Origin of the sequence: Amycolatopsis sp. GM8, assembly GCF_021653975.1 — a bacterium.
Taxonomy (GTDB): Bacteria; Actinomycetota; Actinomycetes; order Mycobacteriales; family Pseudonocardiaceae; genus Amycolatopsis_E.
On sequence record NZ_JAJKFK010000015.1, the window covers coordinates 1 to 91,588 of the forward strand.

Below are 91,588 nucleotides of genomic sequence, written 5' to 3' on the forward strand. Positions count from 1 at the left end.
ACACGCCGGTTGCATTCAGCGTTGGGATACCGGCCACCACTCGAAGCGCTCGACGAATGGTTCACCAAACACCAAGCAGCATGATACAGTCCGTTTGAGCCGCGTCCGAAATTTTCGGAGCACATCACTTTCCAGCCTTGACAAAACCCGCTTCCCGCGAACACTCAAAGATCGGGGCGGGGGAGGGCCCACGCCGGGTCGAGGGCGCCTTGCGCCCGGTCCTCGTGGGTCCGGCAGGGCACCTGCCGCCGGTTCAAAGCAAAGACAAAAGACAAAAGATGCCTCGCCGGCGGGCTGGCTCCGGGATGAGGGGCCCAGGGGATCTCACCTTTTCGAGGTGGTTGAGTTGGGTGGTCATCCCGTCGCCTGCGGTTTTCGAATATCACTTTGACCGGTGGCCGCAAGCATTGGTCTCTCGGCCGCGCGCCGGGCAAAAAGGTTGCGGCCACCGCTCAAAGTGATCGTGCCGGTTTCAGGCGACGGGATGACCACCCAACTCGGCCCGTCGGCTTTCGCCGCCCCTTACCTCTCCTCGCCTGGTGGGATGACTTCCCACTTCCCCGCATTCGGGTCCACGCCTGGGGTGTAGGGGATTACCTCCGGCTCCGGGTCCATCGGCAGACCCGCCGACCGCATCATGTCCAGCGCCGCCGCGTCGCCCAGTGCATCCCCCAGAACATTGACACCCTCGGCGAGTGCGGCTTGTTGTGCGCGGTGGGAGAGTTCCACGATCTGCGCCGCCAACTCCTCGCCGCCGAGTTGCAACGCTGTCTGGTCGAGTTTCAGGTCCTTCAGCGCGCCATGGACATCAACGGTCACCTGAACGTTTTCAGCACCGTTGTAGGCCCAGCCGCGAAGTTCCGCCAAACGTCCGGGGAGTTCTTCCGTCACCCGTAACCGTTCTTCGGCGTCCGCGAGGAGACGTTCGGCCGTGCGTCTGTCGTTCATCCTCGGGTCCAGTCCCGATCGAAATCGTCATCCGAAGCCAGTTCCGGGTCGTAGCCGAGACCGAGCGCGTCGCCAACCTTCGTGGCGTCCTGGCCGAGCGTCTGCGCATAAACCTGTTGCGCACGCTGGTTCGCCCTTGCGGTCGCCCGCGCGGCGACGGAAACCACTGTATTGGCAAGGTATCCAGCGCCGTTCCGCATAGCGTGAGCGTCCAGTTTGACGGTACGCAAACGCCCACCGACACCGACCTCGACGGTCACGCCATCCGCAGTCGCCTTTCCCACGATCTCACCGAAATCGATCATGCCGAAGGCCTGAACACACCCAGCAGCGGCTCGCCCGCATTGCTGGTGCGCAACGGGACGACGTGGCACACATCGCCGGTGTGCGGCTCTTCGACCATCTGCCCGTTCCCGATGTACATCGCCACGTGCCCGCTCCAGATGACGAGGTCACCGGGCTGGATATCGTTGATGTCGACCTTCTGCCCGATGGTCTGCGTCGCGGCCGTGCGCGGGATCTTCAACCCGGCCTGACCATAGGACCACTGCGTCAACCCACTGCAATCCATCCCGCGGTTCGGATCGGTGCCACCCCACACATACGGCAGGCCGAGCCGTGAAAGCGCCGCGCGGACGGCGATCGCGGCCCGCTCGTTCGGGGCGTTCACCGTCTGACCGCCGGGCAGCTTGATCTGCGTCCCGCTGCCATATTGGTCCGACGGCGGGAACGTCATCGCAGGCCCACTCGACGCGGCACCACCCGTGCCGCCGCTGTACCCGCCGCCACCGCCTCCACCACCGCCACCGGATCCACTCGTGCGGCTGCCGAGCGGGCCCGCCGGCGGAGCGGACGCGGGCACCGTCGAGTTCATGCTGGTCATCAGGTCCTGCAGCCGCGCCTTGGCCGCGTTGACGATGTCCGCGGCCTCCTTCGCGTACTTCGCCGACATCCCCGCGATCACCGCGCGCGCCTGCATCTCGGCACCGGGATCGGTGCTCGACGCGGCCGCGTTCGCGAGAGTGCGGGCATCGGCGTCGAACTCCGTCACGAGCGCCTGGCACTGCTGCTGCGCGTCCTTGACCAGGCTCGTCGCGTCACCAACGGTCTGCGCGGTCTTCGAGGCCCAGGTCGCGGCGTCGTCGAGGGCCTGGGTGTGCTCCTTGGCCTTGACGCCGAACAGGTCACCCCGGTCGCCGACCCAGTTGCCCTGCAGGCTGCCGGCCTCGGTCTGGTGCCGCGAGCCGTAGTCGGCGAGGGACTGCGACAGCGAGGTCAGGTCCGCCTGCGCCTTGTCGGCCGCGCCGGTGTCCCCCTCCAGCTTGTCGGCCGCCTCCTTGATCGGGGCCTCGTAGGGCGCCAGGTCGATCGCCACCCGCGCCCCCTCAGCCCAGGATCCGGCGGAACGTGTCGCCGAATTCCTGCTCGTCGAACTCGTAGTCGCCCTTCGCGGTGTGCACGGACTGGCCGAGGTCGTGCACGCTGCCCGCGACCGAGTGCACATGCGTGTGCATCCGGTCGAGGTGATCGGTGAGCGAGTTCTGCAGGCCGCTCTCGTGCCCCAGATCCCCGAACAGGTTGCCGGGCAGCGACAGGTTGCCCGACAGATGCGTCTTCGCGGCGCCGACGATTTCGCCCGAGAGCGCACCGGCTTGCGAGTGGTATCGCGCCAGGTCGGCGGTGTCGACGGAGAATCCCTCAGCCATGCCGACATCGTGCCCCATCGGGCAGCCACGCGTGGGTGAAACGCGCTATCCGACCGCCGTGCCCCGTCGCCGGCCGGTCAGGGTTTTGCCCCGGTGTGCTCCGGCAGCGCACGCTCGGCCGAGGCCCTGACGTGGGAAAGCATCTCTTTCGAGGCCGTGGTGGGATCGCCCGAGGCGAGGGCGTCCAGGATGCGCTGATGTTCGGCCGCGGCCTGCCCCGCGTGCGCGTGCCCGGCCTTCATGAACAACCGGAACCGCTGCACGGGTCCGCTGAGCGCCTGGAAGGCGCTTTCGAGGAACGGGTTGTCGGCCTGCGCCGCGATCAGGCTGTGGAAGCGGGCGTCCGAAGTCCAGTACAGCCGGAACGCGTCGGCGTCGGTGTCTGCGCTCGTGGCCGATTCGGCGAGTTCGTCGATGGTGAGCGCGAGCTCGGCCAGGAACTCCGGCGTGCGTCGCAACGCGCTTTCAGCGGCGATCGCCGGCTCGATCAGCTCGCGGGCGGCGGCGAGTTTCGTCATCTCGCGTTTCGTGAACGTGGGAGCCACGAAATAGCCGCGAAGCGCCTCGCGTTGCACGAGCCCGGAGTGCTCCAGGCGCGCGAGCGCTTCGCGAAGTGGTGTCTGGCTGACCTCGAGTTCACGACTGAGCGCCCCGATGTTGAGGGGCTCGCCTGGCTTTCGAGTCCCGTCCATCAACTGCGTGAGCAATACGTCGTACATGCGGTCTGCCAGGGGCACCTTTGCCAACGACCATCCTCCTGTTGCATCGTCGATCACTCGCACGGTGCTGCGTTGCCACGTCAAAGTATACTATCGCGCACATAGTACGGTGCAGGAATCAGCCGGCGATGTCGTCGGCGACGGCAGCTGCGGTAGCCAGCAGTGCCGCGTCGCGCCCGCGCACCGAGAACAGCTGGATCCCCCAGGGAGCCGGGCCACCCTGCCCGCCGGGCAACGAAATCGCGGGCACACCGAGAAGGTTCTGCAGTCGCGTGTTCCGCGTGAGCATGCGTCGCACATCGGCCCGCGCGCCGTCTTCGACACTCGGCCCGATGATCGGAATGGTCGCGTTCACCAGTGCGTCGAAGGGTTCGGCGAGCGCCGCCACCTCCGTGCGCACCCGTTCCATCTCACGCAAAGCGCCTTCGTAGCGCTCGCGCGTGATGCGTGCGCCGTCTTCGAGGCGTTCCCGCACGTCGGCCCCGAGTAGCTCGGGCACCGTCTCCAACCGCTTCCGGTTCACCCGGTACGCCTCGTAGGACATGATCGTGGTGGACACGTCCACGACGTCGAAACCGCTCGGCGACGTGACGGACTCGACGCGCCAGCCGCGGTCCGACAGTGAATCGAGGGTGCCGCGCAGAGCCGTCGCGATGGCGGGATCGACGGCCAGGCCGGGATCGTCGAACACGGCGAGGCTGCGCCCCGCGGCCTCCACCACGGGGACATCGGCGAACACGCTCATCGCGAGGCGCACATCCTCCACCGAGGCGGCCAGGAACCCGACGTGGTCGAGCGTCGGGGCCGTCGGGTGCACGCCGTCCACCGAGAGAAGGTCGTAACTCGGCTTGAATCCGACGATCCCGCACAGCGTCGCCGGCCCCCGGATCGAGCCTCCCGTGTCGGAACCCAGGGCGATCGGCGAAAGGCCCGCCGCGACGGCTGCCGCGGATCCGCTGCTGGAACCGCCCGGGATGATCCCCGGGTAGCGCGGATTGTGGGCGCCGCCGTCGAAGTCGTTCAGCCCCGACGGGCCGTAGGCCAGCTCGTGCATCCGGGTCGTGCCCAAGATGATCCCGCCGGCCGCGCGCACCTGCGCAATGATCGGCGCATCGGCTTCGGGGACGATGTCGACGGCACGCGACCCGGCGTACATTCTCTGTCCGCGGATGCCGATGATGTCCTTCACCGCGAACGGGATGCCGTCGATCGGTGAGAGAAGCTGGCCCGCTCGCCGTCGTTCGTCGCTCTCCTCTGCCTGCCGGAGCGCGTCGGAACGGAAGACCTCGACGAACGCGCTGATCGAGTCAGTCGTCGCGTCGATCTCACGGAGACAGTTCTCCACCAGCTCGACCGCGGAGAACAAGCCCTTCGCGAGGCCGTCGCAGAGCTCCCGCACGGTGCGCATTGTCGATCGGTCCGGAGAGTTACCCAAAGTTTTCACGATCGACAAGGTACTACAACAAAGGCTCGACTGCTATAGTATAGAGCCATGAACGACATCGACCAGCTCCGCGCCGGTGTCCGCGTGAGCTTGCCCGAGCTGGCGGACTTCTCCGACCAGGACCTCGCCACAAAAATCGTGGACGCATGGGCGCTTTCGTTGAGCCAGACCGAGTTCCGGCGCATCGAAGACATGCCCGGTTCGCCCAACCCCGACTCCCCCGCGCTGCGTGACGGCACACAGGCCACGCACGTTCGCGGAGTCGGACTGCTGACCGTCGCCCTCGGCGAGGAACTGCAGCGAGTACTCGGCCCCCTCGGCCTGGACCGTGACACCCTCTATGCGGCCGGAGTGCTGCACGATCTCGGCAAGCCGTTCGAGAACAGCCCTGCCAACCAGGCGCGCTGGAAGAAGGACCCGGGCAAGGCCGGCCTCCCCTCCATCCGTCACTCCGTCTACGGAGTGCACATCGCGTTGACCGTAGGGCTGCCCGAGGAACTGGCGCACGTCTGCGGCACGCATTCAGGCGAAGGCGAACTGGTCTACCGGAGCACCTTGAACAGCATCGTGCACCACGCCGACCACGCCTTCTGGGCGGCCGCCGAGAAGGGCGGGCTCCTCGATATGGATCCCGCCGATCGATGGACGAAGAAAGGGTGAATTTCGTATCGACGTAAAGAGCTGATCCCGCGACCCGAGCCCGACCACCTCTCGCAAAACCAACCACAGGATGAGAGCACCTTCAGCATGATCAAGGAAATCGTCACCGACCGCATCGCCCCTCTCGAAGTCCCGCTGACCCACGTGGTGCGCGCCGGCGACTACGTCTACCTCTCCGGCCAGATCGCGGTCCGCGCTGACGGAACCCTGGTCACCAACGACTTCGCCGAGGAAACGCGCGCGGTACTGGAAAACCTCAAGGCCGGCGTCGAAGCCGCCGGGGGAACGCTCGCGGACGTGTGCAAGACGACGGTGTTCCTGTTGAACGCCACCCTGTTCGACCCGATGAACGCCGTCTACCGCGAGTACTTCGCCAAGCCCTATCCCGCTCGCGCGACGATCGTCGCCCCACTGTCCAATCCGGACCTGCGCATCGAAATCGAAGCTGTGGCCTACATCCCCGAGAGCAAGTGAGCGTGGCCCCGACCGCGAAAGGCGTGGCCGGGTCGGCATCTCGTCGACCCGGCCACGCCGGCGCCACACCGCGACACCGCATGGTTTCGGCGAGCGGCCTGCGCTGGCACGTCGTCGAAGCGGGGAGCGGCCCGACCATCGTGCTCGTCGCCGGCTTCCCGCAGAACGTGCACGCTTGGCGGCACGTAATCCCGCTGCTCGCCGAAAACTGGCACGTCGTCGCCGTCGACCTGCCCGGCCAGGGCGACTCCGAGAAGCCGCTGGACGGATACGACACCTGGACGGCCGCCGAGCGGCTCCATGACCTGCTCGCCGAACTGGGCCACGAGCGGTACCTGCTCGTCGGGCACGACATCGGCTCGTGGGTCAGTTATCCGTTCGCCCACCGTTATCCCGATTCCCTCACCGGTGTCGTCTTCATCGACGGCAACATCGCCGGGCTCTCCCTGCCCGAGACGGTCCCGGTCGGTCCGGACGGGTGGCGCAGCTGGCATTTCCTCTTCAACGCGATTCCCGATCTTCCCGAGTCACTCATCTCGGGCCGGGAGCGCATCCTCATCGAATGGTTCTTCAGCCGGAAGACCGCGAGCTGGCGCGAAACGTTCACCACCGAGGACATCGCGGAATACGAACGCACGCTGGCGGCTCCCGGCGGCCTTCGTGGAATCCTCGGGTATTACCGCGCCGTGCACGAAAACGCCGAACGTAACAAGGAACTGCGGAAAACCCTGATCCAGGTGCCGATGCTGGCCATCGGCGGTGAGTTCGGTTCCTCTCCGGCACTGCACGACGACATGCTTCCGCTCGGTGTCGAGGTCAGCGGGGCGACCATCCGCGACACCGGTCACTACATACCGGAGGAGAAGCCCCGCGAACTGGTCGACCAGATCACCCTGTTCGCCGAGCACCTGTCCCGCGAGCCGAAATAGGAGAACACTCGTGCCCGACCGATCCATTGTCATGATGAGCGGATTGGCGACGCGCAAGGCGTTCGACGACCACCTGTTCGCCGCCTTCACCGAACGCACCGGCGTCGAGGTCATCCCCGTTTACGACCCGACCGTCCAATTGCTCCGCCGCCTTGACGCCGGGGAGCACTTCGACGTGATGATCGCCGCCACCCCGTCGTTCGAACCCCTGATCGCGAGCGGCATCGTCGCCGAAGGCCCGCGGCCGATCGTGCGAGCCGGGATCGGGCTCGCTGTGGCGCGCGGCGCCGAGCATCCCGCAATGGCGACGAGGGGCGATCTCGTGACGGCGCTCGCCGCCGCTCGCTCGGTCGCGTACTCGCGAACGGGCCAGAGCGGCATCTACTTCGTCGACATGGTGAAGCGTCTCGGGATCGAAGACGTGGTGCTCCCCAAGGCGACCGTGCTCGAAAAGGGCTTCACCGCGACCGCCCTGGAAAGCGGTGCGGCCGACCTCGCCATCCAGCAACTGAGCGAACTCCTCTTCGTGCCGGGTGCCGAGATCGTCGGTCCCCTGCCGGAGGAGTTGCAAAAGTGGACCGAGTTCTCGGCGGGAACGGCCACGGTCTCGGCGCGGAACGCCGATGTCGAGGCATTCGTCGAGTTCATCAGCAGTCCCGAGGCGTCGCCGGCGTACCGTCTGACCGCCCTCGAACCGGTCGCCTGAGAGACAACGCATGAGCCTTCGATTCGCCGCGAACCTCAAATGGCTGTTCACCGAAGTGCCTTTCGTGGAACGGTTCGACGCCGCCGCCCGGGCCGGCTTCACGGCGGTCGAGTACGCGTCTCCGTACGAGTACGAGGCACGGCAATTGCGCGCGCTGCTCGACAATGCCGGGCTCGAGCAGATCCTGATCAACACCCCGATGGGCCCGGCGGGATCACCGACGCGATCCGGCTACGCGTGTTTCCCCGATCTGGTCGGTGAATATCGTGACGGAGTCCTGCGCGGGTTGGCGTATGCCACCGCATTGGGAGCGAAGTTCCTGCACATCGTGGGGGGAATCGTGCCGGACGGGGTGAGCGCCGATCGGGCTTTTGCCCGCTATGTGGCCAACATCGCCTGGGCGGCCGAGCAGGCTCGCGGCACCGGCATCCGGCTGCTGCTCGAAGCGCAGAACCAGCGCGACGCGCCCGGTTTCGTGCTCACGTCACAAGCCCGCGCCGCGGCGGTCGTGGAGGCCGTCGGCGACGACATCGCCGGGCAGCTGCTGGACTTCTACCACACTCAGATCGATGAGGGTGACCTCATCCGTACGTTCGAGAGGTACCGCGACACCGTGCTCCACCTGCAAGTCGCCGACGTACCAGGACGCCACGAACCCGGCACCGGCGAGATCGCGTACGCCACCCTGTTCCGGGTCATCGAGTCCTCCGGATACGACGGATGGATCGGGTGTGAGTACCGGCCCGCCACCGACACCGCGGCCGGCCTCACCTGGATGAAGGAGTACTCGCATTGAGCCCCGCCCCGAAGATCGCACTGATCAACGCCGTGCCGGCGGCCATCCCACCCGCACAGGCCGCGCTGCACGACAGCCTTCCCGACGCGGTCGTGTGGAACATCCTCGACGACCGGCTCCTCGTCGACGCGGACAGCCGCGGCGGCCTGGACGCCGGTCTGCGCCGGCGAATGCGACGACTGATCGATCACGCACTGGCTGAAGACGCCGATGGGGTGCTGCTCACCTGCTCGCTGTACGGGCCGGTCGCGCAGGGCACGCACGCCGGGGTGCCGGTGATGGCGTCCGACGAGGCCGCCTTCGCCGATATCGCCAGGGCGGGCTACGCCTCTGTGCTCGTGCTGGCCTCGTTCGACGGCGCGCGCGATGACACGGTACGACGCCTGGAAACGGCGCTTCGCGAGGCCGGGGCGAGCAGCCGCGTCGTCGGACTTTCCGTGCCCGCGGCGATGGACGCGACGAAAGCGGGCGACCACGATGCCCTGGTCACCGCGCTCGTGAAGGCGTGTGCGAACCGGCCGGCCGACGCCGTCTACCTCGCCCAGTACTCGCTCGCGCCCGCGGGAAACGCCTTGCAGGAGGCAGTGGGCGTTCCGGTCATCTCGGGTCCGAAGAGCGCGGCGGCCGCGCTGCGCCGGCTCGCGTCCGACGGGCACGACCGATGATCGGCGTCATCGCCGACGACGTCACCGGCGCGACCGACGCCGCCGTGGCGTTCCGTCGCGCTGGATTGCGGTGCGGCGTGTATTTCGGCACTCCCCATCCGTCCGATGTGGAGCCCGGTCTCGACATCGTGGTGATCGCCCTCAAATCTCGCACGATTCCGGCGCGCGACGCGGTGGCTCAGTCGCTCGGCGCCGCGGGCACGCTACGAGCGATCGGCGCGCAGCAACTCTTCTTCAAGTACTGCTCCACCTTCGACTCCACCGAGAACGGCAACATCGGGCCGGTGCTCGACGCCCTAGCCGATCTGGTCCAGACCGACGCGGTGGTGACCACACCGGCGTCTCCGGAGCATGGACGTACGACGTTCAACGGCTATCTCTTCGTCAACGACGAACTGCTGTCCGAGTCCTCCATGCGGAATCATCCGCTCACGCCGATGCGCGATTCCGCGCTCACCCGGCTCATGGACGCGCAGTCCCAGGGCGGCAGTGTCGTCATCGGACACGATGTCGTCCGGCGCGGTTCGGACGCGATTCGGAGCCGAGTGGAAGCGGCGCGCCACGGGGCGCGCTTTCTGTTCCCCGACGCGGCGACGGAAGACGACCTTTTCTCGATCGCACAGGCTGTTCTCGACGAACCGCTCGTCGCCGGGGCCGCCGGACTCGCGGGCGCGATCGCACGCGCGCGCGGAACGAAAGCCATCGCGTCACGCGTGAGTGAGAGCGCGCCGAAGGGCCGGGCCGTCGTCCTGGCGGGGAGCTGCTCTCGACGCACGCTTGAGCAGATCGACCAGATGCTGCGAGCGGATCGCCCGGCGCACCGGCTGGACGCGCTCGCGTCGGACGATCCGGAGCAACTGGCACGGCGTGCGCTCGATTGGTACGACGCGCTTCCGCCGGGGCCGGCGCCGCTGATCTACTCGTCGCTGCCGCCGGCCGAACTCCATGAGGTGCAAGGGATCCTCGGCGTCGAGCGATCGGCGGAAATCCTCGAAACCGCCGTCACGCACGTCACGAAGGGACTCCGGGCACGCGGGGTCACCCGTTTCGTCGCCGCCGGTGGGGAGACGTCGGGTTCGCTGGTGGCGGCGCTGGACATCCGAGGCGGCGTGGTCGGATTGGAGGCCGCTCGGGGCGTGCCGTGGATCCACACCGACCAGCATCTGGACGTGTTGCTCAAGTCGGGCAATTTCGGTGAGCCCGACCTTCTCCTCACCGCTTCGGACGGAAATCCGTGATGACAGCCGACGACATCGTCCGTGCCGCGCGGTCCATCTTCAGCAGAGGCTTGACCCACGGCAGCACAGGGAACATCTCCGTCCGGACGGCGAACGGCATCCTCGTCACTCCCACCGGTTCGAGCCTCGGCACTGTCGAGGCGAGCGACTTGTCACTCATCGACGACCACGGTGTGCATCTGTCCGGGCCGAAGCCGTCGAAGGAGGCGTTCCTGCACGCCGCGGTGCTGCGTGCTCGCCCGAGCGCACACGCCGTCGTGCACACGCATTCCACGTACAGCGCCGCCGTGTCCTGCCTGCGCGGTCTTGACACAGACAGCGTCCTACCTCCTCTCACCGCGTACTACGCGATGCGCGTCGGGCGGCTGCCACTCCTGCCCTACCACGCTCCGGGCGACGCGAGCCTGAAGGACCTTGCGGCAGCGACCGCCGCGACGCGGCACGCCATGCTGCTGAGCAATCACGGTCCGGTCGTCGCCGGAGCAAGCCTCGCCGCGGCGATGGACGCCCTCGAAGAACTCGAGGAGACAGCGAAGCTGTTCATCATCCTTCGCGGACTGCCGGTGAACCCGCTCACCGACGAGCAAGCCGCCGCACTCGGTGCTCCGGCCTGAGTCGGCGGGTATTTATTCGGAGAATGGCAGGCTCTCCAGGAACCGCACCGTCTCGCTCTCGACGACTTCAGCCAGTTCCCCGTTCACCGAACTGAGGTGTGGGTAGGAGCCGGCGTTGCCGAATGCGCGGGCGATGTGCCCCTGGTCCTCGATGCGCCAGAGATTCCACACCTCGTACAGCGGCCCGACCCGGGTCACCGCGCCGTGCAGCAGAACGACGCCCTCGCCTTCGAAGAAGCTGCGAACCTTCTTCATCGTCTCGTTGTACTTCCGCAGGGACTCGGGCCCGTACTTGAGCTGAAGCTGCGCGAGCATATAGCTGGTCACGATCCGACCTTTCGTACACGAAGATTCGTACACGAAGATACACTGGTCCACGTCGACCAAGGAGGATGGCCGTGCCGAACGCACCCCGCGAACTCGTGGAGTCGCCGTTGCACCTGCTCCGGCGAGCGCTCCAGGCCTATACGGCCCAGTGGCAGCGGGTGTGCCCCATGATCACACCCCCGCAGTACGCCGTCCTTCTCGTCGTGCAGGGGCAGCGCTCGATCACCCAGACGCACGTGGGCGAGCTCACGGGGATCGACGCGGCGACCCTCACGCCGCTCCTGCGCTCACTGGAGGAGCGCGGCTTCCTCACCCGCCGCGTCGACGAAGAAAACAGGCGCCGCAAACTTCTGGAGTTGACCAAGGAGGGCGCCGCACTCGTGACGCGCGTGAAGAGACTGGCCGACCAGACCGAGAAGCGCATGCTCGCCGGGCTGTCACAGGAGCAGCGCGACGGGCTCATGACCGCCCTGGCCACCCTGGCCGACCTGCGAGAAGGCTGAGTCCGGCGGTCCTCAGGTCGAGAACCGCCGGACAGAAGGGCACCAGGCCGGGGCGTCAGGCGAAATTCGTCAGCGACCGGCCCGCCGTCTCCTTGTTGAGGTAGGCGGCGATCACCGTGCCGACCGCGGACAGGGCGACGAAGAATGCCGGCAGGAGCACGTTGCCCGTCGGAATGTAGAGCGCGCTGAGAATGAGCGGAGCCGCTCCGCCGAGCACAGCGGTCGTGACGTTGTACCCCAGCGAGTACGCCGTCGTGCGCATGTGCGAGGGGAAAAGTTCGAGCATCATCGGGTGGATGACCGAATAATTGCCCGCGAAGGCGATCCCGAGCACGGCACCGGCGAGAATCGCGAGCGGCATGGCGCCGGTTCCGAGTAATAGATAACCGGGAACGGTCAACACGATGATGGCGACACACGAGGCGATCATCACCGGGCGACGCCCGACGCGATCCGAGATGCGCGCGAAGATCGGGATCGAGATTGTCGCGCACGCCAGCGCACAGGCGCTGACGATTAGGCCGTGGGGCCGTGTGTAGTGGAGCTGGCTCGTGAGATAGGTCGGCATGAACACGAAGAGCACGAAGAATCCCGCACTGTTCAGCATCGGCAGGACGAATGCGAGCACCAACTGCCGGCGGTTGTCACGAGTGAACACCTGACGCAACGGGTTGCGAGAGATCTTGCCTTCCTCCTGGAGCGCGACAAAGGCAGGGGTATCTTCGAGCTTCCGGCGAATGTAGAAACCGATGATCCCCATCGGCGCCGCGAGGAGGAACGGAATACGCCAGCCCCAACTCTCCATGGCGGCTCGCGGGAGAGTCGACGTGAGAAGGAAGGCCAAAGCGTTTCCGGCGAGATTCGCGAGGGTGCTGCCCGCCTGGGGGAACGACATGAGGAAACCCCGGCGATTCGACGGGGCGTGCTCGCCCACAAAGGACATGGCGGCGGAAATCTCGCCGCCCACGGAAACGCCCTGGATCACGCGCATGGCGAGCAGGAGCAACACGGAGGCGACACCCCACGACGAGTAGCCCGGCAGCAGGCCGATGACCGTCGTCGCGCCCGCCATCAGCGTCAGCGCGAGCACCATGGTCGGGCGCCGGCCGACCCGGTCGGACATGACGCCGAGCACTACGCCGCCGACCGGGCGGAAGACGAACGACACGGCGTAGAGGCCGAACGTGAAGAGCAGGGCGACCGCTTCCGCGCCGTGCGGGAAGAAGACGACGGCCAGGATTCCGGCGAGGAAGCCATAGACCGCGTTGTCGTAGTTCTCGACGAAGAACCCGACGGCTCCCGCGATCGTGACCTTGCGGGTCTCGGCCGGTGGAGAAGTGTGCACCAGTTCGGAAGATTCTGCAGATGTCACCAGGGATCCTTTCGGTAGAGGCGCGTCGGCCTGACCCTGCGCGAAGGATCCGCGCTCGAGATACGATAAAATAGCGCGCGGCTAGACAGTATGGCAATAGGTGTACTGCTCGATTATTGACGGGACTCTGACACGCCGACGGGTCCTGGTGCAGCGTGAACCGCCGACGGATCTTGAATTGACCTGCGCCCTACTCGACGCCCGTGATCGCCCCGAGCAGCGAGAAAGCCCTGCTCAAGAGGCTACGACGGATGCGCGGGCAGGGCTCTGTGACCCGACCCGCGTAGGGGGTATCGCCTATTCGACGACTGCGGTGGCCCGGTACCGCCAGAACGCGGGCAACAGGACGACGGCGACGGCCAGCAGCACGAAGACCAGCGCGCCACCACCCGCGGACGCGGCGGCGGTGCCCACCCCGGCCCCGGCCCAGCCGTGCACGACGTCCGCGATCCGCGGCCCGCCGGCGACCACGACGGTGAAGGCGCCCTGCATCCGGCCGCGCATCTCGTCCGTCGCGGCGGCCTGCAGGATGGACTGCCGGTAGATCGCGCTGACCATGTCGGCGGCGCCGCCGATGACGAGGAACAGGACCGCGAGCCACAGCGCGTGCGCCAGCCCGAACCCGACGATCGCCGCACCCCACGCGCCGATCGCGACCACGACCGCGACCCCCTGGCGGCGGATCCGGCCGAGCCAGCCCGAGAACAGCCCGATCACGACCGACCCGATCGGGATCGCGGCGAACAGCCAGCCCAGCGCGAGGCCACCGCCCGGCGGGTCACCGAAGGTGCGCTCGGCCATCTCCGGGAACAGCGCGCGCGGCATTCCGGCGACCATCGCGATGACGTCCACCACGAAGCTCGCGAGCAGCACCTTCTGGGTGCCCATGTAGCGGAAACCGTCGATCACGTCGCGCAGGCCGGCGCGGCGCACCTGGCCGGACAGCGGTGGCAACGCCGGCAGCCGCCACACCGTGTAGAGCGTGAGCAGCAGGGCGATCGTGTCGATCAGGTAGAGCGTCGGCAGGCCGAGCACCGGCATCAGCGCGCCGGCCGCCATCGGGCCGAAGACCGTGCCGAACATGTTCATCGTGCCGGACAGCGCGGTCGCCGCGGGCAGCAGTTCGGGCGTGACCAGGCGCGCGACGATGGCGCTGCGGGTCGGCATGTTGATCGCGAAGAACGCCTGGTTGAAGGCGAGCAGCACGAGCACGAGCCACACCGAGCCGACGTGCAGCCACGCCTGCAGCCACAGCAGCGCGGACACGACGGCGATCCCGGCGTTGCCGACAAGCAGCAGCTTCCGGCGGTCGACGGTGTCGGCGATCGCGCCGCCCCACAGGCCGAAGACGAGCAACGGAACAAGCGCGACGGCGCCGGTGAGACCCACCCAGCCGGAGGACCCGGTGAGGTCGAAGACCTGCTTCGGCACGGCGACGGTGGTCAACTGACTGCCGACGGCGGTGACCGCGGTGCCGATCCAGAGCCGCCGGAAAGCCGGGATCCGCAGCGGCTGCGTGTCGATGACGATGTTGCCGAATCGCCTGCGCTTACTCCCGGCCCCCGCCTCGACACTCACGATCAGTCAGGTTAGCGGAGCTAAGTAGTTGGGTCGGTGTGATTTTTACTGAGTGGGAAACGACCGGATTCGGCGGTTGCGAGGGTCGCGTGGCAGGAGCGGTATGTGGCCGCACCCGGATGGCCGCGAACGTCGGACTCACCGTCGTGAGTGTCGGACTCGCGGTCGTGAACGTCGGACTCGGCGTCGCGAGTGTCGGACTCGCGGGCTACGGGGCGACGCGGACGACGTGCCAGCCGTCGTGGGTGCGGACGTAGCGGAGGCGGTCGTGCAGGCGGTTCTGCTGTCCCTGCCAGAACTCGACCGTGTCCGGCTTGATCCGCCAGCCGCCCCAGTGCGGCGGGAACGGGATCTCCTCGGCATCCGCGAAGCGGCGTTCGATCGAGCTCAGCGCGTTGTCCAGCTCCCGCCGGCTGCGCACGACCTGCGACTGCGGCGAAGCCCACGCACCCAGCTGCGAACCCCGCGGCCGCGAAGCCCAGTACTCGGCGGTCTCCTTGACATCGACCTTCTCCACCTCGCCACGCACGGTCACCTGCCGGTGCAGCGAGTACCACGGGAAGGTCACCGAGGCGTACCGCGTGACGGTCAGGTCGTGACTCTTCGCCGAGGTGTAGTTCGTGTAGAACACCACCCCGCGCTCATCGAGCCCCTTGCACAGCACGGTCCGCGAGGACGGCCGACCGTCGGCATCAGCGGTGGCGAGCACCATCGCGTTCGGTTCCGCGATACCGGCCGCGATGGCCCGGTTGAGCCAGCCCTGCAGCTGCTCCGTCCAGGTATCGGCAAGGTCGGTTTCGTTGAGGGCGTCCCCTTCGTAGGCCACCCGCATCCCGGGCAGCTGGACCGCTACGTCGTCGATGTCGCCGACCTCCGGCATGTGTCAACCTCCGCGCCCGCGCACGCATCAGACAAGTGGATGAAGGATGACGTTAGGGCTTCCGACGCCCCCGCGAAACCCGCCGAACGGTGACGCCTACCACGACATCTTGGGAAAACAGGCCCTGGCTCGATCAAGATCCTTGGCCGCGGTCACCGCATCGGGCGCCAGCGCCGTGAACAACGCGCCGCCGGCCGCCAGCGGCGTGACCGACCACCAGTCCCCGCCCGCCGGTTCGACCGGATCCTCGCCGACCAGGATCTCCGTCGCCAGCACCCGCCGCGCCGCGAAACGAAGAGAACCAACGTCCAACGTCTGATGTAGCAGCGGCACCTGACCACGCACGATCCGCTGGGTGGTCCGCAGCGAACCCGGCCGCTCACCGACGCGGCCGAGTACGAGGACCTCCCGGACGCGCAGCCTCGCGTCGTCGTCGAGGCTCGCGAACAGTTCCGCCGTATGCCGGGCACGAGACGTCACCACCGTGGGCTCCGGCAGGTACTCGAACCTGCCGCCGCGCTCGACGTGGACGTCCAACGTCGAATGACTGCCGTCCGCGTGCTGACCGGGCAACGCCAGCGTCGCCGCGACACCGGACAACCGCAGCCGCGCCCCGGCGCCGACGATCACCGTCAGCCGCAGGTCGTCCCCGCCGAGCGGCGAGGTGGCCGAGTTGACCAGGTGCACGACCGCGTCACCGCCGGTGCGCTTGGGAAACAGCGTGAGCGGCGCCATCGACCGCAGCTCCCGCAGGATCGTGCGCCCGTCGCGGTACTCCGCCACCAGCCGCGCATCGGCTTTCATACCAGCTGCTTGCGCACCCAGTCCGCGACGTCGGGCGCGTCCGGAGTGTCCACAAGCGACTGGGTGATGACCGGCAACTCCCCGCGCATCCGGTGCGCATCCGAGGTCATCACGTCCATGTCGGCGCCGACGAGGTGTGCGATGTCGATCTTGTTGATCACCAGCAGGTCCGCCGTGGTGACCCCGGGGCCGCCCTTGCGCGGCACCTTGTCCCCGCCCGCGACGTCCACCACGAACACCTGGCTGTCCGCCAGGCCACGGCTGAACACCGCCGTCAGGTTGTCGCCGCCGCTCTCGATGATCACCAAGTCCAGCCCCGGAAAGCGCTCCTCCAGCCGCTCCACGGCATCGAGGTTCGCGGTGATGTCGTCCCGGATCGCGGTATGCGGGCAGGCGCCCGTCTGCACCGCCTCGATTCGTTCGGCGTCGAGAACGCCGGCCCGGCGCAGGAAGTCCGCGTCCTCGGTCGTGTAGATGTCGTTGGTCACGACGGCGAGGTTCACCTCGTCCCCGAGCGCGCGGCACAACGCTGCGACCAGCGCCGTCTTGCCGCTGCCGACCGGACCGCCGATGCCAATCCGGAACGCGCGGCCCTCCCTCGGCGCGGGCTCGTAGTGATCGTGCTCGGCGACGGTGGGATCGAAGCTCACCGGATGCACATGGTCAACTGGCAAAGAGACGCACCTCTTCCTTGTGATGCCGAAGATGCGCTTCGGCGAGCAGGTCCAGCGCGGGCGCGCCGGGCGCGGGCAGCTCCGACGGGTCGGCACCCGCTGTCACGGCGGCCTCGTCGGCGACCGCTTCGAGTGCCGGTGCCAATCGTGCCACCATCGCGTTGACGTGCAACGGGTCGAACCCGAGCAACCGCACCGCCGCGCTCGCCGGCCCGCTCACCGCGAGGTACGCGACGGCGAGTGCCGCGTCGCGCGGCAGGCTGCCGCCGGCTCCGGCGAGCGCGCCGGTGATGATCGGATGATGCGGGCGCGGGGTCACGGCCAGCAGTTCGGCGACCGCCGGCCAGGCGATCCGTCCCGCTCGCGCGGTGCCGCGGCCTTGCGCCCGCGACGCTTCCCGCTGCGCGACCGAGGGTGTACGCGCGTCCAGCTCCGCATCCAGCCGCCGCCAGTATCCACTGTGGACACCACGCCGGGCGGCATGCGCGGCCGCAGCTGCGAACGAGGCGGCCATCAGTCCGACCGTCCACAAGCGACCGTGCAGGAACTCGGGCAGGTCCCGCTCGACGGTGATCAGCTTGCGCGCGACGGCCTCCTCCAGCCCGCCCGAGTGGACGTGCCCGCCACCGGGGAAGCGGGAATCGGCCAGCAGCAGCGCGGTGACGTCCATCAGAACAGAAAATACCTTTGTGCCATCGGAAGTTCCGCGACCGGCTGCGGCTCGATCAGCTCGCCGTCGACGTGCACGGCGAAGCTGTCCGGATCCACCTGTACGTCCGGCATCGCGTCGTTGAGCACCATGTCCGCCTTGCCGACCGACCGGGTGTCCTCGATCGCCACCACCCGCCGCCGCAGTCCGAAGGTCCCGGCGACATCGGCGTCGATCGCCGCCTGGGTCACGAAATGCAGGCTCGTCTCGGCCGCGACGGACGGCTGGGCGCCGAACATCGGGCGGGCGAGCACCGGCTGCGGGGTGGGGATCGACGCGTTCGCGTCACCCATCGCGGCCCACGCCGGGAACCCGCCCTTCAGCACGACATGCGGCTTCACGCCGAAGAACTTGGGCTCCCACAACACGAGATCGGCGAGCTTGCCGACCTCGACCGAACCGATCTCGTGCGCCATGCCGTGCGCGATCGCGGGATTGATCGTGTACTTGGCGACATAGCGGCGAGCCCGCAGGTTGTCCGCGGCCCCGTCGCCGGGCAGCGAGCCGCGGCGCGCCTTCATGACGTGCGCGGTCTGCCAGGTTCGGATGATCACCTCGCCGATCCGGCCCATCGCCTGCGAATCCGAGCTGATCATGGAAATCGCGCCCAGATCGTGCAGCACGTCCTCGGCGGCGATCGTGGTCGGCCGGATGCGGCTTTCGGCGAACGCGAGATCCTCGGGCACCGACGGGTTCAGGTGGTGGCACACGACGAGCATGTCGAGGTGTTCTTCGAGGGTGTTGACCGTGTGCGGCCGGGTCGGGTTCGTCGAAGAAGGTAGGACGTTGGACAACGAGACGACCTTGATGATGTCCGGCGCGTGCCCGCCACCGGCGCCCTCGGTGTGGTAAGCGTTGATCGACCGGCCGCCGATCGCGTCCACAGTGGACTCGACGAACCCCGCCTCGTTGAGCGTGTCGGTATGGATGGCGACCTGCGCGCCGTACTCGCCGGCGACGGTCAGCGCCGCGTCGATCGCGGCCGGCGTGGAGCCCCAGTCCTCGTGCAGCTTCAGCCCACCCGCACCAGCCTCGAACTGCTCGCGCAACGCCTCGTGCCGGACGGTGTTTCCCTTGCCCAGCAACAGGATGTTGATCGGCATGGCGTCCATCGACCGCAGCATCCGGCCCAGGTTCCAGGCGCCGGGCGTGACCGTGGTGGCCTTGCTGCCCTCGACCGGTCCGGTGCCGCCACCGACGAGCGTCGTCAGCCCGGCCGCCAGCGCGGTATCCACCAGCTGCGGGCAGATGAAGTGCACGTGGCAGTCGATCCCGCCCGCGGTGAGGACTTTCCCGTTCCCCGCAAGGACTTCCGTCGACGGCCCGATCACCAGCGCGGGATCGACACCGTCCATCGTGTCCGGGTTGCCCGCCTTGCCGATACCGACGATCCGCCCGTCACGGATGCCGACGTCGGCCTTGACGACACCCCAGTGGTCGAGGATCACCGCACCGGTGATGACGAGGTCCGGCGCGCCCTCCGCGCGGGTGGCCATGCCCTGGCCCATCGACTCGCGGATCACCTTGCCGCCGCCGAATATCACCTCGTCGCCCGCGCCGGCACCCATGCTGCGGTCCTCGGTGACCTCGATCAGCAGGTCCGTGTCGGCGAGCCGGATCCGGTCCCCGACGGTCGGCCCGAAAAGTTCGACGTACCGCTCACGATCGATGGCGCTCATCACGACTTCCGTTGTAGTCCGGGGACAATTTTGTTGCCTCCCAAGGGAACCAGGTCCACCTCACGGTCCACACCCGGTTCGAACCGGACGGACGTGCCGGCCGGGACGTCGAGCCGGTGCCCCTGCGCGGCGGCCCGGTCGAAGTCGAGGGCGCCGTTGGTCTCGGCGAAGTGGAAGTGCGAGCCGACCTGCACGGGCCGGTCGCCGGTGTTGACCACGCGCAGCGTGATCCGTGGCCGGCCGGGGTTCAGCTCGACCGGGTCCTGCGCGGGAATGATTTCGCCGGGACGCATCCGGGCCTCCTCAGACGATCGGGTCGTGCACGGTCACCAGCTTCGTGCCGTCCGGAAAAGTGGCCTCGACCTGCACGGAGTCGACCATCTCGGGAATGCCGGGCAGCACCTGGTCCCGCGCGAGCACACTGCGCCCGCCCGCCACGAGATCGGTGACACCCAGCCCGTCCCGCGCGCCCTCCAGCACGTAGTCGGTGATCAGCGCGACCGCCTCCGGGTAGTTGAGCTTGACCCCGCGCTCGAGCCGGCGCCGCGCCACGTCGGCGGCGACGTGGATGAGCAGTTTGTCCCGTTCCTGCGGGCTGAGGTGCATGCGCTAGGTCTATCACCACGCGCGGGCGCCCGCGCCCCCGAGAAACACAGGATTTACACGGGATCGGCCGTCTGAACTGAATCGTTCTCGTAATCGTGACCGAAACCACCGCATCTTTCGATTGCCACCCGGCTCAGCGGGGTGCATGGTTTGGTCATCCGTGCGACGAGGCGCGTGCCCCCGCGAATCGCTCGCGCGAACCGTGAACTTGAAGCACCTGTCGGGGAACGCGCATCGAAAGGTCTCCCACCGTGACTACCTCAGCGCCTGTTGCGAGCAACCACAGCCCGGAGCCGGATGACGGCTTCAAACCGGGGCTGGAGGGCGTGATCGCCTTCCGCACCGAAATCGCCGAACCGGACAAGAACGGCGGCTCGCTCCGCTACCGCGGGGTGGACATCGAGGACCTGGTCGGCAAGGTCGGCTTCGGGGACGTCTGGGGCCTGCTGGTCGACGCGCGGTTCGGCACCCCGCTCCCGCCCGCCGAGCCGTTCCCGCTGCCCGTGCACACCGGTGACGTGCGGGTCGACGTCCAGGCGGCGCTCGCGATGGTCGCGCCGATCTGGGGTTTCCAGCCGCTGCTGGACATCAGCGACGAAACGGCGCGGGACAACGTGGCCCGCGCGTCGGTGATGGCGCTGTCCTACGTCGCCCAGTCCGCGCGCGGCATCGGCGTCCCGGCGGTGCCGGAGTCCCGCGTGGACGAGGCGAAGTCGATCACCGAGCGGTTCATGGTCCGCTGGCGCGGCGAGCCGGATCCCGCGCACGTCAAGGCTCTCGACGCCTACTGGGTGTCCGCCGCCGAGCACGGGCTCAACGCCTCCACGTTCACCGCCCGCGTGATCGCGTCCACCGGCGCCGACGTCGCGGCCGCGATGTCCGGCGCGATCGGCGCGATGTCCGGGCCGCTGCACGGTGGGGCGCCGGCCCGGGTGCTGCCGATGATCGAAGAGGTCGAGCGCATCGGCGACGCGCGCAAGCTGGTCAAGGGCATCCTCGACCGCAAGGAACGGCTGATGGGCTTCGGCCATCGCGTGTACCGCGCGGAGGACCCGCGTGCCCGCGTGCTTCGCCGCACCTGCAAGGAACTCGGCGCGGAGCGGTACGAGGTCGCGGAAGCGCTGGAGCAGGCCGCGCTGGCGGAGCTGCGCGAGCGGCGCCCCGACCGTCCCATCGAGACGAACGTCGAGTTCTGGGCCGCGGTGATCCTGGACTTCGCGAAGGTGCCGCCGGCCATGATGCCCTCGATGTTCACCTCCGCCCGTACCGCGGGCTGGGCGGCGCACATCCTCGAGCAGAAGCGCACCGGCAAGCTCGTCCGCCCGTCGGCCAGCTACGTCGGCCCCGGCCCGCGCCACCCGCACGAGGTCGAGGGCTGGGACCAGGTCGGCTGACCCACCCGTCCACCGAACGGTGGACCTGAGGTTCCACGGCTCGGGCGTCCCGGACAGGGGCGCCCGAGCCGCATTCTTGGGGCATGACCCCAGCGGTGAGTGTGCGTGGACTGCGCAAGGAGTACCCGGGCCACGTCGCGGTCGGCGGCGTGGACCTCGACATCGGCACCGGTGAGGTGTTCGCGCTGCTCGGCCCCAACGGGGCGGGCAAGACGACCACCGTGGAAATCATGGAAGGCCACCGGAAGGCGACCGCCGGCGAAGTGCGGGTGCTCGGTGAGGACCCGGCCGGCGCCGGCGCCGGCTGGCGGGCGCGGATCGGCATCGTGCTGCAGACCGCGACCGATGCGGCCCAGCTGACCGTCGCCGAGAGCGTGCGCCATTTCGCGCTGTTCTACCCGAATCCCCGCGATCCCGAGGAAGTGATCGAGCAGGTCGGCCTGACCGACAAGGCGCGCAGCCGGATCAAGGCGCTCTCGGGCGGGCAGCGCCGGCGGCTCGATGTCGCACTCGGCATCATCGGCCGGCCCGAGCTGTTGTTCCTCGACGAGCCGACCACCGGGTTCGACCCGGAGGCACGCCGCCAGTTCTGGGCGCTGATCCGGAACCTGTCCGAGACCGGGACCACGATCCTGCTGACCACGCACTATCTCGACGAGGTCGAAGCACTGGCAGGCCGGGTAGCAGTGCTAGCGAACGGGCAGATCCTCGCCGAAGGCACGCCGGCCGGGCTCGGCGGCGGTGCCCGGAACGAAGCGATCGTGCGGTGGCGCGACGAAAACGGGCGCCACGAGGAAAAAACCCCGTTCCCCACCAAGCTCGTCACGCAGCTGTCGAACGGCCGCGAACTCGCGGATCTCACCGTCACCCGCCCGACCCTGGAAGACATCTACCTGGAGCTGATCCGATGAGTCTCGCACTGGCACGTGGCGCCGTTGAGGTCAAACAGTTCTTCCGGCTCAGAGAAGCCGTCGTGTTCACGTTCGCCCTGCCCGGGTTCCTGATGATCCTGCTGGGCTCGATCTTCGGTGGCCAGTTCGAGAACACCGGCGTCACGGTGGGCCAGGTGTTCGCCGCCGGCATGATCGGTTCCGGCATCGTGTCGACGTCGTTCGTCAGCATGGGCACGGGCACCGCGAGCGACCGGGAGGACGGCACGCTCAAACGCCTGCGCGGCACGCCATTGCCCGCGTCGGCCTACTTCGCCGGGAAGATCATCCTGGTCGCGGTGGCGAGTCTCGCCGAGGCGATCCTGCTGGTCGTGGTCGCGTCCCTGCTGTTCGGGCTGAAGCTGCCGTCGACGCCGGAGCGCTGGCTGACCTTCGTGTGGGTGTTCCTGCTCGCGATCACGGCCTGCTCACTGCTCGGTATCGCCGCCAGCTCGCTGGCCCGCTCGGTGACCGGCGCGGTCGCGATCATGAACCTGGTGTTCATCGCGCTGCAGTTCATCTCGGGTGTGTTCGTCGTACCCATCACGCAGCTGCCGCACGTTATGGTCGAAGTGGCGTCTTTCTTCCCGGTGAAATGGATCTGCCAGGGCCTCCGCTCGGTGTTCCTGCCGGATTCGATGGCCGCGTACGAGATGGCGGGACAATGGGAACTCGGGAAAGTGGCGCTGATCCTCGGCGCCTGGTGCATCGCGGGCTTCGTGTTGTGCAGGCTGACCTTCCGGTGGAACGCCGGCCGGTGAACGCCTGGCAGCGGTACTACTGGCTGTGGCAGGTCGTCTTCGGCGCGGACCTGGTCGTCACGGTGGCCCTGGTCCTTGCCGAAGGCGGCGAGACCCGCTGGAAGCTGGTCAGCGTGGGCGCGATCGTGGCGATCGCCCTGGTCTACACGTTCGTCGCCCGGTCCGATCTCGAAGGCCGCGGGGCCGCCGTGTTCGCGGGTGTCCTGGTCGTGCTGACGGTGATCGCGATCCTCGCCGATCCGGCCGCCGGGTTCGCGCTGTTCTCGGTGTGCCCCATGCTGTTCATGGCCACACCGCTGCCGGTCGCCGTGCCGGCGACCGTGATCGTGATCCTCACGCCGGTGCTGTCGGTGCTGCTGCACAGCGGCCTGCACGATCCGTCGCTGAACACACTGCTGCCGATGACAGCGTTGCTAGCAGTGTTCAGCGTGTGCGTCGGGCTGTGGTTCGAAAAGGTGCTGCGCCAGAGCCGCGAGCGGGCCGACCTGATCAACCAGCTCGAAGCCAGCCGGGCCGAGGTGGCCCGCCTCTCCCACGAGGCGGGCACCTCCGCCGAGCGGGAACGGCTGGCGCGCGAGATCCACGACACGCTCGCCCAGGGCTTCACCAGCATCGTCACGCTGCTGCAGGCGGTCGAGTCCGAATGGGACGACGAGGCCGCGGTCCGGCGGCATGTCGACCTCGCCGCCCGCACCGCGCGGGAGAATCTGACCGAGGCGCGGGCGATGGTCGCCGCGCTGACGCCGTCCGCGCTGACGGCCGGCACGCTGGAGGACGCGGTGCGCAGGCAGGCGGAGCGGTTCGCCGAGGAGACGGGCATCGCGGTGACGTGCGACGTTGGACCTCTTCCCGTGCTGAGGACGGTCACCGAGGTCGTGCTCCTGCGCGCCACGCAGGAGGCGCTGACGAACGTCCGCAAGCACGCGCGGGCGAGTGCGGTGTCGATCGAACTGTCCGCTGTGGACAGTTGTGTCCGGCTCACCGTGCGCGACGACGGCCGCGGTTTCGATCCGGCGGCGGCCACCGAAGGCTTCGGGCTGACCGGGATGCGGGCGCGCGCCGAGCAGGTGGGCGGGCGCCTGTCCGTCCACTGTGGACAAGGTGCGGCCGTGGCTGTGGAGGTGCCCGCGTGATCTCGGTACTGCTGGTCGACGATCATCCGGTGGTCCGGGAGGGGCTGCGCGGGATGCTCGAAGCCGAACCGGACCTGACGGTCGTCGGTGAGGCCGGTTCGGGCGACGAAGCCGTCGCGGTCAGCCTCGCCCGCGATCCCGACGTGATCCTGATGGACCTGCGGATGCCCGGCCTGGACGGGGTCGGCGCGACCCGCAAGATCCTCAGCGACACCCCGGCCCGCCGGGTCGTCGTGCTGACCACGTATGAGACTGACGCCGACATCCTGCGCGCGGTCGAAGCCGGCGCGGCCGGGTACCTGCTGAAGGACGCCTCCCGCACCGAACTCGCCGACGCCATCCGCGCGGCCGCCCGCGGCGAGACGGTGCTGGCGCCGTCGGTCGCGGGCAAGCTGGTGCGTCAGGTCCGCAGCCCGGCGCAGCAGCTGCTGACCGCGCGCGAGGTCGAGGTGCTGCGGCTGGTCGCCCAGGGCCGCACGAACGCGGACATCGGCCGCGCGCTGCACATCGGCGAGGCGACGGTGAAGACCCACCTGCTGCGGGTGTTCGGGAAGCTGGACGTGTCCGATCGGACAGCGGCGGTGACCACCGCGATGGCCCGGGGGCTACTGGGCTGACCCAGCGGGCAGAATGTCGCCATGCTGCCCAGCACCGAGTTTGCCCTGTTCCGACGCCTGGCCACCGAGCAGTCGGCCGCACGCGTGCCCTCGATCGTCGCCGCCGTGGTGCGCGATGGGGAACTGCTGTGGTCCGGCGCGCGCGGGTCCGCCGGTGACGCCGCTCCCGACGACGACACGCAGTACCGGCTGGGCTCGATCACCAAGACCATCGTCGCCGTGCTCGTGATGCGCCTGCGCGACGAGGGCCGGCTCGACCTCAACGACCCGCTCGACAAGCACGTGCCGGGCACCGGGTTCGGCTCGTCGACCGTCGCCCAGCTGCTGTCGCACACCGGCGGGCTGACGTCCGAATCGCCCGGCTCGTGGTGGGAACGCAGCGTCGGCGGCGGCTGGGCGGCACTGGAGGCGAGCCTCGCCCAGAACGCCCTGAAGAACCGGCCGGGCAGCCGCTTCCACTACTCCAACGTCGGCTTCGGGGTGCTCGGCGAACTGATCGCACGCCACCGCGGCACCGGCTGGCTCGACGCCGTGCAGGCGGAAATCCTTACCCCCCTTGGCATGTCACGCACAACGCCGCATCCCGAAGGCAGGCACGCGAACGGGTACGCGGTGCACCCGTTCGCCGACCTGCTGCTGCCCGAGCCGAGTCCGGACGCGGGCGCGATGGCGCCGGCCGGTCAGCTGTGGTCGACCGTCACCGATCTGGCTCGCCTCACCGCGTTCATCGGCGGCGACACAGGGGACGTCCTACGTCCGGAGACCATGGCCGAGATGCGCGCAGTCGCGACCGTCGACGACGGCAACGCGTGGACCTCGGGCTACGGACTCGGCCTGCAGCTGATCCGGCACGAGGGCCGCCGTCTCGCCGGGCACACCGGGTCCATGCCGGGCTTCCTCGCGACCACCCTGATCGACCCGGGCACCGGCACCGGCGCGCTCGCGATGGCCAACACCACGTCGGGGCCGGCGATCCTGTCGCTGGTCGTCGACCTGATCACGATCGCCGACGAGCGCGAGCCGAAGCTGCCGACGGAATGGCGCCCGTCCGAGGTGGACCACTCGCTGCTGACACTGACCGGACTCTGGCACTGGGGTCCAACGTCCTACCTCCTACGTCTGGTCCCGGGTGGAATGTTCGACCTCAGCCCCGTGGCGAGCGGCCGCGCGTCCCGGTTCCGGCCGGCCGGACCGGACGAATGGGTCGGACTCGACGGTTACTACGCGGGCGAGACTTTGCGCGTCGGCCGCAGGCCCGACGGCACTCCGTCACACCTGGATCTCGCGACGTTCATCTTCACCCGCACCCCCTATGACCCGACCGCGCCGATCCCCGGCGGTGTCGACGAATCGGGTTGGCAGTCATGACAGACTGGGCCCATGACCGAGTTGACGATCCCCGCTGAACTCAAGCCCGGCGACGGGCGCTTCGGCTGCGGGCCCTCGAAGGTCCGGGCTGAGCAGCTTGCCAACCTCGCCGCCTCCGGGGCGGACTACCTGGGCACCTCCCATCGGCAGAAGCCGGTGAAGTCCCTGGTCGGCCGGGTGCGCGCGGGATTGTCCGAGCTGTTCTCCCTGCCGGAGGGCTACGAGGTCGTGCTCGGCAACGGCGGCACGACGGCGTTCTGGGACGCCGCCGCGTTCGGCCTCGTCCGCGAGCGCGCGCAGCACTTCGCCTACGGCGAGTTCTCGTCGAAGTTCGCCACCGTGACCAGCGGTGCGCCGTTCCTGGGTGACTCGGTCGTGGTGAAGGCCGAGCCGGGCAGCGCCCCCGAGATCGCCTACGAGCCGGGCACGGACCTGGTCGGCTGGGCGCACAACGAGACGTCGACGGGCGTCGCGGTGCCGGTGCGCCGGCCCGCGGGCAGCGAGGGCGCGCTCGTCGCGATCGACGCGACCTCGGGCGCCGGCGGCCTGCCGGTCAAGGCCGAGGACTTCGATGTCTACTACTTCGCGCCGCAGAAGTCGTTCGCCTCCGACGGCGGGCTGTGGCTGGCGCTGATGTCGCCGGCGGCGATCGAGCGCGTCGGCGAGATCGGCGCGAGCGACCGCTGGATCCCCGAGTTCCTGTCGCTGACCACGGCGCTGGACAACTCCCGCAAGGACCAGACGTACAACACCCCCGCCGTGGCCACGCTGTTCCTGCTGGCCGACCAGATCGAGTGGATGCTCGGCAACGGCGGCCTCGACTGGACGGTCTCGCGCACGAAGGACTCGTCGGACCGGCTGTACGAGTGGGCCGAGGAGACCAGCTACACGGTGCCGTTCGTGAAGGACCCGGCGCTGCGCTCGCAGGTCGTGGGCACGGTGGACTTCGTCGACGAGGTCGACGCGGCGGCGGTGGCGAAGGCGTTGCGCGCCAACGGGATCGTGGACGTCGAGCCGTACCGGAAGCTGGGCCGCAACCAGCTACGCGTCGGCATGTTCCCCGCCATCGAGCCGGGCGACATCACCGCGCTGATCAGCTGCATCGAGTACGTGGTGGAACGGCTGCCCGAGCAGTAGCAACAGGATCAGGCCGCCGAGCACGTAACTCTCCTGTAGCGGCCAGAACGTCGAGTACCAGAGTGGGCTGACGAAGAAGACGATGGTGGCCGGCACCGCCGCCCACCATTGTCTTCGCCAGTACAGCAAACCGATCACCGGCACGATCCACACCCAGTGGTGTGTCCAGGAAACCGGCGAGACGAGCAGCGCGCCGACTGCGCACGCCAGCATCGCCGGCACGGGATGCCGGGCGCGGTGGATCGCGTAGGCCGTCGCGGCGAGCACGAGCACCGCGGCGATGAGCCACCAGAACTGGCCGAGGTCGAGCCGCGCGAGCGTGCCGCGCAGCGACTGGTTCCCGATGTAGCCGGGGTCGCCGACCCGGTCGCCGTCGAACACGAGCTTCGTCCAGTACCGGGCCGACGCGTCCGGCGCGATCGCCCACATCCCGAGCACGCTCACCGCGAACGTGCCGGCCGCGCGTGCCGCCGAGCGATAGTCCCTGCGCACCAGGAAGTACAGCAGGAACGCCAGCGGCGTGAGCTTCACCGCCGCGGCGAGCCCGACGAGGTAGCCACGCCGCTCGTACGGGGCGAGCAGGTCGATCGTCACCAGCAGCATGAGCAGCAGGTTGATCTGGCCGAAGCCGAGGGTCGCGCGCACCGGTTCGCTGAACAACGCGATGGCCTGGGCGGCCAGCACGACCGGGCCGATGATGTGCAGCCGCCGCTCGAACTGGCTGAACACCACCGCCAGCGCCGCACCGAGCGCGAGCACCGAGAGGGCCGTCATCGCGATGAGCGCCGTCTCCGGCGGAATCACGAGCAGCGGCGCGAACGCGAACGCGGCGAACGGCGGATACGTGAACGGCAGGTGGGTGCCGTCCCGCGTCGGCGGCAGGACGCCGTACACGTCGCCATGGGTGAAGAAAGCCTTGGCCCCCAGGCGATAGACGTCGAGATCGAGACCCCCCACCCGTTTCCACAAGAGTACGACCACGATCAGCACTATTTCCGCGGCGATGAGAATCGCCGGCATTCTTCGCCCCAGCACGGAGTAATCCTGCCCGGTCCCCGGTTGAGATCAACAATTGGGCTGCGCCGTTCATTGCCAATCCGACGGCAGCCACGGCGGAAACGGGTGTCTACGAGCAGGTCGGCCGCGGACCGTATCCGCCTACTTTCGGTCGGATTGGCAACCGCACCTCGGCGCGCCTGCGCCGTCAAGGCGACGCGCCGTCTTACTGTTGCCATGGAAAGGTGAAGTCCGGAGGAGGCGGCTGATGCGAGCGCTGAGGGTTGTCGGGATACACGAGGACGGCAAGTCCATCGTGTGCGAAGACCCGGCGCGCCGCGAGCGTTTCATCCTGCCAGCCGATGAAAGACTGCGCGCGGCCGCACGGGGCGATATCACGCGGCTCGGGCAGATCGAAATCGAGTTGGAGAGTCAGATGCGACCACGCGAGATCCAGGCCCGCATCCGGGCGGGCGAATCCGTGCAGCAGGTGGCGGACTCCGCGGGGGTGCCGGAGCAGCGCGTGGAGCGGTTCGCGTACCCGGTGCTGCTCGAACGCTCGCGCTTCGCGGAACTGGCCCAGGCCGCGCACCCGGTGCGCGAGGACGGGCCGGACGTGCGGACGCTCGGCGAGGTCGTGGCGTACGGGTTCGGCGTGCGCGGCCAGGACTACGGGTCCGCGGAATGGGACGCGTGGAAGGGCGACGACGGCAAGTGGGTCGTCGCGCTGCGCTGGCAGACCGGGCGTTCGGACATGGCGGCGCACTGGTCGTTCGCGCAGGGCGCGCACGGCGGCACCGTCAACGCGCTGGACGAGCACGCCGAAGACCTGCTCGACCCGCACCGCGCACCGCGCACCCTGCGCGCGGTCGAACCCGAGCCGCTGCCGGTCGCGGAGCCGGAACCGCCGGCGCCCGTCGTCGAGGAGCCCGAGGCCGTCGCGCCCGAGCCGCCCGCCGAACCCGAGCCGAAGCCCGCCGCACCGCCGAAGCCCGCTCCGCCCGCGAAGCCTGCCGCGTCGGCGAAGCCGAAGTCGAAGAAGAACCACCCCGCGGTCCCGGCGTGGGAGGACGTCCTGCTGGGCGTGCGCTCCCAGCGCGGCTGACGAGTCAGAGTTCGGCGACGAGCTTCTTCGGGGCGATCACGCGGTAGGCGTCGGTGACGATCGCGGCGATCTCGGTCCAGTCGAGCGGCACGTCCAGCCACACCCCGAGCCAGCCGCGGTGACCGACGTACGGGGGCCGGAAGAACCGATCCGGCTCCTGCGCGACCAGGTCCTCCTGCACGCCGGGCGGCGCCGCGCACCAGAACGCGAGCCGGTCGTCGTGATGGTGGTCGGCATACATGACGAAGGTCTTCTTGTCGCGCACGAACCACGTCGGCTCGCCGTGGCTCAGGCGTTCCGTCGTCTCCGGCAACCCCAGGCACAGCTTCCGCAGCGAATCGAGCGGGTCCATGACTGGATTATCGGCTCAGAGGGCCACCGCGAGCACGCCGAACCAGGCGAGCACGCACCCGGCCGCCCCGCCGAGGGCGATCCAGCGGATGATCGGCATCCGGCGGGCCAGCCACAGCGACGGCGCGAGGCCCGCGGTCACCACGATCGACGCGAGCAGGACGACCCAGCCCGCGGTGTCCTCGGCCAGCGCGACCGCGAGCGCGAGCATCGCGGTGATCACCACGGCCGCGACGAACGCCGCGATCACCAGCCCGGGACCCCACGGGGTGGGTTCGTGCCCGATCTCCGCCGGGCCGAAAAGCCGCTGGGCAAGCGTTTGCTCCTGGTGGGCTGCGGGCAGGGGTGGCACCACGATCTCCTCGTCGGTCACCGGGTCGACGTAGTACACCGGGCTGCCCATCACGGTCGCCACGCGCGCGGCGAGCTGCCGTCCGCGCCGCGACACGACGGCCGCGGCCTCGCCCGGCTCCCCGTTGGCGGCGGTCCGGCGGACCGCCGCGGCGACCCGGGCCCACTCGTGCAGCGCGTCGGCCAGCTCGGCGCCGAGTGCCAGCGTGTGCGGATCGATTTCGCGCGTGTACGCCTCACCGTGCCCCTTCAGCACGGCCCGCTCCCCGCGGATCCGCAACTCCACGCGTGTGCCTCCCCGTCCAGCGCCTGCGTCCGGCAGTAACTTACCGCCCGGCGAGCTCGTAGAAGGCGACTGCGGCCGCTGTGGCGACATTCAGTGAGTCAACTCCTTCGGCCATCGGGATCCGGACCGCGACATCAGCCGCCCCGAGCGCGTCCGCGGTGAGCCCCGGGCCTTCCGAGCCGAGCAGCAACGCGATCTTCCCGCCGTCGGCCGCGAGCTGTGGCAGCGGCACGGAATCTTCCCGCGGGGTCAGTGCCGCGACCCGGAACCCCTTGTCCTTCAACAGGTTCAGCCCGTCCGGCCATGGCTCGAGCGCGGCGAACGGGACTCGGAGGACGTTTCCCATCGATACCCGCACACTGCGCCGGTACAGCGGATCCGAACAGCCGGGCCCGAGCAGGACCCCGTCGACGCCGAGCGCGGCCGCGTTGCGGAACAGCGCGCCGAGGTTTTCGTGGTCACCGACGCCTTCCAGCACCGCGAGCACCTTCGACGCCGCCACGATGCCCGCGAGGGCCGGTTGCGGGGCGCGGTCGGCTACCGCCAGCACCCCGCGATTGAGGTGGAAACCGACGATCTCGGCCATCACCTCCGCGGAAGTCGTGTAAACGGGCACGTCGAGGCCGGCGAGGTCCGGCTCCAGGTCATCGATCCGGCGCGCCACACCCAGCACGGACCTGACCGGGTAAGGCGAGGTCAGCAGCCGCCGGACGACGACCGTGCCCTCGGCGATGACGAACCCGCGCCCGCCGGGACGGTCCGGCCGGCGGTCCGCTGTCGAGAGGTGACGGAAGTCGTCGGCACGGGGATCGCCGGCCGTCTGGATGGGGATGCGTTGCGCCATGGGGACGAGTCTGACCTCGGGATCATTGGGCCGAACGAACCGGGTATCGCTACGGCAAACGGACGACGCGGCGGCGCGCCGATGTCACTGCACCAGTTTGGCCGATAGCCCCCGGGAGCCTTGTTGTGAAACTGTTGTCCGCCGGGCAGCACCCGCCCAGACCCGCGGACCCGGGAACGAACGAAGCAGGGAAGGCATGGGCCAGGATCTTTCGGCTGACGGCTTCAACCCACGCGACCGGGCGAAGTACCGCCGCAAAGTCCAGCGATGCCTCGACACCCTCGGCCGGATGCTCGGCGACGGCGGTTTTTCCTTCCCGCGAAGACATATCGGCCTCGAACTGGAGCTGAACCTCGTCGACGCCGCGATGCGCCCGTCGATGACGAACCAGGAAGTGCTGGACTCGCTGGACAATCCGTCCTTCACCACCGAACTCTCCCAGCACAACATAGAACTCAACGTGCCGCCGCGGCCACTCGCCGGCAACTCGGCGATCGAACTCGAACGGGACCTGCGCGCCTACCTGTCCGCCGCGGACGACAAGGCCGGCCTGTCCGGGGCGCAGCTGGCGATGATCGGGATCCTGCCGACGCTGAAGCACGAACACTTCGACCAGAAGTGGCTCAGCAACGCGACCCGCTACACGATGCTCAACGACCAGATCTTCGCCGCCCGTGGCGAACACGTCGTGCTGGCGCTGGACGGCACGGAACTTTCCGGGCACAAACCGGAACGACTGCGTACGCACTCGGAGTCGATCTTGCCGGAGGCCGCGTGCACGTCGTTACAACTGCACCTGCAGGTCGCCCCCGAAGAGTTCGCCGCGCACTGGAACGCAGCGCAGTGCCTGGCCGGCGTGCAGGTGGCGATCGGTGCGAACTCGCCGTTCCTGCTGGGAAAAGCGTTGTGGCACGAGACCCGCATCCCGCTGTTCCTGCAGGCCACCGACACCCGCCCGGAGGAACTGAAGAACCAGGGCGTACGGCCGCGGGTGTGGTTCGGCGAACGCTGGATCACCTCGATCTTCGACCTGTTCGAAGAGAATGTTCGTTATTTTCCGGGCCTGCTGCCGGAAACCGACGAAGAGGACCCGGTGGACGCCCTCGATTCCGGGCAGGCACCGAAACTTTCCGAGCTGCGGCTGCACAACGGGACGGTGTGGCGGTGGAACCGCCCGGTCTACGACGTCGTGGACGGGAAACCGCACCTGCGCGTGGAGAACCGGGTGCTGCCGGCCGGCCCGACGGTGCTCGACATGATGGCCAACGCGGCGTTCTTCTACGGCGCCCAGCGCGCACTCGCCGAAGCGGAACGTCCTTTATGGACACAGATGTCGTTTCAGGCCGCCGAGGAGAACCTGTACGCCGGTGCGCGCTACGGGTTCGACGCGCAGCTGTACTGGCCGGGGATCGGCTGGGTCCCACCGGACGAGCTGACCCTGCGCGTGCTGCTGCCGCTGGCCTACGCGGGGCTGCGCACGGCGGACGTGGCCGAGGCCTCGATCGAGCGATATCTGGGTGTCATCGAGCAGCGCTGCCTCGCCCGCCGCAACGGGGCGACCTGGCAGCGGCAGACGGTGGAACTGGCCCAGCGCCGGGGTTCCGATCGCGAGACAGCGCTTTCCCAGATGCTCACCCGGTATGTCGGGCTCGCCGCGACCGAGGAGCCGGTGCACACCTGGCCGGTGAATCTTTGAACTTAGGCTAGCCTAAGTACGCGTGCTCGCTTACGCTCGGGATCATGGCGGCTCCCCTGACAGTTGAGCAGACTCCGTTTTCGACGATGATGCGCGAGTCCACCCGGGGCGTGCACGAGCGCGCCCACAACTCGGCGTTCATGTCCGCCCTCTTCGACAGCAGGCTGGCGCTGGCGTCCTACGCCCGCCTCGCGGCCCAGTACCACTTCGTGTACCAGGCGATCGAGGAAGCGTCCGACGCGCAGGCCACGGACCCGGTCGGCGGCACCTTCGTGTTCGACGAGCTGCGCCGGGGACCCGCGCTGGCCGCCGATCTGGCGTTCCTGATGGGCGAGGACTGGGCCGAGCGGATCGAACCGGTACCGGCGACGGAGGACTACGTCCGTCGCATCCGGACCGTCGCGTTCGACTGGCCCGGCGGTTACGTCGCCCACCACTACACCCGCTACCTCGGCGACCTCGCCGGCGGCCAGTCGGTGCGGAAACTGCTCAAGGGCACCTACGGGATCGAGGGACCCGGCGCGCTCTTCTACCACTTCGAGCTCGACAGCGTGCCCGCGTTCCGCAAGCGCTACCGCGCCCTGCTTGACGAAGCACCGTGGGACGGGGCCGAGCGGCAGCGCATCCTGACCGAGACGCTGGTGGCGTTCGAGTTCAACATCGCGATGCTCGCCGACCTCGCGGCCGAACCCGCGGCGTGATCAGACCCACACGCCGTTGACCTCCAGCATGGTGGAGATTGCAGGGTAACGGTGGGAACTTCCCGGGGTGTGGATCGCCGCGTCCCCGGTTAGCCACCCGATACGGTTGCTACTAGGTTTGGTGGCACAGGGATTTCGCGCACAGAGCAGAAGGAGGGCTGATGGCCCGGTACACGCTTCCCGATCTGGACTACGACTACGGCGCGCTGGCTCCGCACATCTCGGCTCAGATCAACGAGCTGCACCACAGCAAGCACCACGCCACCTACGTCAAGGGCTCGAACGACACCCTGGACAAGATCGCCGAGGCGCGCGACAAGGGTGACTTCGGGTCGATCGTCGGGCTGGAGACCACGCTGGCCTTCAACCTGGCCGGTCACGCCAACCACGTCGTGTGGTGGAAGATCCTTTCCCCCGAAGGCGGCGACAAGCCGACCGGCGAGCTCGGCCAGGCGATCGACGACGCGTTCGGCTCCTGGGACAAGTTCCAGGCGCAGTTCACCGCCGTCGCCACCACCATCCAGGGCAACGGCTGGGCCGCGCTGTCGTGGGACCCGATCGGCAAGACGCTGATCACCCAGCAGCTGCGCGACCACCACAACAACCTGATCCTGCCGACCGTGCCGATCCTGCTGGTCGACGTGTGGGAGCACGCGTTCTACCTCGACTACAAGAACGTCAAGGCGGACTACGTCAAGGCGCTCTGGAACATCTACAACTGGGCCGAGGTCAGCAAGCGGTTCGACAACGCCGTCTCCGGCGGCAACGGCCTGCTCCTCTGACAGGGTTTCGCGGTGCGGGGTCCTTCCTGATGGGAAGGGCCCCGTTTTGTTTTCCGGGTTGACCTCCACCGTGGTGGAGATGCGAATGTGGCGGTATGGACGTTGCCGCTTACCTCGCTCGCATCGGTGCTGACCGGCCTGCCACGCCGAGCGCGGAAGCCCTGGCCGAACTGCACGAACGGCACGTCATGACGGTGCCGTTCGAGAACCTGAGCGTGCACCTGCGGGAACGGATCGTGCTCGACGAGGACGCGCTGTTCGGGAAGCTCGTTCAGCGGCGGCGCGGCGGATTCTGTTACGAGTTGAACGGCGCGTTCGCGGTTTTGTTGCGGGAGCTGGGTTTCGAGGTCTCGCTGTTGTCCGGGCGAGTGTTCGCCGGTGGCCGGTGGACCCCGCCGTTCGACCATCTGGCGTTGCGGGTCGACCTCGACGAGCCGTGGCTGGTGGACGTCGGCTTCGGCCGGTTCGCCCGCCGGCCGCTGCGGATGACCGCCTGCGAGCCCCAGGCCGACACCGAGGGCGAGTTCCTGTTGCTGGACGTGCCGGGCGGGGACGTCGAGGTCCGGCACAACGGCGAGCCCGCGTACAAGGTGGAGCAGCGGCCGCGGGAGCTGTCCGACTTCGGGCCGACCTGCTGGTGGCAGGCGACGTCCCCGGACTCGAACTTCACGAAGAACCTGCTGTGCACGCTCCCGACCCCGGCTGGCCGGGTCACGCTGGCCGGCGACCTGCTGATCGAGACCACCGACGGCAAACGGGTCGAGCGGAAGCTGGCTTCGGACGAGATCGTCGACGCCTACCGCGCGTACTTCGGGATCGAGCTGGCGGAGGCGCCCGCGGCCGCTTCGTTCTGACGTGAACGGGGCCCTGTCACCGGAATCGCTCCCGGCGACAGGGCCCCGTCCGTTCCCGAACTGACTGCCGCTCCCACCACGAAGCGGACAAGAGTGAGGTTAGCCTAACCTCAATGCTCGGGGCAAGGGGTGATTCAAGGCTTCTTCACGATGTAGCTGCCCTTGCCGTGCAAGGTCGTGATCAGACCGCGCTCACGCAGCAACTCGGTCGCCTTGCGCATGGTCCCGAAGGAAACGCCGTACTCCTCCGCCAGGTCGCGCTCACCGGGCAACCGGCCCTTGACTGGCAGGTCACCCGAGCCGATCCGGTCGGCGATGTGGTTGGCAACCTGGACGTACACGTACTCCGGCGCACCTGGGTCCACTTCGAACCTCGACGTCATGCACAGTACGGTAGAGATGGACCCAGCTACCCGAATTCGCCGCAAGCTGTGTAGTCATACATAGAGCTTCAGACCGACACGATCGTGGCACCACCCTGCGAGGGCGGACTTGACTGGTCGGTAGCCTCCGGGGCGTGAAGACGTCGACGGTACTGGGAATCGTGCTGGCAGTGCTGTTCTCCTTCGCGGGCGTCGCCACCGCGGCGGGCTATCTGTGGGCCAGAGCCGACGACGACCATCCCACCGTCACGCGCGCCCTGCCCGCCGTGTGGCCGACCAAGGACGGCAAGGCGTTGCGGCCGGTGCCGATGCCGGCGGGCGAGCTGGTCGTGGCGCTCCCGCCCGACACGGCGGGGCAGGTGCTGTGCCAGTCGCTCGGCCAGGACCGCTGGGAGGCGCTGCTCGGCGGCAAGGCGCTCCGCGAGGTCCGCGGGGCCAGCTGCCACGTCGTCACCGCGAACACGGACGTCACGCTCGCGCTGACCGACTCCCCGGCGAACCTGCAGGACCCGCACGACATCGAGGTCTCGGGCCGCGCGGCCCGGCTCGAGTACCTGCCGCCGTACGTCAACACCCGGCTCGACACGCAGCTCGCCGACCGCCCGGGATCCGACCAGATCAAGCCGTTCCTGCGGGTCGAACTGAGTGGCAGCGCCCCGGCGCTCGACCAGCTGACCGAGTCCGTCGCGGCGGAAGTCGTTGCGGCGACGACAAAACCGGGGCCCGCGCTGCCGGCGGCCGGCAAGGACGGCTCGATTCCCGTCGAGCATCCGGCACCGGCCGCGATCACGGACCTGCCGTGGCCGATGATCTCGTGGCAGCTGTGCGCGGCCCTGACCCGCGAACTCGGCGGCACGCCACGGCCCTACAGCGATGGCCGGTGCACGGTCCGCGGCATCCAGGCGGCCTACACGGACTCGGTGTCACCGCGCGTCTTCCCCGACCGGCTCGCCGGCCGCCCCGCCCTGATCACGGACAGCCTGGTGGCAGTCAAGCTCAGCGACGACACCTCGCAGGAACTCGCCTTCACCGGCACCGGCCACTCCCTGAAGGCCCTCGCCGAGTCCGTGGTCCCCCGCCTCCTGGCCGGCTGACCGGGGTCAGGCGGTGTGGCGGGAGGGCGATGTCGCGCGGCCGCTGGAGAACAGGACCCGCAGGCCCGTGAGCCGGTACCGGACGTCGAGGCCACCGCGCCGGGCCAGCGCGATCGCACACAGGACGGCGGCCAGCGCCGAAACCACGCCACCGATCAAGAACGGTGACCGGCCACCGAACGTCTCCGCCATCCACCCGACCATCGGCCCGCCGATCGGGTTGCCACCGATCAGCACCAGCACGTACAACCCCATCACCCGGCCGCGCATCTCCGCGCTCACCGCGGTCTGGACCAGCGAGTTCGCCGTGTTGAGGAACGTGATCGTCGCGAAGCCGAGCGGGATCAGTCCGAGCCCGAACGCCAGATAGGTCGGCATGAACCCGGTCGCGAACTCGACCGCGCCGAGCCCGAACGCCGCCATCAGCAGCAGCCGCACCCGTGGCCGCCCCTTGGCCCCGCGCCGCGCCGCCATCAGCGACCCGGTGAACGTGCCGACCGCGAGCAGCGTGGACAGCAGGCCGTACCCGTCGGCCTGGGTGCCGAAGACATTGCCGGCCACGATCGCCAGCGACGTGAAGAACGTGATCCCGAACGTGCTGACGAAGAACACCAGCACCATCAACGCCACCAGGTCCGACCGCGCGCGCACGTATTCGAGCCCCTCGCGCAGCTGCCCCTTCGCCCGCACCACCGCCGGCCCCCGAAACAGCTTGTCGGGGTTCATCAGCAGCAGCCCGGTGATCACGCCGATGGTGCTGACCGAGTTGGCCAGGAACATCCAGCCGGTGCCGATCCAGGTGATCGCGAACCCGGCGATCGCGGGCCCGACGATCCGGGCCATGTTGAACACCGACGAGTTCAGCGCGACCGCGTTCGAGATCTGCTTGCGCCCCACCATCTCCGCGACGAACGACTGCCGCGCGGGCACGTCGAGGGCGCTGAAGATGCCGAGCACGAAGCAAAGCAGGTACACCTGCCACAGCGCGACCAGCCCGCTCACGTCGAGCAGCCCGAGCACCAGCGCCTGCACGCCGATCCCGGTCTGCACGAGGATGCACAGCTTGCGCTTGTCGACCCGGTCGGCGAGCACGCCGGCCCACAGCGAAAGCAGCACGGTCGGGGTGAACTGGAGCGCGACGGCGATGCCGAGCGCGATCGGGTTGTTGCCGGACAGCTGGAACACCAGCCAGTCCTGCGCGATGCGCTGCATCCAGGTGCCGATGTTGGAGATCACCTGGCCGGAGAAGAACAACCGGTAGTTCCGCACCCGCAGCGAGGCGAACATGCTGGGCTTGCCCGGCTCGTTCGATGGCGCCTGGGCGGCCGGTGGGGCCTGACCCCGGGTAGCTGTCGTTGTCGGATATGACTTCGCGTGGCTACCCGTGTCTTGCCGCACCGTTACTCGTTCCCCGCCATTCTGTCGATGATCTCGGCGGCGCGATCGAGCACTTCTCGCTCGTCGCCGCTCAGTTCCGCCAGCTTCCGGTCCAACCACGCCTCGCGCACGGAGATCGTCGCCTCGATGAACGACTTCCCCGCCGTGGTGAGCGCGACGATCGACTGGCGCCCGTCCGTGGGATGCGGCGTGCGCTCGACGTAACCCATCTCCTCGAGCGCCGCGATGACCCGCGTCATCGACGGTGGCTGCACGCCTTCCTTCGCCGCCAGCCTGCCGGGCGTGAGCGCCCCGCATTTGTACAAAGTGGACAGTGCGGCGATCTGCGTCAGCGAGACGTTCTCGTTGGCCCGCTGCGCCCGGAGCTTGCGGTTCAGCCGGACGACGGCAAGCCGCAACCGGCTGGCCAGCGTGGGCTCACGCATTTCGGACACTTAGTTAGCATACCTTACGATCGGCGGGAGTGGTCCGTGTGTCCCGTCACCGCAGCGCGTCCTGGATCGGGCCGACCGCGAAGTAGGCGACGAACGCGACCGCGATCACCCACATCAGCGGGTGCACGCGCCGCACCTTTCCGGTGACCGACTGGATCACGACATAGCTGATGAAGCCGGCGCCGATGCCGTTGGCGATCGAGTAGGTGAACGGCATGACCACGATCGTCAGGAACGCCGGCAGCGCGATGGAGAAATCGGTGAAGTCGATGTCGCGGACCTGCGCGATCATCAGCGCGCCGACCACGACGAGCGCCGGGGCGGCCGCTTCGACCGGCACCGATTCGTACAGCGGGGTGAGGAACATCGCGGCGAGGAACAGCACTCCGGTGACGATGTTGGCGAGCCCGGTGCGCGCCCCCTCGGCGATGCCGGACGCGGACTCGACGAACACGGTGTTGGAGCTGGCCGAGCCGAACCCGCCGGCGGCCCCGGCGAGCCCCTCGATGAACAGCGCGCGCCCGACGCGGGGCAGCTGGCCGTCCGGGCCGAGCTGCCCGGCTTCCTTGGCCAGCCCCGTCATCGTGCCCATCGCGTCGAAGAAGTCGGCCAGCACCAGGGTGAACACGAACAGCACGACGGTGATGATCGGCAGCCGGGTCCAGGCGCCGAACGACACATCGCCGACGAGCGACAGGTCCGGCAGGCCGACGACCTGGTCCGGCAGCGCCGGGTAGCCGAGGTTCCAGCCCTTCGGGTTGGTGCCGTTGGACGGTCCCGCGTGCACGATGGACTCGACGATGATCGCCAGCACGGTCGTGCCGAGCACGCCGATCAGGATGCCGCCGCGGATCTTCTTCGCGACCAGGGTGCCGGTCAGCAGCAGGCCGACGACGAACACGAGCGTGGGCCACGACGCGATCGAACCGCTGATGCCGAGCCCGACCGGGACCGTGGTGTTCGCCGCGTCCGGCAGCCGGCGCACGAACCCGGCGTCGACCAGGCCGATGAAGCAGATGAACAGGCCGATCCCGACCGCGATCGCCGATTTCAGCGCGGCCGGCACGGCCCGGAACACGGCGGTGCGGAAGCCGGTGAGCACCAGCAGCACGATGATCAGGCCCTCGATCACGACCAGGCCCATCGCCTCGGGCCAGGTCACCTGGGGCGCGATGGTGACCGCGACCAGGCTGTTGATGCCGAGGCCGGTGGCGATCGCGAACGGGTACTGCGCGACGAGCCCCATCAGGATCGTCATCACGCCCGCGACCAGCGCGGTCACCGCCGCGACCTGCGGGACCGGCAGGATGCCGCCGAGCACGTCCTTGTGCGCGCCCGCGTCCGTCGGCGAGAAGCTGCCGATGATCAGCGGGTTCAGCACGACGATGTACGCCATCGTCACGAAGGTGACCAGGCCGCCGCGAATCTCGCGCCCCGTCGTCGACCCACGTTCACTGATCTTGAAGAACCGGTCCAGCGTGGATCGCGTCTGCTGCAGAGTCATCGGTAGCCTTCCCATGTGACCGATCCGATCAACGGTGGCGATGGTAAAGGCTCACTGCGCCCGGTACCCGAGCTGCCTCCGCGGCTGACCGCGCTGCTCCCGATGGTGATCGTCGGCACACTGATCTGGCTGGCCGGTTTCATCGTGTTCGCGATCCACGATCTCGGCGGCGGCCGGACGCCGGGCATCTGGATGTGGACCTGCCTGGCCGGGGTCGGGATCAGCCTGATCGGGATCGGGATCATGACCTGGCAGCGAGCCGCCGCCCGCCGCGGTTCCCGATCGGCCCAGACCGGGCTCTGAGATCTGGCGGGCTAGACGTCGCCTCGTTCGATCAACTGGTTGAGCAGGTCCACGATCCGCTGCTGCCCGGCCGCACTCGCGTCGAGCTTGCCGCGCATCTCGGCAAAGCCGCGGTCGACCGCGGCGAAACGGTTGTCGACATGCGACCGCAGGTCGGTGAGGTCTTCACGCATCGCGTTGAAGCTGGAGGTGGTGGCCTGGCGGAAATCCCGGATCTCGGTACGGATCTCGGCGACGTCCCGGTCGGCTCCACCCGCGAGTACCCGTGCCGCGGCCGCATCCTGCTCCGTGTGGCGGATGCGGGTATTGAGGTCGGAGATCTGAGTCTCCAGTGCGGACACTCGGTTTTCCAAGTTGTCGGGTTGAGCCATGGGAGGAGTGTACCGGCAGCGCCCCGTCGTTACGGGGTACACGATCGGCTCCGATCGGTGCACACTCTTTGCCATGGGGACGCGGGAAAACGCGGTTGGCCGCGACTGGTCGGGCCGCCGCGCCGACGCTCTTCGCAACCGCAAGCGGATTCTCGCCGTCGCCAATGCCATGTTCGCCGAATACGGGTTGCAGGCAACGATCACGCAGATCGCGGTCGCGGCCGGCGTGCCCGAATCCGCGATATACCGCGACTATCCGGCGAAGGACGATCTGCTGGTCGCCGTCTCGGAGGATCAGTTCCACAAGCTCGAGGACCGGGCGATCGACGCACTCGCCGAACCGGACGCGGGCGCGGCCCTGCGCAAGTACGTGCCGAACCTGTTCGTCGTCCTCGCCGGCAACCGGCTGCTGGCGGATCTGCTCGCCGAGCCCGGCGGCGCGCAGACCGTGCGGCTGCTCGAACTGGTCAACCGGCTCGCGGACGAGGCCAAGGGCGATGACACGGTGCGCGCCGACTACACGCCGCTCGACATCCAGATCATGCTGTGCGGCGCCGTCCGCCAGCTGATGGCGCTGGACGTGCGCGGCGCGGAACGCTGGCGGCGCTACGGCGAACTGGTGGTCAACGCGCTCCGGCCCTGATCAGGCCAGCAGGGTCAACGGGTCCGGGTCTTCCAGCAGGGTCGCGATGAGGTGCCGGTCCGCCCAGCGGCCCGAGGCCCACGCGAACGCCCGGGCGAGCCCGGCCGGGCTGTCCTCGGCGTGATGTTCCCCGTGAAACTCGGCACTTTTCACCCACCACGGCGCGGCGCGCTTGACGCCGTCGATCTCGACGGTCAGCTCCTCGTGCACCACGACGCCGCCCTCGGGAAACGGGATGTCGAGCATCTCCGCCGCGAGCCGCACCGCCGTCAGCTCCGACCACTCCATGAACTCGCCCTCGGGCAGGCTCGCCGACACCAGCTCGCTCAACAACGGCACGTCCAGGAGCTCGGCGAGATGCTCCGCGCCTGCGGGCACCGCGACCAGCCGCGCCGTCGGCCACACCGCGGCGAGCCACGGCCGGTCCAGCACGGCCGCCTGCTCGGCGTCGACCACCGATCCGTCGACCGCGCGCACCCGTTCCGGCGCGTCGACGCTCGACCAGTCCAGCTCCGCCGCGACGAGCGCCGCGTACGCACGCGAGATCAGCCCGGGCGCCAAGGTCCGCGACGCGTCGCCGAGGCGGTCCAGCACATCGAGGGCGTCGTCGAGATCGGTCACCGCCAGCTCGGTCCGCACACCGGCGAGCACCAGCAGGTCCGGCTTCAGCCCGACGTCGGGCACCGGGTCGTACAGCCCGGCGAGCGTGTCCGCCTCCGGCAGCCGCCACTCCTCCGGCGCCCGCCCGGCCAAGAGCGCGTTCCGCGCGATCCACTCGCCCGCCGAGCCGGACAGCGCGTGCCACGTTTCCCGTTCTCCGGCAAGGAGTCGCAGCGCTTCCGGCCACGCGTCGTCGGCGACGAGGTCCAGATCGCGGATCCCGTCCTCGGTCACCACGAACCCGTCGAGCACGCCGAGGTTGGTCAGCGCTTCGGTCGACCAGTCCTGCGCGAAGTCGTTGTCCAGCACGGAAAGCGGGCCGTCCTCGCCGACGGCCTCCGGGTCGAAGATCGCCCGCAGCGGCGAGCCCGGCAACATCAGCTCGTCCGCCCGCCGCCAGCCGTCCGCCGACGGCAGGGCGAGCGCGCCGAGCCCGTCGACGGGGGTGTCGGAAACCAGGCGCAGCACGGCGTCCGCCAGCGGGCGAACGTCCAAACCGGACCGCGCGTCGTCGAGGCTGCGGTCGATCGCGTCGCGCAACGCCGGCGATTCCAGCAGGTCCGCGGAATCCGCCCGCTTCGCGCCCAGCAGTTCCAGCAACGGATGCGCCGCGTCGGGATGCACCAGCCGCAGGCCGACCACGTCGGCGTCGTCGATCAGCTCCAGTACCTCGGCGGACGCGCCGAACAGGAACGTGCCGCGCGGGCCGGGCAGGATCCGGCCGTCCGCGAGCGGAACGGGCAGCGCGCCGAGGTCGTCGTCGGACACGGTATGCGCTTCCAGCAACGGGAGCAGCGCGTCGTACAGCGAGCGCCACCACGCCGGCGGGCGTTCCAGCCCAGTCAGGATCTCGACCAGCTCGACCACTTCGAGCGGGTCGGCGCCGACCGTCGCGAGCACCCGCGCGACCTCGAACCCGGACAGCGACACGAGCCGCGGCACGATGTCACCGAGCAGCTCGACCAGTTCCGGCGACTCGACGGTCAGCACCCGCGCCCCGGACGCCGGCAGCTCCTTCTGGCCGGGCAGCCAGGTTTGCGAAGCCAGTTGGCGCTGAACGGCTTCGCGCAGCTCGCTGTCCACATCGGACATCGGGAAGCCCGGCTTGGGCACCATCAGCGGCCGGTGTTCGGGCGCGAGTTTCCGGACCAGGGCGGGATAGGCCTGCGCGAGCCCGGCCAGTTCGGTGCCGGGCAGCACGCGCCGCCGCGACGGTTCCATCGGCACCGACGCGATCAGCCGTGCCGGCAGCGAAAGCCGCTCGTCGGTGGGGGTCGGCGCGTGCAGGACGTCGCTCTCCAGCGGCACCGGGCCGCCGTCGACCGGCACCGCCCACAGCCCGTCGGTGGTCTCCTGCGTCAGCCAGCGGCGAACCGTGTCGTCCGGCGCGGCGATCTCGACCATGCTGTCCACAGTGGACCGTTGCCAGGCCGCGCCGCCGATCTCGATCCGGTTCAGCCACGGCAGGGCCAGCAACAGGTCCTCGACCTCGGCCGAAACGCGGTCCAGCAGTTCCGCGCCATCGACGCCCTCGCGCAGCGGCAACCGCACCTCGGTGTCGAAGCCCTCGGGCACGTCCTCGTCGGCCGCCCACGGCAACCGCAGCACCGGGACCTCGGACTGTGAAACGAGTTCCCGCGTCCGCGCTTCGGAGAACGCCACCCCGCCGGTCCGCGAGATCACCCGCGGTTCGGAGCTGACCGCGAGCACGGCGGCGAACCCGACACCGAACTGGCCGACCATGCCCTCCTTGCCCGACGCGCGCAGCGAGGACAGCGACGCGACACCGCGGGCGTCCAGCGGCGCACCGGTGTTGGCGACCCGCAACTCACTGTCCACAATGGAGATACGCAGGGTGCCGGGAGCGCCCGTGATCTTGGCCGCGTCCGCCGCGTTCTGCGCCAGCTCGACGAACAGCCGGTCGCGGTAGGCACCCACTCGCAGATCGCGCTCGGCGTTGGTGTCCTCGGTCAGGCGCGTGGGCGAGTCGGCCCACGCCCGCCGCACCGAGGCCCGCAGCGCCTCGGTGCCGAAGGGGTCACTGCTCGGCAGGCTGCTCACTCAGGGCTTCCATGTCGAGCAGGGAATCGTCGTAGACCAACTCGGCGACCGGCACCGAAGAGACCTGCTCGACCTCGACCTCCGAATGCGCGCCGCAGCCGTACTCGGTGTTCACGACGTGCCCGTCCGCGGGCCCGAACTCGTTGCCGCACACGCCGAACGCGGCCCGCAGCGAGCCGGCGAGCGGCAGGTAGAACGCGCACGTCCCGCACGCGGCGGGCGCGCTGCGCGCCATGTCCGATCGCGGCCCGAACTCCCCCGCGCGCCAGCGCGACGCCGCTTCCAGCCGGCCTTCGCGGGACATCACGTGCGCCCGGCCGAGCCCGGCCTCGTGCGCGACCTCCTCGACCGCGGGGTCGTCGGACTGCAGATACCCCGGCACCACGCGCGGGTCGTCGGCGGTGGTCGGGAAGATGTCGCCGACGCCGAGATCGCCGGGGCGGATCCGCCGTTCCCACGGCACCCAGTGCGGCGCGACGAGCGCGTCCGGGCCGGGGATCAGCGCGACCTCGTCGACGGTCACCGGCATGTCCGCGCCCGCCGTCGCGACGGTCACCGACCAGCGCCAGCCGTCGTACCCGGACAGGTTCGCCTCGAAGAGATGGCTCGCCGACATCGCGTCTTCACGCACGACACCGGCATGCGGGCCGACCTGCTCCGCCCCGACGTCGGCCACCGCGGCGTCGCGCGCGAGCTGCACTGCGTCGCGCAGCGCCCGCTGGACGGAACCGTCGTCCAAGGTGAGCAGCAGGGTCATGTGTTCATTGTGCAGCGGCGTATTCACACGCGTCATGTCAGGGTAAGGCGGTGCGCATCCTGGTCTCGATCTCCCTCGCGCTGATCGCCGCACTGGCGGCATGTGCCGCGAGCGCTCCGCAAGCGCCCGGCTCCGTTCCGCAACTGCGAACGGAGGTTCTCGCCACGCTGCCGCACGACGCGTCCGCCTTCACTGAAGGGCTCGAACTGGACAACGGCCTCCTCTACGAAAGCACCGGGCTCGTCGGCCGGTCCGACGTGCGGGCCGGTCCGCCTGGCGGCGCGCTGACCATGCAGTCACCGGTGCTGCAGGCGCCGCTGTTCGGCGAGGGCATCACCGTCGTCGGCTCCACGCTGTGGCAGCTGACCTGGCAGAACGGCATCGCGATCCGGCGCGACGCGCGCACGCTCGCCGGCCTGGGGCAGGCGACCTACCAGGGCGAAGGCTGGGGGCTGTGTCACCAGCAGGACCGGCTCGTCATGAGCAACGGCTCCGACCAGCTGACCTTCCGCGACCCGGTGAGCTTCGCGCCGCTCGGCACCGTCACCGTGCACGCCGGCAGCCAGACGTTCGACCAGCTCAACGAGCTGGAATGCGTCGGCGGCACCGTCTACGCCAACGTGTGGCGGACCGACACGATCCTGCGGATCGACGCCGCGACCGGCCAGGTCACCGCCCGGATCGACGCATCGGGCCTGCTCACGGACGCCCAGCGACAGCAGGCCGACGTGCTCAACGGCATCGCGGCGATCCCCGGCACGGACGAGTTCCTGCTCACGGGCAAGCTCTGGCCCACGATGTTCCGGGTGAAATTCGAGCAACGCGGCTGATCGAGCAGCGCGGCGACCTGCGGATGAGGCAAGATTGACCTGTGGGGCGCAAACGGAAGTGGACGCCGGAGCCGGGGGCCGGCCAGAGCTGGCGCCCGGCCGCACCTGCCCGCACCACGCCGACGGCGGATGAGGCGCCCACCGGTTCGGTGCACTCGCCCCCGCCACGGAGCACGCCACCCCCGCGCAGCTCGCCGCCGCCACGCGGCGCCCGGCCGTACCCGCCGCGGCAGAGCGAGCCGCCGCCGCGCCGCACCGAGCCGCTGTACGAGCACTACAACACCGACGGCTATCCGGCCGGGATGCGCTCGCAGGAGCCGCCGCCCCAGGAGCACCGCACCGAGGCCACCGCGGGCGCGATGCCGCGGATGCCGAAGAAGATCACCGTCACCCGGGTTGCCGCGATGCGCAGCCGCGAGCTCGGCGGCAAGGCGGTCAACGCGTTCCAGCGCGCCGCGAAGGCGGATGGTGCGGACAAGTCCGGCCTGACGTCACTGACGTACGCGGTGATGCTCAACTACGCCAGTGACGCGGCGATGGCCGTCGCACTGGCGAACACCCTGTTCTTCGCGGCCACCAGTGGCGAGAGCCGCGGCCGGGTCGCGCTGTACCTGCTCATCACGATCGCCCCGTTCGCGCTCGTCGCGCCGGTGATCGGGCCGGCGCTGGACCGGATCCAGCGCGGCCGACGGCTCGCGATGTGCGTGTCCTCGGTCGGGCAGGGCCTGATGGCCGCGCTCATGGCGCTGCATTTCAACGACTGGGGGCTGTACCCGGCGGCGCTCGGCATGATGGTGCTGTCGAAGTCGTTCACGGTGCTCAAGTCGGCGGTCACGCCACGGGTGGTGCCGAGCGGGGTGACGCTGTCCAAGACCAACGCGCGGCTGACCATCTTCGGGCTCGCCGCCACCGCGGTGTTCGGTGGCATCGCGAGCGGCGTCAACTCGATGTTCGGTGCGGCGGGCGCGCTGTGGTTCACCGCACTGATCTGCGTGGCGGCGGCGGTCCAGTCCATGCGGATCCCGGCCTGGGTCGAGGCCACCGAGGGCGAGGTGCCCACCACGCTGAAAGCGCGCCCCGGCAAGCAGAAGCGCCAGCCGCTCAGCCGTGACGTCGTGGTTTCCTTGTGGGGCAACGGTTCCATCCGGGTGCTCACCGGGTTCCTGATCATGTTCGCCGCGTTCGCGGTGAAGGCGCACGCCGAGCAGCACGGGCAGAGCCCGTTCACCCAGCTGCTGTTCCTCGGCATCATCGGCGCCGCCGCCGGGGTCGGCGGGTTCATCGGCAACGGGCTCGGCTCCCGGCTGCAGTTCGGGCATCCGACGCAGGTGGTCCTCGCCAGCCTGGCCGCGACACTCGCGTCGACCCTGCTCGCGGCGATGCTCGCCGGGATCGCGACGGCCGCGATCGTCGGCCTGGTCGGCGCGACGGCGAGCGCGCTCGCGAAGATCAGCCTGGACGCGGCGATCCAGGCGGACCTGCCGGAGGAGTCGCGCGCCTCGGCGTTCGGCCGGTCGGAGACGGTGCTGCAGCTGGCCTGGTGTTTCGGCGGCGCGGTCGGCCTGCTGCTGCCGCCGACGTACTGGCTCGGTTTCCTCGTCGTCTCGCTGCTGCTGGCCATCGGCCTGGCGCAGACGTTCCTGATCCAGCGCGGCGGTTCGCTGCTGCCGTTCCTCGCGAAGCGGCCCCAGCACCCGGCCCGCAGCGCGGCCTAATTAGAGTTCACCCATGCGGCGTGGTCATTTTCTCGGGCTCTTGGTGGCCGGTGCCCTGGCACTGACGGGATGTTCGGCCACCGTCGGCCCGCCCGAGGTCACGTTCTACGGCGATGGGCGCACGGTCGACACCGGCCCGGCGGAGTACTGCGACGCGCTCCTGCGCAACTGTGACAAGCATCCCGATCACATCGCGAGCCTCAAGGTGCGCAAGGGCATGCCGGTGCAGATCTCCGTGCCGTCACAGATCAGCGACACGCCGTGGCTGGTGAACGTCCAGTACGCGGACGCCAACGGGCAGCTGCAGCTCAAGCAGCAGTACTTCACGCCGAACAGCCAGCTCGCGTACACGGCGGAACCAGGTGGCGCGGGCAACCAGCTCGTCGTGGTCGAGGTGCAGCAGATCGGTGCGGCGTACGCCGCCGATCAGAACGGAAACCCGATCCTCGACGAGAACGGCAACCCCCAGCTCGTCGCCCGCGCCTTCTGGTCCCTGCAGATCCAGCCTTAGGGATCGAGGTCGCGCGCGACCGCGCGCATGACCTCGGCGATCCTGGTGATGTTCTTGCGGTCGGGGTAGCGGCCACGACGCAGATCGGGCTGCACCTTCATCTCGAGGAGCTTGATCATGTCCTCGATGAGTCCGTGCAGCTCTTCGGCGGGCCGGCGCCGCGCCTCCACGACCGAGGGCGGGGAGTCGATCAGCCGGACGGACAGCGCCTGCGGCCCGCGCCGGCCATCAGCGACGCCGAACTCGAGTCGCTGACCTGCTTTGAGTGCCTCTACCCCCTGGGGTAGCGCGGCCTTGCGGATGTAGACGTCCTCGCCACCGTCCTGCGTGACGAACCCGAATCCCTTCTCCGCGTCGTACCACTTGACCTTGCCGGTCGGCACTTCCCTCACCCGTTCCTTCGCTGTTGTTCGCCAGCGTCTTGCACGACGAACGCGCCCCGGGGCGTACCCAGGACGCGTACCAACCAGCTTATCCCGCTAGCCACCCTGGGGAGAAGTAGCTTCTCCGTCCGCACGCCTTACCCTTGAGCCATGAACGAAGTCGTGGACACGCCCCGGCGCAAGGCCTGGCTCATGCAACTGGGGATCGGCGTGTTCGCCGTGGGCGTACTCGCCGTGCTGGTGGTGTTCGTACTGTTCGCCGCCGGCCTGCGCGACCTGCCGGTGTGGTTGAGCCTCGCGGCGGGGATCCTGACGCCCCTGGGCGTCGTGCTCGGGTTCATCTCGCTGATCAGAGAGCACCGAAGGAACTGAACCAGCCCGGAAACTCTTCCAGGCTGTCGAAAATCACCTCGGCCCCGGCCGCGGCGAGGTCCTCGCGGCTGCACGGTCCGGTCGTGACGCCGATGGGTGTGATGCCCGCCGCCAGCGCACCGCGGACGTCGCCGAGGTGGTCACCGGCGTATGCCGCCGCGCCGTGCTCCCGCAACGCCACCGCCTTGCCCGCCGCCCACAGCTCGCCGACCAGCACGTCCACCTCGAGCCCGAGCGCCTTGACGTGCAGCGCCGCGTTGGGCCCGTACTTTCCTGTCACCACAACGGTTTGCCCGCCCGCGCGGCGGACTGCTTCCAGCGCCGCGTGCGCGCCGGGCAACGCGATGGTCGCCGGGACGACGATGCCGGGGTACAGCTCCCGGAACCGCGCGACCAGTTCGGGGATCCGCGCCGCGGGCGCGCCGAACTCCAGCAGCACCTGGTCCAGCGGCGGGCCGAGGTTGCTCGCGAACTGCTCGCCGTCGAGCGGCAGCCCGGCTTCCGCGCCGAGCGCGTTCATCACCGCGACCATGCCCGGCCTCGGGTCGATCAGCGTCATGTCCAGGTCGAAGCCGACGGTCATCCCCACGGCGGCTACGGTATCGCCCCCGGACATCGATTCGAGTTTACATTCCATCCATTTGAGTCAAGCTCTTTGACATCGGGCCGCCATGTGTCAAGCTGAGGGTGTGTCAGAGGTCACCTCGTTCGCGGAACGCACCAAGGCCTCGTTGCGGGAGACCCTCCTCGAGGCCGCCACCGGGCTGCTGGCCGAACACGGCCAGGCCGGTTTGCGCATGGCGGACGTCGCCGCGGCCGCGGGGGTGAGCAGGCAGACCGTCTACAACGAGTTCGGCAACAAGACGGCGCTCGTCGAGGCCATCGCGCTGCGCACGACCGCGGAGTTCCTCGACGGCATCCGGACCCGGTTCGAATCGGCGGCCGATCTGCTCGCCGGGATCCACCGCGCGGTCGTGTACACGATCGAGCACGGCCGCGAGCACCAGCTGGTCTCCGCCGCGCTGACCACCCGGGCCGGCGAGGATCTGCTGCCACTGCTCACCACGAAAGGCGCGCCGGTGCTCGCCGCCGCGTCGGAACTGGGCGCCACGCACTACCGGGAGATCGAGCCCCGACTCGACCAGCCGGCCGCGGAACTACTCGCCGAGACCGTGACCCGGCTGGTGCTGAGCCATCTGGTGCTGCCCACCCACTCCGCGACCGAGGCGGCCGGCCTGGTCTGCGCCGCCGTCGCACCGTTGATCGATCATCATTTGTCCACAATGGAGTGATCAGGAATGACCAACACCCCTGCCCGCACCGGTTTCGCCTCGTTACGCCGCGGCGGCTTCAACTGGGACTCCTTCCCGCTGCGCCTGTTCGTCAAGGGCAACAAGAGGTTCTGGAACCCGGCGGACCTCGACTTCAGCCACGACCGGGCGGACTGGGAGGCGTTCAACGACGACGAGCGCCGCTCGGCGACCTACCTCTGCGCGCTGTTCATCGCCGGCGAGGAGGCGGTGACCGAGGACATCCAGCCGTTCATGCAGGCGATGGCCGCCGAGGGCCGCTTCGGCGACCAGATGTACCTGACCCAGTTCTGCTTCGAAGAAGCGAAACACACCGAGGTGTTCCGGCGCTGGATGGACGCGGTCGGGCTGACCGACGATCTCACGTCGTTCGTGTCGGAGAACCCGCACTACCGCAAGCTTTTCTACGAAGAGCTGCCGGAGTCGCTCGGCATCCTCGCCAGCGATCCCAGCCCCCGTAACCAGATCCGGGCGAGCGTCACCTACAACCACGTGATCGAGGGCAGTCTCGCGCTCACCGGGTACTACGCGTGGCAGCGGGTCTGCACCGGCCGCGGCGTCCTGCCGGGCATGCAGTCACTGGTGAAGCACATCGGTGACGACGAGCGCCGCCACATGGCGTGGGGCACGTTCACCTGCCGCCGGCACATCGCCGCCGACGACTCGCTGTGGGCCGCGGTGCAGGAGCGGATGGGCGAGCTGCTGCCGCACGTCCTGGGGACGGTCCAGTGGATCAACGAGCAGTTCGACGAGCCCCCGTTCCAGAACGACCCGCAGGAGTTCATCGAGTACGCGGCCGACCGGGCGCAGCGCCGGCTCGGCGCGATCGAGTCCGCCCGCGGTGTGCCGGTGGAGAAGATCGACCTCGACTACTCCCCCGAACAGCTCGAAGAGACCTTCGGTGAGGAGGACGCGAAGGCGTTCGCCGAGAAGATGGAAGCCAACGCCTGAACGCGCGTGATCAGCGGACGGTCCGATGTAGACAGTCCGGTGGCCGGTGCCCAGCGATGGGTCGTGGTTGACCGGGATCTGACCGGCGGGTGCGGTGGTCGCCGCACCCGCCGAACCCTCAGCTCTGCGGCTGCGAGATGTTCACCAGCCACTGCACACCGAACCGGTCGAGGCACATCCCGAACTCGTCGCCCCACATCTGCTTCTCCAGCGCGGTGAGCACGGTGCCACCGTCGGCCAGCTTGCCCCAGTAGCCGCGCAGCGCGTCCGCGTCATCACCGCTGAGGCTCACCGTGATCGTGTTGCCAGGCCGGAAATCCATCCCCGGCGCCAGATCCGCGCCCATCAGGACGAAACCGTTGTCAGCTTCGAGCTGGCTGTGCATGATCTTGTCTTTCAGAGCTTCGTCCGGCGCACCGAAATCGCCGAACGTGTTCACGTCCAGCGAGCCGCCGAACACGGTGTGGTAATACTCCATCGCCTCCCGCGCGTTACCGTCGAAGTTCAGGTACGGATTGAGTCGAGCCACCATGAGAACCTCCTAGGTTGTCGCCACTATGGACCAGTTGCGCGGCGAAAACTCGTCGCACTAGGCGTGTTTCATCGCCGCGACGTTTCCCAGACCCAGCAGGGTGACGGACTGTTCACGCATTTCGACCTTGCGTATCTTGCCGGTCACGGTCATCGGGAATTCGTCGACGATGTGCACGTAGCGCGGGATTTTGTAATGCGCGAGCTTTCCGGTGCAGAATTCCCGGACTGATTCGGCGGTCAGTGGCGTGGTGCCCTCGCGCATCCGGATCCACGCCATCAACTCCTCGCCGTAACGCTCGTCCGGGACGCCGATGACCTGCGCGTCGAGAATGTCCGGGTGGGTGTAGAGGAATTCCTCGACCTCGCGCGGGTAGATGTTCTCGCCGCCACGGATGACCAGGTCCTTGATCCGGCCGGTGATGTTGAGATAGCCCTCGTCGTCCATCACGGCCAGGTCGCCGGTGTGCATCCAGCGCGCCCGGTCGATCGCGTCAGCGGTCTTGTCTGGTTGTTCCCAGTAGCCGAGCATCACGGAGTAGCCACGGGTGCACAGTTCGCCCGGCTCGCCGCGCGGCGCGGTCAGCCCCGTCTCCGGGTCGATGACCTTGACCTCCAGATGCGGCCCGACCCTGCCCACGGTGGACACTCGGCGCTCGATCGAGTCGTCCGCGCGGGTCTGTGTGGAGACCGGCGAGGTCTCGGTCATGCCGTAGCAGATGGACACCTCGGCCATCCCCATCCGCTCGATGACCTGCTTCATCACCTCGACCGGGCACGGCGAGCCGGCCATGATCCCGGTGCGCAGGCTGGACAGGTCGAACGTGTCGAAGTCGTCCAGCGCCAGCTCGGCGATGAACATCGTCGGCACCCCGTACAGCGACGTGCACCGCTCGGCCTGCACGGCTTGGAGCGTGGCCCTGGGGTCGAACGCCGGGGCCGGGATGACCATGCAGGCGCCGTGACTGGTCGCCGCGAGATTGCCCATGACCATGCCGAAACAGTGGTAAAAGGGCACCGGAATACAGATCCGGTCGGCTTCGGTGTAGTTGCACAGCTCGCCGACGAAGAAACCGTTGTTGAGGATGTTGTGGTGGGAAAGCGTCGCACCCTTGGGGAAACCGGTCGTGCCCGAGGTGTATTGGATGTTGATCGGGTCGTCGGCCGAGAGCTGGATGTTCGCGAGTGCGCCAGGGTCGGCTTGTTTTCCGTTCCGCAGCAAGGAGTTCCAGAATTCGCCGCCGATGAGCGCGACATGCTGCAGGCGCTGGCAGCGCGGCCGGACCTCCTCGATCATGCCCGCGTAATCCGAGGTCTTGAACTTCTCGGCGGACACCAGAAGACGGATTCCGGCCTGGTTGAGCACGTACTCCAGCTCATGTGAGCGGTAGGCGGGGTTGATGTTGACCAGGATGGCGCCGATCTTGGCGGTCGCGTACTGAGTGAGTGTCCACTCGGCACAGTTGGGTGACCAGATGCCCACCCGATCGCCCTTGCCGATGCCCAGTTCGAGCAGGCCCAGCGCGAGCGCCTCGACGTCGGCGGCCAGTTCGGTGTACGTCCAGCTGCGGCCGGCCGCGCGGTCGACGAGCGCGTCCCGGTCACCGAATGCCCGCACTGTCCGGTCGAAATTGTCGCCGATGGTGTCGCCCAGCATGGGCACGTCGGACGTTCCCGAGGAATAGCTCGGCACGGCGGGCATGAGCGGCCTCCTGGCAAAGGGTCAACTCTGACTCCCGCCCGAGTCTAGGGTGGGAGCATGCGCCTGTACATCGTCGACACCTTCACCGATACGGCGTTCGCGGGCAACCCGGCGGGTGTCGTCCTGCTGGACGAACCGGCGGATCCGGCCTGGATGCAGTCGGTGGCCGCCGAGCTGAAGCACGCCGAAACGGCCTTCGTCGAGGTGGGTGGCGAGGGTCCGAAATCCTTGCGCTGGTTCACTCCGACGGTCGAAGTGGATTTGTGTGGGCACGCCACACTCGCGACCGGTCACGTCCTCGGCGGTGCCCAGGTCTTCATGACACGCAGCGGTGAGCTGCGCACGTCGGCTGACGCTGGCTGGGTGCGGATGGATTTCCCGTCCGACCCGCCTGCCGCCGCGCCTGATGAGATTTCGCTGCCGGGGGTGACGGTGAAGGAGGTCCTGCGCGGCAAGTGGGACATCCTGGTCCGCGCCGCCGACGCCGCCGAGGTGCGCGGGCTGGAACCGGACCTCGGTGCGATCGCCGGCTGGGACGCCCGGTGTGTCGTGGTGACCGCGCCGGGCGACCGGCCGGGGGTCGATGTGGTGAGCCGCGTGTTCGGCCCGGCGGTCGGTGTGCCCGAGGATCCGGTGACCGGCTCGGCGCACTGCATGTTGTCGCCCTACTGGTCCGTCGAACTGGGCCGGGACGAGCTGATCGGCGAGCAGGCATCGGCGCGGGGTGGCGTGGTCCGGATGTCGCTGCAGGGGGAACGGGTCATACTGGCCGGGCAGGCCGTGACCACGGTGCGAGGAGAGCTGGTGGTCTGATGCGCTTGATACTGAACATCATCTGGTTGGTGCTGTGCGGTTTCTGGATGGCGGTGGGATACATTGTCGCCGGGATCGTATGCTGTGTGCTGATCGTGACAATCCCGTTCGGCATCGCCTCGTTCCGCATCGCGAACTACGCCTTCTGGCCCTTCGGCAGAACAGTCGTCGACCGTCGCGACGCCGGTGCGGGCTCGCTACTGGGAAACATCATCTGGATCGTCTTCGCCGGTTGGTGGTTAGCCCTGGGACACATCGTCACCGGTGCGCTGTTATGTCTCACCATCATCGGAATCCCCTTGGGAATAGCCAACTTCAAGCTGGTACCAATTTCATTGGTGCCATTGGGGCGGGAGATCGTGCCAGCCCCGACGGGGGCGTAAGCTCGCGGGCCGAGTTGGGTGGTCATCCCGTCGCCTGACACCGGCACGATCACTTTTCGTCAGGGCCGCAACCTTGGCTGGGTCCGGCGGCCGAGAGACCAAAGCTTGCGGCCCTGAGGAAAAGTGATATTCGAAAACCGCAGGCGACGGGATGACCACCCAACTCAACCACCCACCCAAGGTGAGATCCCCTGGGGTCAGTCATCCCGGAGCCAGCCCGTCCGGCGAGGACATCTCTTGATCTTTTCCCTCGCGCTCCGCGCGAGGGGTCCGGCGCTTCGCGCCGGGGTTGTCGCCGGGCCCACCCCGATCGCCGATCGTCTAACGGTTGGCACGCCGTATCAAGGGCGCCTTCGGCGTCGCTTCGCGATGACCGCTGGCGCGGTCACCCTTGACACGACGTGCCAACCGCTAGGGCGGCTTTCTATCGGGGTTGGGGGAGGTGTGGGTGGGCTGGTCTTGTTGTTGCGTTTTGTTGCCGGGTTCCGGGGGGTAGGTGGTGTGACCGGCGTGTTTGCCCGTGGCGTCGGTGAGTTTGCTTGCTGCGTTGGTGAGTTGGCTCGCTGCGTGCCTCGGCTGGGCTAGTCCTCGGGTTCCCAAGGTAGGGGGACCACTAGACATGGGCCGCCAACGAACAAGCCGCCGTCGACGCCTAGGACTTTGCCGCCTGCATAAAGGTATGGCGCCTCGATCTGGGTGGGGTGGATCCCCAACTGATCTGCGATGACGCTGTGGCCGTGCACGATCCGCTCGCCGCCCAATTGTTCCAGCAACTGTGCGGCGACCTCGGCACCATGCGCACCGCGGAAGGCGTACCTCGTCGTCATGCGGCGCCAGACATCCCACCACGTCGCGAGATCATTGCCCGCCAGGATCTCCTGCGCGGTCTCGTTGATCTCCTCCTCGGTGTCACCCCAGTCCAGATATTCCAGCGTGTCCGAGTGCATCAACAAGTGTTTCCCAGTGTGCGCAATCAACGGCCGGGTCGACAACCACTCGATGTGGTCATCCGTGAGCGCGTCCTGATCCTCCGGCTGCCCGCCGTTGATCTCCCAGCTCCGCGCGAAACTACGCGGCCCGAAGTCCGACGGGACCTCCGTGTCTCCAAAGTGGTACATCCCCAACAACAGGATCTCGTGGTTCCCCAGCAACGCCTGAACGGAACCACCGGCCTCGGCGGCCTGCTCCTGCAACCGCATCACGAGGTCGATCACCCCGACGCCATCCGGCCCGCGGTCGACGAAATCGCCGAGGAACCACAGGTGTGCGTCGGCACCACACCACTCGTCGTTCTCGTCGACCAGCTTGCTCTCGCGCAGGGCGTCGGCCAGTTCGTCCCGATGCCCGTGCACGTCTCCTACGACATACGTCGGGACATCCACCCCACGAAGATAATCCCTGCTCAGTCCCGCTATCAGGGCAGCCCATCGCTGAACGGATCCTGGGTGCGCCCGACCAGGTCGGCGATCGATTCGACAACCATTGTCGGCCGGTAGGGGAACCGCTCAGCCGACTCCTTCGTGGAGATCCCGGTGAGCACCAGGATCGTCTGCAACCCGGCCTCGATCCCGGAATGCACATCGGTGTCCATCCGGTCGCCGATCATGACCGTGCTCTCCGAGTGTGCCCCCAGCGACCGCAACGCCGACCGCATCATCAACGGGTTCGGCTTGCCCACGAAGTACGGCGAACGCCCGGTGGCCCGCTCGATCAACGCCGCGATCGACCCGGTCGCGGGCAGGCTCCCCTCCAGACTCGGGCCGGTGGCATCGGGGTTGGTGGCGATGAACCTCGCACCCGCCTCAATCATCCGGATCGCCCTCGTGATCGCCGTAAAGCTGTACGTCCGCGTCTCGCCCAGAACGACGTAGTCCGGGTCCCGGTCCGTGAGCACGTACCCGGCTTCGTGCAGGGCGGTGGTCAGACCCGCTTCGCCGATGACGAACGCCGAGCCGTTCGGGCGCTGGCTGTCGAGGAACTTCGCGGTCGCCAGTGCCGAGGTCCAGATCCGATCTTCCGGGACATCCAGCCCGGTCCGCTGCAGCCGCGCCCGGAGATCACGCGGGGTGTAGATCGAGTTGTTCGTGAGCACCAGGAACGGCGTCTCGTGGGCGCGCAACTCGGCGAGGAACTCGTCGGCGCCGGGCACCAGGTGCTCCTCGTGCACCAGGACCCCATCCATGTCGGTCAGGTACGTCCACTGGTTCATGCGGTGAGACTAGCGGGATACACAGTCACCGTTGTGGCCTTGATATCGAGCCGGACCGCCGAGCCGGGTTCGAGCCGCAGGTCGGCGACCGCGGCCGGGGTCAGATCCGCGGCCAGCCCGGCATCGGTGCGCAGGCGGATCACCGGACCGTGCGGTTCCAGCGCCGTCACCGACGCGGCGATGATGTTGCGCGGGCTCCCCGGATGCCCGTCGCCAGCGGGATAAACCGCCACCGAGCTCGGCGCGAAGACCGCGACAGCCGGCTCGCCGAGCGCGGTGTCCGCCGCCAGCATCCCCGCGATGCGCCGCCCCTCCTCCGTCCGCAACCCGTCGTCCACCGCGGTGCCGGCGATGAGGTTGAGCCCCGCGATGCGCGCCGTGAACGCCGTCCGCGGCGCGGCGAGCACCTCCCGCGTCGGCCCGCGCTCGATGGCCCGGCCCTCGGTCAGCACCAGCACGTGATCGGCCAGCGCGAGCGCGTCCAGCGGGTCATGCGTGACCAGGACTGTCGCGCGTTCCTTGTTGCTGCTGAGCACGCGCCGCAGCAGCCCCCGGATCGCCGGCGCCGCGTCCACGTCGAGCGCGGCCATCGGCTCGTCGAGCAGCAACAGGTCCGGTTCACCGGCGAGCGCCCGCGCCACCGCGACCCGCTGCGCCTGCCCGCCGGACAGCTGCGCGGGCTTGCGGTCGGCGAACTCGGCCGCGTCCACCTCCGCCAGCCAGCGCCGCGCGATGTTCCGCGACTCGCGCCGCCCGGCGCCCTTGGACCGCGGCGAGAACCCGACATTGTCCACAACGGACAGATGTGGGAACAGCAATGGGTCCTGGGACAGCAGCCCGATCGACCGGTCGTACGGCTGCAGCGCGTTCAGGTCCCGGTCGCCGAGCAGGATCTTCGCCCGCCGCGGCCGCAACAGGCCCGACAGGCTGCCGAGCAGGCTCGACTTCCCGGACCCGTTCGGCCCGAGGATCGCCAGCACCGTCCCCGCGGGCACCTCGAAGTCCACCGCGAGCTCGAACGAGCCACGGGTCAGCTCGATCTCCACCCGCAGCGTCACCCGGTGCCCCCTTCCAACGCCCGCGGCCGCGCCACGATGATCACCAGCAGCGCGAGCACGACGAGCAGCAACGCCACCGCGACCGCACTGTCTATATCGGACTCCGCCTGCGTGTAGACCTCGAGCGGCAGCGTCCTGGTGACGCCTTCGAGGCTGCCCGCGAACGTGATCGTCGCCCCGAACTCCCCGAGCGCGCGAGCGAAGCTCAGCACCGCACCCGACCCGAGCGCGGGCAGCAGCATCGGCACCGTGACCCGGCGGAACACCGTCCATGGCCGCGCGCCGAGCGTCGCGCCCACCTGTTCATAGGAGTCACCCGCGCTCCGCAGCGCGCCTTCGAGGCTCACCACGAGGAACGGCATGGCCACGAAGATCTGCGCGATCACCACCGCGGCCGTCGTGAACGGCACCGTCACGCCGAGCGTCACGTCCAGCAGGTAACCGAGAAAACCCTTGCGCCCCAACAGGTATAGCAGTGCCAGCCCGCCGACCACCGGTGGCAGCACGAGCGGCAGCAGCACAATCGCGCGCAGCAGCCGGATCCCCGGCACCCTCGACCGGGCGAGGACGACGGCGAGCGGCACCCCGAGCACGATGCAGCCCACCGTCGACATCGCGGCCGTCTCGATCGACAACCGCAGCGCCGCGAGCGACGAGTCGGTGACGATCAAGGACGGCAGCCGGCGCAGATCCGAGCGGACCAGCAGCCCGACCACCGGCAAGACGACCAGCGCGAGCGCGAGTCCCGCGGGCACCCAGAGCACCCACGGGATCTTCACGCGCGGGGTGGGACTACTTTGCAGCCGGGCCAAAACCCACCTTGCTCAGCTCGGCCTGCCCCTGCGCGCCGAGCACGAACTGCTCGAACTGCTGGGCGAGGTCGGCCTGCGGGGCGTCCTTGAGCACCGCGATCGGGTAGTTGTTGATCGCCTGCGCCGACTCGGGGAAGTCGACCTGGGCGACCTTGCCGCCCGCGGTGTTCGCGTCGGTCACGTAGACCAAACCCGCATCCGCGTCGCCGGACTCGACCTTCGTCAGCACCTGCTTGACGTCCTGCTCCTCGCTGACCGGCTTGATCGTCACGTTGGTGTTCTTCTCGACCTTCTGCGTCGCCGAGCCGCACGGCACCTGCGCCGCGCACACGACGACCTTCAACCCCGGGGCCGCGAGATCGCCGAAGGTCTTGAGGCCCTTCGGGTTGCCCGGCGCGGTCGCGATCGTGAGCTTGTTGGTCGCGAAGATCGTCGGCGTGCCGTTGATGACACCGCCCTGCACGGCCTTGTCCATGTTCGTCTGGTCGGCGGACGCGAACACGTCGGCCTTCGCGCCGTTGGTCAGCTGCTGCACCAGCGTCGACGAGCCGCCGAAGCTGTACTTGACGGTGACCCCGGGGTGCGCCGCCTCGAATTCCGTCTTCAAGGCGTTGAACGACTCGGTCAGTGAAGCCGCGGCGTACACCGTCAGCGTCTTCGCCTCGGGGGCGCTGCTGCTGGAACTGCCGGCGTCGCCGGACGAGCCCGAACCGCATCCAGCGACCAGCAGCGCGACGCCGGCCAGCGTGGCCAATACCTTCTTCAACGCTCTCCTCCTGGAGTCTCGACGACGACGGTCGTCGCCTTCACCACCGCCACCGCGAGCACACCGGGCCGCAGCCCGAGCTCGCGCACCGCTTCGGTGCTCATCAGCGACACGACCCGGTGCGGCCCGCACTGCAGCTCGACCTGAGCCATCACCTTGTCGGCGGTGACCTCGGTGACGAGGCCGACGAACCGGTTCCGCGCGGAGCGCCCGACCTCGGACGGGTCCTCCGGACCGGCGGCCTGAGCACGGGCGAACTCGGCGAGTTCCGCGCCGTCGATGATCTTGCGGCCGGCCGAGTCCACACTGGAACCGAGCTGACCGGCACGGACCCAGCGACGCACGGTGTCGTCACTGACGCCGAGCAGGCCGGCGGCTTCTGAGAACCGAAATTGCGGCATGGCCGCGACATTATCTCCGCTACTGAGGAAAGACTAGGCGGAGGCGGTCTCCCCGAGAATGTCGTTACGCATCAGCAGCAAGACTTCGCGTTCGTAACGTTCCACGATGTCCCGTTCCTCCGGGGAGAACTTTTCGAGCACCTGCTCGACCACGTCCAGCGCGGAGGAGAACAGCGGCGCGAGCTTCTCCTCGTCCAGCGGCAGGATCTCGACGAGCACCTTGCGCCGGTCCTGCGTGTCACGCACGCGCCGGACGAACCCGGCCCGCTCCAGCCGGTCGATGACACCGGTCACCGCACCCGTCGACAGGCCTGTGAGCTGGGCAATCCGGCCCGCCGTCAGCGGACCCTGGGCCCGCGAGGCAAGATCCAGTGCCTTGTGGTCCGTGCCGGACAGCCCCATCCGCTCGGCGATCCGCGCGTGCCGCAGCACGGCGAGCGTGCTGGTCTCGCGGCCGAGCTCGGCGAACCGCTCGAGCACGCCGGGCGGCACGGGATACCTTGGCTCGGCTGCCATCGCCCGTTCCTCCCGGCCTTGAAACATCGTGTGTTCCCAATATTCTAGTGATCGTCGCGACGCGGCGACTCGGGTTAGGCTGGTGTCAATGAGTGCGGTAAATCTCGGTCTGCCCCGTCTCCGGGGTGGCCCCACCGTTTCCGAACCCAGGCCGGACAACCCAGCCCTGATCGACACCTTCGGCCGGGTCGCCACCGATCTGCGGGTCTCGCTGACGGACCGGTGCAACCTCCGGTGCAGCTACTGCATGCCCGCCGAAGGCCTGCCGTGGCTGCCCGGCGAGGAAGTGCTGACCGACGAAGAGCTGTTGCGGCTGCTGAGAATCGCGGTCGAGCGGCTCGGGGTCACCGACATCCGGCTCACCGGCGGCGAGCCGATGCTGCGGCCGGGTCTCGAGGACCTCGTCGCGCAGATCACCGCGCTGCGCCCGCGGCCCCGGGTTTCCATGACCACCAACGGAATCGGCCTCGCCAAGCGCGCCGGCGCGCTCGCCGCGGCGGGCCTGGACCGGATCAACGTCTCGCTCGACACCATCGATCCGCAGACGTTCCGCGAGATCACCCGGCGCGACCGGCTCTCCCATGTACTGGCCGGACTCGAGGCGGCCCGCGCGGCCGGGCTCGACCCGGTCAAGGTCAACGCGGTGCTGCTGCGCGGGATCAACGAGGGCGAGGCGGCGTCGCTGCTGCGGTTCTGCCTCGACCACGGCTACCACCTGCGGTTCATCGAGCAGATGCCGCTCGACGCCCAGCACGGCTGGAACCGCCGCGACATGGTGACCGCCGAGGAGATCCTCGGCCTGCTGCGCGCCGAGTTCGAGCTGACCCCGAGCCCCGTCGAACGCGGCGGCGCGCCGGCCGAGCGCTGGGTGGTCGACGGCGGGCGCGGCGACGTCGGTGTCATCGCGTCGGTGACCAGGCCGTTCTGTGCCGCGTGCGAGCGCACCAGGCTGACCGCGGACGGGGCCGTGCGCTCCTGCCTGTTCAGTAATGACGAGACGGACCTGCGTGGCCTGCTGCGCGGCGGTCTCGACGACGAAGCGGTGGCGAACGCGTGGCGGATGACCATGTGGGGCAAGCTGGCCGGGCACGAGATCAACGACGCCGGATTCGCCCAGCCGCTCCGGCCGATGAGCGCGATCGGAGGCTGAAACGGCCGTGACAACGGTGCTGGTGCGGTATTTCGCGTCCGCACGGGCCGCGTCGGGCGTGGAGCAGGAGACGCTCCAGCTGCCCGTCGGCGCGTCCGTCCGGGAGGCGCTCGGCGCGCTCCGCGAACGGCATCCGGAGAAGCTTCCGCGAGTTCTCGAGGCGGCCAGTTTCCTTCTCGACGGGATCGCGGTGCGTGATCATTCGCGGGCGGTTCCCGACGGTTCCGAGCTCGACGTCCTACCTCCCTTCGCGGGAGGTTGATCGGATGTTTCAGTCACCTTTCGGGGGATTCACGAACGGCCCAGTCGCGCCATAACGACGTGACACAGACCTCACGATCAGTGAATTATCTCGGCCCGGAAACGGGACGATAACGGACGCCTGAACAGGGGAAACACCCAAATCGTCATAGGTTGCGTGCCGTTACTGTGACGTAGGTCACGTAGCGAATAATTTCCGATCACGGTCCTGGTTACGTACCGTCGCTTTTCGGCTGGCCCCGACCAGCCACGGCATGACCGGGATTCCGAAAGCGCCAAACCCTGTCCGGCGGAATCCCGGACAACAAACCCCGAGCGAAAGAAGCTTCCGGACAGGGACGGAGGGAACTCGGACCACGCCCAGCGCGTGGGCCGGGTCGGCAACCCGGATCCCGCCGGGAAGCCACGGGCCCGCCAGGGCCCGCCCCGCAAGCCCGGCCTGCCCGGCCAGGCTCGACGGCGCGGAAGCCCGAGTAGATCGAATGTCTTACCGAGGCAAGCACCGCAAGATGTCCCCCGCCGCCCGCAACATCGCCCGCGTCGCTATCGCGGGTATCGCGGTCGGCACCCCGCTGGCAATCGCTGCGACCCCCGCGCAGGCAGCCAGCGTCAACTGGGACGCCATCGCGCAGTGTGAGAGCGGTGGCAACTGGAGCACCAACACCGGCAACGGCTTCTCCGGCGGCCTGCAGTTCACGCCGAGCACGTGGAAGGCCTACGGCGGCACCGGCAGCCCGCAGAGCGCGTCCCGTGAACAGCAGATCGCGGTGGCGGAGCGGGTCCTGCAGGGCCAGGGGATCGGCGCCTGGCCGGTCTGTGGCAAGAAGGGTGGCTCGGCGTCGAGCAGCACGGCCAAGAGCTCGGCGAAGAAGAGCACCGCGCCGAAGAAGGCTGCCGCTCCGGCTCCCAAGAAGAAGGCCGCTGCGCCGGCTCCCAAGACGGTGCAGACCCAGGCCGCGACCGCGCTGCCGTCGTCGAACCCGAACGGTGACTACACCGTCGCGGCCGGTGACACCCTGTCCAAGATCGCGAAGCAGTTCAACGTCGCGGGTGGCTACGAGAAGCTCCAGCAGCTGAACTCGTCGTACATCCCGAACGCGAACCTGATCCTGGTCGGCCAGAAGATCGCTACCAAGTGACCTGCTGAAGGTCACTCGAGGCGCGATCAGGCCGTCGGACCGGTCACGGCAAGGCCCGTGACCACCCGATGCGCGACCGAGGGCCCCACCGCCTCCCCCGTGCGGTGGGGCCTTCGGCGCCGCCCCACCCCCGCGAGTCCGACGTTCAGGACCGCGAGTCCGACACTCAAGACACCGAATTCGACGTTCAGGACGCCGAGTCCGACACCCGCGGCGCAGCTAGGGCGAGTTGACCCACTCGTCGGAGCCATCGGCGAAGTGCTGGTGCTTCCAGACGGGGAGCTGGGCCTTCACTTCGTTGACGAGTTCGGCGCAGGTGGCGAAGGCTTCACCACGGTGGTCGGCCGCCACGGCGACCGCCAGTGCGACATCGCCGATGGTCAGGGCGCCCAAGCGGTGGCTCACGGCCACCGCGCGGACGCCGCCCCGCCGGCGGGTCACCTCCGCGACCACCCGGGCCAGCACATCGCCCGCGCTGGGGTGGCCCTCATAAAACAGTGTCTCGACCGACTTTCCGCCGTCGTGGTTCCGCACCACACCGCCGAACGTCACCACGGCCCCGGCCGCCTGGTCGTCGACCAGCCCGGCATGAGCCTCGACCGACAGCGGCTGCTCGGTGACCTGCGCGAGCGCGATCCGCGGCGGCGTCACCTCGTGCACCTCGACGGCACCCGGCTCGGCAGGCCTTGGATGGTCACCGCCGGAGAGCTGGTCGACCGCGTGCTCCAGCACACCGTCGAGCACACCGAGACCGTCCTTCACACCGCCGCGCGAGCCCGGCAGGTTCACGACGAGCGTCCGCCCGGCGACGCCGGCCAGCCCGCGTGACAACACGGCCGTCGGCACCTTCGGCAGCCCGGCGCCCCGAATCGCCTCCGCCAGACCCGGCAGCTGGTGATCGAGCACCGCCGCCGTCTCGTCCGGAGTGCGGTCGGTGGGCGAGATGCCCGTGCCGCCCGTCGTGATGATCACGTCGACCTTGTCGCCCAGGCTGTCGCGCAACGCCCGCCCGACCGGCTCACCATCCGGCACGACGAGCGGCTCCGGCACCTCGAACGACCGCGCCGCCAGCCATTCGACGATCACCGGTCCCGTCTTGTCGGCGTAGACACCCGACGCCGCACGGTTCGACGCGACGATCACCCGTGCCGTGCGCTTCATGGCCGCTCCCAGGTTCCGGTCTTCCCGCCGTCCTTACGCTCCACGCGTACCGCGTCGAGCGTCGCGGCGGGATCGACTGCCTTGATCATGTCGTGCAAGGTGAGCCCGGCGACCGCCACCGCCGTCAGCGCTTCCATCTCGACCCCCGTCCGGTCGGTGGTCTTCGCCGTCGCCTCGATGCCGATTTCGGCTTCACCAAGCGAAAACTCGACCTTCACACCGGACAACGCGATCTGGTGGCACAGCGGGATCAGGTCCGGTACCTTCTTGGCCCCCATGATCCCGGCGATCCGCGCTGTCGCGAGCGCGTCGCCCTTCGGCAGGCCGTTCGCCGACAGCAGCCCGATCACCTCGGCCGTGGTGCGCATGATCCCGGTCGCGACCGCGGTCCGGGCCGTCGCTTCTTTGGCGGAGACGTCGACCATCCGGGCGGCGCCCGTCTGGTCGACGTGACTCAGTTCGCTCACAGGCCCCAGGCTAGTCGCGGGCCGCTGATCAATCGGCCGTGGCCGCTGTCCTCTTCGCCGCCGCCTTCACGGCTTCGGCCACGGCGGGCGCGACCGCCGAGTCGAACACACTCGGCACGATGAACGACGCGTTCAACCGGTCGTCCACCACGTCGGCGATCGCGTTCGCCGCGGCGATCAGCATCTCGTCGTCGATGTCCCGGGCCTGCGCGTCGAGCAGACCGCGGAACACGCCGGGGAACGCGAGCACGTTGTTGATCTGGTTCGGGTAGTCGCTCCGGCCGGTCGCGACCACCGCGGCGTGCCGCTGCGCCTCGAGCGGGTCGATCTCCGGGTCGGGGTTGGCCAGCGCGAACACGACCGCGTCATCCGCCATCGTCGCGACCTGCTCCGCCCCGAACAGGTTCGGCGCGGACACCCCGATGAACACGTCGGCCCCGACGAGGGCGTCGTGCAGGCTGCCGGAGATGTTGTCCTTGTTGGTCGTCTCCGCCAGATGCCGCAGGTTGGCGTCGAGGTTCGGGCGGCCGGAGTGGACGACGCCGTCGATGTCGGCGGCGATGATGTCGGCCGGCTTGCGGTGCTGCAGCAGCCGGATGATCGCCGAACCCGCGGCACCCGCGCCGCTGACCACGATCTTGCAGTCCTCGATCTGCTTGCCGACCACCCGCATCGCGTTGCGCAGCGCGGCCAGCACCACGATCGCGGTGCCGTGCTGGTCGTCGTGGAACACCGGGATGTCGAGCTGGTCGCGCAGCCGCTTCTCGATCTCGAAGCAGCGCGGCGCGGCGATGTCTTCCAGGTTGATTCCCGCGTACACCGGCGCGAGCGCCTTGACGATCTTGATGATCTCCTCGGTGTCCTGGGTGTCCAGGCACACCGGCCACGCGTCGACGTCGGCGAACTTCTTGAACAGCGCCGCCTTGCCCTCCATCACCGGCAGTGCCGCCGCCGGGCCGATGTTGCCGAGGCCGAGCACGGCCGAGCCGTCGGTGACGACGGCGACCGTGTTGCGCTTGATGGTCAGCCGGCGGGCGTCGTCGGGGTTGGCCGCGATCGCCTGGCACACCCGCGCCACGCCGGGGGTGTACGCGCGGGAGAGATCGTCACGGTTGCGCAGCTGGACCTTGGGGCTGACCGAGAGCTTGCCGCCGAGGTGCATGAGGAAGGTACGGTCCGAGACCTTCCGCACCCGCACGCCCTGGATCGAGTCGAGCTCCTTGGTGATGTCCTCGACGTGATCGGCGTTGGAGACGTTCGCGGTGATGTCGACGACGATCGCGTCCGAACGCGACTCGACGACGTCGAACGCGGTGAGCACGCCGCCCACCCGGCCGACAGCGGTCGTGAGATCGCCCGCGGCGCTCGCCGACGGTGGGGCCTCGACGCGAACGGTGATCGAATAACCGGGGCCGGGAACCGGCACTGTCGTTGCCCCTCTACTTGTTGATCTCGGTCTGCGGGTGCACGTAGGGCACCGCGTCCAACGGGAACGTCATATCGCCGTAGGGCGAGAGCGCACCCTGCCGGTCCGCCGCGAGCTCGCTCACCGGGTGCTCGCCGTCCGGCACCTTCGGCCAGCTCGGGTCGATCCGGCCGGCCTTCTTGTCGCCGTTGTCGCCTTTGGCCACGTCGTCCTCCCGTTCGCCTGTGAGGTCTTCAGTTTGCCTCAACGCGAGCGGTCCCCGGAGGCCAGGGCGGTATCCTGTGCTGTGATGCCCGCGACCTCTCTGGCGGACTGGCTGCGCTCCGCGTCCGACGACGAGCTGGCCGCGCTCCTGCAGGCCAGGCGTGACCTGGCCACCCCGCCGCCCTCCGACAGCACCGTGCTCGCCACCCGTGCGGGCACGGCTGGTTCGACCGCACGGGCGCTGGAGGATCTGGACACCTTCACCCTCGCGGTACTCGACGCCTTACTGGTCACGAACGCCGACACTGAGGCGGTGCCGGTGGCGACGATCGCGGCGCTCGTCGGCACCGATCCAGGCCCGGCGCTGGACCGCCTGCGCGCGCGTGCCGTGGCATGGGGCGACGACGACGCGCTGCGGGTGGTGCCGGTCGCGCGAGAGATCGTCGGCCCCTTTCCGGCCGGGCTCGGCGCCTCGGTGCCCGCGCTGGCGGACGTCGATCTCACCGAGCTGGGCGAGGACGAGCACGCGGTGCTGAGCGCGCTCGCGGCCGGCCCGCCGATCGGGCGCAGCAAGGACGCGATCACACAGGTTCCCTTCGAGCAGGCGAAAACGCCGGTCCAGCGGCTGCTCGCGCGCGGGCTGCTGCTGCGCCGCGACCCCGAGACGGTCGAGCTGCCCCGCGAAGTCGCGCTGGTGCTGCGCGACGGGCGTTCGTGCTCGCCCGGCGCGCTGCGCGAGCCGGCGCTGCCCACGAACCCGCACCAACAGTCCACTGTGGACGAGGCTGCGGCCGGCGAGGCGGCAGAGTTCTTGCGGCATATGGAATCCCTGCTCACGCAATGGTCCGAACAACCGCCGCCGGTGCTCAAGTCGGGCGGGCTGGGCGTGCGAGAGCTGCGCAAGGTCGCCCGCGAGCTGGAGGTCGACGACGCGCACGCGACGCTGGTCGTCGAGCTCGCGGCCGCTGCCGGTCTGATCGCCGACAATGGCACGACCACGCCTGAATGGGTGCCGACGACGCTGACCGACACGTGGCTCGCGTCCGGTCCGGGGCAGCGGTGGATCACCCTCGCCCAGGCCTGGCTCGACCTGCCGCGGCTGCCCGGCCTGGCCGGTCAGCGCGACGCCAAGGATAAGGCGATGGCGCCGTTGTCGGACGATCTGCGCCGTCCACTCGCGCCGATCACCCGGCGGCGGGTCCTGGAAGCGCTTACCGAGTTGCCGGCCGGCACCGGGGTGAAGAGCGTCGACGAGCTGGTCGCGGTGCTGGCCTGGCGCGCGCCGCGCCGCGGTGGGCGCCTACGGGACGAGACCGTGCGCTGGACGATGGCCGAGGCCGCGAAGCTCGGTGTGATCGCACTAGGTGCGTTGACCAGGGCCGCGGGCGCGCTGCTGGCCGACGACCGCTCGCACGCGCTCTCGGCGATGGTGGACGCGATGCCGGCGCCGATCGACCACATCCTCGTGCAGGCGGACCTGACCGTGGTCGCGCCCGGCCCCCTCGCGCCGGAGCTGGCGGCGGAGATCAAGGCCGTGGCGGACGTCGAGTCGGCCGGGCACGCGACCGTCTACCGGATCACCGAAGCGACTGTGCGCCGCGCGCTCGACGCCGGGAAAACGGCGGACGAGCTGCACGACCTGTTCCGCAAGCGCTCAGCGACGCCGGTTCCGCAGTCGCTGACGTACCTGATCGACGACGTCGCGCGCCGGCACGGCCGGTTGCGGGGTGGTGCCGCCGCGTCGTTCCTGCGGTGCGACGACGAAGTGCTGCTCGCCGAAGTGCTGGGCAACCCGGTCGCCGAGGAGTACGAGCTGCGCAAGATCGCGCCGACGGTGCTGGTCAGCCCGGTGGCGCTGGCCGACGTGCTGGACGGGTTGCGCGCCGCGGGATTCACGCCCGCGGCCGAGGGCCCCGACGGGCGGATCATGGACCTGCGGCCGAGCGGACGGCGGATTCCCGCCCGGACAAGGAATGCGCGGCGCGTCGTGCCCGAGCCGGGTGGTGCGAGCCCCGACCAGCTCGCGCAGGTGATCGCGCATCTGCGCGCCGGTGACCGGGCGGCGACCCGGCGGCGCGGCGCGGAGGTCCGGCCGCCCGCCGGTGGCGGTGGTTCGGACACCGCGGCGACGATGGCGCTGCTGGCCCGGGCGAGCCGCGAAGGGCGTGAGGTGTGGATCGGATTCGTGGACTCGCACGGGACGGCGAGCCAGCGGATCGTCACCCCGCGGCATGTCGGCGGCGGCCTGCTGCTCAGCACGGAGGACGAGCGATATCCCTTGCACCGCATCACATCCGCGGCACTCGTCGAGGACTGACGGCGTGTTTGCCGCTCAGGCGCGCGTGTTGGCCGCGCAGGCGGCAAACTCATCGACGTGGCGGGCAAACTCACCGACGCAGGCGGCAAACACGCCGACGTGGCGGGCAAACACACCGACGTGGCGGGCAAACACGCGGGCTAGAGGGCGCGGAGGCCGGCCAGGACGCGGTCCATGAACTCGCGGGAGGAGCGGTCGCCGAAGGACAGGCCCGGCTGGTGCAGGACCACCAGCTCCAGGTTGTCCATGTCGCTGACCAGCACCTTCACCACGTTCAGCGGCAGGCAGAGGTAGGCCGCGATCTCGGCGATCGAGCGGGCGTCCCCGCACAGGTCGCAGATGCGGCGGTGCTGCACGGAAGTCGCGCCCTGGTACCGGCGGCCACGGTCGCTTGTGGACACCAGGGTTTCCAGCGCCAGCTCGTAGTCCGGGCGCGTGCGACCGCGGGTGTGCGCGTACGGCCGCATCCTCGTGCGCTGCCGGACCGCGACCTGGTTCACCGCCGGCGCGGGCGGCATCGCGTGCCGGCCGGTCGGGTAGCCCGCTTCCTCCGGCGCGGCTTCTTCGCCGTAGCCGACGGGGTTTTCGTCGTACCGAACGTCGGGTTCGGCGTACCGGGTGTCGGACTCGCTGTACTGAACGTCGGACTCGCTGTACTCGGTGTCGGACTCGCGGTATCGGGTGTCGGGCTCGGGAGGGCGGCGGCGCTGCATGCCGTGCACCGAACGGACGCGCATCAGCACGGCCGATCGGTCCAGCGTGAACCGCGCGGGCGAGTCGACCTCGTCACGATCGGCGCCCTGATGCAGGGCATCCCACGCATCAGGGGCGGAGTCCTCGGGGCTGTTCGGGAACCCTCTCATCGCTACCCGCGCACACCACCCTGCAGCTGCAGGCGCAGCTCGGGCGTCATCTGCTGCCCGACGCGGTCCACGAGCAGGGTCATCTCGTAGGCCACCGTGCCGATATCGGAGTTCGGCGACGCCAGCACGGCGAGGCTCGACCCGTCGCTGATCGACATCAGGAACAGGTACCCGCGCTCCATCTCGACCACCGTCTGGTTGACCAGGCCGGCCTCGAAACACCGTGCGGCACCGAAAGTGAGGCTGATGAGTCCCGACGCGACGGCGGAGAGCTGGTCGGCACGGTCCTTCGGCAACCCGTCGGAGCCGGCGAGCAGCAACCCGTCCGCCGACACGACGACCGCGTGGGCGGCTCCGGGCACTCGTCGCACGAAATCCGTGATCAGCCAGCCGAAGCTGCCCGCGTGGTAAGCCGGGGCGCTCACTCCAACCTCCTCGCCGTCCAGTCGTGGTCGCGATTATTCCTTGTCAGGGTATTCCCCACAGACAGCTTGTCGACCCGTGAGAACGGGTGGTTCCCATCTTCACCCCAACGGCCGTACCCGGACCGTGAGCGGCCCGGCACTCAGCCTGGTTGCAGCGCGCTGTCGCGCGCTATGGCGTGCTGCACCACGGAAATCAGTACCTGCTTCGCGGACTCGCGTTCCCTTGCGTCGCAGGCGATTATCGGCACGTGGTCACCGATCGTGAGGGCGTTCCGGACGTCGTCGATCTGGTGGTGCAGCAACCGGTCGAAACAGTTGATCGCCACGATGTAGGGCAGGTTCCGGTTCTCGAAGAAGTCGATCGAGGGGAACGCGTCGGCGAGCCGCCGCGTGTCGACCAGCACCACGGCGCCGATCGCACCGAGCGCCAGATCGTCCCACATGAACCAGAACCGGTGCTGGCCCGGCGTGCCGAAAACGTAGAGGACCAGGTCCGAATCGAGCGAAAGCCGGCCGAAGTCCATCGCCACGGTGGTGGTGACCTTGTCGGGAGTCGCGCTGACGTCGTCGACGGAGACGCTGGCCTCCGTCATCTGCGCTTCCGTGGTGAGCGGGTCGATCTCCGACACCGCACCGACCATGGTGGTCTTGCCCGAGCCGAAACCGCCGGCCACCACAATCTTGGCCGACTGCGTCGGCCCGTTGGCCGCCGACGTGTTCGCGTCGGAGTCAAATTCTCCGAAGCCCACTGAGCACCCTCTCCATGAATTCGATACTGGGGCGATCGCCGACCGTGGCGGTCGCGGTGTGCACCAGGACGAGGCCGAGCCCGGCCACGTCGCCGATGAGCACCCGGACCACGCCGAGCGGCAATCGTAGATAGGCCGCCACCTCGGCCACCGAGCGAGTGTCGAGGCACAGTCCGCAGATGGACCGGTGCTCGGGCACCTTGACCCGGTCGAGCGCGCGCCCGCGCTCGCTGGTGGAGACCAGTGCTTCGATGGCGAGGTCGGTGCTGGGCTTCGTGCGCCCGCCGGTGCGGAAGTACGGTCGCACCAGGCCGGAGGTCTCGGCCGCGGTCGGGGGCGGCGGCGCCGCGCCGCTGTGCACCGGGGGCATCGACGGGAGGCTGGGGTGACCGCTGTACCCCGGGTGGCTGACCGGCCCGGGGCCCGGCGCGACCGCGCCGCGGTACCCGTCGGGTCTGCTGAACTCACCACTGGGTGGGCCGCCGTCCTCGACACGCCCGCCGAACAGTTCCGAACCCGGCCCGGACAGCAGCCGGTCACCGAAGTCGGTCACCCGGTACTCACTTCCACCGAAGCCCCGGTCGAACGGCTGCGCGCCCGGGTCGTCCGCATCGCCGGAACTGGCCGCCCGGCGCTCGCGCCACTCGCGGTCCACGCGCGCCCGGAACTTCGTCCAGTCGTCGTCGCCGGCCAGCGCGTTCTGAGGTTCCTCAGGATCCGAGCCGGACTCCGAGCCGTTCCTGCCCATCCGGTTCCCGTCCACATCCGTCACCCGACCCGCGTCCACCGCAGCTCCTCCGTGACCGGCGCGTCATCCGCGCACGGCGCCTTGCAACTGAGCTCGCATCTCCGGGGTCAGCTGCTGGCCGACCCGGTCGACCAGCAGCGTCATCTCATAGACCACGAGCCCGATGTCGCTGTCCGGCGCGCCCAGCACCGCGAGGCACGAGCCGTCCGAAACCGACATCAGGAACAGAAAGCCGTTGGCCATCTCGACGACGGTCTGTGCGACCGGGCCGCCCTCGAACACCTTCGCCGCACCGCGGGCGAGGCTGGTGAGTCCGGAGGCCACCGCCGCCAGCTGGTCGGCCCGGTCCTTGGGCAGGCCACGCGAAGCGGCCAGCATGAGCCCGTCCGCGGACACCACGACGGCGTGCGCGGCTCCGGGCACCCGGTGCACGAAGTCCGTGATGAGCCAGGCGAACCCGTTCTGTGCACCCTGAGGTTTGGCGCCACCCGGCTGCAGCGATCCCGCGCGTGTCACTTCGTCACTCCTCACTGCCATATTCGGGCGAAGTCAGATCCCCGCCGGAAACCGAAATGCTCTCTTCGGACCGATCACTGAGGGCGTGCCGGCCCGACCGGTAGCCCTGCTGGAAGCTCACCATACGGTCCCGCGCGGCCGTCGCCGACCTGGCGATGGCGCTGTGACCAGGCGTGCCGGACGTGGTGTCGGCGAAGGACGCGCCGTTCGACGGGGCCGAGGACACCGAGCCCGGCATCAGGTAGGCGTTGGGCACCCGCTTGGGCAGGCCCACCTCGGTCACTTCGTCGACCTTGGGCTCCAGCAAGGACTGTGCCTTCTGCCAGCCCTCGTCGGCCGCGCTGCGCCAGACGTCGTCGAGCATCGGCGTCGACTCGGGCTGCTCTTCCGGTTCCTCCTGCACGGCCGGTTCCTCGAGATTCCCCGTCATCGTGCGCTCGGACGCCTCCTCCCCGCGAGTGTCCTGGTTTCCTTGGCCTTCTTCACCTTCTTCGCTGAACCAGCGCGACACCACCGACTGGTAGATCGGCAGCCGCTTGGTCGGCACGTCGTCGTCGAGCACCCCGTGGTCCGGGGCGGTCTCCGATTCCGGTGCGGCGGGTTCCGGCGCGGGCGGGGCGACCGGCACGTACGTCGGTTCCCGCTTCGGCAGTTGGAGCGGGGTGAACCGGGTGGTGCCGTTGCGCGTCGACGGTGCGGGGCCGGAGGTGGCACCGCGGCTCAGGAAGGCCGCGCTGGACGAGCCCGCGACCAGGTCGTCCAGGCTGATCGGCTGCGCGAGCGCGGTCAGCCCGCCGCTGGAGGTCCGCTCCGCGGCGTCCGACGCCGGCCGGGGCCGCTGCGCCGGCACGGACGGGATCTCCGGCAACGACAGCTCGGACTTCGACGGCGGCGGGGCGGGCGCGTCGATGACCACCGGGCCGAGCAGCTCGGCCGGCACCACGACGCGGGCGATCACGCCGCCTTCGATGTCCTCGTTCTCGCGGAGGCGGACCTCGACGCCGTGCCGCTGCGCCAGCCGCGCCACCACGTACAGGCCCATCCGCCGGGTCACCGACACGTCCAGGTCCGGCGGGTCGGCCAGCCGCATGTTGGCCTCGCCGAGCACCTCGTCGGACATGCCGACACCGCGGTCGGTGACCTGGATGGCCAGCGCCTTGCGCCGGGTCACCACGGCCCGCACGCTCACCTTGGTCTCCGGCTCGGAGAAGTAGGTCGCGTTGTCGAGCAGTTCGGCGAGCAGGTGCACGAGGTCGTGCACGGTCAGCCCGCGCACCGCGACCTCGGGGATGACGCCGACCTCGACCCGCGCGTACTGCTCGATCTCCGACACGGCGGCGCCGATGACGTCGGCCGCGGAGACCGGCTTCGGCACCGACTTCGCCAGGCCCGCACCGGAGAGCACCAGGAGGCTTTCACCGTTGCGGCGCAACCGGGTCGCGAGGTGGTCGAGCTCGAACAGGCTCGCGAGATGGTCGGGGTCCTGCTCGTCTGCCTCGAGCCGGTCGATCACGCCGAGCTGGCGTTCCACCAGCCGCTGCGACCGGCGGGAGAGGTTCACGAAGATGCCGTTGACGTTCTCGCGCAGGAGTGCCTGCTCGGCGGCCATCTTCACGGCCTGCTCGTGGACCTCGTCGAACGAGCGGGCGACTTCGCCGATCTCCTCGCGGGTGTAGATCGGCACCGGTTCGATCGCTTGTGCCGCCGCCGCCATGGGGTCGGGGTCGTCCAGGATCTTCGTGACCGTCGCGGGCAGCCGGCTGTAGGCGATCTCCAGCGCGCTGGACCGCAGCACCCGCAGCGGCTTGAGCATGACCCGGCCGATGAGCAAGGTCAGCAGGATCGCGACGATGATCACGGCGTCCACGATCGCGATGTCGCGGTAGGCCGAAATCCTCGCGCTGTCCGCGAGCGAGGCGCCGTTCCCGCGCAGTTCGCCGAGCAGCGTGCTTTCGACCGTGCGCAGTTTGTTCACCGCGGACGTGCTGTCGGTCATCAGCGCTCGCGGGTCGATGCCCAGCGATGGCGAGTCGGCGCGCGCCAGCGCGGTCGCGGCGAACCGCGCCCGGCCGTCGATGTCTGGACCACTCGCCGTGGCCGTGTACTCCTGCACCTGCTCGGGTGTCGCGTTGGTCTCGAACAGGGCGAGCGCGGCCTCGGCACTGAACTGCGCCGCACGGGCCTGGTCGAGCAGGGTCCCGGAGAACTGGTCGCGGGTCGCGGCGATCGCCAGCGCGGCGTCCTCGCGCGCGGTGAACTCCTTGGCCTCACTCAGCGCCTGGATCGTCGTACCGAGCCGCAGCAGATCACGGTCGGTGGCGGACGCGGTCATCTCCCGGCCCACCTGCACGAGCGAGTCCAGTACGGAGGAATAGGTGAAGAACGCGGCCTGCTCGCCGTACGGCGGAGTGTTCACCGCGGTACGCAGCGGAGCGAGCGCGTCGAGACGTTCGAGGCCGCGGTCGTAACGTTCGCGGCTCGCCTGATCGGTGATCTGGAGCTTGCTCGCACTGTTGCGCAGCGCCGTCACGGCCACGTCGGTCTGGAAGATCTGTTTGTTCAGTGCGCTCTGCAGATCGACGTTGCTCGGGTTCGCGATCTTCGCGACCGCCAGCATCCGCTCGCCCTGCAGCTGCTGCACGACGTCGGTCACCTGGATGGCCAGATCCACCTGCGCGGTGGTCTGCCGCAGCTGTCTCGACTGGTCGAGGTCGGAGACGGCGAGCAGGCCCAACAGGACCAGCGCGGTCGCCGTCGGAATCGCCAGCACCAGTACCAGCTTGGAGCGCAGCTTCCAGTTACGCAGGCTCATCCGTGAGTGCGAGCGTGTCGAAGTCTGCTGCGCAGGAATTCCCGCTAACTCCGGGGTGTCTTCTCTCGGCACCGCTGTACCACCGTCATTCCCGCCAGCATTCGGTCTTCCTCAATGTGCAGGAGCAGAGGGTAGCGAAGAGGCCGTGAAGATGTAACCCTTCCTGAGTAACGGGCTGTCTGCCCGCTCCAGAAAGTTTGGCTGACCTGATAAAACTTCCCGTACCCACCAAGGCTTCAGCACTCTCAGTAGATGACTACTTACACACCACTAGATCGAGTGATCTGTACCACTCGTTCCACGAGGTGTTCCCAGCGATCACGAGGAGACGGACAAAGTGCCGACGATGCTCGAAGTGAACGAGCTCAACCACCGCTTCGGCGCCGGTGAGAACGTGCATCTTGCGATCCGCGATCTGTCGTTCACGGTCGAAACCGGTCAGCTGGCCTGCATCGTCGGCCCCTCGGGCTGCGGGAAATCGACGCTGCTGCGCTGTATCGGTGGCCTGCTCCCGCCGAGCGAGGGCACCGTCAACCTGCACGGCGACCGCGTTTCCGGGGTGCCCGAAGATCTCGCGGTCGTGTTCCAGGATTACAGCCGTTCGCTGTTCCCCTGGCTCACCGTTGCCGGCAACGTCGAATTTCCCCTTCGGTCACGGCGTTTGCCGCGGGCCGAACGGCGGGCGCGCGTACAGCAGGCACTGGAATGGGTCGGGCTCGCGGGCACCGCGCGGAAATTTCCGTGGCAGCTGTCGGGCGGAATGCAGCAACGCGTTTCCATCGCACGGGCGCTCGCAAGCCGCCCGGCGCTACTCCTGATGGACGAACCGTTCGCGTCCGTGGACGCGCAAACCCGGTTCGAACTGGAGGATTTGCTGCGCCGCGTACAACGCGAGCAGGGCAGCACGGTTCTGGTGGTGACACACGACATCGACGAGAGCGTCTACCTCGGAGACCGGGTGCTCGTGCTGTCCTCTTCGCCCGCTTCGATCGTCGCCGACCTGACCGTCGACCTGCCCGAGCAGCGGGACCAGATCACCACCCGCGAATCGGCGGAGTTTGTGACACTGCGCGGAGAAGTGGCACGCCTTTTGCAGAAGCGCGATGTCGTGCAGGGGGCGAACTGAATGGCGCAGTCGGTCCGCGATGCCGTCCGCACGCTCATGCGGGACTGGAAGCTGACCACGGTCTTCGGTAATCCCGGCAGTACCGAGATCGCGTTCCTGGCGGACTGGCCGGACGACTTCCGGTACGTGCTCGGCCTGCAGGAAGCCAGCGTGGTCGCGATGGCGGACGCGTTCGCGCAGCTGACCCGGAATGCCGCCGTGGTCAACCTGCATTCGGCGGGCGGCCTCGGGCACGGGCTGGGCAGTCTGGTGACGGCGTTCCACAACCGGGCGCCGCTGATCCTCATCGCCGGCCAGCAGTCGCGGTCGCTGCTGCCCGGTGACCCGTTCCTCGGCGCGCTCGATCCGACGGAGTTCCCCAAGCCGTACGTGAAATGGAGTTACCAGCCCGCGCGGGCCGAGGACGTGCCGGCCGCGTTCGCGCGCGCCTACCTGCTGGCCACCCAGGCGCCGCGCGGTCCGGTGTACCTGTCCGTGCCCGCGGACGACTGGGACCAGCCCGCCGAAGTGGTCCAGACCAGGCCGAGGATCGCGGATCCCGCGCCGGATGACGAGGCGCTCGCGTCGGTCGCAGCCGCGCTGGACGCGAGCGAGCGGCCCGTGCTCGTCGTCGGCGCGGCCGTCGACGACGATGACGCCGTCGAGGTCGCGGTCGGTCTCGCGGAGAAGCTGCGGGCCGCGGTGTGGGCGGCCCCGTTCTCGGCGCGCAGTTCGTTCCCGGAGGATCACCCGCTGTTCTCCGGTTTCCTGCCCCCGAACCGGGCGGGCGTGGCCGGCGTGCTGGCGGACCACGACTGCGTGGTGGTACTGGGCGCGCCGGCGTTCACGTATCACGTCGTCACCGGCAGCGGCCCGGAGCTGCCGCCGGTTCACGTGCTGAGCGACGATCCCCAGCTGCTGGCGCGGGCGAACGGCGTCGGTGTGCGTTCACCGCAGCGGGCCGGGATCGCCCGGCTCACCGAGTTGGTACAGACCAGTGAGCGCGTGCCACCGGCCGCACGACAGCGCCCGCCCCGGCTGCCCGATCCTTCTCCGGGCGAGCCGCTTTCGGGCGCGTTCGTGTACCAGACCCTCGCGGATCTGTTGCCCGCCAACGCACTCGTCGTCGAAGAGGCCCCGACCAACCGGCCGGACATGCAGGAGCGCCTGCCGATCACCGCACGCGGCCGGGGATTCCTCACGATGTCCAGCGGCGTGCTGGGCTACGGGCTGCCCGCCGCGGTGGGCGCCGCGCTGGCCGAACCGGGCCGGCCCGTCGTCGCGGTGCTCGGCGACGGCGGCAGCATGTACGGCATCCAGGCGTTGTGGACGGCCGCGCGGCAGCAGACCGCGGTCGTGTTCGTCATCCTCGACAACGGCGAGTACGGAGCCGTCCGCAAGCACGCGGTGCGCAACGGTGCCGAGAAGGTGCCCGGCATCGAACTCGGTGGCCTGGACTTCCGGGATCTGGCCCGCGGCATGGGTTGTGCCGCGCACCAGATCTCGACCGCGACCGAACTGCGCACCACGCTCGAAGCAGCGCTGGCGTCATCGGCGCCAACGCTGCTTCACGTGCGGTTGACCTAGGCGGCGTCCAGTTTGTCGGGCCGGAAGCCGGGGTGCCAGGCCAGTGCTCTCCTCTCCACGGCACTCAGCAGCATGTTCGACAGGTACCCGAGCACACTGACCAGCACGATCCACGCCCACATCTCGGGCAGCTGGAACCCGCCCTGCGCGGTGATCAGCCGGAAGCCGATGCCGCTGTCGGCGCCGGTCAGCTCCGAGACGATCATCAGGATGATCGCGATGGACAGCGCCAGCCGCATCCCCGCGAACACCTTCGGCAGCGCGGCCGGCAACACCACCCCGAACACCCACTGCGGGCGGCTGATCCGGAACGCGCGTGACGTGTCGAGCTTGACGTCGTCCACCGAGCGCGCGCCGTCGATCGTGTTGAGCAGGATCGGCCAGACCGTGCCCCACAGGATCGTCACGATCTCCATCCGCGGCCCGATCCCGAACATCACCAGGAAAACCGGCACCAGCAGCGTCGCCGGCACCGCACGGGCGAAGAAGAACATCGTGGACACGTAGTCGGTCAGCAGCGGCGACCGGCCGAGCGCGAGCCCGATCGGCACGGCCACCACGACCGAGATCAGCCAGCCCAGCGCGAGCCGGCCAAGGCTCGGCAGGAGATCGCCGGTCACCGCGTCGGTGACGAACAAATGGCTCGCCGGACCGGTGAACCAGACCTGCCCGGCCGTTTCGGCGATCCGCAGTGGCGGCGGGAAGTACGGGTTCGCCGCCCGCACCGTGGCGAGCTGCCACAGCAACAGGAACGCGATGAACACCAGCCAGCGCCGCACGAACGGACCCCAGCGCTTCACACCGCACCTCCCGTGGCCGCCCAGCCGAGCCATCGCCGCTGCACGCCCAGCAGGCCGATGTTGACCACATACCCGACCACGCCGACGAAGATGGTGCCGGCCAGCACGATGTCCATCCGCAGCGCGGAGCTGCCCCAGAAGTAGACGTACTGCCCGACCCCGATGCTGTTGCCGGTGAGGTACTCGGTACTCACCAGCACGATCAGCCCGACCGCGGCGGCGAGCCGGAATCCGGTCATCACGAACGGCGCCACGCTCGGCAGGATCACCGCGTAGACCGTGCGCAGCCGCGGCGTGCGGAACGCGCGCGCGGTGTCGAGCACCTGCCGGTCGATCTCACCGAACGCGTACATCGTGTTGAACAGGATCGGCCACACCGAGGCGAACGTCGCCAGCGCGATCTTGGTCTGTGCGCCGCTGCCCAGCACGAGGATCGCCAGCGGGATCAGCGCGACGGTCGGCAACGGCCGGAGGAACTCGATCAGCGGGCCGGTGATCAGCCGCAACGGCTTGAGGCCGCCGAGCAGGATCCCCAGCGGGATCGCGATGACCGCCGCGAGCAGCATCGTGATCACCCAGGACAGCAGGGTCGACGCGGCGTCGGTGAGGAACTTCGGGTCGGCGAGCAGCCGGAAGAACTGCCCGATCACGGTCGTCGGCGGCGGCAGCACGCCGGCCTTGACCAGGCCCGAGCGGCTGACCGCCTCCCACAGCACGAGGAAGACGGCCAGCCCGATGAGCCGGCGGAGAACAGTGCGCACGTCGTCAGGCTTTGGGCGTCGGCACGAGGTAGTCGCTCGCGTTCAGCTGGGCCGTCATCCCACCGTAGTTCTGCAGCAGGGTGATCACCCGCTGCAGCTGGGTGGCGTTGTTCGAGGTCGGGAAGGTGTCGAGGTTGAGCAGCGCGGCCGTCGCCTGGTCGACGCCGGACAGCTCGGGCAGCACCTGCGAGATCTTCGACCGGTCCGCCGCGTCGGTCTGGGCCGGGATCATCGCGCGCTGGAAGGCGGCGACCGTCTTCGGGTTGGCGTCGATGAACTTCGACATCGCGATGTACCCGGTGTTCGGGATGTTCGCGGTGGACCCGGTGACGATCTTCAGCACCGGCTGCAGGCCCTGCTTCTGCTCAGCGGTGGTCAGGTACGGCTCGACCTCGACGCCCGCGTCCAGCTGGCCGCTGACGATCGCGGCCGGCATGTTGGGGAAGGTGATCGGCAGGTACGTGACCGAGTTCGGGTCGACGTCGTTGTCCTTCAGCGTCGCGCGCACGAGCAGCTCGGCGGCCGACTTCGAGGCCTGGATGCCGACCTTCTTGCCGACCAGGTCCTTCGCGCTGCTGATGCCCGAGTCGGGCTTGGCGACTACGAGCTGGGAGTTCTCGTTCGCCGTGTCGCCGTCGACGACGATCTTGGCGTCCAGCGTCTTCGCGGCGATGGCCTGGTAGAACGACACGTAGTTGATCACGGTGAAGTCCAGCTCGCCGTTGATCAGTGCCGGGATGGCCTGCGGCCCCGCCGTGATGGACTTGATCGTGACGTCGAGGCCCTGCTGCTTGAAGTAGCCGAACTTGTCGGCGAGCTTGGCGCCGGCACTGCCCTGGCTGGTGAGGATCCCGATGGTGATCTTGCTCTTCTCGACCGCGCCCGACGAGCTCGAGCCCGAGGAGTCGTTCGAGCTGGAGCCGTTGAGGACGCTGCACCCGGCCGTCGCGGCCAGCGGTGTGGCCACGGTGGCGCCCAGAGCAAGCCGGAGGAACCGGCGGCGAGTGGCACTGCTCACATCTATTGACATTAACGGCGCTCCTGACGCGGCGTATCGATAGGTCGAAAGTTGGCTACCCCCCGTGATATGGGAAGCATCCCATCCACAGTTCGAATGGGTGATTACCGCACGGAGATCGAGCCCGGGCGCAACCTATCGCAATCCTGGTTACTGCAACAGTGCGATTTGATCATGATCCGGTATAGGTCATAACCAACGCCGGGGTAGGTACCCGGAGGTGAAGCGGCTCCACGCCACCAGAGGTCCAGACCACCGACGGGGTAATAAGTCAGGCGTAAAAGCGCTCACCCGAACGGGGGGTATACGTACGGTGGAAATTCGGCGAACAGCCCGAAATGGATACGGCGTTCGGCCCATTGGGATTGCCACCGGCGCGTACCCGGGAATCAGCCTAGGTGTCGCTCGGCCTTTTGGCGACTATTCGCCGGCCGAGTCCTTGTCCCGGTGGACGCTGGATCTCGCGTCGCGGGCCCGGTTGAAACCGTCCTGCAGCCGCGCCATCCGGCCGCGCACGGACTGCGGGTCCAGCCGCAGCGTCGGCAGGTCGGCGGGCTCGGGCTGCGCGTGCCGCGCGGGCCGGAAGCCGTTGAGCCGCTCGCCGATCGGACCGGCGGGTTCCGCCACGGCCACGGGTGCCGCGGTTTCTTCGGGGACCGCGTCCGGCTCGGGCTCGGGCCACGCGGGCTCGGGCGCCTCGTCGTCATCGCCGCGCACCGGCCAGTGCTCGCCGGTGGTGTGGAACCACTGCGACAGCACGGCCTGGTACGCGGGCATCCGCTCGGTCGGCGCGTCGTCATCGAGGTGGTACCGGCCCTCGTCGTCGTCCTCCGCCGGCCAGTCCGGCCCCTGCTCGCCCTCCACCGGCGCGCGCCGCGCCACGTCCGGGGGCAGCACCAGCGGCGAGTCGAGGACAGGCGCGGCGGGTTCCGGCGCCGGTTCGGGCGCGGGCTCGACGACCAGTGGTAGGGGCTCGGGCGCCGGCGGCTGCTCGACGACGAGCGCGGCCGGCACCACGACGGTCGCGACGAGCCCGCCGCTGTCGGCCGAGCCGAGCCGCACCCTGATGTCGTGCCGCTTGGCGAGGGTCGCGACGACGAACAGGCCCATCCGGCGCGACACCTCGACGTCGACCTCCGGCGGCGTGGCGAGCCGGGCGTTGGCGCGCTGGATCTCCGGTTCGGGCATGCCGGCGCCGGAGTCGGTGATGTGCACCTGCCACGCACCGTCGTCGGCGATCGTGCTGACGACCGTGACGGTGCGGTCCGCGGGCGAGTACAGGGTCGCGTTCTCGAGCAGTTCGGAGATCACGTGCACGAGGTCGCTGGTCGCCTCGCCGCGGATCGCCAGCTCCGGCGCCGCGGTCAGCTCGATCCGCTGGTAATGCTCCACTTCGGACAGTGCGGCGCCGATGATCTCCTCTGCCGCCACCGGTTCCGTCCGCGCGTCGCCGAGATCGTGCCCGGACAGCACGAGCAGGTTCTCGCTGTTGCGGCGCATCCGGGTGGCCAGATGGTCCAGTTCGAACAGTCCGCCGAGGGTCTCGGAATCCTGCTCGCCCGCCTCCATCCGGTCCAGTACGGACAGTTGCCGCTCGACGAGGTTCTGGCTGCGGCGCGAGAGGTTCACGAACATCGCGTTGACGTTCTCGCGCAGCAGCGCCTGCTCGCCGGCGAGCCGGACGGCCTGCCCGTGCACGGCGTCGAACGCGCGGGCGACCTGCCCGAGCTCCTCGCGGCTGAACACCGGCACCGGGTCGATCCCCCGCCGGCGCGCGGCGCCTTCGGGATGCGGGTCGGCCAGGATGTTCGTCACCGCTTCGGGCAGCCGGTGCTCGGCGACGTCGAGTGCGGTCCGGCGCAGCGCGCGCAGCGGCCGCAGCAGCGAGCGCGCGATGATCACCGCGAGCACCGCGCACAGGACGAGCATGCCCAGCACGACGCCCGCGTTCGTGATCGCCGACCGGCGGGCGTCCGAGGCGAGTGAGTCGATCTTGCTCTGGGTCTCGGCCTGCACCGCCTGCTGCACGCGGTAGGCGAGGTTGATCGTGTAGGTCGCGGCCGTGTCCCACTGCTGCGGGTCGAGGCCGGACAGGTTCTGTCCCATCTCGGCGCGGGTGATCGCCGACTCGACCATGTTGTTGCCGGTGTCGACGATCAGGCCGATCACGGTGTCGTCGTACATCCGCTGCTCGGCCGGGCTGGCGAACTTGCGGAAGTCGCTGCGCGCGGCGGACAGTTCCGCGTCGGCGCCGAGCAGGGCGCGCAGCTCGTCGGTGGAGAGCCTGCCTTCTTGCAGCGCCTCGGCCAGCAGCGCGCGCTTGACCGACATCTGGTCCTTGACCCTGGCCAGCGCGCTCGCGGCGAGCCGCAGCCCGGCCAGGTCCGGATCGGTCACCTCGGCGATCGACTGGTCGGACAGGTCGAGGATCCCGGAGATCAGCTCGCTGTAGGAACGCACCGTCGCGTCGGCGGGCAGGTTCGAATGCTCGGTCGCGAAACGCAGGCCGGTCAGCACGTCGAGCCGCGCGATCGTCGCCTGCATGTCCGTCGCGCCCTGGCCGGACAGCCGTGACCGGTCGGCGTCGAACTCCTTGCCGGCCGTGCCGATCGCGGCATCCACCCGGCCCCGCTGGTCGCGCAACTCGGTCAGGTCACCCGCACGGCCGGTCGCGACGAACCGGACACTGAGATCGCGCTCGCGCTGCAACTGGTGGATCACGTCGTTGACGGCCGTGTCGACGCGTCCGCGCGCGGACAGCTCCGCGAGTTCCTGGGCGTGCGCCAGATCCTGGCGGACGTTCAGCCCGACCAGCGCCAGCACGCTGATGGCCGGGATCAGCACGACGACGATCAGTTTCGTGCGCAGGCGCCAGTTCCGCAGCCGCCACCGGCCGCCGACCCGGATCTCAGGCCGCCGCTCCAGGGCGTCGCCACCATCGGGACGCTTGCGCGGACGGGCCATCGACTTCCTTCGCTAGCTGCCTTGTTGAACACGCACCGTTACCAACCCGGAGCCGCTAACCTACTAGAGAGGAACTAGTTCGGGGAGCGGGCCAAGTCAGTCTCTACTCTCGGTGCAATCCGTCGGCGATCGTATGGGGCCTGGATCCTAAGCTCCACCCACGACCGTGAAATTCCTTCGCTCGGCAGGGGGGTCGAATGCGTGGAGTAGCGATCTTGCTGGTGGTGGCCATGGGGCTGCTGACCGCGTGCAAGTCGCCCCTCGGCGATGGGCACTCGGCGCCCGGCGCCGCCTTGGAGCGGGCGGAACTCCGCGTCGGCGTGGGGAACCCGATCGACACCGCGCCACTGCGGATGGCGGTCGCGGACGGCTCGTTCACCCGGGCTGGGCTGCACGTCGAACTCGTCGAGGAACCCGATCAGCTGACGGCGCTCAACGAACTGTCCGCCGGAAACGTCGATGTGGCGTTCGCCACTGACGTCGCACTGTTCACCACCGCGGCACGGGGCACCCCACTGCAACTTCAAGGTGAGGCTTACACCTCGGCGCCGTACACGATGGCGCTGGTCACGCTGCCCAGTTCGACCTACACGGACCTGGCGGGAAAGAAGGCGCCGAAGATCGCCGTGGACCAGGAAAACGACCTGGGCACGCTCGCCGCGCGGTCGATGTTCGCCACCGCGGGCGGCGATCCGGCGAAGATCAAGTTCGTGACGCGGTCCTATGCCGCCATGCCGGCGGCGCTGCGGGACGGCTCGGCGGACGCGGCGCTGATGACCGAACCGTTCATCACGAAGGCCCAGCAGGACCTGGGCGCGCGGGTGCTGGCGGACTCCTCGCGCGGGGCGACGACGGACTTCCCGGTCTCGGCCTACGCGGCCGCCGCGTTGTTCGCGCGGGCGAACGTGCACACGATGGCCGCCTTCCGCGGCGTGCTCGCCGACGCGCAGCAGCGGGCGGCGGACCAGTCCGTGGTCCGGCAGGCGCTGCCGAGGCTCGCGGGCATCGACGAGACCACCGCGGCGCTGGTCGCGCTCGGCCAGTACCCGACGTCACTCAGCGGCGTCCGGCTGCAGCGGGTCGCCGACCTGATGCACAGCACCGGCATGCTCGCCAACCGCCTCGACGTCCCCTCGCTCCTCCCCAACTCCCCCTAGCCCCCCGGCGTGTTCGCCCGTCGCGCGGCCGTGTTTGCCCGTCGCGTCACCGAATTGGCCACGCGCGGCGCAAATTCACTGACCGGACGGGCAAACTCACCGACGTGGCGGGCAAACACGGCGCGTCAGAGCACGCTGGCGAGGCCGTCGGTCAGGAGTGTGAAGGCCTGCTCGGCCTCCTCGACCGCGGTCGGGTAGAGATCGTCGGCGGTTGAGCCCGCGTCGATGCGGGCGTTGTTGGTCAAGGCGAGCCGCCAGCGGACGGCGGTGATCTGTGCCGCGGCGAGCGACGCGACCAACGGTGTCAGCGGCGCCTTCTCGCCCAGGGCCTCCGCCAAGGCGCGCTCCCCGGTCTCGTTGAAGGCCAGCAGCCGGTTCATCAGCGCGGGCGTGCCCTCTATCAGCCGGTACAGCGCGAGCACCCCCGGCAGATCACACAAGCCGGTGATCGGGTCGCGATCGCGCAGGGCGTCGAGGAAATGCGCGCGCAGCGCGGCCAACGGCGGCTCCGGGCGATCACGCACGATCCGGGCGGCTTCGGTCTCGTGGTCGGCGAAACGGTGCACGACCAGGTCCTCCTTGGCCGGGAAGTACGTGAACAACGTGCGTCGCGAGACCTCGGCCGCCTCCGCGACCTGCGTGATCGACACCTGGTCGAACCCGTGCTCGATGAACAGGTCGATCGCCGCGTTCGAGATCGCCTCGTGGGTCCGCAGTTTCTTCCGCTCGCGCAAGTTCACTTCCCCAGATTAGCACCAGGTGCTATCTTGCACTTAGTCTACTTTTGCACTGAGAGGGGCAAGTCATGGACGTCATCATCGCGGGAGCGGGCCCGACCGGGCTGACGCTGGCGCACGAGCTGGCACTGGCCGGGGTACGCACGACCGTCGTCGAACGACTGACCGAACGCATCGAGCAGACCAAGGGCGGCGCGGTCCAGGCCCGCACGGCGGAGCTGCTGGACATGCGCGGCCTGCTCGACGCGATACTGGCGCGCGCCCTGCCGCGTGACACCGAAGGCGGTCACTTCGGCCTGCTGCCCGTTCCGCTGGACGCGAAGCCTTGGCGCACAAGGCATCCCAAGCCCATCTCGATTCCACAATGGATGGTCGAGGAGGAGCTGGAGCGGGCCGCGGGAGTTCAGGTGCTGCGTGGACTGGAAGTGACGCGGGTCGACCAGGACGACGAAGGCGTCACCGTCACCGCTGGTTCCCGCACCATCCGGGCCCGCTACCTCGTGGCCTGCGACGGCGCGCACAGCACGATCCGCAAGCTGCTCGGCGTGCCGTTCCCCGGTCGCGAGGGCACCTACCGCGCGGTGCTCGCCGACATCCGGCTGTCGTCGGTGTCCGATCTGGTGCCGAAGCAGGCCGGCCACATCAGCACGCTGACCAGGCAGGCCGGCGAGCATTGGGGGATGCTCGTGCCGATCGACGGCGACCGGTACCGCTTCACCTTCGGACCCGAGAGTGACATCCAGACCGCGCTCACCGCGATCTACGGCGAGGAGACGCGGCTGGCCGAGGTGTTCAACAGCTCCCGCTTCGGCGACGCCACCCGCCAGCTGGAGCAGTACCGGCACGGTCGCGTGTTCTTCGCCGGGGACGCCGCGCACATCCATCCGCCGCTCGGCGGCCAGGGCCTCAACCTCGGCGTGCAGGACGCGATGAACCTCGGCTGGAAGCTCGCCGCGAAGCTCCACGGCCACGTCGACGTGCTCGACAGCTACCACGATGAGCGTCATCCGCCCGCCGCCCGCGTGCTGCATCACACCGCGGCCCAGCGGGTGTTCGCCAGCCCGAACATCGAACCGGACGCGCTGGCGCTGCGCGACATCTTCACGGATCTGCTGCGCCTGCCCGACACCAATCGGTACCTCGCCGGGATGATGTCGGGCCTCGACCTGCCGGGGCGGGTGCCGGACTTCGACCTGGTCACCGCTGACGGCCCGACGCGGCTCGCGGCTCTGCTGCGGTCAGGGCGGGGCCTGCTGCTCGACTTCGGCGAGCGCGAATGGCCGTCCGGTTGGGCGGATCGGGTCGACGTGGTGCACGCGAAGGCCGACGAGGACTACGACGCGTTGCTGATCCGGCCGGACGGCGTCCTGTGCTGGTCAGGTGAGGGACCGGTCACGCGGGCGATGACCATGTGGTTCGGGCAGCCCGTATAAAGGAGTACGTGACAGATGGCCCGTTGATCGTTCAGTCCGACAAGACCGTGCTGCTCGAGGTCGACCACGGGCAGGCGGACGACGCCCGGATCGCGATCGCGCCGTTCGCGGAGCTCGAGCGCGCGCCCGAGCACGTGCACACCTACCGCGTCACCCCCCTGGCGTTGTGGAACGCGCGCGCCGCGGGCCACGACGCCGAGCAGGTCGTGGACGCGCTGACCTCGTACTCACGGTTCCCGGTGCCGCAGCCGCTGCTGATCGACATCGTGGACACGATGGGCCGGTTCGGCCGGCTGCAGATCGCCAACCACCCGGCGCACGGGCTGGTGATGACCACGACCGACCGCGCGGTGCTGGAAGAGGTGCTGCGCAACAAGAAGATCAGCCCGATGCTGGGCGCCCGCCTCGACGACGACACCGTGCTGGTGCACCCGTCGGAGCGGGGCCGGCTCAAGCAGGCGCTGCTCAAGGTCGGCTGGCCGGCCGAGGATCTCGCGGGGTACGTCGACGGCGAGGCGCATCCGATCGCGCTCGACGAGGAAGGCTGGGCGCTGCGCGACTACCAGCGCCAGGCGGCGGACGCGTTCTGGGCCGGCGGCTCGGGCGTGGTCGTTCTTCCTTGTGGCGCGGGCAAAACACTCGTCGGCGCGGCCGCGATGGCACAGGCGCAGGCGACCACGCTGATCCTGGTGACCAACACCGTCGCCGGCCGGCAGTGGAAGCGCGAGCTGGTCGCCCGCACGTCGCTGACCGAGGACGAGATCGGCGAGTACTCCGGGGAGAAGAAGGAGATCCGGCCGGTCACGATCGCGACTTACCAGGTGGTCACCCGCAAGACCAAGGGCGAGTACCGGCACCTGGAGCTGTTCGACACGCGCGACTGGGGCCTGGTGGTGTACGACGAGGTGCACCTGCTGCCCGCGCCGGTGTTCCGGATGACCGCGGACCTGCAGTCCCGCCGCCGTCTCGGGCTGACGGCGACGCTGGTGCGCGAGGACGGGCGCGAGGGCGACGTGTTCTCGCTGATCGGGCCGAAACGGTATGACGTGCCGTGGCGCGATATCGAGGCGCAGGGCTGGATCGCGCCCGCCGAGTGCACCGAGGTGCGGGTGACGCTGACGGACAACGAGCGGCTGATCTACGCGACGGCGGAGGCGGAGGAGAAGTACAAGCTCGCCTCGACCGCGCACACCAAGACCGCGGTGATCAGGTCCATTTTGGACAAACATCCCGGCGAGCCGGCGCTGGTCATCGGCGCCTACCTCGACCAACTGGAGGAGCTGGGCGCGGAGCTGGACGCGCCGGTGATCCAGGGCTCGACGAAGAACAAGGAACGCGAGGCGCTGTTCGACGCGTTCCGGCGCGGTGAGCTGGCGCGGCTCGTCGTGTCGAAGGTCGCGAATTTCTCGATCGACCTGCCGGAGGCGTCGGTCGCGATCCAGGTGTCCGGCACGTTCGGCTCCCGGCAAGAGGAAGCGCAGCGGCTGGGCCGGCTCCTGCGGCCGAAGGGTGACGGGCGGCAGGCGCACTTCTACTCGGTGGTCGCGCGGGACACGCTCGACGCCGAGTACGCCGCGCACCGGCAGCGCTTCCTCGCGGAGCAGGGCTACGCCTACACGATCCGCGACGCGGACGCGTACCTGTCCGGTGATTTCGGCTAGCAGCGCATGATTTTCCGCCCGGCGTGGAACTCCCGATGAGTGACCGGGCAACGCCGGATGCCGGTGCTTTACGTGACCTCGTTGATCGCGGGAGTGATCAGCGGGCTCGGTAGTGCCCGGTTCTTGGGCTCCAGCGGTTTTCAGCGCGCCGTCCCCGCACTGCTCGTCGGTGTGGTCGTCGCGCTGGTCGTGCTGGCGGTGGGCACGTTCGTCGTCGCGCGGCGCGCGGAGCGGGAGACGATCGAGCGGATGGCCCGGCAGCTCTTATGGGTGGTCTTCGTGATGGGCGGGGTGCCCGGCCTGGTCTGGTTCGCGCTGTGGTTCTCCAGCGGCGACCTCCAGGCGCTGTACGGTCTGGCCGCCGTCGCGGTGAGCGGACTGCCCGTGCTCGCGGCTGTCCGCAGACCGGCGGCACTGCCGCTGACCACGGGTTTCTGCCTGCTGTGCGGTGTCGCGGCGCTCGTGTTCGGGCAGCGGTTGTTGTTCCTGTTGCTGCCCCTCTTCGCGGCCGTGACGGGGGGCTGGCTGCTGGTCCTCGCGCTGCTCGGGTCCGCCCGCCGGCGGCGCTCCGAAACTGTCGTACCCTCGAACTAGTGTTCGGACGCGTTGGAGAAACCTATCCGCGAGGGGTACCGATGACCACCGCCGCTTCATTCGAGACGCTGCCGGGCCTGAACCTGCCCAAGGGCCGCTGGCACGGCCCGATCTGGCTGTCCGACGAGCCGCTGACCGAGCCGGGCCGCTACCGGGACTGCATCGGCGCGTTCGAGCGCACGGGACTGTGGCCGGTGCTGGTCCCGCACGACGAACGGTTCGCGGCGACGGGCGAGAACTGGGTGGACGATCGTGGCCGGCTGGCCCCGGCCACGCACCGGATCGAGGCGGTCGACGTCGCCCAGACGCTGGCGCGCTGGTGGGATCCGTTCTGCTGCGCGGGCGGCACGGGTTGCCTCCGCCCGTATGGCGCGAACTTCCCTGGCCTGGCACGGAAATCGCAGCTGCGGGTGGATCCGTACGCGGAGGCGGGCAACACCGGCTCGATCTTCGCGCGGCGCGGCACGTACCGGCTCGGGCTGGTCGCGGTCGAGCGGCCCGCGGATGTGCCGGCCGCGCTCGGCTGGACAGGCATGATCAAGTCCACGGACCAGGTCGCGGCCGTGTCGGCGGTACTGCGCAGCTGGGAGGACCGGTTCGGCGCGACGCTGATCGTGCTGGGCTTCGACGAGCTGGAGCTGTCGGTCGCCGCCCCGCCCCGCCTGCAGGGGCGTGCGCTCGTGGTCGCGGCCGAGCACCGCGCCTTCTCGGAGCGGAGTTTCTCCGGCCAGCCCGGGAACCTGCGCGAGTACGCGACGAGTCTCGTGCACCGGCGGCACTGGCGGTTCTCGTGGGACTGAGGATCGGGACGTCGGGCTGGCGGTACCCGCCGTGGCGGGGCACGTTCTATCCGCGGGGTTTGGCGCAACGGCGCGAGCTGGAGTACCTCTCGCGGCGGATGAACACGGCCGAGATCAACGGTTCGTTCTACTCGCTACAGCGGCCGGAGCGGTATCGCGCGTGGTGCGCCGAGACCCCCGACGACTTCGTATTCGCGGTGAAAGGCGGGCGGTTCATCACGCATATGAAGCGGCTGTCCGACGTCAAGGTCCCGCTGGCGAACTTCTTCGCGAGCGGTGTGCTGGCGCTCGGGCCCAAGCTCGGGCCGATCCTCTGGCAACTGCCGCCCGCGCTGGCATTCGATGCCGCGCGCTTCGCCGATTTCTTCGCGCTACTCCCACGTTCGACGCGTGAAGCCGCCGAACTCGCGAAGGAACACGACGACAAGCTCAAGGCCGAAGCCCATACCGACCCCGGCGGTGACCGGCCGCTGCGGCATGCGGTCGAGGTCCGGCATCCGAGCTTCCGCTGCGCGGAGTACGTCAACCTGTTGCGGGACAACGGAATCGCCTCGGTGGTCGCCGATTCGGCCGGCACCTGGATCACGCTGGAGGAGGTCACCGCGGACTTCCTCTACGTGCGACTGCATGGTGACGAGGTGCTGTACGCCAGTGGGTACAGCGAGCGTTCGCTGCGGCGGTGGGCCACGAGGATCCGCGCCTGGCAAGGGAACCGCCGGGATGCGTACGTCTACTTCGACAACGATGCCGAAGCGCATGCTCCCGCCGATGCGATCGCCCTGGCGCGGATCATGGCGGCGGGTTAGGTGCTGGCCGCCTGGGCGCGATGCTTGCCCTCCGCGATCTCCTCGACCAGCTTGCCGCAGAACGCCGGGAGGTCGTTGGGGTTGCGGCTCGTCACGAAACCGCTGTCCACGACCACTTCCTGGTCCACCCAGTCGGCGCCGGCGTTGCGCAGGTCGGTCTGCAGGCTGGGCCAGGATGTCATCCGCCGGCCACGTACGACGTCCGCCTCGATGAGCGTCCACGATGCGTGACAGATGGCGGCGACGGGTTTCTGCTGAGTGAAGAACGTCTTCACGAACCGGACCGCGTTCGGGTCCGTTCTGAGGAAGTCCGGATTGGCCACCCCACCAGGTAAAATGAGGCCGTCGTAGTCGTCCGGCGAGGCGTCGGTCACCACCCGGTCGACGGGGAACTTGTCGCCTCGATCGAGGTGGTTGAACGCCTGGATTTCACCCAGTGAGGTGGATACCAGCTCCGGCTGGCCTCCTGCTTCCCGCACGGCTTTCCACGGCTCGGTCAGCTCGATCTGCTCTGCTCCCTCGGGCGCCACCACGAACGCGATGCGCTTTCCGGTCAGTTCGTTCACGCCGCACTCTCCTTGTCGTTGTGTGTAGTCGGCGCATACCCGTTTGCCGGGAGTCGCGAAACATCGGCGGTACCATGGTCGGTAGGCGCACATCTTCATGGTGCGACGGAAGGGTCCTCGATGATGACGGACACCCCAGCCGTGCGCCGCGGCCCACATTTCGTCCGGTCGGCGGCACGGGCTTTCTCGGTTCTCCTGGCGTTCGACTCTCGTTCGGGGTTGACTCTTGCTGAAATAGCAAGGAAAACTGCCCTGGACGGCTCCACCGCGCGGCGCTTACTGTTGACGCTGGCGGACCTCGGTTACGTCCGCTCGGATGGCAAGGCCTACCACCTCACCCCGCGCACGCTTGAATTCGGCTTCGCGTACCTGTCCACAATCGCCTTACCGGGGGTCGCGCAGCCACACCTGCAAGCACTGGCGCACGCACTCGGCGAGACGACCACACTCGCAGTCCTCGATGGCGAAGACGTGTTTCAGTTGGCGGTTGTCGCCGGTTTCCGTCGACACGCCACCACCGTCGGCACCCGCTTGAGCGCCTGGACCAGTGCATCCGGCTTCGTCCTGCTCGCCGCCTTGGCGGACGATGACCTCGAACGCCGCCTCGGGATCCGTCCCAACCAGACCGAACTACGCGACGAACTCAAGCAGGTACGGGCCCGAGGCTGGGCGCTGTTGGATAGTGGTGTCGCAGCCCCCATCCGCAACCGGCAAGGCAACGTCATCACCGCAATCGAGGTCGGTGGCGGGCTGACACCAGGCATCGCCGCACACGAAGACGTGCCAGAACTGATCCGCACCGCCCGCGCCATAGAGTCCGACCTAGCCCAACACCCAGAATGACAAAGGAAAAGTCCCAGCGCAGCAACAAAAACCCACAAGACCCACCGCCAAACGCCAACCCAGCACCAAAAACCACAAAAACCGCCACCCAGCAACAAAACCCAGCACCGCCACCGCCCACTCCCTCCCCCACCCCGATCCCAAGCCGCCCTTGCGGGAAGCAGGGTTTGTCAAGGTACTCTTCTGATGTGCTCCGAAAATTTCGGACGCGGCTCAAACGGACTGTATCATGCTGCTTGGTGTTTGGTGAACCATTCGTCGAGCGCTTCGAGTGGTGGCCGGTATCCCAACGCTGAATGCAACCGGCGTGT

At 69.0% G+C, this 91,588-nt stretch carries 99 protein-coding genes; 45 read left to right on the forward strand and 54 right to left on the reverse strand.

Annotated features, from left to right (window positions below; all coding sequences use genetic code 11):
- Positions 1–522 precede the first annotated feature (522 nt).
- From LOZ83_RS39080 to LOZ83_RS39105, 6 genes are all read right to left on the reverse strand, one after another.
- Positions 523–948, reverse strand: a complete 426-nt coding sequence (locus LOZ83_RS39080) for a YbaB/EbfC family nucleoid-associated protein (protein WP_236796981.1) — start codon at positions 946–948, stop codon at positions 523–525.
- The gene (locus tag LOZ83_RS39085) at positions 945–1,253 is read right to left on the reverse strand and encodes a YbaB/EbfC family DNA-binding protein (protein WP_236796982.1); all 309 of its coding nucleotides are present in this window, start codon (positions 1,251–1,253) and stop codon (positions 945–947) included. The genes LOZ83_RS39080 and LOZ83_RS39085 overlap by 4 nt, the downstream gene beginning before the upstream one ends.
- Positions 1,250–2,323 (reverse strand): C40 family peptidase, encoded by a 1,074-nt coding sequence (locus tag LOZ83_RS40675; protein WP_236796983.1) that lies wholly within the window; start codon positions 2,321–2,323, stop codon positions 1,250–1,252. Before LOZ83_RS40675 ends, LOZ83_RS39085 begins: the two co-directional genes overlap by 4 nt.
- Before the next feature lie 10 nt (positions 2,324–2,333).
- Complete coding sequence (locus tag LOZ83_RS39095; protein ID WP_236796984.1) at positions 2,334–2,654, reverse strand: hypothetical protein; 321 nt, start codon at positions 2,652–2,654, stop codon at positions 2,334–2,336.
- 77 nt (positions 2,655–2,731) lie between these two features.
- Positions 2,732–3,391, reverse strand: coding sequence for a GntR family transcriptional regulator (locus tag LOZ83_RS39100; RefSeq protein ID WP_236797073.1), 660 nt, complete (start codon positions 3,389–3,391; stop codon positions 2,732–2,734).
- 100 nt (positions 3,392–3,491) lie between these two features.
- Entirely contained in the window at positions 3,492–4,772 is a 1,281-nt protein-coding gene (locus LOZ83_RS39105; RefSeq protein WP_236796985.1) for an amidase, read from the reverse strand.
- A gap of 93 nt (positions 4,773–4,865) precedes the next feature.
- Between LOZ83_RS39105 and LOZ83_RS39110 the strand changes: the two genes are divergently transcribed.
- The 8 genes from LOZ83_RS39110 to otnC all read left to right on the forward strand — a co-directional run bounded on the left by LOZ83_RS39110 (position 4,866) and on the right by otnC (position 10,899).
- Positions 4,866–5,477, forward strand: a complete 612-nt coding sequence (locus LOZ83_RS39110) for an HD domain-containing protein (protein WP_236796986.1) — start codon at positions 4,866–4,868, stop codon at positions 5,475–5,477.
- 87 nt (positions 5,478–5,564) lie between these two features.
- Positions 5,565–5,951: a RidA family protein gene (locus tag LOZ83_RS39115; protein WP_236796987.1), complete on the forward strand. Its 387-nt coding sequence runs from the start codon at positions 5,565–5,567 to the stop codon at positions 5,949–5,951.
- Between the two features lie 80 nt (positions 5,952–6,031).
- The gene (locus LOZ83_RS39120) at positions 6,032–6,880 is read left to right on the forward strand and encodes an alpha/beta fold hydrolase (protein WP_236796988.1); all 849 of its coding nucleotides are present in this window, start codon (positions 6,032–6,034) and stop codon (positions 6,878–6,880) included.
- A gap of 10 nt (positions 6,881–6,890) precedes the next feature.
- Complete coding sequence (locus LOZ83_RS39125; protein ID WP_236796989.1) at positions 6,891–7,586, forward strand: substrate-binding domain-containing protein; 696 nt, start codon at positions 6,891–6,893, stop codon at positions 7,584–7,586.
- 10 nt (positions 7,587–7,596) lie between these two features.
- A complete protein-coding gene (locus LOZ83_RS39130) occupies positions 7,597–8,382 on the forward strand; it encodes a hydroxypyruvate isomerase family protein (RefSeq protein ID WP_236796990.1) in 786 nt (261 codons plus the stop codon).
- The gene (locus LOZ83_RS39135; RefSeq protein WP_236796991.1) at positions 8,379–9,047 is read left to right on the forward strand and encodes an aspartate/glutamate racemase family protein; all 669 of its coding nucleotides are present in this window, start codon (positions 8,379–8,381) and stop codon (positions 9,045–9,047) included. Before LOZ83_RS39130 ends, LOZ83_RS39135 begins: the two co-directional genes overlap by 4 nt.
- Positions 9,044–10,285, forward strand: a complete 1,242-nt coding sequence (gene otnK, locus LOZ83_RS39140) for a 3-oxo-tetronate kinase (protein WP_236796992.1) — start codon at positions 9,044–9,046, stop codon at positions 10,283–10,285. The genes LOZ83_RS39135 and otnK overlap by 4 nt, the downstream gene beginning before the upstream one ends.
- Positions 10,285–10,899, forward strand: coding sequence for a 3-oxo-tetronate 4-phosphate decarboxylase (otnC, locus tag LOZ83_RS39145; RefSeq protein WP_236796993.1), 615 nt, complete (start codon positions 10,285–10,287; stop codon positions 10,897–10,899). The genes otnK and otnC overlap by 1 nt, the downstream gene beginning before the upstream one ends.
- 12 nt (positions 10,900–10,911) lie before the next feature.
- Here the strand turns inward: otnC and LOZ83_RS39150 are convergent, their stop codons facing one another.
- Positions 10,912–11,226, reverse strand: a complete 315-nt coding sequence (locus LOZ83_RS39150) for a hypothetical protein (RefSeq protein WP_236796994.1) — start codon at positions 11,224–11,226, stop codon at positions 10,912–10,914.
- Between the two features lie 71 nt (positions 11,227–11,297).
- Here LOZ83_RS39150 and LOZ83_RS39155 point away from each other — a divergent pair, with 71 nt between their 5' ends.
- Positions 11,298–11,729: a MarR family winged helix-turn-helix transcriptional regulator gene (locus LOZ83_RS39155; protein WP_236796995.1), complete on the forward strand. Its 432-nt coding sequence runs from the start codon at positions 11,298–11,300 to the stop codon at positions 11,727–11,729.
- A gap of 55 nt (positions 11,730–11,784) precedes the next feature.
- Here the strand turns inward: LOZ83_RS39155 and LOZ83_RS39160 are convergent, their stop codons facing one another.
- From LOZ83_RS39160 to LOZ83_RS39200, 9 genes are all read right to left on the reverse strand, one after another.
- Positions 11,785–13,101, reverse strand: a complete 1,317-nt coding sequence (locus tag LOZ83_RS39160; RefSeq protein WP_236796996.1) for an MFS transporter — start codon at positions 13,099–13,101, stop codon at positions 11,785–11,787.
- A 297-nt stretch (positions 13,102–13,398) separates the two neighbouring features.
- Complete coding sequence (locus tag LOZ83_RS39165; protein ID WP_236796997.1) at positions 13,399–14,679, reverse strand: MFS transporter; 1,281 nt, start codon at positions 14,677–14,679, stop codon at positions 13,399–13,401.
- Between the two features lie 208 nt (positions 14,680–14,887).
- The gene (gene pdxH, locus LOZ83_RS39170; protein WP_236796998.1) at positions 14,888–15,559 is read right to left on the reverse strand and encodes a pyridoxamine 5'-phosphate oxidase; all 672 of its coding nucleotides are present in this window, start codon (positions 15,557–15,559) and stop codon (positions 14,888–14,890) included.
- 96 nt (positions 15,560–15,655) lie between these two features.
- Positions 15,656–16,363, reverse strand: coding sequence for an urease accessory protein UreD (locus LOZ83_RS39175; protein ID WP_236796999.1), 708 nt, complete (start codon positions 16,361–16,363; stop codon positions 15,656–15,658).
- Positions 16,360–17,022 (reverse strand): urease accessory protein UreG, encoded by a 663-nt coding sequence (ureG, locus tag LOZ83_RS39180; protein WP_236797074.1) that lies wholly within the window; start codon positions 17,020–17,022, stop codon positions 16,360–16,362. The genes LOZ83_RS39175 and ureG overlap by 4 nt, the downstream gene beginning before the upstream one ends.
- 4 nt (positions 17,023–17,026) lie before the next feature.
- On the reverse strand, positions 17,027–17,707 hold the full coding sequence (locus LOZ83_RS39185; RefSeq protein ID WP_236797000.1) for an urease accessory protein UreF: 681 nt from the start codon (positions 17,705–17,707) through the stop codon (positions 17,027–17,029).
- Positions 17,707–19,425, reverse strand: coding sequence for an urease subunit alpha (locus LOZ83_RS39190; RefSeq protein WP_236797001.1), 1,719 nt, complete (start codon positions 19,423–19,425; stop codon positions 17,707–17,709). Before LOZ83_RS39190 ends, LOZ83_RS39185 begins: the two co-directional genes overlap by 1 nt.
- Complete coding sequence (locus tag LOZ83_RS39195) at positions 19,425–19,718, reverse strand: urease subunit beta (protein WP_236797002.1); 294 nt, start codon at positions 19,716–19,718, stop codon at positions 19,425–19,427. The genes LOZ83_RS39190 and LOZ83_RS39195 overlap by 1 nt, the downstream gene beginning before the upstream one ends.
- A 10-nt stretch (positions 19,719–19,728) precedes the next feature.
- Complete coding sequence (locus LOZ83_RS39200; RefSeq protein WP_236797003.1) at positions 19,729–20,031, reverse strand: urease subunit gamma; 303 nt, start codon at positions 20,029–20,031, stop codon at positions 19,729–19,731.
- A 251-nt stretch (positions 20,032–20,282) separates the two neighbouring features.
- On the opposite strand from LOZ83_RS39200, the gene LOZ83_RS39205 reads away from it, so the two are divergent.
- From LOZ83_RS39205 to serC, 7 genes are all read left to right on the forward strand, one after another.
- Positions 20,283–21,425 (forward strand): citrate synthase 2, encoded by a 1,143-nt coding sequence (locus tag LOZ83_RS39205; RefSeq protein ID WP_236797004.1) that lies wholly within the window; start codon positions 20,283–20,285, stop codon positions 21,423–21,425.
- 83 nt (positions 21,426–21,508) lie between these two features.
- Positions 21,509–22,336, forward strand: a complete 828-nt coding sequence (locus tag LOZ83_RS39210) for an ABC transporter ATP-binding protein (RefSeq protein ID WP_236797005.1) — start codon at positions 21,509–21,511, stop codon at positions 22,334–22,336.
- Complete coding sequence (locus LOZ83_RS39215) at positions 22,333–23,115, forward strand: ABC transporter permease (protein ID WP_236797006.1); 783 nt, start codon at positions 22,333–22,335, stop codon at positions 23,113–23,115. Before LOZ83_RS39210 ends, LOZ83_RS39215 begins: the two co-directional genes overlap by 4 nt.
- Positions 23,112–24,248, forward strand: a complete 1,137-nt coding sequence (locus tag LOZ83_RS39220) for a sensor histidine kinase (protein WP_236797007.1) — start codon at positions 23,112–23,114, stop codon at positions 24,246–24,248. Before LOZ83_RS39215 ends, LOZ83_RS39220 begins: the two co-directional genes overlap by 4 nt.
- A complete protein-coding gene (locus LOZ83_RS39225; protein ID WP_236797008.1) occupies positions 24,245–24,865 on the forward strand; it encodes a response regulator transcription factor in 621 nt (206 codons plus the stop codon). The genes LOZ83_RS39220 and LOZ83_RS39225 overlap by 4 nt, the downstream gene beginning before the upstream one ends.
- A gap of 21 nt (positions 24,866–24,886) precedes the next feature.
- Positions 24,887–26,233 carry a serine hydrolase gene (locus LOZ83_RS39230; RefSeq protein WP_236797009.1) on the forward strand — a complete coding sequence of 449 codons (1,347 nt, stop codon included), beginning with the start codon at positions 24,887–24,889 and terminating at the stop codon, positions 26,231–26,233.
- Positions 26,234–26,245: 12 nt separating this feature from the next.
- Positions 26,246–27,370: a phosphoserine transaminase gene (serC, locus tag LOZ83_RS39235; protein WP_236797010.1), complete on the forward strand. Its 1,125-nt coding sequence runs from the start codon at positions 26,246–26,248 to the stop codon at positions 27,368–27,370.
- Here the strand turns inward: serC and LOZ83_RS39240 are convergent.
- A complete protein-coding gene (locus LOZ83_RS39240; protein ID WP_236797011.1) occupies positions 27,275–28,390 on the reverse strand; it encodes a glycosyltransferase 87 family protein in 1,116 nt (371 codons plus the stop codon). The genes serC and LOZ83_RS39240 overlap by 96 nt on opposite strands.
- Positions 28,391–28,634: 244 nt before the next feature.
- Between LOZ83_RS39240 and sepH the strand changes: the two genes are divergently transcribed.
- Entirely contained in the window at positions 28,635–29,471 is an 837-nt protein-coding gene (sepH, locus tag LOZ83_RS39245; protein WP_236797012.1) for a septation protein SepH, read from the forward strand.
- Positions 29,472–29,475: 4 nt separating this feature from the next.
- Here sepH and LOZ83_RS39250 read toward each other — a convergent pair whose 3' ends face one another.
- From LOZ83_RS39250 to LOZ83_RS39260, 3 genes are read right to left on the reverse strand one after another with little or no spacing between them, the layout of a single operon-like run.
- Positions 29,476–29,823: an MmcQ/YjbR family DNA-binding protein gene (locus LOZ83_RS39250; protein ID WP_236797013.1), complete on the reverse strand. Its 348-nt coding sequence runs from the start codon at positions 29,821–29,823 to the stop codon at positions 29,476–29,478.
- 15 nt (positions 29,824–29,838) lie between these two features.
- Positions 29,839–30,459, reverse strand: coding sequence for a DUF2537 domain-containing protein (locus tag LOZ83_RS39255; RefSeq protein WP_236797014.1), 621 nt, complete (start codon positions 30,457–30,459; stop codon positions 29,839–29,841).
- A gap of 40 nt (positions 30,460–30,499) precedes the next feature.
- Positions 30,500–31,303 (reverse strand): RNA methyltransferase, encoded by an 804-nt coding sequence (locus tag LOZ83_RS39260; RefSeq protein ID WP_236797015.1) that lies wholly within the window; start codon positions 31,301–31,303, stop codon positions 30,500–30,502.
- 196 nt (positions 31,304–31,499) lie between these two features.
- Here LOZ83_RS39260 and LOZ83_RS39265 point away from each other — a divergent pair, with 196 nt between their 5' ends.
- The 4 genes from LOZ83_RS39265 to LOZ83_RS39280 all read left to right on the forward strand — a co-directional run bounded on the left by LOZ83_RS39265 (position 31,500) and on the right by LOZ83_RS39280 (position 35,336).
- Positions 31,500–32,999 carry a glutamate--cysteine ligase gene (locus LOZ83_RS39265; RefSeq protein WP_236797016.1) on the forward strand — a complete coding sequence of 500 codons (1,500 nt, stop codon included), beginning with the start codon at positions 31,500–31,502 and terminating at the stop codon, positions 32,997–32,999.
- Between the two features lie 44 nt (positions 33,000–33,043).
- Positions 33,044–33,700 carry a heme oxygenase (biliverdin-producing) gene (locus tag LOZ83_RS39270; protein ID WP_236797017.1) on the forward strand — a complete coding sequence of 219 codons (657 nt, stop codon included), beginning with the start codon at positions 33,044–33,046 and terminating at the stop codon, positions 33,698–33,700.
- A 161-nt stretch (positions 33,701–33,861) separates the two neighbouring features.
- Positions 33,862–34,482 carry a superoxide dismutase gene (locus LOZ83_RS39275; protein WP_236797018.1) on the forward strand — a complete coding sequence of 207 codons (621 nt, stop codon included), beginning with the start codon at positions 33,862–33,864 and terminating at the stop codon, positions 34,480–34,482.
- Positions 34,483–34,577: 95 nt separating this feature from the next.
- The gene (locus LOZ83_RS39280; RefSeq protein WP_236797019.1) at positions 34,578–35,336 is read left to right on the forward strand and encodes an arylamine N-acetyltransferase; all 759 of its coding nucleotides are present in this window, start codon (positions 34,578–34,580) and stop codon (positions 35,334–35,336) included.
- Positions 35,337–35,470: 134 nt separating this feature from the next.
- On the opposite strand, the gene LOZ83_RS39285 is transcribed toward LOZ83_RS39280, so the two are convergent.
- Entirely contained in the window at positions 35,471–35,719 is a 249-nt protein-coding gene (locus tag LOZ83_RS39285; protein ID WP_236797020.1) for a winged helix-turn-helix domain-containing protein, read from the reverse strand.
- Positions 35,720–35,853: 134 nt separating this feature from the next.
- Between LOZ83_RS39285 and LOZ83_RS39290 the strand changes: the two genes are divergently transcribed.
- Positions 35,854–36,813: a hypothetical protein gene (locus LOZ83_RS39290; protein ID WP_236797021.1), complete on the forward strand. Its 960-nt coding sequence runs from the start codon at positions 35,854–35,856 to the stop codon at positions 36,811–36,813.
- A gap of 6 nt (positions 36,814–36,819) precedes the next feature.
- Here the strand turns inward: LOZ83_RS39290 and LOZ83_RS39295 are convergent, their stop codons facing one another.
- From LOZ83_RS39295 to LOZ83_RS39305, 3 genes are all read right to left on the reverse strand, one after another.
- Positions 36,820–38,100, reverse strand: coding sequence for an MFS transporter (locus LOZ83_RS39295; RefSeq protein WP_236797022.1), 1,281 nt, complete (start codon positions 38,098–38,100; stop codon positions 36,820–36,822).
- 113 nt (positions 38,101–38,213) lie between these two features.
- Complete coding sequence (locus LOZ83_RS39300; RefSeq protein ID WP_236797075.1) at positions 38,214–38,636, reverse strand: MarR family winged helix-turn-helix transcriptional regulator; 423 nt, start codon at positions 38,634–38,636, stop codon at positions 38,214–38,216.
- Between the two features lie 55 nt (positions 38,637–38,691).
- On the reverse strand, positions 38,692–40,149 hold the full coding sequence (locus LOZ83_RS39305) for an NCS2 family permease (RefSeq protein ID WP_236797023.1): 1,458 nt from the start codon (positions 40,147–40,149) through the stop codon (positions 38,692–38,694).
- A 15-nt stretch (positions 40,150–40,164) separates the two neighbouring features.
- Here LOZ83_RS39305 and LOZ83_RS39310 point away from each other — a divergent pair, with 15 nt between their 5' ends.
- On the forward strand, positions 40,165–40,452 hold the full coding sequence (locus LOZ83_RS39310) for a DUF2530 domain-containing protein (RefSeq protein ID WP_308190404.1): 288 nt from the start codon (positions 40,165–40,167) through the stop codon (positions 40,450–40,452).
- Between the two features lie 11 nt (positions 40,453–40,463).
- Here the strand turns inward: LOZ83_RS39310 and LOZ83_RS39315 are convergent, their stop codons facing one another.
- Entirely contained in the window at positions 40,464–40,823 is a 360-nt protein-coding gene (locus LOZ83_RS39315; protein ID WP_236797024.1) for a permease, read from the reverse strand.
- Positions 40,824–40,896: 73 nt separating this feature from the next.
- Here LOZ83_RS39315 and LOZ83_RS39320 point away from each other — a divergent pair, with 73 nt between their 5' ends.
- Positions 40,897–41,466, forward strand: coding sequence for a TetR/AcrR family transcriptional regulator (locus tag LOZ83_RS39320; RefSeq protein ID WP_236797025.1), 570 nt, complete (start codon positions 40,897–40,899; stop codon positions 41,464–41,466).
- Here the strand turns inward: LOZ83_RS39320 and LOZ83_RS39325 are convergent, their stop codons facing one another.
- Entirely contained in the window at positions 41,467–44,187 is a 2,721-nt protein-coding gene (locus LOZ83_RS39325; protein ID WP_236797026.1) for a sacsin N-terminal ATP-binding-like domain-containing protein, read from the reverse strand.
- Complete coding sequence (locus LOZ83_RS39330; RefSeq protein WP_236797027.1) at positions 44,165–44,944, reverse strand: DUF3027 domain-containing protein; 780 nt, start codon at positions 44,942–44,944, stop codon at positions 44,165–44,167. Before LOZ83_RS39330 ends, LOZ83_RS39325 begins: the two co-directional genes overlap by 23 nt.
- A 50-nt stretch (positions 44,945–44,994) precedes the next feature.
- On the opposite strand from LOZ83_RS39330, the gene LOZ83_RS39335 reads away from it, so the two are divergent.
- Genes LOZ83_RS39335 through LOZ83_RS39345 form a run of 3 tightly spaced genes read left to right on the forward strand, consistent with a single transcriptional unit; the run spans position 44,995 to position 48,000 of the window.
- The gene (locus LOZ83_RS39335) at positions 44,995–45,774 is read left to right on the forward strand and encodes a glutaminyl-peptide cyclotransferase (RefSeq protein WP_236797028.1); all 780 of its coding nucleotides are present in this window, start codon (positions 44,995–44,997) and stop codon (positions 45,772–45,774) included.
- Positions 45,775–45,815: 41 nt separating this feature from the next.
- Entirely contained in the window at positions 45,816–47,489 is a 1,674-nt protein-coding gene (locus LOZ83_RS39340; RefSeq protein WP_236797029.1) for an MFS transporter, read from the forward strand.
- A gap of 13 nt (positions 47,490–47,502) precedes the next feature.
- A complete protein-coding gene (locus tag LOZ83_RS39345; protein ID WP_236797030.1) occupies positions 47,503–48,000 on the forward strand; it encodes a DUF2771 family protein in 498 nt (165 codons plus the stop codon).
- Here the strand turns inward: LOZ83_RS39345 and LOZ83_RS39350 are convergent.
- Positions 47,997–48,383, reverse strand: coding sequence for a cold-shock protein (locus LOZ83_RS39350; RefSeq protein WP_236797077.1), 387 nt, complete (start codon positions 48,381–48,383; stop codon positions 47,997–47,999). The two genes, LOZ83_RS39345 and LOZ83_RS39350, sit on opposite strands and share 4 nt — an antisense overlap.
- Positions 48,384–48,533: 150 nt before the next feature.
- Here LOZ83_RS39350 and LOZ83_RS39355 point away from each other — a divergent pair, with 150 nt between their 5' ends.
- On the forward strand, positions 48,534–48,755 hold the full coding sequence (locus tag LOZ83_RS39355; protein ID WP_236797031.1) for a hypothetical protein: 222 nt from the start codon (positions 48,534–48,536) through the stop codon (positions 48,753–48,755).
- Here the strand turns inward: LOZ83_RS39355 and LOZ83_RS39360 are convergent.
- Positions 48,733–49,344, reverse strand: coding sequence for an HAD family hydrolase (locus LOZ83_RS39360; protein ID WP_236797078.1), 612 nt, complete (start codon positions 49,342–49,344; stop codon positions 48,733–48,735). The two genes, LOZ83_RS39355 and LOZ83_RS39360, sit on opposite strands and share 23 nt — an antisense overlap.
- Positions 49,345–49,444: 100 nt before the next feature.
- On the opposite strand from LOZ83_RS39360, the gene LOZ83_RS39365 reads away from it, so the two are divergent.
- On the forward strand, positions 49,445–50,047 hold the full coding sequence (locus LOZ83_RS39365; RefSeq protein ID WP_236797032.1) for a TetR/AcrR family transcriptional regulator: 603 nt from the start codon (positions 49,445–49,447) through the stop codon (positions 50,045–50,047).
- Between the two features lie 6 nt (positions 50,048–50,053).
- Positions 50,054–51,016: a R2-like ligand-binding oxidase gene (locus LOZ83_RS39370; protein WP_236797033.1), complete on the forward strand. Its 963-nt coding sequence runs from the start codon at positions 50,054–50,056 to the stop codon at positions 51,014–51,016.
- A 118-nt stretch (positions 51,017–51,134) separates the two neighbouring features.
- On the opposite strand, the gene LOZ83_RS39375 is transcribed toward LOZ83_RS39370, so the two are convergent.
- Together LOZ83_RS39375 and LOZ83_RS39380 are read right to left on the reverse strand one after the other, a co-directional pair.
- Positions 51,135–51,548: a VOC family protein gene (locus LOZ83_RS39375; RefSeq protein ID WP_236797034.1), complete on the reverse strand. Its 414-nt coding sequence runs from the start codon at positions 51,546–51,548 to the stop codon at positions 51,135–51,137.
- A 57-nt stretch (positions 51,549–51,605) separates the two neighbouring features.
- On the reverse strand, positions 51,606–53,249 hold the full coding sequence (locus LOZ83_RS39380) for an AMP-binding protein (RefSeq protein WP_236797035.1): 1,644 nt from the start codon (positions 53,247–53,249) through the stop codon (positions 51,606–51,608).
- Positions 53,250–53,306: 57 nt separating this feature from the next.
- Between LOZ83_RS39380 and LOZ83_RS39385 the strand changes: the two genes are divergently transcribed.
- Positions 53,307–54,062, forward strand: a complete 756-nt coding sequence (locus tag LOZ83_RS39385) for a PhzF family phenazine biosynthesis protein (RefSeq protein WP_236797036.1) — start codon at positions 53,307–53,309, stop codon at positions 54,060–54,062.
- Positions 54,062–54,445, forward strand: a complete 384-nt coding sequence (locus tag LOZ83_RS39390) for a YccF domain-containing protein (protein WP_236797037.1) — start codon at positions 54,062–54,064, stop codon at positions 54,443–54,445. Before LOZ83_RS39385 ends, LOZ83_RS39390 begins: the two co-directional genes overlap by 1 nt.
- Positions 54,446–55,026: 581 nt before the next feature.
- Here the strand turns inward: LOZ83_RS39390 and LOZ83_RS39395 are convergent.
- The 7 genes from LOZ83_RS39395 to LOZ83_RS39425 are packed head-to-tail and all read right to left on the reverse strand — an operon-like array spanning position 55,027 to position 60,207.
- A complete protein-coding gene (locus tag LOZ83_RS39395) occupies positions 55,027–55,827 on the reverse strand; it encodes a metallophosphoesterase family protein (RefSeq protein WP_236797038.1) in 801 nt (266 codons plus the stop codon).
- A gap of 32 nt (positions 55,828–55,859) precedes the next feature.
- Positions 55,860–56,654, reverse strand: coding sequence for an HAD-IIA family hydrolase (locus tag LOZ83_RS39400; RefSeq protein ID WP_236797039.1), 795 nt, complete (start codon positions 56,652–56,654; stop codon positions 55,860–55,862).
- Positions 56,651–57,712 carry a sulfate/molybdate ABC transporter ATP-binding protein gene (locus tag LOZ83_RS39405; RefSeq protein WP_236797040.1) on the reverse strand — a complete coding sequence of 354 codons (1,062 nt, stop codon included), beginning with the start codon at positions 57,710–57,712 and terminating at the stop codon, positions 56,651–56,653. Before LOZ83_RS39405 ends, LOZ83_RS39400 begins: the two co-directional genes overlap by 4 nt.
- Positions 57,709–58,485, reverse strand: coding sequence for an ABC transporter permease (locus tag LOZ83_RS39410; RefSeq protein WP_236797079.1), 777 nt, complete (start codon positions 58,483–58,485; stop codon positions 57,709–57,711). The genes LOZ83_RS39405 and LOZ83_RS39410 overlap by 4 nt, the downstream gene beginning before the upstream one ends.
- Positions 58,486–58,504: 19 nt before the next feature.
- Positions 58,505–59,290: a molybdate ABC transporter substrate-binding protein gene (gene modA, locus LOZ83_RS39415; protein WP_236797041.1), complete on the reverse strand. Its 786-nt coding sequence runs from the start codon at positions 59,288–59,290 to the stop codon at positions 58,505–58,507.
- The gene (locus LOZ83_RS39420; protein ID WP_236797042.1) at positions 59,287–59,691 is read right to left on the reverse strand and encodes a molybdopterin-binding protein; all 405 of its coding nucleotides are present in this window, start codon (positions 59,689–59,691) and stop codon (positions 59,287–59,289) included. The genes modA and LOZ83_RS39420 overlap by 4 nt, the downstream gene beginning before the upstream one ends.
- A 33-nt stretch (positions 59,692–59,724) precedes the next feature.
- Positions 59,725–60,207, reverse strand: a complete 483-nt coding sequence (locus tag LOZ83_RS39425; RefSeq protein WP_236797043.1) for a MarR family winged helix-turn-helix transcriptional regulator — start codon at positions 60,205–60,207, stop codon at positions 59,725–59,727.
- Positions 60,208–60,295: 88 nt separating this feature from the next.
- Between LOZ83_RS39425 and moaA the strand changes: the two genes are divergently transcribed.
- From moaA to LOZ83_RS39440, 3 genes are all read left to right on the forward strand, one after another.
- Complete coding sequence (gene moaA / locus LOZ83_RS39430) at positions 60,296–61,357, forward strand: GTP 3',8-cyclase MoaA (protein WP_236797044.1); 1,062 nt, start codon at positions 60,296–60,298, stop codon at positions 61,355–61,357.
- Positions 61,358–61,364: 7 nt separating this feature from the next.
- Positions 61,365–61,619: a MoaD/ThiS family protein gene (locus LOZ83_RS39435; protein ID WP_236797045.1), complete on the forward strand. Its 255-nt coding sequence runs from the start codon at positions 61,365–61,367 to the stop codon at positions 61,617–61,619.
- Between the two features lie 481 nt (positions 61,620–62,100).
- Positions 62,101–62,757 carry a transglycosylase family protein gene (locus LOZ83_RS39440; protein ID WP_236797046.1) on the forward strand — a complete coding sequence of 219 codons (657 nt, stop codon included), beginning with the start codon at positions 62,101–62,103 and terminating at the stop codon, positions 62,755–62,757.
- Between the two features lie 219 nt (positions 62,758–62,976).
- Here LOZ83_RS39440 and LOZ83_RS39445 read toward each other — a convergent pair whose 3' ends face one another.
- The 4 genes from LOZ83_RS39445 to LOZ83_RS39460 are packed head-to-tail and all read right to left on the reverse strand — an operon-like array spanning position 62,977 to position 66,016.
- Positions 62,977–63,918 (reverse strand): molybdenum cofactor biosynthesis protein MoaE, encoded by a 942-nt coding sequence (locus LOZ83_RS39445; RefSeq protein WP_236797047.1) that lies wholly within the window; start codon positions 63,916–63,918, stop codon positions 62,977–62,979.
- On the reverse strand, positions 63,915–64,385 hold the full coding sequence (moaC, locus tag LOZ83_RS39450; RefSeq protein ID WP_236797048.1) for a cyclic pyranopterin monophosphate synthase MoaC: 471 nt from the start codon (positions 64,383–64,385) through the stop codon (positions 63,915–63,917). Before moaC ends, LOZ83_RS39445 begins: the two co-directional genes overlap by 4 nt.
- 28 nt (positions 64,386–64,413) lie before the next feature.
- Positions 64,414–65,811 (reverse strand): NAD-dependent malic enzyme, encoded by a 1,398-nt coding sequence (locus LOZ83_RS39455; protein WP_236797049.1) that lies wholly within the window; start codon positions 65,809–65,811, stop codon positions 64,414–64,416.
- Positions 65,812–65,824: 13 nt separating this feature from the next.
- Positions 65,825–66,016 carry a hypothetical protein gene (locus LOZ83_RS39460; RefSeq protein WP_236797050.1) on the reverse strand — a complete coding sequence of 64 codons (192 nt, stop codon included), beginning with the start codon at positions 66,014–66,016 and terminating at the stop codon, positions 65,825–65,827.
- Positions 66,017–66,100: 84 nt separating this feature from the next.
- Between LOZ83_RS39460 and LOZ83_RS39465 the strand changes: the two genes are divergently transcribed.
- Positions 66,101–68,332 carry a helicase-associated domain-containing protein gene (locus LOZ83_RS39465; protein WP_236797051.1) on the forward strand — a complete coding sequence of 744 codons (2,232 nt, stop codon included), beginning with the start codon at positions 66,101–66,103 and terminating at the stop codon, positions 68,330–68,332.
- A gap of 140 nt (positions 68,333–68,472) precedes the next feature.
- Here the strand turns inward: LOZ83_RS39465 and LOZ83_RS39470 are convergent, their stop codons facing one another.
- The 6 genes from LOZ83_RS39470 to LOZ83_RS39495 all read right to left on the reverse strand — a co-directional run bounded on the left by LOZ83_RS39470 (position 68,473) and on the right by LOZ83_RS39495 (position 74,445).
- Positions 68,473–69,195, reverse strand: a complete 723-nt coding sequence (locus LOZ83_RS39470; RefSeq protein ID WP_236797052.1) for a DUF742 domain-containing protein — start codon at positions 69,193–69,195, stop codon at positions 68,473–68,475.
- A gap of 2 nt (positions 69,196–69,197) precedes the next feature.
- Positions 69,198–69,620: a roadblock/LC7 domain-containing protein gene (locus LOZ83_RS39475; RefSeq protein WP_236797053.1), complete on the reverse strand. Its 423-nt coding sequence runs from the start codon at positions 69,618–69,620 to the stop codon at positions 69,198–69,200.
- Positions 69,621–69,760: 140 nt separating this feature from the next.
- Positions 69,761–70,369 carry an ATP/GTP-binding protein gene (locus LOZ83_RS39480; RefSeq protein ID WP_236797054.1) on the reverse strand — a complete coding sequence of 203 codons (609 nt, stop codon included), beginning with the start codon at positions 70,367–70,369 and terminating at the stop codon, positions 69,761–69,763.
- Entirely contained in the window at positions 70,350–71,156 is an 807-nt protein-coding gene (locus LOZ83_RS39485) for a DUF742 domain-containing protein (RefSeq protein WP_236797055.1), read from the reverse strand. Before LOZ83_RS39485 ends, LOZ83_RS39480 begins: the two co-directional genes overlap by 20 nt.
- A gap of 24 nt (positions 71,157–71,180) precedes the next feature.
- Positions 71,181–71,633, reverse strand: coding sequence for a roadblock/LC7 domain-containing protein (locus tag LOZ83_RS39490; protein ID WP_236797056.1), 453 nt, complete (start codon positions 71,631–71,633; stop codon positions 71,181–71,183).
- 4 nt (positions 71,634–71,637) lie between these two features.
- Positions 71,638–74,445, reverse strand: coding sequence for a nitrate- and nitrite sensing domain-containing protein (locus LOZ83_RS39495; RefSeq protein ID WP_236797057.1), 2,808 nt, complete (start codon positions 74,443–74,445; stop codon positions 71,638–71,640).
- Positions 74,446–74,791: 346 nt separating this feature from the next.
- Between LOZ83_RS39495 and LOZ83_RS39500 the strand changes: the two genes are divergently transcribed.
- A complete protein-coding gene (locus LOZ83_RS39500) occupies positions 74,792–75,571 on the forward strand; it encodes an ABC transporter ATP-binding protein (RefSeq protein ID WP_255827025.1) in 780 nt (259 codons plus the stop codon).
- On the forward strand, positions 75,572–77,137 hold the full coding sequence (gene mdlC / locus LOZ83_RS39505; protein ID WP_236797059.1) for a benzoylformate decarboxylase: 1,566 nt from the start codon (positions 75,572–75,574) through the stop codon (positions 77,135–77,137).
- On the opposite strand, the gene LOZ83_RS39510 is transcribed toward mdlC, so the two are convergent.
- The 4 genes from LOZ83_RS39510 to LOZ83_RS39525 form a co-directional block, all read right to left on the reverse strand.
- Complete coding sequence (locus LOZ83_RS39510; RefSeq protein WP_236797060.1) at positions 77,134–77,937, reverse strand: ABC transporter permease; 804 nt, start codon at positions 77,935–77,937, stop codon at positions 77,134–77,136. The two genes, mdlC and LOZ83_RS39510, sit on opposite strands and share 4 nt — an antisense overlap.
- On the reverse strand, positions 77,934–78,698 hold the full coding sequence (locus LOZ83_RS39515) for an ABC transporter permease (RefSeq protein WP_236797061.1): 765 nt from the start codon (positions 78,696–78,698) through the stop codon (positions 77,934–77,936). The genes LOZ83_RS39510 and LOZ83_RS39515 overlap by 4 nt, the downstream gene beginning before the upstream one ends.
- A 4-nt stretch (positions 78,699–78,702) precedes the next feature.
- The gene (locus LOZ83_RS39520) at positions 78,703–79,716 is read right to left on the reverse strand and encodes an ABC transporter substrate-binding protein (protein WP_236797062.1); all 1,014 of its coding nucleotides are present in this window, start codon (positions 79,714–79,716) and stop codon (positions 78,703–78,705) included.
- Between the two features lie 420 nt (positions 79,717–80,136).
- Positions 80,137–82,680, reverse strand: a complete 2,544-nt coding sequence (locus tag LOZ83_RS39525) for a nitrate- and nitrite sensing domain-containing protein (protein WP_236797063.1) — start codon at positions 82,678–82,680, stop codon at positions 80,137–80,139.
- A 197-nt stretch (positions 82,681–82,877) separates the two neighbouring features.
- Here LOZ83_RS39525 and LOZ83_RS39530 point away from each other — a divergent pair, with 197 nt between their 5' ends.
- Positions 82,878–83,837: an ABC transporter substrate-binding protein gene (locus LOZ83_RS39530; protein WP_236797064.1), complete on the forward strand. Its 960-nt coding sequence runs from the start codon at positions 82,878–82,880 to the stop codon at positions 83,835–83,837.
- Positions 83,838–83,962: 125 nt separating this feature from the next.
- Here the strand turns inward: LOZ83_RS39530 and LOZ83_RS39535 are convergent, their stop codons facing one another.
- Positions 83,963–84,577, reverse strand: a complete 615-nt coding sequence (locus tag LOZ83_RS39535) for a TetR family transcriptional regulator (RefSeq protein ID WP_236797065.1) — start codon at positions 84,575–84,577, stop codon at positions 83,963–83,965.
- A 65-nt stretch (positions 84,578–84,642) separates the two neighbouring features.
- Between LOZ83_RS39535 and LOZ83_RS39540 the strand changes: the two genes are divergently transcribed.
- Genes LOZ83_RS39540 through LOZ83_RS39560 form a run of 5 tightly spaced genes read left to right on the forward strand, consistent with a single transcriptional unit; the run spans position 84,643 to position 89,868 of the window.
- Positions 84,643–86,007, forward strand: coding sequence for an FAD-dependent monooxygenase (locus LOZ83_RS39540; protein ID WP_236797066.1), 1,365 nt, complete (start codon positions 84,643–84,645; stop codon positions 86,005–86,007).
- Positions 86,008–86,015: 8 nt separating this feature from the next.
- Positions 86,016–87,668 carry a DNA repair helicase XPB gene (locus tag LOZ83_RS39545; protein WP_236797067.1) on the forward strand — a complete coding sequence of 551 codons (1,653 nt, stop codon included), beginning with the start codon at positions 86,016–86,018 and terminating at the stop codon, positions 87,666–87,668.
- 39 nt (positions 87,669–87,707) lie between these two features.
- Positions 87,708–88,262, forward strand: coding sequence for a hypothetical protein (locus LOZ83_RS39550; RefSeq protein WP_236797068.1), 555 nt, complete (start codon positions 87,708–87,710; stop codon positions 88,260–88,262).
- A gap of 41 nt (positions 88,263–88,303) precedes the next feature.
- On the forward strand, positions 88,304–89,062 hold the full coding sequence (locus LOZ83_RS39555) for a DUF4253 domain-containing protein (RefSeq protein ID WP_236797069.1): 759 nt from the start codon (positions 88,304–88,306) through the stop codon (positions 89,060–89,062).
- Positions 89,041–89,868 carry a DUF72 domain-containing protein gene (locus LOZ83_RS39560; protein WP_374202774.1) on the forward strand — a complete coding sequence of 276 codons (828 nt, stop codon included), beginning with the start codon at positions 89,041–89,043 and terminating at the stop codon, positions 89,866–89,868. The genes LOZ83_RS39555 and LOZ83_RS39560 overlap by 22 nt, the downstream gene beginning before the upstream one ends.
- On the opposite strand, the gene LOZ83_RS39565 is transcribed toward LOZ83_RS39560, so the two are convergent.
- Positions 89,865–90,434, reverse strand: a complete 570-nt coding sequence (locus tag LOZ83_RS39565; protein ID WP_236797071.1) for a type 1 glutamine amidotransferase domain-containing protein — start codon at positions 90,432–90,434, stop codon at positions 89,865–89,867. The two genes, LOZ83_RS39560 and LOZ83_RS39565, sit on opposite strands and share 4 nt — an antisense overlap.
- Positions 90,435–90,557: 123 nt before the next feature.
- On the opposite strand from LOZ83_RS39565, the gene LOZ83_RS39570 reads away from it, so the two are divergent.
- Positions 90,558–91,277 (forward strand): helix-turn-helix domain-containing protein, encoded by a 720-nt coding sequence (locus tag LOZ83_RS39570; protein WP_255827054.1) that lies wholly within the window; start codon positions 90,558–90,560, stop codon positions 91,275–91,277.
- Positions 91,278–91,588: the final 311 nt, after the last annotated feature.

What these genes read in the sequence shown, in the direction of transcription:
- LOZ83_RS39080 (WP_236796981.1), bottom strand. Translation starts at nt 948, where the DNA reads ATGAACGACAGACGCACGGCCGAACGTCTCCTCGCGGACGCCGAAGAA.
- LOZ83_RS39085 (WP_236796982.1), bottom strand. Translation starts at nt 1,253, where the DNA reads ATGATCGATTTCGGTGAGATCGTGGGAAAGGCGACTGCGGATGGCGTG.
- LOZ83_RS39095 (WP_236796984.1), bottom strand. Translation starts at nt 2,654, where the DNA reads ATGGCTGAGGGATTCTCCGTCGACACCGCCGACCTGGCGCGATACCAC.
- LOZ83_RS39110 (WP_236796986.1), top strand. Translation starts at nt 4,866, where the DNA reads ATGAACGACATCGACCAGCTCCGCGCCGGTGTCCGCGTGAGCTTGCCC.
- LOZ83_RS39115 (WP_236796987.1), top strand. Translation starts at nt 5,565, where the DNA reads ATGATCAAGGAAATCGTCACCGACCGCATCGCCCCTCTCGAAGTCCCG.
- LOZ83_RS39120 (WP_236796988.1), top strand. Translation starts at nt 6,032, where the DNA reads ATGGTTTCGGCGAGCGGCCTGCGCTGGCACGTCGTCGAAGCGGGGAGC.
- LOZ83_RS39130 (WP_236796990.1), top strand. Translation starts at nt 7,597, where the DNA reads ATGAGCCTTCGATTCGCCGCGAACCTCAAATGGCTGTTCACCGAAGTG.
- otnK (WP_236796992.1), top strand. Translation starts at nt 9,044, where the DNA reads ATGATCGGCGTCATCGCCGACGACGTCACCGGCGCGACCGACGCCGCC.
- otnC (WP_236796993.1), top strand. Translation starts at nt 10,285, where the DNA reads ATGACAGCCGACGACATCGTCCGTGCCGCGCGGTCCATCTTCAGCAGA.
- pdxH (WP_236796998.1), bottom strand. Translation starts at nt 15,559, where the DNA reads ATGCCGGAGGTCGGCGACATCGACGACGTAGCGGTCCAGCTGCCCGGG.
- LOZ83_RS39175 (WP_236796999.1), bottom strand. Translation starts at nt 16,363, where the DNA reads ATGAAAGCCGATGCGCGGCTGGTGGCGGAGTACCGCGACGGGCGCACG.
- LOZ83_RS39185 (WP_236797000.1), bottom strand. Translation starts at nt 17,707, where the DNA reads ATGGACGTCACCGCGCTGCTGCTGGCCGATTCCCGCTTCCCCGGTGGC.
- LOZ83_RS39190 (WP_236797001.1), bottom strand. Translation starts at nt 19,425, where the DNA reads ATGAGCGCCATCGATCGTGAGCGGTACGTCGAACTTTTCGGGCCGACC.
- LOZ83_RS39195 (WP_236797002.1), bottom strand. Translation starts at nt 19,718, where the DNA reads ATGCGTCCCGGCGAAATCATTCCCGCGCAGGACCCGGTCGAGCTGAAC.
- LOZ83_RS39200 (WP_236797003.1), bottom strand. Translation starts at nt 20,031, where the DNA reads ATGCACCTCAGCCCGCAGGAACGGGACAAACTGCTCATCCACGTCGCC.
- LOZ83_RS39210 (WP_236797005.1), top strand. Translation starts at nt 21,509, where the DNA reads ATGACCCCAGCGGTGAGTGTGCGTGGACTGCGCAAGGAGTACCCGGGC.
- LOZ83_RS39215 (WP_236797006.1), top strand. Translation starts at nt 22,333, where the DNA reads ATGAGTCTCGCACTGGCACGTGGCGCCGTTGAGGTCAAACAGTTCTTC.
- LOZ83_RS39230 (WP_236797009.1), top strand. Translation starts at nt 24,887, where the DNA reads ATGCTGCCCAGCACCGAGTTTGCCCTGTTCCGACGCCTGGCCACCGAG.
- serC (WP_236797010.1), top strand. Translation starts at nt 26,246, where the DNA reads ATGACCGAGTTGACGATCCCCGCTGAACTCAAGCCCGGCGACGGGCGC.
- LOZ83_RS39240 (WP_236797011.1), bottom strand. Translation starts at nt 28,390, where the DNA reads ATGCCGGCGATTCTCATCGCCGCGGAAATAGTGCTGATCGTGGTCGTA.
- sepH (WP_236797012.1), top strand. Translation starts at nt 28,635, where the DNA reads ATGCGAGCGCTGAGGGTTGTCGGGATACACGAGGACGGCAAGTCCATC.
- LOZ83_RS39250 (WP_236797013.1), bottom strand. Translation starts at nt 29,823, where the DNA reads ATGGACCCGCTCGATTCGCTGCGGAAGCTGTGCCTGGGGTTGCCGGAG.
- LOZ83_RS39260 (WP_236797015.1), bottom strand. Translation starts at nt 31,303, where the DNA reads ATGGCGCAACGCATCCCCATCCAGACGGCCGGCGATCCCCGTGCCGAC.
- LOZ83_RS39265 (WP_236797016.1), top strand. Translation starts at nt 31,500, where the DNA reads ATGGGCCAGGATCTTTCGGCTGACGGCTTCAACCCACGCGACCGGGCG.
- LOZ83_RS39270 (WP_236797017.1), top strand. Translation starts at nt 33,044, where the DNA reads ATGGCGGCTCCCCTGACAGTTGAGCAGACTCCGTTTTCGACGATGATG.
- LOZ83_RS39275 (WP_236797018.1), top strand. Translation starts at nt 33,862, where the DNA reads ATGGCCCGGTACACGCTTCCCGATCTGGACTACGACTACGGCGCGCTG.
- LOZ83_RS39280 (WP_236797019.1), top strand. Translation starts at nt 34,578, where the DNA reads ATGGACGTTGCCGCTTACCTCGCTCGCATCGGTGCTGACCGGCCTGCC.
- LOZ83_RS39285 (WP_236797020.1), bottom strand. Translation starts at nt 35,719, where the DNA reads ATGACGTCGAGGTTCGAAGTGGACCCAGGTGCGCCGGAGTACGTGTAC.
- LOZ83_RS39295 (WP_236797022.1), bottom strand. Translation starts at nt 38,100, where the DNA reads ATGTTCGCCTCGCTGCGGGTGCGGAACTACCGGTTGTTCTTCTCCGGC.
- LOZ83_RS39300 (WP_236797075.1), bottom strand. Translation starts at nt 38,636, where the DNA reads ATGCGTGAGCCCACGCTGGCCAGCCGGTTGCGGCTTGCCGTCGTCCGG.
- LOZ83_RS39305 (WP_236797023.1), bottom strand. Translation starts at nt 40,149, where the DNA reads ATGACTCTGCAGCAGACGCGATCCACGCTGGACCGGTTCTTCAAGATC.
- LOZ83_RS39315 (WP_236797024.1), bottom strand. Translation starts at nt 40,823, where the DNA reads ATGGCTCAACCCGACAACTTGGAAAACCGAGTGTCCGCACTGGAGACT.
- LOZ83_RS39320 (WP_236797025.1), top strand. Translation starts at nt 40,897, where the DNA reads ATGGGGACGCGGGAAAACGCGGTTGGCCGCGACTGGTCGGGCCGCCGC.
- LOZ83_RS39330 (WP_236797027.1), bottom strand. Translation starts at nt 44,944, where the DNA reads ATGACCCTGCTGCTCACCTTGGACGACGGTTCCGTCCAGCGGGCGCTG.
- LOZ83_RS39345 (WP_236797030.1), top strand. Translation starts at nt 47,503, where the DNA reads ATGCGGCGTGGTCATTTTCTCGGGCTCTTGGTGGCCGGTGCCCTGGCA.
- LOZ83_RS39355 (WP_236797031.1), top strand. Translation starts at nt 48,534, where the DNA reads ATGAACGAAGTCGTGGACACGCCCCGGCGCAAGGCCTGGCTCATGCAA.
- LOZ83_RS39370 (WP_236797033.1), top strand. Translation starts at nt 50,054, where the DNA reads ATGACCAACACCCCTGCCCGCACCGGTTTCGCCTCGTTACGCCGCGGC.
- LOZ83_RS39375 (WP_236797034.1), bottom strand. Translation starts at nt 51,548, where the DNA reads ATGGTGGCTCGACTCAATCCGTACCTGAACTTCGACGGTAACGCGCGG.
- LOZ83_RS39380 (WP_236797035.1), bottom strand. Translation starts at nt 53,249, where the DNA reads ATGCCCGCCGTGCCGAGCTATTCCTCGGGAACGTCCGACGTGCCCATG.
- LOZ83_RS39385 (WP_236797036.1), top strand. Translation starts at nt 53,307, where the DNA reads ATGCGCCTGTACATCGTCGACACCTTCACCGATACGGCGTTCGCGGGC.
- LOZ83_RS39390 (WP_236797037.1), top strand. Translation starts at nt 54,062, where the DNA reads ATGCGCTTGATACTGAACATCATCTGGTTGGTGCTGTGCGGTTTCTGG.
- LOZ83_RS39400 (WP_236797039.1), bottom strand. Translation starts at nt 56,654, where the DNA reads ATGAACCAGTGGACGTACCTGACCGACATGGATGGGGTCCTGGTGCAC.
- LOZ83_RS39420 (WP_236797042.1), bottom strand. Translation starts at nt 59,691, where the DNA reads ATGCCGCAATTTCGGTTCTCAGAAGCCGCCGGCCTGCTCGGCGTCAGT.
- LOZ83_RS39425 (WP_236797043.1), bottom strand. Translation starts at nt 60,207, where the DNA reads ATGGCAGCCGAGCCAAGGTATCCCGTGCCGCCCGGCGTGCTCGAGCGG.
- moaA (WP_236797044.1), top strand. Translation starts at nt 60,296, where the DNA reads ATGAGTGCGGTAAATCTCGGTCTGCCCCGTCTCCGGGGTGGCCCCACC.
- LOZ83_RS39440 (WP_236797046.1), top strand. Translation starts at nt 62,101, where the DNA reads ATGTCTTACCGAGGCAAGCACCGCAAGATGTCCCCCGCCGCCCGCAAC.
- LOZ83_RS39445 (WP_236797047.1), bottom strand. Translation starts at nt 63,918, where the DNA reads ATGAAGCGCACGGCACGGGTGATCGTCGCGTCGAACCGTGCGGCGTCG.
- LOZ83_RS39465 (WP_236797051.1), top strand. Translation starts at nt 66,101, where the DNA reads ATGCCCGCGACCTCTCTGGCGGACTGGCTGCGCTCCGCGTCCGACGAC.
- LOZ83_RS39470 (WP_236797052.1), bottom strand. Translation starts at nt 69,195, where the DNA reads ATGAGAGGGTTCCCGAACAGCCCCGAGGACTCCGCCCCTGATGCGTGG.
- LOZ83_RS39495 (WP_236797057.1), bottom strand. Translation starts at nt 74,445, where the DNA reads ATGAGCCTGCGTAACTGGAAGCTGCGCTCCAAGCTGGTACTGGTGCTG.
- LOZ83_RS39500 (WP_255827025.1), top strand. Translation starts at nt 74,792, where the DNA reads ATGCTCGAAGTGAACGAGCTCAACCACCGCTTCGGCGCCGGTGAGAAC.
- mdlC (WP_236797059.1), top strand. Translation starts at nt 75,572, where the DNA reads ATGGCGCAGTCGGTCCGCGATGCCGTCCGCACGCTCATGCGGGACTGG.
- LOZ83_RS39525 (WP_236797063.1), bottom strand. Translation starts at nt 82,680, where the DNA reads ATGGCCCGTCCGCGCAAGCGTCCCGATGGTGGCGACGCCCTGGAGCGG.
- LOZ83_RS39530 (WP_236797064.1), top strand. Translation starts at nt 82,878, where the DNA reads ATGCGTGGAGTAGCGATCTTGCTGGTGGTGGCCATGGGGCTGCTGACC.
- LOZ83_RS39540 (WP_236797066.1), top strand. Translation starts at nt 84,643, where the DNA reads ATGGACGTCATCATCGCGGGAGCGGGCCCGACCGGGCTGACGCTGGCG.
- LOZ83_RS39555 (WP_236797069.1), top strand. Translation starts at nt 88,304, where the DNA reads ATGACCACCGCCGCTTCATTCGAGACGCTGCCGGGCCTGAACCTGCCC.
- LOZ83_RS39570 (WP_255827054.1), top strand. Translation starts at nt 90,558, where the DNA reads ATGACGGACACCCCAGCCGTGCGCCGCGGCCCACATTTCGTCCGGTCG.